This window comes from Leptospiraceae bacterium, assembly GCA_016708435.1.
Lineage (GTDB): Bacteria > Spirochaetota > Leptospiria > Leptospirales > Leptospiraceae > UBA2033.
On sequence record JADJFV010000035.1, the window covers coordinates 115,343 to 230,685 of the forward strand.

At 35.1% G+C, this 115,343-nt stretch carries 122 protein-coding genes, 1 tRNA gene and 2 pseudogenes (2 of these 125 running past the window's edge); 51 read left to right on the top strand and 74 right to left on the bottom strand.

Annotated elements, in window-relative coordinates; all coding sequences use genetic code 11:
- A protein-coding gene (locus IPH52_25780) for a response regulator transcription factor (protein ID MBK7058397.1) crosses the window boundary here: on the top strand, positions 1 to 244 show its final stretch. Its footprint begins 401 nt before the window's first position; 244 of the gene's 645 nt are visible here — the last part of the coding sequence; its start codon lies off the left edge, out of view; it ends in the stop codon at positions 242 to 244.
- 67 nt (positions 245 to 311) lie between these two features.
- Here IPH52_25780 and IPH52_25785 read toward each other — a convergent pair.
- Positions 312 to 2,061 (bottom strand): annotated as a pseudogene (locus IPH52_25785) (GGDEF domain-containing protein).
- A 307-nt stretch (positions 2,062 to 2,368) separates the two neighbouring features.
- Between IPH52_25785 and IPH52_25790 the strand changes: the two are divergent.
- Positions 2,369 to 2,605, top strand: coding sequence for an amphi-Trp domain-containing protein (locus tag IPH52_25790; protein MBK7058398.1), 237 nt, complete (start codon positions 2,369 to 2,371; stop codon positions 2,603 to 2,605).
- A gap of 142 nt (positions 2,606 to 2,747) precedes the next feature.
- On the opposite strand, the gene IPH52_25795 is transcribed toward IPH52_25790, so the two are convergent.
- From IPH52_25795 to IPH52_25810, 4 genes are all read right to left on the bottom strand, one after another.
- A complete protein-coding gene (locus tag IPH52_25795; protein MBK7058399.1) occupies positions 2,748 to 2,984 on the bottom strand; it encodes a type II toxin-antitoxin system prevent-host-death family antitoxin in 237 nt (78 codons plus the stop codon).
- Positions 2,985 to 3,152: 168 nt separating this feature from the next.
- Positions 3,153 to 4,118 (bottom strand): SH3 domain-containing protein, encoded by a 966-nt coding sequence (locus IPH52_25800; protein MBK7058400.1) that lies wholly within the window; start codon positions 4,116 to 4,118, stop codon positions 3,153 to 3,155.
- A 151-nt stretch (positions 4,119 to 4,269) separates the two neighbouring features.
- Positions 4,270 to 4,977 carry a hypothetical protein gene (locus tag IPH52_25805; protein MBK7058401.1) on the bottom strand — a complete coding sequence of 236 codons (708 nt, stop codon included), beginning with the start codon at positions 4,975 to 4,977 and terminating at the stop codon, positions 4,270 to 4,272.
- A gap of 252 nt (positions 4,978 to 5,229) precedes the next feature.
- A complete protein-coding gene (locus IPH52_25810) occupies positions 5,230 to 6,165 on the bottom strand; it encodes an RluA family pseudouridine synthase (GenBank protein MBK7058402.1) in 936 nt (311 codons plus the stop codon).
- 99 nt (positions 6,166 to 6,264) lie between these two features.
- On the opposite strand from IPH52_25810, the gene IPH52_25815 reads away from it, so the two are divergent.
- Positions 6,265 to 6,981, top strand: a complete 717-nt coding sequence (locus IPH52_25815; GenBank protein ID MBK7058403.1) for an OmpA family protein — start codon at positions 6,265 to 6,267, stop codon at positions 6,979 to 6,981.
- Between the two features lie 200 nt (positions 6,982 to 7,181).
- Complete coding sequence (locus IPH52_25820; GenBank protein ID MBK7058404.1) at positions 7,182 to 7,529, top strand: arsenate reductase family protein; 348 nt, start codon at positions 7,182 to 7,184, stop codon at positions 7,527 to 7,529.
- On the opposite strand, the gene IPH52_25825 is transcribed toward IPH52_25820, so the two are convergent.
- From IPH52_25825 to IPH52_25835, 3 genes are read right to left on the bottom strand one after another with little or no spacing between them, the layout of a single operon-like run.
- Positions 7,526 to 8,134: a threonylcarbamoyl-AMP synthase gene (locus IPH52_25825; protein MBK7058405.1), complete on the bottom strand. Its 609-nt coding sequence runs from the start codon at positions 8,132 to 8,134 to the stop codon at positions 7,526 to 7,528. The two genes, IPH52_25820 and IPH52_25825, sit on opposite strands and share 4 nt — an antisense overlap.
- Positions 8,135 to 8,159: 25 nt before the next feature.
- A complete protein-coding gene (locus tag IPH52_25830; GenBank protein MBK7058406.1) occupies positions 8,160 to 8,414 on the bottom strand; it encodes a hypothetical protein in 255 nt (84 codons plus the stop codon).
- A gap of 11 nt (positions 8,415 to 8,425) precedes the next feature.
- Positions 8,426 to 9,439, bottom strand: coding sequence for a hypothetical protein (locus IPH52_25835; GenBank protein MBK7058407.1), 1,014 nt, complete (start codon positions 9,437 to 9,439; stop codon positions 8,426 to 8,428).
- A gap of 47 nt (positions 9,440 to 9,486) precedes the next feature.
- Here IPH52_25835 and maf point away from each other — a divergent pair, with 47 nt between their 5' ends.
- The gene (gene maf, locus IPH52_25840; GenBank protein MBK7058408.1) at positions 9,487 to 10,047 is read left to right on the top strand and encodes a septum formation protein Maf; all 561 of its coding nucleotides are present in this window, start codon (positions 9,487 to 9,489) and stop codon (positions 10,045 to 10,047) included.
- On the opposite strand, the gene IPH52_25845 is transcribed toward maf, so the two are convergent.
- Positions 10,036 to 10,263, bottom strand: coding sequence for a hypothetical protein (locus IPH52_25845; protein MBK7058409.1), 228 nt, complete (start codon positions 10,261 to 10,263; stop codon positions 10,036 to 10,038). The genes maf and IPH52_25845 overlap by 12 nt on opposite strands.
- A gap of 44 nt (positions 10,264 to 10,307) precedes the next feature.
- Between IPH52_25845 and IPH52_25850 the strand changes: the two genes are divergently transcribed.
- The 4 genes from IPH52_25850 (at position 10,308) to IPH52_25865 (ending at position 15,393) form a co-directional block, all read left to right on the top strand.
- On the top strand, positions 10,308 to 11,417 hold the full coding sequence (locus IPH52_25850) for a hypothetical protein (protein MBK7058410.1): 1,110 nt from the start codon (positions 10,308 to 10,310) through the stop codon (positions 11,415 to 11,417).
- Positions 11,418 to 11,508: 91 nt separating this feature from the next.
- On the top strand, positions 11,509 to 11,766 hold the full coding sequence (locus IPH52_25855; GenBank protein MBK7058411.1) for a hypothetical protein: 258 nt from the start codon (positions 11,509 to 11,511) through the stop codon (positions 11,764 to 11,766).
- A gap of 31 nt (positions 11,767 to 11,797) precedes the next feature.
- Positions 11,798 to 12,217 carry a hypothetical protein gene (locus tag IPH52_25860; protein MBK7058412.1) on the top strand — a complete coding sequence of 140 codons (420 nt, stop codon included), beginning with the start codon at positions 11,798 to 11,800 and terminating at the stop codon, positions 12,215 to 12,217.
- Positions 12,214 to 15,393: an efflux RND transporter permease subunit gene (locus IPH52_25865; protein MBK7058413.1), complete on the top strand. Its 3,180-nt coding sequence runs from the start codon at positions 12,214 to 12,216 to the stop codon at positions 15,391 to 15,393. Before IPH52_25860 ends, IPH52_25865 begins: the two co-directional genes overlap by 4 nt.
- Positions 15,394 to 15,543: 150 nt before the next feature.
- Here the strand turns inward: IPH52_25865 and IPH52_25870 are convergent, their stop codons facing one another.
- The 7 genes from IPH52_25870 to IPH52_25900 form a co-directional block, all read right to left on the bottom strand.
- On the bottom strand, positions 15,544 to 15,861 hold the full coding sequence (locus IPH52_25870) for a DUF2834 domain-containing protein (protein ID MBK7058414.1): 318 nt from the start codon (positions 15,859 to 15,861) through the stop codon (positions 15,544 to 15,546).
- Positions 15,862 to 15,880: 19 nt separating this feature from the next.
- Entirely contained in the window at positions 15,881 to 16,507 is a 627-nt protein-coding gene (locus IPH52_25875) for a TetR/AcrR family transcriptional regulator (GenBank protein ID MBK7058415.1), read from the bottom strand.
- Positions 16,508 to 16,842: 335 nt separating this feature from the next.
- Positions 16,843 to 17,343 carry a DUF1564 family protein gene (locus tag IPH52_25880; GenBank protein ID MBK7058416.1) on the bottom strand — a complete coding sequence of 167 codons (501 nt, stop codon included), beginning with the start codon at positions 17,341 to 17,343 and terminating at the stop codon, positions 16,843 to 16,845.
- A 69-nt stretch (positions 17,344 to 17,412) separates the two neighbouring features.
- Positions 17,413 to 18,132, bottom strand: coding sequence for a glycosyltransferase family 2 protein (locus IPH52_25885; protein ID MBK7058417.1), 720 nt, complete (start codon positions 18,130 to 18,132; stop codon positions 17,413 to 17,415).
- Positions 18,133 to 18,211: 79 nt separating this feature from the next.
- Positions 18,212 to 19,894 carry a dihydroxy-acid dehydratase gene (gene ilvD, locus IPH52_25890; protein MBK7058418.1) on the bottom strand — a complete coding sequence of 561 codons (1,683 nt, stop codon included), beginning with the start codon at positions 19,892 to 19,894 and terminating at the stop codon, positions 18,212 to 18,214.
- 505 nt (positions 19,895 to 20,399) lie between these two features.
- Entirely contained in the window at positions 20,400 to 20,960 is a 561-nt protein-coding gene (locus IPH52_25895) for a hypothetical protein (GenBank protein ID MBK7058419.1), read from the bottom strand.
- A gap of 38 nt (positions 20,961 to 20,998) precedes the next feature.
- On the bottom strand, positions 20,999 to 21,730 hold the full coding sequence (locus tag IPH52_25900) for a hypothetical protein (protein MBK7058420.1): 732 nt from the start codon (positions 21,728 to 21,730) through the stop codon (positions 20,999 to 21,001).
- Positions 21,731 to 21,971: 241 nt separating this feature from the next.
- Between IPH52_25900 and IPH52_25905 the strand changes: the two genes are divergently transcribed.
- The 3 genes from IPH52_25905 to IPH52_25915 all read left to right on the top strand — a co-directional run bounded on the left by IPH52_25905 (position 21,972) and on the right by IPH52_25915 (position 22,543).
- The gene (locus IPH52_25905) at positions 21,972 to 22,193 is read left to right on the top strand and encodes a hypothetical protein (protein MBK7058421.1); all 222 of its coding nucleotides are present in this window, start codon (positions 21,972 to 21,974) and stop codon (positions 22,191 to 22,193) included.
- Positions 22,194 to 22,266: 73 nt separating this feature from the next.
- Positions 22,267 to 22,431: a hypothetical protein gene (locus IPH52_25910; protein ID MBK7058422.1), complete on the top strand. Its 165-nt coding sequence runs from the start codon at positions 22,267 to 22,269 to the stop codon at positions 22,429 to 22,431.
- Positions 22,400 to 22,543 carry a type II toxin-antitoxin system RelE/ParE family toxin gene (locus tag IPH52_25915; GenBank protein ID MBK7058423.1) on the top strand — a complete coding sequence of 48 codons (144 nt, stop codon included), beginning with the start codon at positions 22,400 to 22,402 and terminating at the stop codon, positions 22,541 to 22,543. The genes IPH52_25910 and IPH52_25915 overlap by 32 nt, the downstream gene beginning before the upstream one ends.
- 30 nt (positions 22,544 to 22,573) lie before the next feature.
- On the opposite strand, the gene IPH52_25920 is transcribed toward IPH52_25915, so the two are convergent.
- Positions 22,574 to 23,434: an alpha/beta hydrolase gene (locus IPH52_25920; protein ID MBK7058424.1), complete on the bottom strand. Its 861-nt coding sequence runs from the start codon at positions 23,432 to 23,434 to the stop codon at positions 22,574 to 22,576.
- A gap of 47 nt (positions 23,435 to 23,481) precedes the next feature.
- Positions 23,482 to 24,693, bottom strand: coding sequence for an adenylate/guanylate cyclase domain-containing protein (locus IPH52_25925; GenBank protein MBK7058425.1), 1,212 nt, complete (start codon positions 24,691 to 24,693; stop codon positions 23,482 to 23,484).
- A gap of 133 nt (positions 24,694 to 24,826) precedes the next feature.
- Between IPH52_25925 and IPH52_25930 the strand changes: the two genes are divergently transcribed.
- Genes IPH52_25930 through IPH52_25940 form a run of 3 tightly spaced genes read left to right on the top strand, consistent with a single transcriptional unit; the run spans position 24,827 to position 26,247 of the window.
- Entirely contained in the window at positions 24,827 to 25,228 is a 402-nt protein-coding gene (locus IPH52_25930) for a DoxX family protein (protein ID MBK7058426.1), read from the top strand.
- A gap of 57 nt (positions 25,229 to 25,285) precedes the next feature.
- Positions 25,286 to 25,738 (top strand): peptide-methionine (R)-S-oxide reductase MsrB, encoded by a 453-nt coding sequence (msrB, locus tag IPH52_25935; GenBank protein MBK7058427.1) that lies wholly within the window; start codon positions 25,286 to 25,288, stop codon positions 25,736 to 25,738.
- Between the two features lie 8 nt (positions 25,739 to 25,746).
- Positions 25,747 to 26,247: a hypothetical protein gene (locus tag IPH52_25940; protein MBK7058428.1), complete on the top strand. Its 501-nt coding sequence runs from the start codon at positions 25,747 to 25,749 to the stop codon at positions 26,245 to 26,247.
- A 77-nt stretch (positions 26,248 to 26,324) separates the two neighbouring features.
- Here the strand turns inward: IPH52_25940 and IPH52_25945 are convergent, their stop codons facing one another.
- Positions 26,325 to 26,555: a hypothetical protein gene (locus IPH52_25945; GenBank protein ID MBK7058429.1), complete on the bottom strand. Its 231-nt coding sequence runs from the start codon at positions 26,553 to 26,555 to the stop codon at positions 26,325 to 26,327.
- Positions 26,555 to 26,914, bottom strand: coding sequence for a PilZ domain-containing protein (locus IPH52_25950; protein ID MBK7058430.1), 360 nt, complete (start codon positions 26,912 to 26,914; stop codon positions 26,555 to 26,557). Before IPH52_25950 ends, IPH52_25945 begins: the two co-directional genes overlap by 1 nt.
- A 220-nt stretch (positions 26,915 to 27,134) precedes the next feature.
- On the opposite strand from IPH52_25950, the gene IPH52_25955 reads away from it, so the two are divergent.
- Both IPH52_25955 and IPH52_25960 read left to right on the top strand, forming a co-directional pair.
- A complete protein-coding gene (locus IPH52_25955) occupies positions 27,135 to 27,983 on the top strand; it encodes a thiosulfate sulfurtransferase (GenBank protein ID MBK7058431.1) in 849 nt (282 codons plus the stop codon).
- A gap of 24 nt (positions 27,984 to 28,007) precedes the next feature.
- Positions 28,008 to 30,383: an alpha-glucosidase gene (locus tag IPH52_25960; GenBank protein MBK7058432.1), complete on the top strand. Its 2,376-nt coding sequence runs from the start codon at positions 28,008 to 28,010 to the stop codon at positions 30,381 to 30,383.
- A gap of 71 nt (positions 30,384 to 30,454) precedes the next feature.
- Here the strand turns inward: IPH52_25960 and IPH52_25965 are convergent, their stop codons facing one another.
- Positions 30,455 to 32,263, bottom strand: a complete 1,809-nt coding sequence (locus IPH52_25965) for a beta-lactamase family protein (GenBank protein MBK7058433.1) — start codon at positions 32,261 to 32,263, stop codon at positions 30,455 to 30,457.
- Positions 32,264 to 32,415: 152 nt separating this feature from the next.
- Between IPH52_25965 and IPH52_25970 the strand changes: the two genes are divergently transcribed.
- From IPH52_25970 to IPH52_25980, 3 genes are read left to right on the top strand one after another with little or no spacing between them, the layout of a single operon-like run.
- Positions 32,416 to 32,691, top strand: a complete 276-nt coding sequence (locus IPH52_25970; protein ID MBK7058434.1) for a winged helix-turn-helix transcriptional regulator — start codon at positions 32,416 to 32,418, stop codon at positions 32,689 to 32,691.
- Positions 32,688 to 33,131 carry a DUF1648 domain-containing protein gene (locus tag IPH52_25975; protein MBK7058435.1) on the top strand — a complete coding sequence of 148 codons (444 nt, stop codon included), beginning with the start codon at positions 32,688 to 32,690 and terminating at the stop codon, positions 33,129 to 33,131. The genes IPH52_25970 and IPH52_25975 overlap by 4 nt, the downstream gene beginning before the upstream one ends.
- Positions 33,098 to 33,337 carry an SdpI family protein gene (locus IPH52_25980; GenBank protein ID MBK7058436.1) on the top strand — a complete coding sequence of 80 codons (240 nt, stop codon included), beginning with the start codon at positions 33,098 to 33,100 and terminating at the stop codon, positions 33,335 to 33,337. Before IPH52_25975 ends, IPH52_25980 begins: the two co-directional genes overlap by 34 nt.
- A gap of 18 nt (positions 33,338 to 33,355) precedes the next feature.
- On the opposite strand, the gene IPH52_25985 is transcribed toward IPH52_25980, so the two are convergent.
- The 3 genes and pseudogenes from IPH52_25985 to IPH52_25995 all read right to left on the bottom strand — a co-directional run bounded on the left by IPH52_25985 (position 33,356) and on the right by IPH52_25995 (position 35,138).
- Positions 33,356 to 33,826 carry a DUF2867 domain-containing protein gene (locus tag IPH52_25985; GenBank protein ID MBK7058437.1) on the bottom strand — a complete coding sequence of 157 codons (471 nt, stop codon included), beginning with the start codon at positions 33,824 to 33,826 and terminating at the stop codon, positions 33,356 to 33,358.
- 152 nt (positions 33,827 to 33,978) lie between these two features.
- A pseudogene (locus tag IPH52_25990) lies at positions 33,979 to 34,904 on the bottom strand (NAD+ kinase).
- Positions 34,905 to 34,910: 6 nt separating this feature from the next.
- On the bottom strand, positions 34,911 to 35,138 hold the full coding sequence (locus tag IPH52_25995; protein ID MBK7058438.1) for a hypothetical protein: 228 nt from the start codon (positions 35,136 to 35,138) through the stop codon (positions 34,911 to 34,913).
- A 339-nt stretch (positions 35,139 to 35,477) separates the two neighbouring features.
- Here IPH52_25995 and IPH52_26000 point away from each other — a divergent pair, with 339 nt between their 5' ends.
- Positions 35,478 to 38,681 carry a SpoIIE family protein phosphatase gene (locus IPH52_26000; GenBank protein MBK7058439.1) on the top strand — a complete coding sequence of 1,068 codons (3,204 nt, stop codon included), beginning with the start codon at positions 35,478 to 35,480 and terminating at the stop codon, positions 38,679 to 38,681.
- Positions 38,678 to 39,616: a hypothetical protein gene (locus IPH52_26005; GenBank protein ID MBK7058440.1), complete on the top strand. Its 939-nt coding sequence runs from the start codon at positions 38,678 to 38,680 to the stop codon at positions 39,614 to 39,616. The genes IPH52_26000 and IPH52_26005 overlap by 4 nt, the downstream gene beginning before the upstream one ends.
- A gap of 5 nt (positions 39,617 to 39,621) precedes the next feature.
- Here IPH52_26005 and IPH52_26010 read toward each other — a convergent pair whose 3' ends face one another.
- The 3 genes from IPH52_26010 to IPH52_26020 all read right to left on the bottom strand — a co-directional run bounded on the left by IPH52_26010 (position 39,622) and on the right by IPH52_26020 (position 41,206).
- The gene (locus IPH52_26010; GenBank protein ID MBK7058441.1) at positions 39,622 to 39,915 is read right to left on the bottom strand and encodes a DUF2442 domain-containing protein; all 294 of its coding nucleotides are present in this window, start codon (positions 39,913 to 39,915) and stop codon (positions 39,622 to 39,624) included.
- A 314-nt stretch (positions 39,916 to 40,229) separates the two neighbouring features.
- The gene (locus IPH52_26015; GenBank protein MBK7058442.1) at positions 40,230 to 40,415 is read right to left on the bottom strand and encodes a hypothetical protein; all 186 of its coding nucleotides are present in this window, start codon (positions 40,413 to 40,415) and stop codon (positions 40,230 to 40,232) included.
- Positions 40,412 to 41,206: an SH3 domain-containing protein gene (locus IPH52_26020; protein MBK7058443.1), complete on the bottom strand. Its 795-nt coding sequence runs from the start codon at positions 41,204 to 41,206 to the stop codon at positions 40,412 to 40,414. The genes IPH52_26015 and IPH52_26020 overlap by 4 nt, the downstream gene beginning before the upstream one ends.
- A 464-nt stretch (positions 41,207 to 41,670) precedes the next feature.
- On the opposite strand from IPH52_26020, the gene IPH52_26025 reads away from it, so the two are divergent.
- Positions 41,671 to 42,318: an ankyrin repeat domain-containing protein gene (locus tag IPH52_26025; GenBank protein ID MBK7058444.1), complete on the top strand. Its 648-nt coding sequence runs from the start codon at positions 41,671 to 41,673 to the stop codon at positions 42,316 to 42,318.
- On the opposite strand, the gene IPH52_26030 is transcribed toward IPH52_26025, so the two are convergent.
- From IPH52_26030 to IPH52_26065, 8 genes are all read right to left on the bottom strand, one after another.
- A complete protein-coding gene (locus IPH52_26030) occupies positions 42,315 to 43,244 on the bottom strand; it encodes a class I SAM-dependent methyltransferase (GenBank protein MBK7058445.1) in 930 nt (309 codons plus the stop codon). The genes IPH52_26025 and IPH52_26030 overlap by 4 nt on opposite strands.
- Before the next feature lie 97 nt (positions 43,245 to 43,341).
- On the bottom strand, positions 43,342 to 44,412 hold the full coding sequence (locus IPH52_26035; GenBank protein ID MBK7058446.1) for a band 7 protein: 1,071 nt from the start codon (positions 44,410 to 44,412) through the stop codon (positions 43,342 to 43,344).
- 42 nt (positions 44,413 to 44,454) lie between these two features.
- Positions 44,455 to 45,321 (bottom strand): alpha/beta hydrolase, encoded by an 867-nt coding sequence (locus IPH52_26040; GenBank protein ID MBK7058447.1) that lies wholly within the window; start codon positions 45,319 to 45,321, stop codon positions 44,455 to 44,457.
- Between the two features lie 200 nt (positions 45,322 to 45,521).
- Positions 45,522 to 45,914 carry an SBBP repeat-containing protein gene (locus IPH52_26045; protein ID MBK7058448.1) on the bottom strand — a complete coding sequence of 131 codons (393 nt, stop codon included), beginning with the start codon at positions 45,912 to 45,914 and terminating at the stop codon, positions 45,522 to 45,524.
- A 69-nt stretch (positions 45,915 to 45,983) separates the two neighbouring features.
- The gene (locus tag IPH52_26050; GenBank protein MBK7058449.1) at positions 45,984 to 46,898 is read right to left on the bottom strand and encodes an SBBP repeat-containing protein; all 915 of its coding nucleotides are present in this window, start codon (positions 46,896 to 46,898) and stop codon (positions 45,984 to 45,986) included.
- Between the two features lie 115 nt (positions 46,899 to 47,013).
- A complete protein-coding gene (locus tag IPH52_26055; protein ID MBK7058450.1) occupies positions 47,014 to 47,859 on the bottom strand; it encodes a hypothetical protein in 846 nt (281 codons plus the stop codon).
- Positions 47,856 to 48,956 (bottom strand): slipin family protein, encoded by a 1,101-nt coding sequence (locus IPH52_26060; GenBank protein MBK7058451.1) that lies wholly within the window; start codon positions 48,954 to 48,956, stop codon positions 47,856 to 47,858. The genes IPH52_26055 and IPH52_26060 overlap by 4 nt, the downstream gene beginning before the upstream one ends.
- A gap of 447 nt (positions 48,957 to 49,403) precedes the next feature.
- Positions 49,404 to 50,270, bottom strand: a complete 867-nt coding sequence (locus tag IPH52_26065; GenBank protein MBK7058452.1) for an Rpn family recombination-promoting nuclease/putative transposase — start codon at positions 50,268 to 50,270, stop codon at positions 49,404 to 49,406.
- A 527-nt stretch (positions 50,271 to 50,797) separates the two neighbouring features.
- Here IPH52_26065 and IPH52_26070 point away from each other — a divergent pair.
- A complete protein-coding gene (locus tag IPH52_26070; GenBank protein MBK7058453.1) occupies positions 50,798 to 51,373 on the top strand; it encodes an ankyrin repeat domain-containing protein in 576 nt (191 codons plus the stop codon).
- 1 nt (position 51,374) lies between these two features.
- On the opposite strand, the gene IPH52_26075 is transcribed toward IPH52_26070, so the two are convergent.
- Together IPH52_26075 and IPH52_26080 are read right to left on the bottom strand one after the other, a co-directional pair.
- A complete protein-coding gene (locus IPH52_26075) occupies positions 51,375 to 52,016 on the bottom strand; it encodes a hypothetical protein (GenBank protein MBK7058454.1) in 642 nt (213 codons plus the stop codon).
- A 13-nt stretch (positions 52,017 to 52,029) separates the two neighbouring features.
- Positions 52,030 to 52,329, bottom strand: a complete 300-nt coding sequence (locus IPH52_26080; protein MBK7058455.1) for a GTP cyclohydrolase — start codon at positions 52,327 to 52,329, stop codon at positions 52,030 to 52,032.
- Positions 52,330 to 52,427: 98 nt separating this feature from the next.
- Here IPH52_26080 and IPH52_26085 point away from each other — a divergent pair, with 98 nt between their 5' ends.
- The 5 genes from IPH52_26085 to IPH52_26105 are packed head-to-tail and all read left to right on the top strand — an operon-like array spanning position 52,428 to position 57,697.
- Positions 52,428 to 54,011, top strand: coding sequence for a hypothetical protein (locus tag IPH52_26085; GenBank protein MBK7058456.1), 1,584 nt, complete (start codon positions 52,428 to 52,430; stop codon positions 54,009 to 54,011).
- A 56-nt stretch (positions 54,012 to 54,067) separates the two neighbouring features.
- Entirely contained in the window at positions 54,068 to 55,084 is a 1,017-nt protein-coding gene (locus IPH52_26090) for a hypothetical protein (GenBank protein MBK7058457.1), read from the top strand.
- A gap of 15 nt (positions 55,085 to 55,099) precedes the next feature.
- Complete coding sequence (locus tag IPH52_26095; protein ID MBK7058458.1) at positions 55,100 to 55,987, top strand: decaprenyl-phosphate phosphoribosyltransferase; 888 nt, start codon at positions 55,100 to 55,102, stop codon at positions 55,985 to 55,987.
- Positions 55,984 to 56,493, top strand: coding sequence for a redoxin family protein (locus tag IPH52_26100; GenBank protein ID MBK7058459.1), 510 nt, complete (start codon positions 55,984 to 55,986; stop codon positions 56,491 to 56,493). Before IPH52_26095 ends, IPH52_26100 begins: the two co-directional genes overlap by 4 nt.
- Before the next feature lies 1 nt (position 56,494).
- A complete protein-coding gene (locus IPH52_26105) occupies positions 56,495 to 57,697 on the top strand; it encodes a hypothetical protein (protein MBK7058460.1) in 1,203 nt (400 codons plus the stop codon).
- A gap of 76 nt (positions 57,698 to 57,773) precedes the next feature.
- On the opposite strand, the gene IPH52_26110 is transcribed toward IPH52_26105, so the two are convergent.
- Both IPH52_26110 and IPH52_26115 read right to left on the bottom strand, forming a co-directional pair.
- Entirely contained in the window at positions 57,774 to 58,340 is a 567-nt protein-coding gene (locus IPH52_26110) for a hypothetical protein (protein MBK7058461.1), read from the bottom strand.
- On the bottom strand, positions 58,337 to 59,011 hold the full coding sequence (locus tag IPH52_26115) for a hypothetical protein (GenBank protein MBK7058462.1): 675 nt from the start codon (positions 59,009 to 59,011) through the stop codon (positions 58,337 to 58,339). Before IPH52_26115 ends, IPH52_26110 begins: the two co-directional genes overlap by 4 nt.
- A gap of 117 nt (positions 59,012 to 59,128) precedes the next feature.
- On the opposite strand from IPH52_26115, the gene IPH52_26120 reads away from it, so the two are divergent.
- From IPH52_26120 to IPH52_26150, 7 genes are all read left to right on the top strand, one after another.
- Complete coding sequence (locus tag IPH52_26120) at positions 59,129 to 60,925, top strand: mechanosensitive ion channel family protein (GenBank protein MBK7058463.1); 1,797 nt, start codon at positions 59,129 to 59,131, stop codon at positions 60,923 to 60,925.
- A 49-nt stretch (positions 60,926 to 60,974) separates the two neighbouring features.
- Positions 60,975 to 61,814, top strand: a complete 840-nt coding sequence (locus tag IPH52_26125) for a hypothetical protein (GenBank protein MBK7058464.1) — start codon at positions 60,975 to 60,977, stop codon at positions 61,812 to 61,814.
- A gap of 112 nt (positions 61,815 to 61,926) precedes the next feature.
- Positions 61,927 to 63,072: a DUF418 domain-containing protein gene (locus IPH52_26130; protein ID MBK7058465.1), complete on the top strand. Its 1,146-nt coding sequence runs from the start codon at positions 61,927 to 61,929 to the stop codon at positions 63,070 to 63,072.
- A gap of 125 nt (positions 63,073 to 63,197) precedes the next feature.
- Positions 63,198 to 63,449: a hypothetical protein gene (locus tag IPH52_26135; protein ID MBK7058466.1), complete on the top strand. Its 252-nt coding sequence runs from the start codon at positions 63,198 to 63,200 to the stop codon at positions 63,447 to 63,449.
- Positions 63,450 to 63,562: 113 nt separating this feature from the next.
- Entirely contained in the window at positions 63,563 to 63,931 is a 369-nt protein-coding gene (locus IPH52_26140; GenBank protein ID MBK7058467.1) for a type II toxin-antitoxin system RelE/ParE family toxin, read from the top strand.
- A gap of 1 nt (position 63,932) precedes the next feature.
- Entirely contained in the window at positions 63,933 to 64,289 is a 357-nt protein-coding gene (locus tag IPH52_26145) for a type II toxin-antitoxin system MqsA family antitoxin (protein MBK7058468.1), read from the top strand.
- 126 nt (positions 64,290 to 64,415) lie between these two features.
- Positions 64,416 to 65,273, top strand: coding sequence for a hypothetical protein (locus IPH52_26150; protein MBK7058469.1), 858 nt, complete (start codon positions 64,416 to 64,418; stop codon positions 65,271 to 65,273).
- A gap of 133 nt (positions 65,274 to 65,406) precedes the next feature.
- Here IPH52_26150 and IPH52_26155 read toward each other — a convergent pair whose 3' ends face one another.
- Complete coding sequence (locus tag IPH52_26155) at positions 65,407 to 66,888, bottom strand: hypothetical protein (GenBank protein MBK7058470.1); 1,482 nt, start codon at positions 66,886 to 66,888, stop codon at positions 65,407 to 65,409.
- Between the two features lie 240 nt (positions 66,889 to 67,128).
- Here IPH52_26155 and IPH52_26160 point away from each other — a divergent pair, with 240 nt between their 5' ends.
- Both IPH52_26160 and IPH52_26165 read left to right on the top strand, forming a co-directional pair.
- Positions 67,129 to 67,806, top strand: coding sequence for a hypothetical protein (locus tag IPH52_26160; protein MBK7058471.1), 678 nt, complete (start codon positions 67,129 to 67,131; stop codon positions 67,804 to 67,806).
- A gap of 11 nt (positions 67,807 to 67,817) precedes the next feature.
- Positions 67,818 to 68,177 carry an STAS domain-containing protein gene (locus IPH52_26165; GenBank protein MBK7058472.1) on the top strand — a complete coding sequence of 120 codons (360 nt, stop codon included), beginning with the start codon at positions 67,818 to 67,820 and terminating at the stop codon, positions 68,175 to 68,177.
- Between the two features lie 5 nt (positions 68,178 to 68,182).
- Here IPH52_26165 and IPH52_26170 read toward each other — a convergent pair whose 3' ends face one another.
- Positions 68,183 to 68,749 carry a hypothetical protein gene (locus tag IPH52_26170; GenBank protein MBK7058473.1) on the bottom strand — a complete coding sequence of 189 codons (567 nt, stop codon included), beginning with the start codon at positions 68,747 to 68,749 and terminating at the stop codon, positions 68,183 to 68,185.
- Between the two features lie 83 nt (positions 68,750 to 68,832).
- Between IPH52_26170 and IPH52_26175 the strand changes: the two genes are divergently transcribed.
- Together IPH52_26175 and IPH52_26180 are read left to right on the top strand one after the other, a co-directional pair.
- Positions 68,833 to 69,402 (top strand): DinB family protein, encoded by a 570-nt coding sequence (locus IPH52_26175; protein ID MBK7058474.1) that lies wholly within the window; start codon positions 68,833 to 68,835, stop codon positions 69,400 to 69,402.
- Between the two features lie 66 nt (positions 69,403 to 69,468).
- Complete coding sequence (locus tag IPH52_26180; protein MBK7058475.1) at positions 69,469 to 70,797, top strand: DUF445 family protein; 1,329 nt, start codon at positions 69,469 to 69,471, stop codon at positions 70,795 to 70,797.
- Positions 70,798 to 70,903: 106 nt separating this feature from the next.
- Here the strand turns inward: IPH52_26180 and IPH52_26185 are convergent, their stop codons facing one another.
- The 3 genes from IPH52_26185 to IPH52_26195 are packed head-to-tail and all read right to left on the bottom strand — an operon-like array spanning position 70,904 to position 76,930.
- Positions 70,904 to 72,517, bottom strand: a complete 1,614-nt coding sequence (locus IPH52_26185) for a HAMP domain-containing protein (GenBank protein ID MBK7058476.1) — start codon at positions 72,515 to 72,517, stop codon at positions 70,904 to 70,906.
- Between the two features lies 1 nt (position 72,518).
- Complete coding sequence (locus IPH52_26190; GenBank protein MBK7058477.1) at positions 72,519 to 74,099, bottom strand: hypothetical protein; 1,581 nt, start codon at positions 74,097 to 74,099, stop codon at positions 72,519 to 72,521.
- Between the two features lie 2 nt (positions 74,100 to 74,101).
- Entirely contained in the window at positions 74,102 to 76,930 is a 2,829-nt protein-coding gene (locus IPH52_26195; GenBank protein MBK7058478.1) for a TonB-dependent receptor, read from the bottom strand.
- Between the two features lie 355 nt (positions 76,931 to 77,285).
- Between IPH52_26195 and IPH52_26200 the strand changes: the two genes are divergently transcribed.
- Positions 77,286 to 78,536, top strand: a complete 1,251-nt coding sequence (locus tag IPH52_26200) for a PQQ-dependent sugar dehydrogenase (GenBank protein MBK7058479.1) — start codon at positions 77,286 to 77,288, stop codon at positions 78,534 to 78,536.
- A 4-nt stretch (positions 78,537 to 78,540) separates the two neighbouring features.
- A complete protein-coding gene (locus IPH52_26205) occupies positions 78,541 to 79,125 on the top strand; it encodes a DUF4202 domain-containing protein (GenBank protein ID MBK7058480.1) in 585 nt (194 codons plus the stop codon).
- 128 nt (positions 79,126 to 79,253) lie between these two features.
- Here IPH52_26205 and recA read toward each other — a convergent pair whose 3' ends face one another.
- On the bottom strand, positions 79,254 to 80,423 hold the full coding sequence (gene recA / locus IPH52_26210; protein MBK7058481.1) for a recombinase RecA: 1,170 nt from the start codon (positions 80,421 to 80,423) through the stop codon (positions 79,254 to 79,256).
- A gap of 287 nt (positions 80,424 to 80,710) precedes the next feature.
- Between recA and IPH52_26215 the strand changes: the two genes are divergently transcribed.
- Positions 80,711 to 80,938, top strand: a complete 228-nt coding sequence (locus IPH52_26215; GenBank protein MBK7058482.1) for a hypothetical protein — start codon at positions 80,711 to 80,713, stop codon at positions 80,936 to 80,938.
- Positions 80,939 to 81,162: 224 nt separating this feature from the next.
- On the opposite strand, the gene IPH52_26220 is transcribed toward IPH52_26215, so the two are convergent.
- Entirely contained in the window at positions 81,163 to 81,498 is a 336-nt protein-coding gene (locus IPH52_26220) for a hypothetical protein (GenBank protein ID MBK7058483.1), read from the bottom strand.
- A 104-nt stretch (positions 81,499 to 81,602) separates the two neighbouring features.
- Here IPH52_26220 and thpR point away from each other — a divergent pair, with 104 nt between their 5' ends.
- A complete protein-coding gene (thpR, locus tag IPH52_26225) occupies positions 81,603 to 82,154 on the top strand; it encodes an RNA 2',3'-cyclic phosphodiesterase (protein MBK7058484.1) in 552 nt (183 codons plus the stop codon).
- Here the strand turns inward: thpR and IPH52_26230 are convergent.
- The 10 genes from IPH52_26230 to IPH52_26275 all read right to left on the bottom strand — a co-directional run bounded on the left by IPH52_26230 (position 82,151) and on the right by IPH52_26275 (position 89,518).
- Positions 82,151 to 83,638: an ankyrin repeat domain-containing protein gene (locus tag IPH52_26230; protein ID MBK7058485.1), complete on the bottom strand. Its 1,488-nt coding sequence runs from the start codon at positions 83,636 to 83,638 to the stop codon at positions 82,151 to 82,153. The two genes, thpR and IPH52_26230, sit on opposite strands and share 4 nt — an antisense overlap.
- Entirely contained in the window at positions 83,635 to 84,048 is a 414-nt protein-coding gene (locus tag IPH52_26235) for a hypothetical protein (protein ID MBK7058486.1), read from the bottom strand. Before IPH52_26235 ends, IPH52_26230 begins: the two co-directional genes overlap by 4 nt.
- Before the next feature lie 95 nt (positions 84,049 to 84,143).
- On the bottom strand, positions 84,144 to 84,527 hold the full coding sequence (locus IPH52_26240; GenBank protein ID MBK7058487.1) for a transposase: 384 nt from the start codon (positions 84,525 to 84,527) through the stop codon (positions 84,144 to 84,146).
- Between the two features lie 33 nt (positions 84,528 to 84,560).
- Complete coding sequence (locus IPH52_26245; GenBank protein ID MBK7058488.1) at positions 84,561 to 84,740, bottom strand: hypothetical protein; 180 nt, start codon at positions 84,738 to 84,740, stop codon at positions 84,561 to 84,563.
- 66 nt (positions 84,741 to 84,806) lie between these two features.
- Positions 84,807 to 85,934 (bottom strand): hypothetical protein, encoded by a 1,128-nt coding sequence (locus IPH52_26250; protein ID MBK7058489.1) that lies wholly within the window; start codon positions 85,932 to 85,934, stop codon positions 84,807 to 84,809.
- Between the two features lie 83 nt (positions 85,935 to 86,017).
- Positions 86,018 to 86,437 carry a hypothetical protein gene (locus IPH52_26255; protein MBK7058490.1) on the bottom strand — a complete coding sequence of 140 codons (420 nt, stop codon included), beginning with the start codon at positions 86,435 to 86,437 and terminating at the stop codon, positions 86,018 to 86,020.
- Between the two features lie 107 nt (positions 86,438 to 86,544).
- Positions 86,545 to 86,853: a hypothetical protein gene (locus tag IPH52_26260; GenBank protein ID MBK7058491.1), complete on the bottom strand. Its 309-nt coding sequence runs from the start codon at positions 86,851 to 86,853 to the stop codon at positions 86,545 to 86,547.
- Positions 86,854 to 86,888: 35 nt separating this feature from the next.
- The gene (locus tag IPH52_26265) at positions 86,889 to 88,322 is read right to left on the bottom strand and encodes an ATP-binding protein (GenBank protein ID MBK7058492.1); all 1,434 of its coding nucleotides are present in this window, start codon (positions 88,320 to 88,322) and stop codon (positions 86,889 to 86,891) included.
- A gap of 174 nt (positions 88,323 to 88,496) precedes the next feature.
- Positions 88,497 to 88,793, bottom strand: a complete 297-nt coding sequence (locus tag IPH52_26270) for a hypothetical protein (GenBank protein MBK7058493.1) — start codon at positions 88,791 to 88,793, stop codon at positions 88,497 to 88,499.
- A 32-nt stretch (positions 88,794 to 88,825) separates the two neighbouring features.
- Complete coding sequence (locus IPH52_26275) at positions 88,826 to 89,518, bottom strand: hypothetical protein (protein MBK7058494.1); 693 nt, start codon at positions 89,516 to 89,518, stop codon at positions 88,826 to 88,828.
- A gap of 127 nt (positions 89,519 to 89,645) precedes the next feature.
- Here IPH52_26275 and IPH52_26280 point away from each other — a divergent pair, with 127 nt between their 5' ends.
- On the top strand, positions 89,646 to 90,587 hold the full coding sequence (locus tag IPH52_26280) for a hypothetical protein (GenBank protein MBK7058495.1): 942 nt from the start codon (positions 89,646 to 89,648) through the stop codon (positions 90,585 to 90,587).
- A 37-nt stretch (positions 90,588 to 90,624) separates the two neighbouring features.
- Here the strand turns inward: IPH52_26280 and IPH52_26285 are convergent, their stop codons facing one another.
- The 4 genes from IPH52_26285 to IPH52_26300 all read right to left on the bottom strand — a co-directional run bounded on the left by IPH52_26285 (position 90,625) and on the right by IPH52_26300 (position 94,530).
- On the bottom strand, positions 90,625 to 90,855 hold the full coding sequence (locus IPH52_26285; GenBank protein ID MBK7058496.1) for a hypothetical protein: 231 nt from the start codon (positions 90,853 to 90,855) through the stop codon (positions 90,625 to 90,627).
- A 554-nt stretch (positions 90,856 to 91,409) separates the two neighbouring features.
- Entirely contained in the window at positions 91,410 to 92,693 is a 1,284-nt protein-coding gene (gene bioA / locus IPH52_26290) for an adenosylmethionine--8-amino-7-oxononanoate transaminase (protein MBK7058497.1), read from the bottom strand.
- Positions 92,690 to 93,358 (bottom strand): dethiobiotin synthase, encoded by a 669-nt coding sequence (bioD, locus tag IPH52_26295; GenBank protein MBK7058498.1) that lies wholly within the window; start codon positions 93,356 to 93,358, stop codon positions 92,690 to 92,692. Before bioD ends, bioA begins: the two co-directional genes overlap by 4 nt.
- A 2-nt stretch (positions 93,359 to 93,360) precedes the next feature.
- Positions 93,361 to 94,530, bottom strand: coding sequence for an acyltransferase family protein (locus IPH52_26300; GenBank protein MBK7058499.1), 1,170 nt, complete (start codon positions 94,528 to 94,530; stop codon positions 93,361 to 93,363).
- A 44-nt stretch (positions 94,531 to 94,574) separates the two neighbouring features.
- On the opposite strand from IPH52_26300, the gene IPH52_26305 reads away from it, so the two are divergent.
- Both IPH52_26305 and IPH52_26310 read left to right on the top strand, forming a co-directional pair.
- On the top strand, positions 94,575 to 96,419 hold the full coding sequence (locus IPH52_26305; GenBank protein MBK7058500.1) for an OmpA family protein: 1,845 nt from the start codon (positions 94,575 to 94,577) through the stop codon (positions 96,417 to 96,419).
- Between the two features lie 137 nt (positions 96,420 to 96,556).
- Entirely contained in the window at positions 96,557 to 97,636 is a 1,080-nt protein-coding gene (locus IPH52_26310; GenBank protein ID MBK7058501.1) for an ATP-binding protein, read from the top strand.
- Between the two features lie 4 nt (positions 97,637 to 97,640).
- Here IPH52_26310 and IPH52_26315 read toward each other — a convergent pair whose 3' ends face one another.
- On the bottom strand, positions 97,641 to 99,002 hold the full coding sequence (locus IPH52_26315; protein ID MBK7058502.1) for an ATP-binding protein: 1,362 nt from the start codon (positions 99,000 to 99,002) through the stop codon (positions 97,641 to 97,643).
- A gap of 183 nt (positions 99,003 to 99,185) precedes the next feature.
- Between IPH52_26315 and IPH52_26320 the strand changes: the two genes are divergently transcribed.
- Together IPH52_26320 and IPH52_26325 are read left to right on the top strand one after the other, a co-directional pair.
- A complete protein-coding gene (locus IPH52_26320; protein ID MBK7058503.1) occupies positions 99,186 to 100,148 on the top strand; it encodes a hypothetical protein in 963 nt (320 codons plus the stop codon).
- Positions 100,145 to 101,437, top strand: a complete 1,293-nt coding sequence (locus tag IPH52_26325) for a hypothetical protein (GenBank protein MBK7058504.1) — start codon at positions 100,145 to 100,147, stop codon at positions 101,435 to 101,437. Before IPH52_26320 ends, IPH52_26325 begins: the two co-directional genes overlap by 4 nt.
- On the opposite strand, the gene recR is transcribed toward IPH52_26325, so the two are convergent.
- From recR to IPH52_26345, 4 genes are all read right to left on the bottom strand, one after another.
- Positions 101,434 to 102,027, bottom strand: coding sequence for a recombination protein RecR (gene recR / locus IPH52_26330; GenBank protein MBK7058505.1), 594 nt, complete (start codon positions 102,025 to 102,027; stop codon positions 101,434 to 101,436). The genes IPH52_26325 and recR overlap by 4 nt on opposite strands.
- A complete protein-coding gene (locus IPH52_26335; protein MBK7058506.1) occupies positions 102,020 to 102,370 on the bottom strand; it encodes a YbaB/EbfC family nucleoid-associated protein in 351 nt (116 codons plus the stop codon). The genes recR and IPH52_26335 overlap by 8 nt, the downstream gene beginning before the upstream one ends.
- A gap of 20 nt (positions 102,371 to 102,390) precedes the next feature.
- Positions 102,391 to 103,755 carry a DNA polymerase III subunit gamma/tau gene (dnaX, locus tag IPH52_26340; protein MBK7058507.1) on the bottom strand — a complete coding sequence of 455 codons (1,365 nt, stop codon included), beginning with the start codon at positions 103,753 to 103,755 and terminating at the stop codon, positions 102,391 to 102,393.
- 14 nt (positions 103,756 to 103,769) lie between these two features.
- Positions 103,770 to 103,852, bottom strand: a tRNA-Ser gene (locus tag IPH52_26345).
- Between the two features lie 116 nt (positions 103,853 to 103,968).
- On the opposite strand from IPH52_26345, the gene IPH52_26350 reads away from it, so the two are divergent.
- Both IPH52_26350 and IPH52_26355 read left to right on the top strand, forming a co-directional pair.
- Positions 103,969 to 105,603 carry a TonB-dependent receptor plug domain-containing protein gene (locus tag IPH52_26350; GenBank protein MBK7058508.1) on the top strand — a complete coding sequence of 545 codons (1,635 nt, stop codon included), beginning with the start codon at positions 103,969 to 103,971 and terminating at the stop codon, positions 105,601 to 105,603.
- Entirely contained in the window at positions 105,600 to 106,559 is a 960-nt protein-coding gene (locus IPH52_26355) for a TonB-dependent receptor (GenBank protein ID MBK7058509.1), read from the top strand. The genes IPH52_26350 and IPH52_26355 overlap by 4 nt, the downstream gene beginning before the upstream one ends.
- Before the next feature lie 305 nt (positions 106,560 to 106,864).
- Here the strand turns inward: IPH52_26355 and IPH52_26360 are convergent, their stop codons facing one another.
- The 9 genes from IPH52_26360 to IPH52_26400 all read right to left on the bottom strand — a co-directional run.
- Positions 106,865 to 107,305 (bottom strand): nucleoside deaminase, encoded by a 441-nt coding sequence (locus IPH52_26360; GenBank protein ID MBK7058510.1) that lies wholly within the window; start codon positions 107,303 to 107,305, stop codon positions 106,865 to 106,867.
- Positions 107,302 to 109,437, bottom strand: coding sequence for an adenylate/guanylate cyclase domain-containing protein (locus tag IPH52_26365; GenBank protein ID MBK7058511.1), 2,136 nt, complete (start codon positions 109,435 to 109,437; stop codon positions 107,302 to 107,304). The genes IPH52_26360 and IPH52_26365 overlap by 4 nt, the downstream gene beginning before the upstream one ends.
- A gap of 71 nt (positions 109,438 to 109,508) precedes the next feature.
- A complete protein-coding gene (locus tag IPH52_26370; protein MBK7058512.1) occupies positions 109,509 to 110,696 on the bottom strand; it encodes a tetratricopeptide repeat protein in 1,188 nt (395 codons plus the stop codon).
- On the bottom strand, positions 110,693 to 112,282 hold the full coding sequence (locus tag IPH52_26375) for a fibronectin type III domain-containing protein (protein MBK7058513.1): 1,590 nt from the start codon (positions 112,280 to 112,282) through the stop codon (positions 110,693 to 110,695). Before IPH52_26375 ends, IPH52_26370 begins: the two co-directional genes overlap by 4 nt.
- Before the next feature lie 592 nt (positions 112,283 to 112,874).
- Positions 112,875 to 113,453 carry a hypothetical protein gene (locus IPH52_26380; GenBank protein ID MBK7058514.1) on the bottom strand — a complete coding sequence of 193 codons (579 nt, stop codon included), beginning with the start codon at positions 113,451 to 113,453 and terminating at the stop codon, positions 112,875 to 112,877.
- 15 nt (positions 113,454 to 113,468) lie between these two features.
- The gene (locus tag IPH52_26385; protein MBK7058515.1) at positions 113,469 to 113,606 is read right to left on the bottom strand and encodes a hypothetical protein; all 138 of its coding nucleotides are present in this window, start codon (positions 113,604 to 113,606) and stop codon (positions 113,469 to 113,471) included.
- A 338-nt stretch (positions 113,607 to 113,944) separates the two neighbouring features.
- The gene (locus IPH52_26390) at positions 113,945 to 114,685 is read right to left on the bottom strand and encodes a hypothetical protein (protein MBK7058516.1); all 741 of its coding nucleotides are present in this window, start codon (positions 114,683 to 114,685) and stop codon (positions 113,945 to 113,947) included.
- 2 nt (positions 114,686 to 114,687) lie between these two features.
- On the bottom strand, positions 114,688 to 115,239 hold the full coding sequence (locus IPH52_26395) for a hypothetical protein (protein MBK7058517.1): 552 nt from the start codon (positions 115,237 to 115,239) through the stop codon (positions 114,688 to 114,690).
- A protein-coding gene (locus IPH52_26400) for an AAA family ATPase (GenBank protein ID MBK7058518.1) crosses the window boundary here: on the bottom strand, positions 115,236 to 115,343 show its 3' portion. It continues 855 nt past the right edge of the window; 108 of the gene's 963 nt are visible here — the last part of the coding sequence; its start codon lies beyond the right edge, outside the window — the gene reads right to left on this strand; the stop codon is at positions 115,236 to 115,238. The genes IPH52_26395 and IPH52_26400 overlap by 4 nt, the downstream gene beginning before the upstream one ends.

The window sequence follows — 115,343 nt, forward strand, 5'->3', positions numbered from 1 at the left end:
ATTACAAGTTATCAATTATTTTAGGAAAATGGAAATGTCTGCGTTAAATCCCGAACATCTTACGGAACGAGAAAGGATAGTTCTCAAAGAATTTTCGGAAGGACATGCTCCCAAGCAAATTGCAGAGAATTTAACTATTAGCATCGCCACGGTTCGTTCTCATATTCAAAATATTTATCGTAAACTAGAAGTAAGCAATCAAATCCAACTTATCCAAAGAGTAAAAGAAAAAGGTTTGGTTTAAAATTTGATGAAGTCGAGCATATTCGAGATATATGATAATTTACCTTTCAAATCAAATACAAAAAAAATCAGCTTGTGTATAAGCTTTCACTCACATACAGGCTATTACCCTCAATTTTCTTTGACTGCTTTTTTGCTTTTGCTGCCAAATCTGCAATGTCTACGTAAGACTTGCATTTAGCTGTAGAGTTAGGATCAACTACACCTATGGATAAACTTATTAGAGGATAAAATTTTTTCTCACCGTATCTACTTTCTGCGTGAATACCGCCTGCTTTTAGATCATCCTCTTTATAATGTTTGGAAATAATATTTTTAAACTTTCCCAAAATCACTTCACATCGATAATACCAATTTTCACAGGTAAAAATTACAATAAAATCATCTCCACCTATATGGCCAACTTGACCATTCTCTATCGGAACACATTCAATGAGAATATTTCCTAATGCTTTTATTATTTCATCTCCAGCGGAATATCCATATATATCGTTAAACGGTTTGAAGTTATCTAAATCAAAATAGGCAACACTGAACGGTATTCTTTTTTCTAGAGATCGATTAATGCACTCGTTTATTGGGACACTACCCGGTAAAAGAGTAAGAGGGTTAGCATGTCTGGCATATTTAATTTGCAAGTGCGTAATTTCTTCCAATACATCCATAATAGTTCCGATTCCCGCATACTTATTATTATGCGTGATGATAAATGCAGTATCATTTCTCATTGTGGAAGTTAATTGTTTACTGACTGCCTGAATTGAAATATTTGCATCAATGCTTAATGGAGTTTTATCTATAAAATGCCTAATGGGTTTTTTCCCATGCAATTCTAATCCATAACGAGTGGAAAATAATTTAGAAATAAATAATTCACGAAATATAATTCCCGTTCCTGTATGATTGTCAACTAAGGGTAAGATAGTAAGTGAACTGTTCTGCTGAAACAATAGCATAACTTCTGAAATGGGCATTTCGGAAGAGACTGGTTGAATAAAATTACAAATACTAGATATTGGTTTTGTAGAATTAAATGGATCATAGTCATTATTTGGATTTTCTGAAACAAACAATTGGCTATCAATATGTTTTAAAGGAAAAAGTGCAGGTCTTCCAAAGTAATTTCCTTGTGCGTGCGTTATTCCAAGTTTTTCGATTGTCCTAAATTCTTCTTCTGTTTCAACACCTGTTGCGATTACATTGCAATGAAGGGAGCTTGCAATATTTTGAATGGACGATATAAATTTAAATTTAATTGGATCTTCAGCAATGCCTTCCACAAAATGATTATTTATTTTTATATATTCAGGCAGTATCTCTGACCAGAATTTTAATCCAGAGTAGCTTGTGTCTAAATCATTCAATGCTATTTCAAATCCCATATCTCTGTATTTTTAATGCAGTTTTAAGCATTAAATCACTATTATCCGTTGGTTGATATTCTTTTAATTCAATTACAATGCTACTCGGTGCAATTCCAAATTCTTCAAGAAAATTAAGTAGCATGCTCTGTTCAAAATCTGCCTCTATAAATGTTGATACATTGACACTAATAAAAAGTTTTTCTCTTATACCTAAACTAGCATAACGATGTATAATTGATTCTTGTGTAATTAATTCAAGTTTTTTAAGTAGATTAAAATGATTTGCAATGCTGAATAATTTTGCATTGCTGTGTAACGGACTGTCCGAAGGTCCGCGAATGATTGCTTCATAACCAATTATATTTTTATATGTCAAAGATACAATCGGTTGAATATATAGGTTCACTTTCTTATTAGTGAGAATATGGATTAATTCTTGTTTTATATTTTGCATTTTTTTCTTACGACTATTAAACGAACGAATGGTGCTCTATTAATTAGATCCATAATATTTTTTTTGAAATGAATCAACAAGACTGGAATAAAAGGCATCAAAAATACTTTCGCTTGAATATCTTTCAAAAAATTATCATTTCAGTTACAAAATTGCATTTTAACAAAGGGATAAATATTTTATCATGTAATTGAAACGTAATGTTATAATTGAAAAAATGAATCAATTTAATTTGACTAATCTTTATGCAATAAATACTTTGGCGGTAACTTCGTATTAGGCGAAGAATTATATTTAGAGGCGTGTCATGTCAAAAGAAAAAAAAGAGTTAGAGTGCAAAATGGTTGGTTCAGTAAGTGAAGTGAATACTCAATTAAAACTTCTTTTAGATGCATTTTCAGAAGGCAATATCGTGATTGCTGACGGCGAGGATGTAGTTCGATTGTCGCCTGCTGGTTCTGTATCTCTCGAAATAGATACAAATGTAAAGAGCGAAAAAGAAAAATATATATTGAGATATCTTGGAAAAAACCTAAGCCTGTAGAATCTATTCCACCTTCTTTTACTATTTCATCAAAAGCATTGGAAACAGAATAACTACTCTGTAGTAGCGGATAAGTAGATGTAAATAATATGAGTCATGGTGATATAGGAATTAATGGGGGTTATCTGCGTCTTATACTTTTTTAAATAGGTTTTGAGCCATTCCATTTCTCATGGATTGGGCTTATAATATCGCCAATGAAAAGGACGGTATCTTTTGCGCACCCGAAAGAAGACATTTTAGAATTATTTTTTATTGGAACCAACTTAGCCATGGGAATTCCACGTTTAGTAATTGTTAATTCAGGATAAAGATTTCCAACATCCTCAAGGATTTTTAAACATTGTGCTTTAAATTTTCCAGCTGCAATTTCCATTATTCCCTCCACTAAATTGACTATAGTCATTTCACTATGGTTATTTGAAGTAGTCAAGTGATAATCAACAATTTCAATATCAAGCGCATTGCAATCTATAACTCGTTGGTGCTTTAAAATTTGTAAAACCGCAGCAATATCGTAATTTGCCCATAGATTCAATTATTATTTTTATTTCGATAGAATCCATTTTTTATCTACAAAATTTATTTTTGCAGAATCTGGTAAAAAATTCCTTTCATCTGAAAAATCATTAAAATATAAAATGTTAACAGAATTATTGTTCATCCAAACCGGGGAAAGAATTCCTTCTTTAATACTAAATTCTTCCTCTAATTCATTATTATTTTGATGATTAACAAAATAAATTTTTAAGCCATTCCCGCAATAATAAGCTGGCGTTCCGTCGGGACAATAATCAGCATCAATTAGTTTCGTATAATCGTCTGATATTACAGGATAATTCCAAAACTCATAGTCTTTTCCTGATTTAGAATTGATTAGCATTATTCTACTACCTTCGTAGTATTGTATGACAAGGGAATAATAATTAATTTCAGGGATATGTTCTAAAAATCGGTAGAATCTACTTACTTCTGTGTTTCCATCTTTCAAAATTAACTTTTCTCCATTCTCTAGTGAAAGAATCAATTCATTTACATTTCGCTGAACGAGTTTACTGAATTCAATTTTCTTTAATTGAATTGGTTCAATTTTATTATAACATTCAAATGAATTAGAAATTCCTTCACAAATAGCTTTCCATTTTTGGTTTGGCGCATAACTATGAAAATTTCCCGGAGATTCTTTCACGATGTAGCCAGAAAAAACCCAACCACGTCCAAATTTAGATTCTATTAACACCCAGTGGTCTTTAATGCTATTTACAATATCTTCTCTGGAATCTGTTTCTATATGCTTTAGCTTAGTGCGAAAAGGTAATAAATAAATGGATTTACTTTTTATATCTGGCTTTTCTCGTAGATGAATTCCTGATTTCGATGAAGTCCAAAAATAAATTTCTTCTTCTTTTTTTATATCTTCTTTTTGAACATTTATTTCCTTTGGGAGTTCAATATTTTTTTCTTTGCAAAATCCAAAAAGGAGAATTAGTAATAAGAGTTTAGAGAACATCATAATTAGAATATTTTTTTCTGTTTAACAACTTTCATTTGATTTTTTCCACTGTAACAACAAATCACCGTTATCCACTACAGCTCCAACGGAGCGCAATACCTCTCCGGCATGGGTGCAAGCCCATGCCGACTATTTCTATTTGTTTCAAATCCTAAAGCGGAGGTTTATCGGCTTCCGGGTTTTGCCGCAGATATTCTTCAACTGTCTGTTGTTTTTTGGCGAGTCTAGACAAGTGGTCGTTAATGATGTTGGCAAAGTTAAGTTTTCCGTTTACGATTTCGAATCTTTCTGATTCCATTGTGCCTAGATCAATTTCATCTTTGATTTCATTTGCTTTTTTAGCAAGGTCTTCTGCTTTTTTCCAATAGGGAATTGCTTCTTTGTAAAACCCTTCCGCTACTTTGAAAGATTTTTTTAGATCATAGGCGTAGTCTAGATTTTGAAAGTATACATGTCGTTTGTCATAGAGAGAGGCTATTCGCATATAGGCGCGCATGATTTGTAAGTTCATGTGCATACTCACGAGTAGCCTGTATTTATGATATTCCTTTTCGTTCTTCACTTTGCATAGAGCATTGTTTGGTTGACGAAACCGGCTTTCTAAACCAATTTTTAAAAAGTAAATATCTTTTCTTAAATCATCTTCACCGTAGTGGAGTTTGAGACCATAGAGTTCGTAGTAATCTTCTAAAAATCTTGGATTCCATTTGTGTAGTTTGTAAGGAACCCATTCGGAGAATTTTGTTTTTACTCCGTTCATTTCGTAATCGTAGTTGTAGTTTAGATCTACTTCAGCGGCTAAGCTAGAGTAGGCTAGAAGGAGTAAGGCTATATAAATTTTTTTAGGAATTAATTTCATGGATGTATTTTCCGAGAATCGAGAATTAGCGAAACACTATTTAGATTGTCGGAAAAGAAAACTTCATTCCATAGATGGTTTTCTTCTATCTATGGCAGGCTTTTTACTTTGTATAAGATGACCTTTGCTCATCTCCGGTCTAGCTACGCTTATTTCTTCGGTAATTGTCCGGACTAAATTGCCCTTACTACCCGACCTAGACCGAAGCTACAAGCGTAGCTGAACCGGTGATGAGTTATAGGATACTTATATTCACCTAAACTCCGCTTCTGCTTCGAAGCGAGTGAATCGTTCTGGAAAAGGAAGAGTAAATTCGATTGTCTTACGCTTGAATGGATGTTTGAACTTGATGGACTGCGAAAAAAGTAAAAGTCCATACTGGGAGAATTCATTTCCTGTTCTCGAATACAGCATATCGCCCACAACCGGACAGCCCATATTTTGAAAGTGAACACGAATTTGGTGAGTGCGTCCTGTTTCGATTTTGATTTCGGCTAGGGAAAAGTTTCGGCTCTTGCGAGAAGAAATGGATTTCATAATCTTGTAGGTCGTAATTGCTTTACGTCCATCTTTACGCACGCACATTTTGAGTCGCTCTGTAGGATGACGTCCAAGGGGTAATTCTATTCTACCTTCCGGAAGTTGCGGAGTTTGCACAAGCCACGCATAATAGGTCTTTTCCACTTCTCGTTTTTGAAACATGCTAGAAAGCTTTATATGAGCTTTGTCTGTCTTTGCAATAATCATTAAACCCGAAGTGGGCTTATCTAATCTATGCACGATTCCGGGACGAATTTCCCCACCTATTTGGGAAAGGTTTTTGAAATAGTAGAGAAGTCCATTTACGAGACTAGGAGAATCGTCACCGGGTCCGCCATGCGAGGCTATGCCTGCTGGTTTATTGATGATTACAAATTCCTCTTCTTCATAGATTATCTCGATTGGCATTTCGACCGGTTCTAGATTAAGCTTTGGCTTTGGGGGAATTGTGATTTCAAATACTTCCCCTGATTTTACCCTAAAATTGGGTTTTAGCTTGTATTTTGGGTTCGAGACACAAAGAATATGTCCGTTTTTAATCCATTTTTGGATAGATGTTCGAGAAATATCGTCTCCTGTGGATTGCGCGAGGAATTGGTCTAGGCGGAAGTCGTTTTGGTCTTCCTGAACGTTAATTGTTATTATCATGAAATTTCGTTTAAGGTATTAAAAATGGTTTTAAAATAAAATATATATTTCTACTGTGGTAATATTCAAAATTCATTATTAGAAAGGAAGCATTTATTTATGAATAGACAATTTATTAAAACTGCCCTCGTGATCGGGATTGTATCTACTTCGTTAGCATTTTGTAGTTCTAACGACAAGAAAGCCGCTCCAGATCCAAAAGATACTAAACCTGTGGAAGATACAAAGCCTACTGATAGTTCTGCCGCAGAGCCAAAAGATGTTAAGCCTGTTGATGATGCAAAGGATGCAAAAGATTCCACCGTTGCTAAACGTGACCTAGCGAATCCTGGTGAAGAGTTATTTGCTCAATTGAATGAGTCTTTAAAATCTGCTCGTTATCCTGACGGTAAAGCTATTGAAGGATTTGCTTACAAAAAATGGGAAATTCCTAACAAGAAAGATTTTATTAAGTGGATAAAAGATTCTGGAGCCGTATTGAAGAAAGGTCTGGATGATCTTCCTGCAATTTATACCTTAGAAATTGCTGGGCACACAGATACTGTTGGTCCTGAAACTCCGGAAGGGGCAAAAAAAGGAAATATGTTCTACTCTGAGCAAAGAGCAAAAGAAGTTAAACAAGCTCTTGTTAAGTTAGGATTCCCTGAAAAGAGAATCGCAACCAAAGCAATGGGTTCTTCTAATCCAATTCCTGGCATTCCAGGAGAAAGTGCTCAAAACAGACGTGTTACATTCCAATTCCTTGTAACAGAAGCTCCTGCAACTGATTCTACTGACAGCGCTCCAAAGACAGACGTTAAAGACGAATCCAAATAATTTAAAGTAATTGCATTTCGACTTACGCTCCCTTCGACTTCGCTCAGGGAGCGGTGATATTTGACTCTGATCAAGAATTATCCCTGTCATTTCGAACTGCCTTACCGTGAGAAATCTATCTGCCTTAATGCAATAGTTCTAAGAGAGATAGACCTCTCACGAAGAAGCATGTTCGAGGTGACTGTAAGGTTTTTTTACCCATGAAAGTTTATGAATACAAAGGTTGCTCTACTTGTAAAAACGCTCTTAAGTTTCTAGATGCAAAAAAAATTCCCTACACCAAAATTCCAATTCGAGAAAACCCACCAACACTTACTGAGCTGAAGAAAGCTTTGAAGTTTCTGAATGGTGATACTAAAAAACTATTTAATACTTCCGGTCAAGACTACAAAGCTCTCAATCTAAAAGATAAATTACCTGCGATGAATGAAGAAGACAAATTGAAGCTATTGAATTCAAATGGAAACTTAGTCAAAAGACCGTTTGTTATTTCTCCGGACTTCGTTTTAGTTGGTTTTAAAGAAGAAGACTGGAAGAACGTATTTTAGATTCGGTCGAAGCCTTTTCCTTCTCTGAGCACTTCCATTTCATCAGTAGTAAAATCGAGAATGGTAGACATTTCTACTTTTGCAATTCCCCCATCGATGATCGCTTCTACTTGATTTCCGAATAAATCTTCTAGATCATTAATATCAGTGAGATAAGCATCTCCTGAAAAAACGGAAGTGCAAGTCAATGTGCCATCATGCACTTTCAGTAATTCTTGTATAAAAATGCTTTCCGGGATTCGAATACCGATTGTTTTTACTTTTGTATTTGCAACTGTCCAGCGTGGTATATTTCGATTAGCCTTTAGAATAAATGTAAACGGTCCGGGTGTAATTCGTTTCATCAATTTGAATGCATCGTTTGGTAGAAATTCTACATACTCTGAAACAGTTGATATATCGGGGCAGAGAATCGAAAGAGGTTTGTGCTTATCTGAATGTTTTAGCTCGTGTAACTTTTCAATTCCTTTCTTTGATTTGGAGTCCGCGATGATTGCGTATACCGTATCCGTTGGAAAAATATAAACGGCACCATTTTTAAGATTTTCTGAAATGGCTTTTAGTGCACGAATTTCTGGATTTTTAGGATGAAGGTTAAGTATCATAGCGTTCGACGTATCGGAAAACAGTCTAATTTGATTTTTTAGATTCGGGTTCTAAGTTTAAGGGGTTACACACTGTATTGCGCCCTTTATAGCTCTCTAGCATTTTATTGTAATCTATGACTCCATCGTCATTGAATAAATCTCTACGGATATAATGCTCTCCATTTTCGTAATAATTGCCAATACTATCACAATCATTGATGTCAATATTGGCATGGCTTTTTTCTCTTTCCACAATTGGCTTGGAAAAATACCAAGCCAAGTATGAGGTAAATGGCAAATGCTTTCATTTTATTTTTTTGCTGGCTCTGTTGTCGGTGTTGGAGTAGTCTTTGCATCTTTTGATTCTTTTGCGTCTTTAGAATCCTTTGCATCTTTCTTAGGCTCAGGATTTGGTTTATCCAATTCCTTATTTGTATTTAATTCGCCATATTTATTTGTGAGCCCCTTTTTAATTTGTTCTCTTTCTTTCTCTCTTTCTTTTTCTCTTGCAACAAATACAAGTCCGAGTGAATCATCGTATTCTTTTAAATATTCTTTTGGAATATAGTCATCATCTAATAAAAGATTCTTGCTAACTCGTTCTGGTAGTTTAAGATTTTTATTTTTATGTTTATTGATAGTGTAATAGATTTTGAACAGACTTTGAAGTGCATTTTTTTGTTCATATAATGCATCTATATGATTGGATTTCGCAGTCAAGACTTGTGAAGATGTAGAAAATTCATTCGCTATCACAAGTTGCTTTTCTAATACCGGATAAATATTATCATCCGTATCAGAGTTTACTTTTAAATCCACTAGTTGAAAGGAAGCTTCCGCGTAGAGCTTATTGTAAGTATCCGCATACTTCTTTGAAAAAGCTTGTGCCTCTGTATTTAAATCAATATAGTTCTGTTCAAAAATTCTTCTAGAAGAGATATAATTCTTTTCTTGGAATTTGATACTTGCGTCTACATAGTTTTTCATGATAACGCCGAATTTAGGCTCTGCATCAAAATTCAAAAAAGAGCTTTTCATTTTTTTTAAGTGCTTTAAATTATTTCTTTTATAATCCGCTGAAACAATTTGTGGATCTACAGTCACTGTGCCTGTTTCCATCTTGAGAGGTTTTCCTTCCTCTTTTTTTTCAGTAGGAGTCTTTGCTGCTTCCGGTGCACTCGGTGCATTCTTTACTTCTTTAACGCTTACTTGACCAAAAAGAGAAAGCGTAAAGCAAAATAGAAAAGGAATCAAACTGAGTTTACTACATGTCGTGGGGGAATTGGATTTAATAAATGTAAAGAAAGAAGTATGCGTTTTCATAGTATACTTATTATCGACATTTTTACACTTTACGTAAGAGTGGGTGTATGTTAATTTTAAAGTCTGCCTCTCCTAGAAGACAGCAAATCCTAAAAGACCTAAAACTAAAATTTCTAGCTGAGCCTTCTCATATAAACGAAGATGCAAGAATAAAAGAGTCTCCCCTTTCCTATCTACAAAGAGTAACAATTGCTAAATTGGAGCTAGAAAAAGCAAAATCAGGGAAAGTTTATATTTCCTCCGATACAATTGTTGTCTTGGAAAATCAAATTCTTGGAAAGCCAGTAAATTTTACCGAGGGTATGGAAATTCTCGCGCGACTGTCGGGAAAAGCTCATACTGTTTATTCAGGAATTGGAATTGCTAAGAAAGGCGAGGTTTTTTATGACTACGATGAAACAACAGTTGAGTTTAAGCCTTGGGGAAAAGAAGAAATTGCTGTTTATTTGAATGAATGCAAACCCTACGACAAAGCAGGATCATATGGAATTCAGGATGAAAAAAGCCCAGTTCTACGCTTTACTGGATCGTATTCGAATGTGCTGGGCTTTCCGTTAAGAAAGTTCTACCAACACTATTCAATTTGGAAGGAATTCTTAAGCCAATAAATCTAAAATTGCCCCACGATCAACAGGGACTTTGCCCTTGTCTGACATAGCCTGACGACCATTTTTAAAATCTTTAAAGGCAGATTGGTTAAAATAGTTGTCGTTAGAGTAAACCTTGTTTACTTGTTCTATTGGAGCGTAAGTATAGATTGGTCGAATGTAAGCGAGTGGCTCAGAAACGAGTGATATTTTTTGTGCACCTTCACCAAAGTTCATAATGTTTTACCTCTTTTACTTATCGGATTTAGTGTACCAGAAATATGGCAGAAAAACAAGCAAAAAAAAAGGAAATCACAGAATTTAAGAATTTTCCAGAGTTTCTAGCTCAATACCAAGCTAAAAAGTCATTGCCACAGGTATTTATCTATGTTTCTACGGATTCTTTTGAATTTGATTTAGTCACAGAAACCTATCGAAATGAGCTTACTACAAGCGGTGAGCCTTTAGAAGTCGTAGTTTATGTGGCAGAGAGTGGTGACTTTGAAAAGCTTTTCTCTGAGATGTTTAATTTCAGCATGTTTTCAAGCCAGAAGCTTCTTATCATTCGCTCCGGCGCTGATTTCTTTAAATCAATCCTGACTGCTGGAAAAAAGGAAATGTATGACTCCTTCAGACGAAATATTCCTAATCTCGCCGAAAAAGTCTATGTTCTATTGCACTATGATTCTAAGGATATTCCTGCAAAGCTAGCGAATCTTTTCGACAATCGATTTGCCCTATTAAAAAATCGTAACTTTTACGCGGACGAGAGACGTCCTGCCCTAGAAGGAATTCTAAAAACCGAAAAGGTTCACTTAGAAGACGCTGCACGAGACGAGTTCATTCATCGAATTCAACCGAACACAGGCGCCTACATCAAAGCAATTCGTAAATTGAAGCTAATGCTTAATAAAAAGGAATTTACCCTTCCTGATATAGAAGAGGTGCTCTTCAATCGGGCAGAATTTAACCCATTTCAGTTGGTTGATTTGCTCTTTAGCAATAATAAGCATGAATTCTTTCGGGAGTTTTCCAAGTTTAAGCCTGGACCGGAAAGCACATTCGTCTATCTTTCTTTACTCACAGCCCTTCTAAACCGAGCAGATGAAGTAAGAAAGGCAAAGATTCTACTTAAACGGTTTAGAGATGAGAATGATGCTGAGTTTTTTAAATACTTAGGCATGGCTTCTTATTCGGATGGTAGAAAGAAGTTCACAAAAGGACGACTTCGTAGAGAAACTAGGCTATTTACAAAGCAAGCCCTTGACTTTCTCTATGCATTGGTCTTGGATCTCAATATAAAGGCAAAATCTAGCTCGATTAAGGATGAGGGTAATTTTTACATCATGAGAGAGTTCGATAAATTATTTGCAATACTATCATCGAGTTGACATTTTATTCCCTCCTTCCATTATGTCTCTTACCTTATTAGAAATTCTTTTTGTTTTAGAAAAAGAATGCTTTTAAGCCGAAAATAGATGTATGGAGAAGAAATTGATACAAGAGTTAGAACCTTTGTCCGTGAGTAGCTTTACCCCTTTTTCAACGCCAGCTTTTTCCAGTTCCGATCTTTTTGCTATGCACAAAGTTATTCTAAATTGTGCAGATAGTTTCACCGAATACCTAAATAAATCAAAAGAACCAATTCGTTTTACTGATAATGTGGTTCCTTTAAAAAAGGAATTTATAAAATTTACTACATTGCCAGACAACTTTCAAAGTCTATTCGGGGAAATTTAAACGGCAAATCTTCATTCACCGGTGCTTGGTAATGAAAAAGAAAATTTTGTATGTAGACTTAGATGGTGTCCTTGCGGATTATGAATCTGCAAAAGCAATCACAACAGAAAAAGAGAGAAAGCAAAAAGGTTTTTTTGAAAACCTCCCACCCATTGAAGGCGCAATTGAAGCTTTCAAAAAATTATCAAAGAAATACGAAACCTATTTTTTATCCACAGCTCCTTGGACAAATATTCATGCACCTTCTGAAAAAAGAATCTGGGTTGAAAAGCATCTAGGAAGATATGCATTTAAAAAATTAATTCTAACGCATAACAAGGGTTTGCTTAAGGGCGATTTTTTAATTGACGATCGAACCAGGAATGGAGTCAAAGAGTTTGAAGGTGAGCATATTCACTTTGGATCAGAAAAATTTAAAACTTGGAATGATGTCCTGGATTACTTATTGTGATTGAAAAACTAATCGAATTCTCGATAAAAAAAAAGTATATAGTTATTGCCTTAACACTCATTGTCTCCTTAATCGGACTTTTCAGTGCATCTAAACTCTCCGTCGATGCTGTGCCCGATGTGACTAATGTGCAAGTATCCGCTGTGACTACTTCACCCGGACTTTCTCCAATGGAAGTAGAGCAGTTTATTACAAACCCTATCGAGTTACAGTTAATGGGAATTCCGGGAGCAACGGAGATAAGATCAATTTCGCGCACTGGCATTAGCAGTGTAACAGTGATCTTTGATGACAATGTAAATATTTGGTTTGCTAGGCAATTAGTAACTGAGAGACTCAAAGTAGCTGACAAAGAAATTCCACCCGAATACGGACAACCGGAATTATCCCCTGTCGCTACTGCATTAGGGGATATCTATGAGTTTGTGCTAACGTCGGATAGACATAGCCCAATGGAGCTTAGAACTTATATTGATTGGGAGTTATCAAAAAAACTTAAATCTACACCGGGAGTAATAGAAGTAAATTCTATCGGTGGGGAAGCAAAAGAATACCAAGTAATCATTGATCCAAGAAACCTTGTAACGCATAATCTTACATTGTCGGAAATTTACGAAGATATAAAATCAGCCAATACAAATACAGGTGGCGGTTATATCATAAAAGGAAAAGAGCAGGTTGTAATACGAGGCGAGGGACAGTTTGAAGGAATAGATGAAATCACTCGAGTAGCTGTTAGAACAGCAGCCGACGGAACACCTTTGTTACTCGGTCAAATTGCTGAAGTGAAAATTGGACCGGCTTTGCGATTCGGAATAGCCAGTAAGAATCAAAAAGAAGTAGTCGGGGCTACTGTCATTATGCTACTAGGACAAAATTCTAGAAATGTAGTAAGTGATGTAAAACTTAAGATTAAAGAAATCGAAGCAAATCTTCCAGAGGGAATGAAGATTGAGCCTTTCTATGATAGATCAGAATTTATCAACCGTGCTTTATCAACCATATTTATTAATCTAACAGAAGGCGCACTGCTTGTATTAGTCACACTTATTGTAACTCTAGGAACAGTAAAGGGTGGAGCGTTAGTTGCAATGGCAATTCCTATTTCTATGCTTTGTGCGGTTATATTTATGAAGCAATTAGATGTTGTTGGAAATCTAATGAGCTTAGGAGCGCTCGATTTTGGATTGTTAGTAGATGGCTCTATCGTCATGCTTGAATCCGTAATGGCAGGCTTTGTTGCAAAGAAATACTTATTCCAAAAACCAATGAACAAATTCGAAATAGCAAAGATCACAGAAAGCATTATCCTCGAAAATTGCAATCGTGTTGGACGGGCGGCGGCGTTTTCAGTAGCGATTATCATGCTTGTCTATTTGCCTCTTATGGTTTTGGAAGGAGTCGAAGGAAGGATGTTTCGACCGATGGCGATTACTGTTGCTTTGGCGCTAGGAGCGGCACTTTTATTTTCTTTGACTGTATTTCCTGCAAGCTTAGCGATTGCATTTCAGAAACCTATTTTTCATAAGAGTCACTATTGGGATTGGTTGGAAGAAAAATATCGTATCTTATTGATTTGGGGCTTTCATCATAAAAAAAGAATTTCTTCTACTGCAATCGTGCTGGTAGGCTTATCGCTATTACTCGCAACTACTCTTGGTTCTGAATTTATTCCCCGAATAGATGAAGGGGAATTAGAAATGGACGTTAAGCGCCTTCCCTCTACATCGATTGACTATTCGAGAGACTTGAATATGGAAATAGAAAAAATTCTTACAGAATTTCCAGAAATTAAATCTGTTGTATCTAGAGTTGGTAGGGGAGAGTCAGCAGCAGAGCCAGCCGGAACAGATGAAACTAGTATTATGATAAAACTAAAAGACAGAAGCGAGTGGAAGACTGCTAAGACAAGAGAAGACTTAATGACTGCAATTAAAGAAAAAGTCTTACAGAATATTCCTTCTAGTTATATCAGTATGTCACAGCCCATAGAGAATAGGATTAACTCCCTATTAGCCGGTTCAAAGGCAGATATTGTCGTTAAAATTTATGGAGATGATTTAGACACATTGAAGCGGTTAGGGGAAGAAGTGGCTTCTATCATGAAGGAAATTCCAGGGACAGGAGACATTCGTGTGCAAAGAGTTCTCGGCCTTCCCGTGCTTCGAGTCAATGCAAACTATGACTTAATGGCTCGCTATGGTGTGTCTGCTTCAGAAATTTTACGAACAGTAGAAATGCTACGTGTGGGAACTAACGCAGGAAAAATATTTGAAGGACTCAAACGCTTTGATTTGGTTCTTAGGCTTAATTTAGATATTATAAAAGATGTGAAGCAAATAGACAATATCCCCGTGATGACGGCTACAGGTAAAACAATTCCACTCGGTCAAGTCGCAGACATCGAATTGATTGAATCAGCTGCCTCTATCCAAAGGGAAGGCTTAAAGCGTCGGCTATTTGTAGAAGTAAATATACGAGGACGCGATCTTGTAGGATATATAGAAGAAGCACAAGAAAAAACAAAGGTGGTTACTGGTAATATGCCGCTTGGTTATGAACTAAAATGGGGCGGGCAGTTTGAAAATTTCACAAGAGCGAAGAATAGGCTAATGCTCGTTGTTCCCATAGCACTTGCAATTATCTTTGGAATGCTGATTCTCGCTTTCGGAAATGTATACTATGCAATTGGTGTTTTTATGGTTGTGCCATTAGCCGCATCGGGTGGAATTATTAGTTTAGTGCTTAGAGGTCTTCCTTTTAGCATACCTGCCGGAGTTGGGTTTATCGCTGTGAGCGGTATAGCAGTATTAAACGGTGTTGTATACGCATCCACACTCAAAGACAAATTAAAAGAAGGAATAGAATTATCTCATGCAGTTCGTGTTGCTGCTATTGAGTCACTTCGTCCTGTTATGACGACAGAGTTAATTGCGGCTATTGGTTTTATACCGATGGCAATTTCGAATATGGCAGGTGCAGAAGTCCAACGCCCATTAGCCACAGTAGTAATCGGTGGAGTCATCATCGCTACCATTCTTTCCCGTCTACTTCTACCAATTACTATGGAGTATCTACTTACAAAAGCAGAATACATGGAAGAAAAAAAACAGGCAGAGATTGAAGTAACAAAAACAAATCTCATTGCTCTTTTAGACCAAGGAGAAAGTGAGTAATGTGTCTTTCTCGCAATAAGTAAGAGTCCGTTAGCCGATCCATCCTATCAATTAAAGTTTGTAGCCTAGTTCGGGAGTCAGTTTAATTTTACTTCTCACAAATTTTCCAGATCCTTTGCCGGCTACTTCATTTTTCATCGTTTTTAAATATCATTCAATCTTATTGGATTTACGAAATAGCAAATATAACAGTGGACCAAATGAACCTGCTGCCAATGTAATGATGATCCATGGCCACGGGTTGCGATTCGTTGCCTTTGCATCACGCCACATCCATACCATGAAAATAGTAAGTGCTATGACTAAATCTACCCATACTTGTATTCCTCCAAAGTTTTTGAATTGATGCTCGAAAATTCCTCGAACACCATTTTGCCAAACAGCCAATGCTGTTAGAATAGAGAACAAAAGCGTTACTACAAGTAAGACTATTTTGATCAGTCCATTCCTATTTGTTTCGATGTTCATTCTATTATTCTCAGTTGATTTAGTTTCCATTGTTTTTCTCCTTTTTGATTGTTTTTATTTTAAGTGTTGGTTGCTCTTTCATGAAGCCATTAATAAGTTCTGTGAATGCTTTATTCGTTTCATAAATTCTGTCAGTGTCTTTTGTTGCGAGCCAATCGAGCATTAGCCCCCGATAGAAAGAAAGTATCATCGTTGCATAAATTTTGGATTTCTTTCCATACTTTAGAGAAATCATGCTTTCGATTTCTATAATCCAATTGTGAAGAACTTCATTGAAAAATAATTTATATTTTTCCGTATCTCTTAATGCTCTAACGTATAACTCAAGAAATAATAGCAATGGCTTTTTGTTCTTATCGAAATATATCGATTCAATGAAAATCTCGGAAACTTCTACGAAGGTTTTATTCGGGTTCTCATGGAAGATTTTTTTTAAAGTGCTTTTATGCTTTGTGCTTAAATGAATGAAGACTGAATGTATTAGATTATCAAACGATTCGAAGTAATAGATAAGCATCCGCGCGCTAGTTTTTATTTCTTTTGCGATGTCTCTCAGGCTAAGATTGTTTAACCCCTTTTTGGACAGGACTGAAATGATTTCTTCTAAAATTTCTTCACTAGCTTGGTTTTCAGGTTTCCTACTCATATAATAAATGTAACAAGTGTTACATTTATTGTCAATAGATTTAAAAAAAAATCTTTACTTTTGCCTTTAGGTTCATAGGCTTGGATTGCCAATCCAGAGAGTGAAGTTCGGGTGTTGCGCACTATCTCTATTGATTAAGTGCTTGCGCATACTATTTATTAAACGCTAGTGCGCCGGGCTCTCAACTATTGTCAATTTTTTGAAGAGACAAAAAATTGACACCGTTTCGATCCCTAACACTTAGTGATTTGAAAAACAAGTTTGTATAACTTGGACAGGCTTTTTAGTTTTTTTCTTGATTGTTTCTTAGTTGTAAGGAATTTTTAGTTGAATTGCTATACTTTTACATGGTAGCCTCGTGCAAAGTTCTGTCTAAAACGCTGCAAAGTCCAAAAACTCGTTAGTTCTAAGCTAGGTAGTGTAGGAACTATTTTTTCCAATGTTGCTTTAACTAATAAGCGCCACATACCCAGTAGGTCAAGTTTCAGTAGATAGACAAAAATCCAACAGCGAGATTTTCCAAAAGCTAAAGCAAGTTCTCCAAGTTCAATCCAGTCTGTGTTTCTTGGACGAAAGTTTACTCTTTCTAAATTTTGCCCTTCTTCCTGGTATTCTGTTTTTACTTTTTTGGGTTTTGGTAACAAACCTGTATGAGTCACAGTTCGATAACGACGCAGTAGTTTTCGAAGGTAAACGGTAAAATGTTCTTTACGCTTTTTATTTTTCAAATAAAATTCTTTAAGTAAACATTCTGGAATTAAAAGAGTGGAAACAGTATTTTCGCGTTCATCCAATTTATCCATAACAAAGGTATTAGAATTTCTAAAAATTATCATACCTACACTAGGTCAGGAAAACAATTTTTTGAGCGGGATTTTTATAAAAAAATTTAAAAAAAGGAAAAATTATAAATTTAAATTCCTCTCAGCATTTCTCCAAGCTTCGAGATAATATTTATAACGTTTTCTTTTTTTATCTAAGTCTTCCCCGAAACTTCTGTCATCGGTAATATAGATTTTATCAACTGCAATTTCTGCGAGGCTAAGATTGTTTTTCCTCGCGTATGCCCAGAACTCCATTGGAAATGCATATCCATTCTCGGTAAATGTATAATTCTTTAAACTAGATGTGGCATATCGCTTGAAGCCGCAAAATGCATCAGTAATATACCAACTATATTTTTTATTGATAGCTGTGGTTATACGGCGATTAATCTCTACTCGATCTTCCGGTGGGACTATGCCGATTGATTTTGATTTAGGAGCATAACGACTTCCACTCACCACATCTATCTTTCGGTTGTAATTAGCGAAACGCTCTAGATCTTTAGGTTGATGCTGTTCATCACAATCCATTGTAATGAGATACGGATAATTCTTATTAATCCCAAATTCAAATCCATAGATCAAACTAGAACCATAGCCCGCATTTTTTTTGTGATGCACATAAACGTAAGGATGTTCTTTTTGAATTGTATCTAAGACAAAATTTGTCCCATCGGCGGAGCCATCATCCACAAAAAGAATATCTGCATAGTCGAGACAAGCGGCTATTGTGCGTATTGCGACATCGTAGACAGTTGTCTTTTCATTGTAAACAGGGATGATGACTAGAAATTCTTTCATGGTTAATCGGTTTGGTACGTTTGTTGTAGGTGACGCATATATGCGTCACCTACAACAAACGTACCACCCACAACGATTTTTACAGCAAATTCGTAATAGCCCCGTTCGATGCAGATTGAACAAGATGCGCATACTTTGCTAAAACCCCTGATTTGTAGCGGGGCTCTGGTTTTTTCCAGGCTTTTAAACGCTTTGCAATTTCTTCGTCTGAAAGTTTTATTTCTAGTAAGTTTTTGTTGGCGTCTATCGTTACGGTATCACCTTCTTGGACAATCGCAATCGGTCCGCCATCAAATGCTTCTGGAGTGATATGACCTACTACTAGACCATGCGTTCCGCCACTGAAGCGGCCATCTGTCATTAGCCCCACATCTTCTCCAAGACCTTTACCTATAATGGCAGCGGTAACAGCAAGCATTTCACGCATTCCAGGACCGCCCTTTGGACCTTCGTAGCGGATAATGATTACATCTCCCTTTTTGATTTTGTCTGCCATGATTGCTTGAAAGCAAGCATCTTCCGAGTCAAACACCTTGGCAGACCCTGTAATATCAAATTTATGCAAACCAGAAATTTTTGCAACGGCACCATCGGGAGCAAGGTTTCCTTTTAGAATAACAAGCGGACCGGAGGCAAACAGTGGTTTGTCTTTAGAGCGCACTATGATTTGGTCTTTTGCGAGGTTTGGCATATCTTTTAGATTCTCAGCTATTGTCTTTCCGGTTACAGTTAAACAATCTCCATGGAGCATTCCATCGGCTAACATCTGTTTCATCACACCGTGAACGCCGCCTACTTTATCCAAGTCAAACATCGCATATTTTCCACCTGGCTTTAAATCAGCCAAGTGTGGGGTAACTTTGCTTATCCGGTCAAAATCTTCTAAGCTAAGTCCAACGCCCATTTCTTTTGCAATTGCGATTAAGTGGAGAACTGCGTTAGTAGATCCACCTAGAACTAAAACTATACGGATAGCATTTTCGAATGCTTTTTTCGTGAGGATCATTTTGGGAGTAATATTCTTTTTAATTAATTCCTGAATTGCAATTCCCGCTTCGTAGCAATCGTTCGCCTTACGCGCACTAATCGCAGGCATGGATGCAGAACCCGGTAGACTCATCCCGAGTGCCTCTATAGCGGATGACATGGTGTTAGCCGTATACATCCCACCACAACTTCCAGCACCTGGAATCGCAGTTTGTTCAACGCGTAAAAATTCTTCTCGTGTAATTGTTCCAGCGTTAAATTTTCCAACTGCTTCAAATACAGAAACGATATCCACATCATGACCGTCGCAAGTCCCAGGCATAATCGAACCACCATAAACGAAAATAGACGGAATATCAAGTCTTGCGAGAGCCATTAAACAACCTGGCATATTTTTATCGCACCCGCCGATTGCGACCACTCCATCAAAACGCATTGCATTAGTCACCACTTCAATCGAATCCGCGATTACTTCTCGTGAGGGTAATGAATAATGCATCCCTTCATGACCCATAGAAATTCCATCGGACACAGTGATTGTATTAAAAATTTGTGGCATCCCACCGGCTCGGCGGATACCTTCTTTTACCTTCTCAGCTAGTTTGTTGACGTGCGAATTACAAGGTGTAATCTCTGACCAAGTAGATGCGACACCAATCATTGGCTTCTCGAAATCTTCGTCTATAAATCCTACTGCTCGGAGCATAGCACGGTTAGGCGCTCTCATGTCTCCACTGGTTGTCATACTGCTTCTGCGTTTTAAATTTTCTGCCATTGTTTTTCCTCTAGGTATTAAGTGTTATATTTTTAATTATTGCAATACTTTTATTTAATTTTAGGAAAGGCTTTATTGTAAAGGCTTTTATGTTTTGAAGTATTTTTTTCTAAATACGCATATAAAGTCATTTTAGGAATGAAGACATTTATATAAATTAGATTCATTCCTTCTGACAAATAGAGTTTACTTCTTATTATGCGCTAATTTTTGCTAAAAATAAATTTTGAATCATCTTTAGACTGTCATTCCCGAAATCCCAATTTATTCGCTTCATTCACACTTAATGCCAAGTGATGTTCAATGCTGTAAAATTTAAAAAAAAGAAGTTAACGCAATAGATGGTAGGATAGGCATCCTTGTCTGTCCAAGAACAGGTAAGGATGCTTAGTCTTCATTAAATTGACAGCATCGAACAATTTCGGGAATTTCTATTTGTTTAATACGTCCATACAATCTTTCGCGAAGGATTCTAATTGTTTTTCTAAAAATGGATTCGCTTTTTTTACAAAGGATTCAGAATAAAGATTTTCAAAAGCTGAAAACTTTGCTGGATATTTTTACTAAGTAGAGTCTTATTAGTCTTAGCCTCTACTAACTCAAATTCAAATTCTGTATCGAGTTGATGATGGGAAAAAGGTAATCCAAAGGGTAATAAATAGATACCGAATACACTTAATCCGTACAAAGTATATGTTCTTTTAATATCTGTTTTTAAAATCTTTCCACGCAATATAAAATCGGCATCTTTACTATCAGACTCAGTGGCTACATATACTTCTTTGAATTTTTGATAAGACTGGATTTCTTTTTTCAAAGCATAAGTTAGGACTTTATTGGTTTGATAAAAAGCAAACGGCTCAAATATTCTTTTATGTGAATTATCTGTTTCCCAAAGAACGAATGGGAACAAAATATAACCCATGTCAGTTTCATAATCTTTCTGCCTCAAATCTTGCATTAATTCAATCGCAAATGATTTTGAAATTTTTTCACTTTCAATTTTTTTTGGTTTAGGTATAAAAAAAAATCTGTTTTGAATATTACAGTTTATAAAGAAAAACATAAGGAAAATAAGAATAAGCCGCTTTAAAAGAGTTAGATTCATTTTTTATTTTCCTCAAAGTATTGAATTATTTCTTTACTCATTTCTTGAACTACTTTTTGGTTAAGCAGGACAAACCTATTCACAACCTTTTCATTACTTGTCACAGTGATTTCCCAATCAGATTCTTCTTTAGTGAAAGTTTTTCGCAAAACTACTTGGTTTGTTTTAATCTCTTTCAGTTCTAATTCAAATTCTGTCTTTATTGTAAAAAAGTCCGTTATTAAAGCAAGCCACAGATACGGTAAAGGCCATTCCTTTAGAAATACAAAAGCACCTGTGCCGTAAATTGTTTGCTTGCTATAAATTTGATTCTTTTTCAATTTACAGCTAATCAAAAAATCCGCATCTTTAGGATTGGTTCTATCAGTATAAAAAATTTTATCAAATACATTATAGTCAACTAATTCCGACTCCATCGCTTTTGCTAAATCAATCTCAGGTAAAAAAATTAGTCTATAATAAAACGTATTCTCAGATTTATTAAAAAAATTTGAAGCATACGGCATAAAAGGAATGTATAGCATTGGCATATAAGAAATATTTTCATTTTTCCTTTCATCTACAAATGTTTGAATTGCAATTTTCTTTTTACTTTTAAATATTATTGGTTCTTTATTCGATCTAACAAAATTAAATTTGTAAGAATATATTTCCGGATAATCAGCAGTAGAACAAGACAGGATAAACACGAATAGCCCAAGAATGCATTTCGTAGAAATAAATCTCATAAGAGATAACATTGTTATACCGCTATTTTTGAGTCAATCTTTTTTACAATTTTGCAAGCTAACATAAACTTAGCCCGCGGCAGCGAACCCACCGTTAGGTGTAAACCAATCCTCAGCGCGGGGAACGCTGACATATCATTTCTTTTGCGAAGAAATGATAATAGCGATAGCGTAAGGTGAGAAAATAAGAGTTTACGAAACCCGTTGCTTTGTGTTAAAGTGTAGAAACAGGAGAATTACAATGCCTGTTACGATTGAAAATATTAAAATATATGAAGTCTCAGAAATTGCAAAAAAATTAAAAGCAAAAACAAAAGACATTGAAAATTTAGTTATCAAGAAAAAACTAAACGGACAAAAAATCGGAAACAAATATTATGTTTCCGAAAATAGCCAAAATATTTTTTTAACAGTAACTCAAATATTCTTTCTGGTTGGGAAAATTTTCATAACGAAGCACTGAAAGCAAGAAAAGAACATGAATCAGGGAAAGACAAAGGAAAAACTATGAAAGAAGTTTTTGGAAATGATTGACAATGTATACTATTCTCATTAAAAAAAGAGCAGAAAAATTTATTTCCAAAGCTGAGAAGAATTTAAAAATATTACTCAAAAGCCATTTAGATAATTTATCAGAAAATCCATTTATTGGGGAAGAATTGAAGAAAGATAAAAAAAGGAATTTTATCTTTCCATTTTAAATACAATAAAACGGATTATAGAATTGCCTACTTAATTGAACGAAATGAAATTCATATTTTACCTATTGGCACGAGAGAAAACTTTTACAAAGAATTAACTCAAATACTTTAATCAATCGCTCTAACTATTTGCAATCTTGCTTCACAACCTATTTATAATCTCCGCTACTTCTTTCGGCTTCTCTAAGTGAATGGCATGTCTTGTGTGTTCGAGTAATATGAGTTTGCTACCACGGATATAGGACTTTAAAGTTCTCATGGCTTCGGGAGTTGTGATTAAGTCTTGTTTGCCGGAGATGATCCAAGTAGGGATTTTGATTTTACGGGCTTCGGAACCAAAGAAGATTTCATTTTCGCGCTCGATTGTGTTTTCGGCTAAGAACTTGTATTCTCTACTGTTCCATGCATGGACTAATGTCTTACGAATGAGTTTAGATGGCATGGGAGTTTCTTTGTAATATAAATGCTGTAAGAGTCGCCCGACTTCTTCGTGATCAGCAGGAAATAACACAGCGCGCATTTTATCTCTTTCAGGATGAGGAATTCCTCCAGAAGAAAGTAATACCAGTTTTTGAATTCGTTTTATCTTACTGTCTTTTATCGCGATATGTTGCGAAATCAGCCCTCCCATGGAATGACCGCATAATATGATGTTATCCAGTGAAAGTATTTGAAATAATTTGTAGATCATATCCGAAAAAATATCTACTTGATAAAGATACTGAATTTGTGGAAGCTTGCTTTTTCCAAATCCAGGTATGTCGATTATATTGAGTTTATATTTTTTATCTAGAAAAGGAATTATTTTTCTAAATCCGAAGGCTGAATCTAAAAGTCCATGAATGAGAACAAGCGGCTGACCGTCATTTGGCGATACAAAGTAACTAATGTTATGCCCACCTATGTCCGCATAACATTGTTTTAACCCTAAGTCTTTTGTTAATACTTTGTAACGGGTGTAAGAAAAATATTTGTATATAAGATTGTATAAAATTTGATTCATATTTATTTTTAATTTTTCGTATAGTTTGGTGAGGCTGAAGCCTCAGTCTAAGATGCAACGCCTTTTATTAAATACATATCAATTTCGCCTTTGTTTTTTGCGGATACTTTGCCGCGATACTCGCATAGAAACAAGTCTTTTACAAGTTCGTAGGTTGACGAGGAAATATTTATTTCTCCAACGATGCCAGATGATTCCATTCTGCTTGCAGTGTTGACTGTATCCCCCCAAATATCGTAGGCGATTTTTTCGTGACCAATTACTCCTGCCACTACACTTCCTGTATGAATTCCAATTCTTAATTCAAAGAATGGTTTTCCTTCTAATTCTTTTTTAGCACGAAGAAATTGCATATATTCTTTAAATTCTAAAGCGCATAATACTGTATCAACCGCATTTGTTTTGTTTGCTACTGGAATTCCTCCTGCCGCCATGTATGCATCTCCTATTGTCTTAATTTTTTCTACATTGTGTTTTTTTACAATGGAATCAAACACAGAAAAAATATGATCTAACTCGGATACTAGTTCTTCAGGATTCATCTTCTCTGCAATTTTTGTAAATCCTGCCATGTCAGTAAATAACACAGACACAGTTTCATATTTGACAGGGACAACTATATTATTTCGTTTTAACTCAATTGCAATCTTCTCAGGGAGGATACTTAAGAGTAGCTTGTCAGATTTTTTTCTTTCTAAGTCTAGATTTCTGGATAAAATAAAAATTAAAAAGCCAGTGAATAATTGCACAAATGCATAGTTAAACGATGCGTCTAAGTATCTATCTTGATTAGTTTGAAACATAGTAATATACTGCGGGTAATAATATTCTACCCCAAAAAGAGAAAGAGTCAAAATGGCATAGAATCCATAAACGAAGATAATATTATTATTTCGCAAAAGGATCGTTGCGATTACGAGCGCCGGAATGAGATAATAGTGAGAACCCCCATGCGAGCCACCATTCGTAACCCAATTTACAGAAAGAAAACTTACAATCGTTAAGTTAAGAGGCCAGTATAAAACATAATAAATGTTTTTTACGCGAGCTAGATAATATAGAATTAGAAATAGAATGCCAGTTCCAAAATTTAAAACAAATAAAATTAAGAAATTAGGCAAATAAAAAGTTCCAAAAGAGCCGATTATGTTTAGAATTCCATTTGCAAGGGTAATGGAATTGAAAAGTCTATGTTCTAGAGAATTTATTTTGAAGTCTCCAATCAGTAGAACTAAGAGAGAAATTAATTTTTCTTTCATAACGAATTCATTTTCTCTATAAATACTTAACTACAAGTATTTTTCATAGGGTTTCACAAAAAAGAGCGGAAAACTTTTTTATAACTGGTAATCCTTTCAGGGTAATTGTAAATTAGATAACTAAAGGTAGGTTATGAAAGATAAAATTACAATTATTCTTCGCATTTTGACAGCGCTTATATTTCTTCAGACTTTGTATTTCAAATTTTCGGCAAGCCCTGAATCAGTTTATATTTTTTCTAAATTAGGCTTGGAACCGTATGGTAGAATTGCTTCTGGAATAGCGGAATTAGTCACTGCTGTCTTACTCTTATTACCCGCTACTTTTATACTTGGCGCTTTCATTTCTATTCTGATTATTTCGGGTGCAATTCTGAGTCATTTGACTTTACTTGGGATTGTAGTAATGGACGATGGTGGGTTGCTGTTTATTTTAGCGATTTCCATTTTTATTTTTTCTATTTTAATTTTATTCTTAAAGAAAGAAGGCGTAGTCCAAGTATTAAACCAGTTGGGTTTAAAAAAAGGAGTTTAATAGTCTATGTTAAATCAAAAAATACTTTCATTCTTAAGTTTCATAATGTTTTTTTTAATGCTGATTGCCAATTGTGCGAAAACAATAGAAAGTGAACCAACGAAAAAACATAAATTTGAAATTACAAAGACTGATCATGAATGGAGAAAAATTCTTCCATCAGAGGCATACACAGTGTTACGCGAAAAAGGAACAGAGCGTCCGTTTTCTAGTGATATGCATTCTAACAAAGAAAAGGGTCAATATATTTGTGCTGCTTGCGGCAATCAGCTATTTACCTCTAAAGCAAAGTTTGACTCGGGCACAGGCTGGCCTAGTTTTTATGAGCCTATCGACAAACAAAAAGTAGGCGAAGAAACCGACAGAAGTTGGGGAATGACTCGCACGGAAGTATTTTGCAATCGTTGCGGTGGTCATTTAGGACATGTATTCAATGATGGACCACCACCTACCGGACTCAGGTATTGCATGAATGCCGTGTCACTGAAATTTATCAAGAGTGAAAAGTAATAGATTCAATGCAAATAGAAATTCAAAATTATTCCAATTTGATTCATCAATTAATTAATCATCTGAACCAAGTTCCAGAAAAGGGCTATTCGCAGAAGTTATCCATCTTAGGCGGTTCCACCATTGGTGAGCATGTGCGGCATATATATAATTTCCCCGAATGCTTATTATTGGGAATTAAAACTGGAATTGTGAATTATGATAAGAGAAAGCGAGATATACAAATAGAAACGAATAGAGAGTATGCTGTAAAATTATTATTGGGGCAACTGAATGGATTTGCGGATTATGATAATAAACCTCTTATTTTAGAAACTGGCAACGACGCAACACTATCCTCTATGGACACTAACGTCAAGAGAGAACTTCATTATATCACAGAGCATACCATTCATCATATTGCAATTATTAGAATTGGATTTAGTGTAAATTTCCCAGAAATGGACTTAGATAAAACTTTTGGATTTGCTTATTCTACGATACATTTTAAAGGACAGGTTTTTGAATAAAAAATAGTGCTTTCATAACATCTTTTGCATCGCTTAGGTATAATGAATAATGGCCTCTATTAGAAATTTTCATGGATTTATTTCTTGAGTTTACTCTCTATTTTGCGCCGAAAGAATTCCCAGTCGTAGGAGATTTGCAACTGTTTCAATTCATTTTCTGCACCATATATTAGAAATTCTAAAACTTCTTGTTTGTTCATGCCTGTGGTTTGAGATACATCTGAGATGACACTATCCATTCTTCTCGAATCGCGATCATTTAAAATGAGATGGCTAGATATTTGGGATTCAAAAAGAGTAAGTTCCACTAGGCTTTTACCTTTCCTTGTGTAGTAATGCTTTCTGGTAAACCAATTTCATTTTGGAATTCGATACCCAAATAAAGCATATCCTGATCTCTGAATTCTTTATGTAAATACCATACCATTTTTCCATTGACGCTCGTTACTTTTTGAAACTCTCCCTGTTCGTTTTTTTCTAAAAATTCAAACGAATAAGGTTTTTCTCTTTGTAAAAAAATCTCTTTGCTAAGAATGATGCAGGCTCCACTTACAGATATATCGTTTAAGATGCAATCTGCATGTCTTCCTGGATAAACTTCTATTTTTACGGAATAATGGTCTTTATTCTCTATATAAAACCGATTGTTTCTACGAATTTGTGCCATGCTACCTCTCGAACTGTAAGTCTAACACTATCTCCACAAATTTGCAAGACTTTGTGTGAATTATTGGAAAAAAGGAAAGCAGTTTTTGCAATAAAAGGGAAAAAAATCGCTATCTTTTACTTATGTCGCATGTTACTTTTTATAAAAAAAAATAACACAAAAAGTAACCCTTTTTTTAAATGGCTTGAGAGCCTTAATATTTTTAGGAAAGGAATTAGCATTGTCAAACTGGAATTTTTTAAAACAGACTATCGAGAAGGATGATTTTATCATCGATTGCAGAAATCAATCTGCCTATGAAGAGAGCACTATCAAGGGTGCTTATTATTTCCCTTTCATTAAAAAGGCATTTGGTTCAGATACCGAATCGCAAAAAAAAATGTATACTCCTTTAAAAGCGATTCTTGGTTTAATCAATGATTCCAATAAATCGAGGGTCATTGTTTTTGATGAGGGCATGGGAATGTTCTCCGCTAGAATGGTTTACCTTCTGCGAGCAATTGGATTTAAAGAAGCTTATATATTAGCATTGAAATGGCCTTTTGATGGAGAGACAGAGAAGGGCAAATTGCTAGTAGACGTTGAACCGACTGAAAAAGCAAAGCCGTTAGCGGGCGTAGTAGATAAGGCGTTCATGGAAAAGAATCTAACTCGCTTGCAAATCTTTGACACTAGAACAAAAGAAGAATACGATGGAAAGCTTCCGCGCCTTACTAGCCCTGAACCAGGAACGTTATCCGGCAGACTGCCCGGAGCCTTTCTTTGGGACTGGCAGACATTTTATGATCAAGAAGGGTTTGTCATTACCCGTGAACTTTTTATTAAACGGCTACAGGGCTTTCCTTTTATGCCGGAGAGAACAACTGTCTTGTATGATTACAATGGCGCAAGATCGTGCTTATGCGCTCTCATGCTTAAAGAAGTTGGATACCAAGATGTTTTAACTTATCAGGGTTCTTGGTTTGAATGGAGAAAATCAAATCTACCAAAGCAAGCTGTTTCTCTTTACGGAACAAGTGCTGCTACGACAGCTGCTCCAAGAGTTGGCGGAATTGACAGGAAGAAATAATAATTACAAAACTAGGAGTTTATTATGATTAAAAAAATAATATTAGGTATTCTCATATCCATTTACCTAAATTGTTCGGGAACTCAGAACATAGGTGTTCGTGTTCTTGAAAATGTATCAACCAAAGGGGAATTAGGATCTGAAGTTCAATACAAAATAGATAATAAAACATTGCATATATTCAATGGAAAATTATCATTCGTAGAATTTCCTTTAGATAGATCTTTTTTGACCATAGCAAAAGGTTCTCCGAGCGTTAAATACAATTTAGCCGCATTTAAGTTTAAAGATGAGTATACGATGAGATGTGCAAATCAATCGATTGATAAAATCGAAAAGATTCAAGATGGAATTAAAATTTCTGGAATACTACACGGACAAGATTGCTTTATTAAATACTTTATTGACTTAACTGCCGAAAACAAACAAAGCCTAAATTTTTCAGTTCATCTTGCTGATAAAACATTCAATCGTATTAATTTAGTTTATAGATCTGTAAAAGAAGAACAGTTTTTTGGATTTGGAGAACAATACACTCATTTTAATATGAAAGGAAAAAAGCCTTTTATATTTACAGAAGAGCAAGGAATAGGAAGAGGAGATCAACCGATTACCTTTGGTGCTAACCTCACGCAAGGAGCCGGTGGAAATGAATATACAAGTTATGCTCCAATGCCTCATTACATAACAACGAATAACCGCTCGGTTTATTTTGAAAATAGCGCATACTCCAAATTTAACTTTGAACATGATGAATATGTAAAAGTATTATTCTGGGACAATAATTTAAAAGGCACTATTTGGGTATCGGATAAACCACTTGAACTAATTGAGATGTATACCGCAAAGACAGGACGTTATCAAGGTCTTCCTGATTGGGCTTATGGAACATGGTTAGGTTTACAAGGCGGAACTGATAAAGTTAAAAAAGTTATTAAAGAAGCTAAGCTTGCGGGTAATCCCGTTACTGCGCTTTGGATTCAGGATTGGGTTGGTAGACGTGTAACAGGATTTGGAGACCAATTAAAATGGAGATGGTATGCACAAGAAAATTCCGAATTTAAAGACTCCGATGGAAATCCAGAACCAGCGTATCCTGAATTCAAAAATTTCACAGCCGAGATGAATAAGGATGGAGTAAAAGTTTTAGGTTATATTAATTCGTTTCTTGCGGAGACGAACGCTCCTACAAGTCCTAAGCAACCAATTAAAGAGCCGAACAGTTGCGGTTACAAGCGATTTATCCCATTCAATGACTGTAAGCCAGAGAGAGAGCCTGATTCATTTGCGAACCCAATGCTAGAAGAAGCAAAAGCAAAAGGATACCTTGTTAAAAATCAATCCGGCGAAGACTATATGATTGAGACGGTGGGCTTTCCTGCTTACTTAATTGACTTAACAAATCCAGAAGCTGTAAAATGGACAAAAGATATTATCAAAAAAAATATGATAGAACAAGGTCTTTCCGGTTGGATGGCCGACTTTGGTGAGTGGCTTCCATTCGACGCAAAACTTCACAGCGGAGTTTCTGCAGAGCTATATCATAATATCTATCCAGTAGATTGGGCAAGAATCAATCGGGAAGCAATTCAGGAAGCAGGTAAAGAAGGTGAAATCATTTTCTTCACACGCGCGGGTTATACTGGGTCTAATCGTTATTCGACTGCATTTTGGTTAGGCGATCAAATGGTTAGCTTTGGAGTTAACGACGGATTAGCCTCTACAATCGTTGGACTAAATTCAAGCGGGATAAGTGGAATCGCTATTAACCACAGCGACATCGGCGGTTATACTGGTCTGAAAAATCCACCTTTTTATTTTCCAAATTACGATAGAACAGAAGAGTTAAATAGACGTTGGTCAGAAATGAATGCGTTTACTCCGATTTACCGCACACATGAAGGAAATGTTCCTGGACGTTTTAATCAAGTATATTCAAGCACATACAACAAAAAAACGGACAAAGACGGTAGACCAATTTTATATCCAGAAAATAATTCAGATATAAACAGTGTAAATGCATTTGCTCGTTTTGGAAAAATTCATTATGCGCTAAAGGATTATTTTTCTCATCTCGTAGGAGAAGCAAAAGAAAAAGGATATCCTGTCATTCGTCACCCTTACTTAAATTATCCATCTGACCCTAACACTTACAATTTAAAATACCAGTTCATGGTTGGTGAGGATATTCTCGTTTTGCCGGTATACACAAAAGGCGATACAGAGGTTACTGGGTATTTTCCAAAAGGAAAATGGAAACATGCATTCACTGGAAAAACTATAATCGGTGGACATACATTTAAAGTCCCCGCACCGTTAGGTGAACCAGCAGTCTATGTAAAAGAAGGTGGTGCCTGGTCTGATAGAATTTTTAATAGTATTCAGACGGCTCTCAAGTAAAAAAATAAAAAAGTGCTCTGTGTTTTTTTCTCACAGAGCACGCAGAGAGAGTGATCAATACTCTCTATAGATTACTCCACTTTCTCCATTTCATATCCCGAATAGGTTAATATCTCTTTGCCGCTAACCTGTTTTACAGAAATTGTGTCACCTTTTCCTCTTCCGAGTCCGGCGACAATTGCTTCTTTATCGCTCAATATTTGAAGAGCTAGTTTCTGTATTACGTCAACATTAGCCGCTGGAATTCCATTATTTTCAAAGATGAGAAATCCTTTTTCTATTTTTAATTCTGGATTTTTTATCATACCAGCATTGTCTTTGTCATCGTTTAGAATTTTATATTTACCGAGACGATTTTTCCATGATACTGAGATTGAATCTGCTGGCGTAATTTTACTTCCCCATAATACGATATTTCCTCCTACTTTAAGATAAAGCAATTTGTCTTTCTCGATGGTTTTAAATTTAAACTGTAATGGCGGGTTAATCGTAAATAGCCCGAAAATTTTTAGTTTTGCATTTTGCCACAATCCTTCTTTGTCCGGTAATATAAACTTTATGCCAGTATCTAATTTTGCCGAAACATTATTGTCATCGACTTCTACTTTCATAAGAGCACCATTTTGATAAACTCCGGCGTAAGACGACATATCTGTATTTGCCTCTTCGGGCTTTTTATTTTCTGTTGGTTTTTTGTAACCTGTTTTTGTTTCCAAGGAAATTTGAAGAGCCTTGCTTGCAATATCATACACTACAGGAGCAGAAGTATTTGTATTTGATAGCACTATTACTCCTAGCTTTTCTTTTGGAAGAATTCCAAGCATGGCATGATACAAAAAAGTATCTCCTCCATGCGATATGCTAAAAATATCATTTCCTAAATCAAATGTGTTTATAAAGAAACTTAGACCAATTTTAAAATCATCATCTAGTGCGTTACTCTGATTTTGTATCGTATAAATTTCTTTTAAGGTAGACTCTTTCAGATAGCTAACACCATTTATCCGCCCATCATTTATAAATAATTGAATCACTTTGGACAGATCATTGACGGATGAATTTAAAAATCCTGCGGGTAAGTCTCGTAAGCCAGCTTCCGCGACTTCTGATTTAAAGATTAATCCGCCGTATCCTTTGGCGAAAACGTTTTTCTTATCTAAATTTATTTCATAGAAAGAATGCTCCATGCCCAGTTGTTTAAATAATTTTTTATCTAATACATTTGCATAAGAATCACCGGATACTTTTTCAATGATTCGTCCTAGAATCGAATGTCCTAAATTCGAATAAGAAAAAATAAATTCAGGTGGGTAACTTACGTATTCCCCGGATATGTCATGAACTAATTTTTCTAAGGAATCAGTCTTTGAATAAGAAAAAAATCCTTTCATTCTATCAGATGGCAAACCGGAATGATGTGTTAGAATAGAACGAATTGTGATTGGTTTTGATTTTGGAAATCTAGAATTTAGTTTTAACTCAGGTAGGTATTGGCTAATATCCTTATCTAAATTTAGTTTTCCTTCTTCCACTAATTTCATTGTAATAACTAAATTAATAATCTTAGACACGGATGCGGTTCTGAAGATTGTATCCGAATTGACTTCGATTTTATTTACCTTGTCAGAAAAACCAAATCCTTTTGCGAATAATATCTCTTTGTCGGTAACTACACTTACTCCTAGTCCAACAACAGATGCTTCATTCATTTTTACGGGAATGTAATTGTTTAGGTATTCATTCAAATAAGAATAATCATTTTTGGGGATTGTATCCGGTTTTTGCGGTAGAGAATTGCAATTGAATAAAAATATATTCAGTATCAATACTACCGAATATATAAAATTTTGGAGCTTAGGTTTTAATTTTCTATCATTCATAACATTACCTCTATTTAGATAATTAGACAGTTATCTAAATATCTAAATGGCGTCAATCTAAAAATAAATTACTTATAGTAGAAAAACTTTCTTTCAAAAAATAAAAAATCGTATACAAAAATAAATTCTTTAAGCCTTGTTATTTTAAACAGATGGATATTGTATTTAAAGCTCTAAACGATAAAACTAGAAGAGAAATCCTAGAATTATTAAAGGAAAAAGATTTGACTGCTGGAGAAATTTCGGATCAGTTTAATATTTCAAAGCCTACTATTTCTCATCACTTAGATTTATTAAGGCAGGCAAATTTAGTAGTGAGCATTAAACAGGGACAGTATATTTATTATTCAATCAACAGCACAGAACTTGATGAATTGCTGAAATGGATTTTAAAGGTAAAAGACAAAGTCAAAGGAAAGAAAAAATGAAGTCAATACTCAAGCGAGAAATTTCTTTTTGGATCCTTCTTCTATCGCAGTTTCTATTTTTGATTTATGCTGGAGATAAAATTCCTTCTGAATTTCCTGTGCATTGGGACTTCAACGGAAATCCAGATTCCTATTCAAATAAATATACTCTTCCAATTTTAAACACAGTTATTTATCTTGCTCTTTTATTAATCCCGAAAGTGGATCCGAGAAAAGAAAACTATAAATTATTTTCAGATTCTTATTTTAAAATTCGATTTCTACTAACGCTTGCATTTGTCTTAATTTTCTATGGAATCTGTCTTCGATACTTTGGATTTCAATTTTCCGAAGCCAAATTAATCTTTATCTTTGTTTTATCTATCTTTACAATCATCGGAAATTATATGCGTAGCTTTCGTCCCAATTGGTTTGTTGGAATCCGCACCCCTGGACTTTAGAAAATGAAACAGTTTGGAAAAAGACTCATGAACTTGGCGGAAAACTTTTCTTCTACAATGGGCTAATAGGAATTATCCTATGCTTATTTTTAGATGGAAAAATTTTGTCTTTTATTGTTTTTACTTTAATCCTAACTGCGAGTCTAATACCGGTTATCTACTCCTACATTTACTATCGAAAGATAAATCCTAAATCAACCAAATAGACTCTATTCATATCCCTGCTATTCGATTTGTCGTAGAATTCCTTTTAGCATGGTAGGGACGATGAGCTGATGAAAAGGTTTTACAGGTAGAAAATATAGACTTCCGAAAATATTCTTGAACTTTACTGAAGTCGTAATGTTTATGAAATGTTTTTCTTCTTTAGATTCTACTAGAAGAGACACTCTAAAATCTAAATGCTTATCGTCTTCGCCTAAAATTATTTCCTTTTCCGTAAGTGCAAAGACTTTGAATAATCCGATTTGCTTACCTACTTGGAAATCAAAGTCTTTTATAGAAGTTCGATCTAGGTTAGAGCTTGGAGTCTTTAATCCAAAAAGGGATACGATTTTATTTCGGAGAGAAAATAATTTGTCTATCCAAACAGGAGAAGAAGAAAAAAAGGCTCTGCCTAAATCAATGGACGTAATTCTTCGTTGGGAAATGCATTCTCCTTTGTAACTATCAAAATAGTCATAGTTTGGGTGCATTTCAGATAATTTAGAATTTTGCAATATGGTTTGCCTTTGAACTTTCATAATACTCTACTTACAATAAATTTTACTAGATACCCGATAATCATGATACTCCGCAATGGTTTATTTATAGAAACTACGATAGGATATATTTCTTTAAAGATTTACTATTTGACTACTAGCCTTGTCATCTTCTCTGCAAGACCAATGCTTGCAGTAGTGCCAGAATTAAATTCTAAAAAGTCAGACTCCATTCCATCGGAAAAAATCACACCTGCTTCGGGCATATGACTTTCGAGGATAATTTTATTTTGCTCGGAAATTTCGCCCGCAACTAAGTCTGCTCCACTCCATTTACTACGAAATGGTTCGCGGACAATGAAGATTAGCCTTCTCTCGTCCCATTCGAGCTTCATACCGCCTAATTCTGATTTGTCGCCTTGGAAGCCAGCGATTCCCCTTACCATATTAAATAAGGAACTCAACCATCCGGTAGAGCCGGCGGGTGTTGATATGACTACGCCACTTGAACTATGACGTTCTTGTCTGCCCTGAAATTTTATTGTATAACGGGCACTGATATGAGACTTTGCTCCGATAAAAAAATCGTTGAAGGCAAACAAGTGTTGTCCGTCATTTAACTCTACTTTGCCCATGGTGATATTTCGAATGCGGGGACTTCCTTTTAATAAAGTATTCACTGCTTGGGCAAGAGTAGGAATTTGAAAGGGAAGTAAAATCCCATCAAACCTTTCCGGGTCTGGATTGACAGCAATGATTGGCTGACCATTCAAATACTTCGCCGTATTTACAACAAGTCCATCTTGACCTAGAGTCATTACAACATCTTTGGGACCGAATACGAAGTTTGGAAGAAAATTTCTATCAATAACTTGGAGTTTAATATCAGAGGAATTGCATGTGCTACTTGGTCGCGTGCATACTGATAATTAGAATCTTCCTTTTCGTAATCATCGAAAGACTGACCTCTCGATTGAACAAAGAATTTTGCCTGAGCCTTTGTGCTGAAGCGCTGCACGCTCTCTTGCAAACGAGTGGCTCGGATAACGAGTATTATCTTTTCTATTTCCATTAAAGTTTAGGCTGTAACCTTTGTGTTTTGGAAAATTAGAATATAATCATCAACGCCTTCCTGAAAAGTTTTTTTTAATTCGCTCAAAGATTTTCCTTCGAAGGTAACTAGATCATCAATTTCTTCTATCTTGCCATAGAATACTTCATCCCCAGAATTATAATGCATTGATCCAATAAAATCTTTATAAGTTAAATGGTCTTTCATGATTAAACCTTCCAATTTCTTTCTCATTCAATTTGCATGAGTAACAAAGGGCTTGCAACTACTTTTTAGTCAATGTTAAGATTTGACAATTCACCCATTTGCTCTAACCCATAAATATAATAAAGGATTTTACCACCGATTGCACGGATGAAAGATATCGGATTTTATAAATATGGCTGTGTTCTGTCCCCCGTCGCTCTAACGACCAACGACTTAGCATGTTCATCTCTGGTGAAAAAATCCTTAAGTTGACTGCATTACGAAAGAACTGTCGTCCGGTGCAAATATTCCGATTACGAAAAAAATAAAAAAAGATTGTTTTCTAATTATGAAATTCTTTAGCTTACATATACGTGAGGGCAATTGATGGAGTTTTTTGAACCATATACTAAATATATACTCTTTAACTTTTTTTCCTTTGGAACGTTACTCGTTACGATATTCACTTTTGCGTTCGCGTATTTTTTTCTGACTCTTCCAAATAAATCTGATAGCACATTTCATCTAGGTATAGGTTTCTTTTTTCTCGCTATTTTTAACACGGGATATTTCTTTGCTGCATTTTGCTATCATCCTATAGCTGCCTATCATCGTTGGCTGACAGGCGGGTTTATTTTGCCTGCCTTATTACATTTAGGGCAATTCTTCTTTAAATATCCAAGAGATACGAACCCAAAACTTTCTTCGCGCGTTCTTAAAGGGATGTGGGCAGTTGCAGTCATCGTTGATATTTTTTTCATTGCGGGCACATGGAATGCAGATAGGAAATTTCACTTCACAGGTCATTATTGGGATTTTGATGCAGAGCCGATCAGTCGAATGCTGGCAGCGTTAATCGCAATCTATACTATCATTTCCTTTTTGCTCATTGGGGGCTGGAAAATTTATATCACTAAAACAAAAGAACGCTGGGTGTTGTTGAAAATTCTATTCGCAATGCTAGTTGCTGCCATTACCCCTAACATTACAAATATTATGAGTCGTGATGGAGTAATGGAAAGATCTACTTATTTAATAGCGCTTACTCTTTTTTTGGTGATTGGATTTTTTATCATTTCGATTGTCTATGTTAATTCCACAAAAGATAGAACTACTTTTATGGTGAAGATTGTAGGGCTAACTCTTGTTACACTTCTTATTATTTTGCAAGCATCTAGCTTTTATTCTATGAAGGATAAAGATAGAGATTATGACAGCCTTCGCTTTGAAAACATGTCCCGTATTTTAGAGGGAGGAGATAAATCAAAAGACACAAAGTATTTTATACAACTTTCCTTGGATGAACTTGAAATTCAGAAGAAGGATTATCCAAGTTCGACTAATCTTGATTTGCCTCTTATAGAGGTAGACTTTCGAAATACGGTCATTTATGAAGATATCAAGAATTTGCCGGAGTCAAATTTTCGTTCTGCCTTAAATGAATACTTATTTAATACGCATCCTTATTTTGAAGGATTTAAAAATAGCATAGGCGAATACCTTGTTACTAATAAAGACTTAACGGATAGTGAATTAAAAGATGTTATTTTTCCATTTTTAAATAAGCTCAATAATTATAGCTTTGTTCATTCCAATAAAATTAGTCAGTTAGATTCTAAACAATTCTGTCCTGCTATCACAAAATATTTAAGTTCAAGTAGTCTAAAGAATTTTAGAATTGCAATCGAAAAGAATTTGTCGAATTGTCAGTGGAATGGAAGACCAATTGACTCAGTCAATCTGCGTCGTGAAATCAACAAATACTTTCGCTATTTTCAAGCTGCAAATACACGTTACTTTCGAAAAAGTATAGACGAGTTTGGAAACCAAAAGCATTACATTGCATATATACATTATGAAGTGTATACGCAAGTTGTAAGCGAAGTAGGTTACTCTTACTTAGCATACAGACAGTATATGCATACTACATCTTCCAACCAGCAATTCATTTTAATTATTGTAGTCTGTATAGTCATCGGCATATACCCATTATTCTTTCGAGGTAGTTTGGTAACACCGCTTTGGGATTTAGTTCATGCTTTAGAAAAAGTAAATCACGGAGATTTAGAGGTAGAAGTTCCCATAAAAGTAAATGACGAGATTGGTTTTCTTTCAGACTCCTTTAACTCGATGGTGATTTCAATCAAGTATGCACGGTCAGAGCTTGTGCACTATGCTGATAACTTGGAAGAAAAAGTAAACGAGCGCACGAAAGAAGTGCAAGAAAAAATGGATGAAGTGCAAAAATTAAAAGTGCAACAAGATGGAGATTATTTTTTAACATCACTTCTCACAAAGCCACTTTTCATGAATGCAAATAAATCCGAATTCACAAAGACAGAATTTTTAATAAAACAAAAGAAACATTTTGAGTTTAAGGGCAAACAAGTAGAAATTGGTGGAGATATTTGTGTTACCGGCAACTTGCGATTTGGCAACAAAGCAAAAGTTACACGTTTTACAATGGCGATGAATGCAGATGCAATGGGAAAATCAATGCAGGGTGCGGGTGGATCTATTGTAATGGGTGTTGCTATGAACTCAATCATGTCGCGTTCTGCTGCAAAAGATTGGGTTGTAGATAAGCCGCCTGAAGTGTGGCTAACGGACGTATACTACGAGATTCATAGGGTCTTTAAAACTTTTAACGGCTCGATGGTAATTTCTTGCACCGTGATGCTAATCAATGATGAGACAGGTGAAGTTTATTATTTTAACGCAGAACACCCGTATGCCGTGCTTTATCGAAATGGAAGAGCTGAGTTTATTGAAGACAGATTAAACCTTCGTAAGCTTGGTCTTGATTCGGAAATTCCGTTTCAGGTTTTTAAATTCGAACTAGAGCCGGGAGATGTGATTATACTTGCGTCAGACGGTAGAGATGATATTGATTTAACGCCTGAAGAGCCGGTTCGCACAATCAATGAAGATGAAACTTTATTTTTAAAGCATGTAGTTGCAGGTCGCGGTGATATAGAAGAAATCTACCATGGGGTTCAACGCTCTGGTGAATTCATTGATGATTTTTCTATTTTAAGAATTGGTTATAAAGAAGTCCCGGTTCATTATGCAAGTCCACAAGATGAGCCTGGAATTATTTTACCAAAAGACATTGACCATGACGACTTGGAAAGTGTCTATAGTGAATGTAAGAAATTGCTGCGAGATAATAAAGACGAAGTGGCAAGACAATTACTTCAAATTACCTACAATCGGTCAGAGGCTAATCAGAATAACCCTAAGATTAATAAACTCTATGGACTTCTTTCTTTTAAAGCAAGAGATTATATTTCAACGATTGAAGTGATTCGTAAATATCTAAAAGATGATCCAACCTATGAAGAATTTTGGTATTATCTCGCTATGGCTGAAAAGAAATTAGGTCATTATAATATGGCGACAGAGGCAGGTGAGCGGCTAAAAGAAATTAACCCTAGTCATGCCCTTAATATACTAAACCTTGCTGATGTAAATCGACTGATGGGCAAAAAAGAAGCATCCATTGAACTTACAAAATTAGTTTTAGAATTAGAGCCTAACAATACGGGTGCGAATCGTCTCATGCAAATTCTTAAGAATGGAACTATATGATTCCTGAATTTCCTGAGAATCTGATTTATCTAGAAAAAAGTTCCCGTCATGCAAATTTGTATGATGTAAGCCTTTATGGAATTGATAAGCTAGATGAGTATGATTCACTCGAAGCGCATATTGTCCTTTATCCGTATAGCAGGCGCATAACGTCCGAGAATGTTAGCTTTTATCCATTTGAAGAATATGTAAAAGATGTTCAATCCAATCATGTATCAGCTTACGCAAAAATCCAACTCAAGTTTCAAAAATTCTTTGGAGTTCTACTAGGCTCAGTGATTGCGGCAATATTTTACAAATACAAACCGGATGATTTATTTTCTGTTGAGTCTGTCGTTGCGGTATTTGCCGCTTATGCGATAGGAAAAGAAATCTGGGCGGATATCGAAAGATTTCTAATTAATATTTCTAAACGATCCAGGTTACGTTATACGGAAGACTATTATAAATACGAGCTAGAAAAATTCACAACGATGACTCATTATTCTACTCTCGCTAAGAAGCAGCGCTACGGCAAAGCGACATTACTCCCTGAGAAGATTAATTTCTTAGAGCTTAGTAATTCCCAAACTCTCAGAATGCATTTCAATCTGTCCGACATAAAGCCACCGAATGCTACAAGTGCACATATTTTTTCGATTCACATAGAAGGCGACATGCAATCTGATTTTGAAAAATACGGGCATCTATTTGGTGTTAAGATTAGTCTAAATAAGAAAGGTTTTTTCTTCACAAAAAAATTAGAACTATTTCAATCTCTCCACAACCACGAAAAAGGCTGTCTCGATGACGAAGAAGTCTGGTCAAAGAATGCAATCTACTTTCGAAGAGTTCTCACTGTTGGCAAAATCAAATACTTCCTCGAGCGCGGCGTAATTGCCAGTAAGTCGCTAGTTCAATATATAGAGCCAAAGTTTAGGAAGAGGAAGGGCTAATACTATTAAGCCGCAGTAGGTTTATCAAGCGGGTCATCTACTTCAATACTTTCTTCATATAAAACAACCGGATCGAGGTCAATGCATTCATACGGATTATAATCTCCTGTTACATCCCAAGCTAAGGTTTTATTTAATACAGTGCACCTATTCAAGTAGAAATCTTTGTCTTGCAACTTTCGGAAAACACCTTTATCTAAAAGAGGTGAAACGTCATAGAGTTTGATTTTTCCGTCACTAAAATACAGATACACTTTATAATTTTCAGTTGGATAAACTTGTAGGATAGTTATAATCATTTTTTCGTTCTCAATTTAAAGGATCAATCTTTTCAATCGTGCCATGATTTTTCGCTGATTCCCAATTAGACATTAATTTAACTTTATTTTATACTTCAAAAGAAAATGGCAAGTCATTTCTGAAATCAATTTTGAGGTAGATTAGTTTAATTTAAAATAGGAAATAAGGGCGGTTGTCACCCCCATTATGTTTCGACCCAAAGGAGAAACATTAAGTTTCGTTTTCAGTCGGGTGTCTCAAAGACTTGAGATTTCAAAAAAATGTTTAGCAGTTTAAATTTCTTATGCCGAATTGAAATTGAACGAAATTAAGGCTACTTCTCTTTAACCTCTGTAATCTTTCCCGTCGGGACATGAAGAAGGTAATTTCGTTTATCCACTGAGAATTCGATATTGCCGGTGTAGGGTTGTTTCAGTTTTAGGATTTGTTCGGAGTCCAATATTTCTTTTATAGAAAAACTTTGCTTTATTTGAAGGGGAATTTGTTTGATTAATTTCATATCGTTCGCTTTAAGTTCATCAAATAGTTTATAAGGATAAAAAATATATTTACTTTATTTTCACCTCTTTGCAGTTTTAAACATTTGTAAAATATACAAACTTCTTCCCAAGCAATGCAGTGATTACAATCACTAATTGGATGAACATAAACTTGATCAGAACTCTGATATAAATTCTTTTTTTCCAATGTATTTATATCAATAGTGTGGTATGAAAATAAACCGCCACCACCATCTCCGATAGTATAATAACTTATAAGAGTATCATTATCATACCAATAAGTTATATTTTTTTTCTCAATTCTATTTATAAGCTTAAAATTTTTCTTATTTCGTATTTCCATATAACATAGATACTCGATTTCGGCGTATAGATCATTGCAATCTACTTGGTGCGTTGTGCTTACGATATTCCCTGTCTTTGGATGCTTAATTGTAAAAAAATAAAACTTATCTCTACTAGGACTAAAGACTGGCTCAGAGAGGTAAACATCGAATACCCAACCAGAATCATTTCCGACTTCGACTTTAAACCATTTACCTTTTTGTTCTTCGATTGTGTCATTTCTTTCATTTTCAGGAAGTTGTTTGTGGCTAACCATTGTTCCGCGCGGAAGGAGTCGGATAGATTTTGCTTTGCGAGAAGGCGCATCGCGAAGATTGAGTCCACTATCGGGAGTTACAATCCATTTTTTAATAAGAGCCTTGTCTTCTGGATTTTCATTTGGTTTAGAATCTTGGATTGATTTGCAACTCAGTAAGACTAAGATTAGAAACAAAAAGAATTTCATTGTTCTAATATTTTGAGTAAGTGAGTTTTTTCAACGAAAAAGAGATAAGAAATTGTAGCTATTTGGTATAGACAGGTTGCCATTGATTCAATGAAATCATGATTAGTATGGATAGCCTCCGAAATATGTCTCGGTATAAAACACCCTGAATCCTAGCATTGTATTTCTAAATACATGTTTTGCAATGATCAAAATCACCGTTAATAAATTATTTTTTTGATATTCGAATTATTTGTTGTAGCAAATCGTTGTTAAATGAAAATTAGGCAATATATAGAAAATTATAATTTAAGAATACGATAGTTGAAATCGCATAACAATAATTATACTTTTATCATTGTATTTAGCAATCAGAGATCGAGCGAAAAAAAATAAATTAAAATAAGGGAAAATGAAATATTTTTATTCATGAAAAGGTATACATATACAGAGAGATAAAAAATAAAAGCAAGAGGAATTTAAGTATGAATACAACCACAATGGAAAAAGAAAAAACGGTTGTTCCTGTAGAATCAGAGATTCTTTCAAAACCAGCCACAGCTAATTTTGAAGGACAGACTCCGCTTCATGTAGCAACAAATCAAGGTGATATCGAACTGGCAAGAACGTTAATCGCCAAAGGTTCCGATGTAAATGCTGTCACAAATTTCTGGCATACGCCTTTGCATTATGCGGTAAACCGTGGAGGTTACGAAATTGCAAAACTACTTTTAGATAGTGGTGCTAAGGTAAATGCTCTAAGTAATTTCGATTACACTCCGCTTCATTATGCCGCTAACCATGGAAAGGTAAGAGTCGCTGAACTTTTAATTGACAAAGGGGCTGCACTAAATATTCAAAATACTTTCGGTCATACTCCTCTTCATTGCACGGCTAATCATCCGAAGATTCAATCTGATTGCGATAATTGTAAGAATGGTCGCTATATATTCTGTGGGGGAGTCCATGGTCGGACTGAAATCGCAAGATTGCTCGTCGATAAAGGTGCAAAGTTAAATTTAGAAGATGGAGATGGAAATACAGCTCTCGAAATTGCCAAAAAGTTTGGCTATGCCGAAATGGTGCATATAATTGAAGCAGGATTATTAATGCATACTAGAAGAATGGGTTAAGAGTGTTTAATTAAATAGCATTTGTGAATTTTGTCATTTCGAAAGTCTTCGGGGATCGTATCTCTGGTAATGTCTTGCACATTATCTGTGTTAATCGCATCCCCGTTAAGCTTAAATTTTTGAAAGTTATTTGAGAATAATATTATTCCGTCTTGGTTTAAATGATCTAAGCAGTGGTTGATTAGAAATGGATGATCTTTTTGAACGTCAAATGGAATCGGCATTTTCTTAGAGCGAGAAAACGTCGGAGGATCAATCACTATTAAATCAAATCTCCAGCTTTGTTTCATATTTTCTAAAAAGAATTGCACGTTTTCTCTGATCGCAATATGGTTAAATTTCTCTAGTCCGTTTAATTGGAAGTTGTCGCGTGACCAATCACAATAGGTATTTGACATATCTACCGATGTCGTATAACGCACACCTGCCTTCGCTGCAACAACACTAAAAGAAGAAGTATAGGAGAATAGGTTTAACATTCTCTCTTTACCTTTTGCGAATTCATTTTTTACAAGAGTGCGAGTCTTTCTGTGATCTAAAAATATTCCTGTGTCTAAATAGTCTTTTAGGTTTACAATTAGCTTTGCGTCATTTTCCCGGATTACAAATCTTTCTTTTTCGGAAGCTACTTTTTCGTATTGTGCTCCTTCTTTTTGTCTGCGACGGGATTTATAGTATTGGTTTTTTGATGAAATGCCTAGAACTTTTTCTACTGCTAATCCAATTTGTTCTATCAGCAAATCTTCATTCGCCGTAGAATCGTCTTCATAGATTTGGATATGGGCTTTCTTTAGATAGATATCAATCGCAGCCGGAAATTCCTGTAATTCCCTATCATAGACTCGATAGGCATCTATTTTATTTTTTAAAATCCAGGAATCTAATTTTCCCTGGTTGCTAGTTAAAATTTCTATTAATTCATTCATGGATTATTACTACTTTTTTTGGTAAGAGTGAATAGAAAAGTTTTTTAACTAACACGGTCACCTCTCACGATAAAGCAGTTCGAGGTGACTGTAAAAGTCAGCCTTGCTCTCTTTCTAAAAGGCTATTTAGTAAATCAGGACTGATGTTTAGGTTTCCAATCTTCTGTGCATTCTTCGCAAGGTCACGCATAGCGCGACTGACGATTTGTTGTGAATTCATCTGATTAGCCGCTAAGACTTCTAATAGCTCAGGGCTAAGTCCTGCAAGAGCGTTAAGCTCTAAGCGTAAAGCTTCTCCTTTTGCTTTGGAAGCCTGAATTGTATTTTCGGATTGGTGGCTAACAAGTTTTTTGCGCTCTTCTTCTCTTAGAATTTCTGCTTTTAATCTTTGGGATTCAATTTCATCTTCTTTTTCTTGCATTGCCATTTGTGAATTCATTCTAGCTTCTTCTAAGAGACTTTGTTTTTCTTGAACGGCAATTTCTATATTCATTTGCTCTTCGCGGATTTTGCGATTTTTTTCTTCGATTGCGATTTGTGTTTGTAATTCGTTTTCTTTGATTTTACGCTCTTGCTCTACTGCAAAATTTCTTCTTACGTAAATGGCTTCGTCTGCTTCTTTGAGGAGTGTTTCTCTCGCACTTGCTTCGAGGGCTCTAGACATTTCGGGAGTAGGACTTACCTTTAGAATGGCAAAGTCTACTACTTCGATTCCGAGTGCGGATAAGGATTCGTTATCTTTCAGTCTGGATTTAACATGAGTGACTAGCTCACTTCCTGACTTGAGGGCAGTGCGAAGATCCATACCGGAAAGCTTTTCGCGAATCGTTACTTGGATAACGTTTGTTAGCCGGACTGGAAGTTTTTCAAATCCATCTCCTGTGTAACGACCATTAGCATCTACGGCAAAATCAAGTAAGCCGGCAAGTTTTGTGGGTTGTAAGACTCGATAGGTGAACTGACCCTGAATGTTTATTTCCTGATAGTCAATTGTAGTCTCTTTGAAAATAAACGGCGAATCACAACTAGCCGCAGGAACAATGACTACGTTAGCAGAAGGAGCATAGTAAAAAAAACTAAGACCTGTTCCTTCTGCACGAATTTTACCTTTGCGATAAAGAATTGCATAATCGGTAGGACGAACTTTTATAAATCGAATTCCAAACATGGATTCATTGTGATTACAAAAAAAACTCTGTCAAGTGAAAAACTATTTCTTCTCAGGAATCACAGAATCTAAAAAGTTTTTAATATCGTTTAAAACAATTTCTCGATTTTCAGGAAGTTCATTCATCAGCTCATGATAAAGACCAGTATAAATTTTTAAAGTCTTTTTATTGGAAGTTATATGGCTATCTAATTCGATACTTCCTCTTGCTTCAGCAATTCCATCAGCATCTCCGTGAATCATGAGAACAGGAATTTGGAGGAGCTTTGCTTTTTCAAAAATAGCATACGATAGGTGAAATAGATGATTTGCCATTTGAAAAGAAACTTTACCATGGTTGAGCGGATCTTTCTTGTAATCCTCAACTACCGCTTTATCATGACTTAGTAAATTTACATCGATATTTGCATCTACAACAAATTTAGGAATAAATTGAGCAAAGATTTTAGCTAGCTCACGTTTAAATAATTTCTCCAAATCAAATTTAACTTTTAATGCGGGGGAACTTACGATTAGCCCATGCATCTTATCCTGGTTGTGGACTTCCAAGGCAAATTGTAAGGAAATGACTCCACCTAATGAGTGACCTAATAAAAAGAATTTTTCTTGTTTTTCCTCTGCTAGAGCTATGTGAACTAAATCAGACAAGTCTTCAACATAATATTGAAATTGATCTACGTGCCCTCGAATTCCTTCCGATCTTCCATGACCTCTTGCATCCAATGCGTATATGGAAAAATCAGAATCTTTTAATTTTTCTAAAATATTTTTATAACGATCACTATGCTCTCCAAATCCATGTTGTATAATAAGGAGTCGATTTGCATTCGGCTTTTTCCAAGATTGATAAAATATTTTTGTATTGTCTACTGAGGAATTAAAGCTGCTTTGTTTGTTCGTGTATGTCATAATATCCTTCTTTTGGTATTATTAACAATTTTTTTAATTTTGAGTAAATCGTATACTTAAATTTGATTGAATCTGAACAAATATTTGTTTGGTAGTCTTGTCATTCCCTGATATCTTTTAGAAGGGATCTAATTGGAAATCTCAACTCCTTCGATATGGCAAATAACATTATACTACTTTACACTGAATGGAAGGAATTGCTACTTTATCAAAAAACAATTCCCATTAGTTGTAAGAGGCATTACAAACATATCAAATTTTCCTTTTGAAGTATTTCCGGCAAATGCGCCCTCTGTTTGTCCGGAGATATAAATATTTTTGTTCAAACCAGTTGCAACACTGAAACCATAATCATTGTTAGCCGTTCCATATAATTTTACTAAGAGTTTTTGACCCGATGTATCGTATTTTGCTAGAAGTATATCATATCCACCTGCATTTGTATTCCCATCTAAAGTAGAACTATTACTTGATCCTGTAAGTATAAGATTATTTTCAGGATCAATAACAATATAACGGAATATATCATCATTAGTTCCCCCGATTTGACGAGACCAAATTTGATTTCCTGACGAGTCATATTTTAAAATCACTGCATCGCTACCGCCTAATTGTGTGTTGCCGCTTAGACCGCCAGTTACATAACCCGATATATAAATGTTTTAGCTTTTATCAATGACTATGCCGGAGGAGCTATCATCACCAGCAGTCCCAATTAAACGGGTCCAGAGTAGATTTCCTGAAGAATCGTACTTTGTCAAAAATATATCCGAGCCCCCAGCATTTACATTTCCATTTAGATTCCCGTTCGTGATACCAACTACATAGATATTTCCACTATCGTCTGTTGCTACTGAATATGCAAAATCATCGCTTGAAGTTCCAAGCAATGTAGTCCACTGTCTTGTTCCAAGGGAATTAATCTTCATAAGAAATGCGTCTTGTCCTCCTAAGTTTGTATTCCCGTCTAAATTACCATTACTAGCACCTACAACGTATGAATTACTCGAACTATCAGTCGTTAGTCCGAAGATGATATCCATACCAGAAGTTCCTGATTGGTATAACCATTTTTTATTTCCATCGGCATCATAAGAAGCAAGAAACAAATCTAAACTACCCGCATAAACATTACCGTCGATAGAGCCCTGAACCGCTCCTCCCACATAAAGAGTATTTTTTGTGTCAATTGCTAAACTAAAACCATAATCGTTTAAAGCACTACCAAATTGTTTAATCCAAGAAAGGTTACCGGCTAAATCATGTTTGGCGATAAAAAAATCAGAGGCACCAATGCGTGATTCACTATTGATTGCGCCGGACGCATAGCCAGTTGAATACAATGCATCCGTTGAATTAAACACAGTATCAGCGATTCCATCATCTGCTTTAGATCCTCTTTGAGCTATGGCACAATATTGAGTAGGATTCAAATAATTATAAAGAAATATGTAAGCAGTTAGTTTAGGTCTGACAGAATCAGAAATAGTAAATAGATCGCCCTTTTGCTTTTGCCCACAAACTATAAAAAATAAAGGAAAAATTATTATCAGGTTAATCATTATAATGCGTTTCATATATACTATTTCCATTCTATCCATTTTTAATGTTTACTTTAAGAATAAAAGCCTAAAAAAAACTCTTCTTATTTTAGTGAAATGCGAACAGAACGGCGATGACAATTCTTCAAATTCATTTTATCTTACAACTAGCCATCGCCGGCAAATGAGATGTAACCGTTTCGAATTCTTTTTGTCCACCCGTTACACTTGGAAATTTATCTAGACCTAAAACTTTTCCAGAACAATTTAATTGGGTAATCTTATCGGTGAAGATAAGATCATTTTTCTCACCCGTGAATGTAGTTGGCTCCGTGATTAGATTTTTTAGAATTTGAAAGTATAGTAGGGATTTTAGGAAATTCTCTGTGTGGTATTTTTTATCTGTATAAAAATCTCCACCGAAGAAAGTTTTTCTCTCGGAATACTTTTGATACGCAAAGTTTACAACTTTTTCAAAGTCTATAAGCTCGCTTTTGTTTCCGGCACTCGCATGAAAGGGCAATACGGAAACCTTTGCTCCATTGGTTAACTCTAAAAAGAAAAAAGTAGGTGGGGATGCAAAGTCATTTCTGGCTTCTGGATATTCTAGTGGAATCATGTCTACAACCTTGTCTTTATTGACGCAGGTTGTATTTTTTGTATGGTTTAGAATTTGATTTCTTTCGTCGAGTCTGGGAAAACTATCTGCACAGGAATAGTTTAGATTTTCTTTTGCATAAAAACTTTCTAACTCAGTGGATATATTGTCGTTATCCGTTCTAAGTCCTACTAACGAAATCGAATCACATTTTTTTGTTAATTCGATTAAGTAGTTATTCTTTCCAGTCCAATCTGTTAGTTTCTTGGGAGTTAATTTTTCTAGATTCCAAAAGCAAACGGAAAATAAAATAGGTTTCGATTTGCCTTCGAAGTTTTCATCTACAGTAACGCATTGAGTTAAAATTAGAATAATCAGGATTATCCAGTGCTTTCTCATTTCTTAAGATTTACAATAGCGGATAATTGCTCTAAGATTCCACCGCTAGAAGAAAGAGAAATCGAATTTACCTTTTCTGAAATTTTTTCAATGTATTCTAATTCTTTTAGGCGATAGAGAGTTGGGTTTTCTTCCATGAGTTTTGCTGTGTTTAATAAACTGCGAGTAGAAGCTGTTTCTTCTCTACGGGTAATGATATTTGCCTGTGCTTTTTTTTCTGCAATCAATACAAGGTTAAGAATATCTTTTATTTCTCCGGGGAGGATAATATCTTTTACCCCCGCGAAGGTAAACTCAATTCCGAAAGTGGATGATTTTTCTTTTAGTTTAGATAATACAAAGTCACCAATTTCTTGTTTCTTTTGTAAAAGCTCATCTAGCTTGAGAGAGCCAATGTATTCACGAAGACTGAGTTGGAGTAAAATATAGATTTGCTCCTGATAGTTTTTGATTTCCATAAATTTCATTGGGTCAATGATTTTATACTGCGAAGTGAAATTTAATCGGAGAGTAATTTTATCTTCTGTCATCAACTCTTGTCCATTGACATCAAGCTGTTGTTGTCTCAAATCAATTTTTACAACGTTAGTCGTCACAACTCCCGCCCAGAAATAGTATTTGCCAGGCTTTAAAGTTGCCTGATATACTCCATTAAAATACAAAAGTCCCGCTTCGTGATTCTCAACTTGAAAGGCATAATAATAACCCTGTAGTTTTAAGTTTGTGAAAATGGATTGTTGGAACTCTTCACTCGGAATTGGATTTCGCGTGTCGATTAATCTAAACTCATGTATCTTTAAAACATTCCAATACGCATAACGTCCTGGCTTTAGCACTTCACTTAGTAGATTATCTTCATAGTGAAGACAGATTTCAAAGTCTTTTACTTCTACAATTGTGAGTTCGGCTAATAACGATTCGTCTTTAATGAATAGATTTAAATTCTTACTTGTAAGAAATGGTTTATTCAAATCCATTCTGATGAGTTCGTGTCCTAGAAATGCGGATAATAGATGTTTTCCTGGCTTAAGAGTTTTGATATAATTTCCATCTTTAAATAAAAGTCCTCTTTCGTCGTTATGTATGAGTGTTAGCATTATGCTCTCCTTATAAAATTCAAATAGAGAGAAAGAAAAATCCTCCCGAAAAGAATACGGAATAGAGATTAAGATAAAACCCTAAGCACCGGTTCCAAAGGAATGGGTGAAGTCAGATTCAATCGGTATCTGCTCTACTGCAAAGTTTTTTCCTCGGCGCTGGCAAATGCAAAGTAGCCGCAAAGGTCAGCATGAGAATTTTTCTTTCTCTCGGAGTTTTGGTTTGTTGACAGATCCATAGTCTGGTGCCTTAACCACTTGGCTATATCCCCTGAGAGATAGTAGGATTCGAACCTACGTTGGATTCATACTTTGCAACCGCCAAAATACTGATTCTCGATGTAAGAGTAAAAGTAATGCTAGATCTTTTTGAAATCTAAACGTCACAGCAATTGCTAATTACAAACCCAAAGTTAATTTCTTTGAGCTAGTGAGATTTGGCAAGAATTACTTCTTTGTGAAATTTTTCTTTTGTAAGTTTTTAATTTGGTGAATGGAAAGACCGGTGACTTCGGAAATAAAATCAGGCTTAAGATTTTTAGAAAGCATGGTCTGAGCAATCTCAATATTTCTTTGTTCAATTGCTTCTTCTTTTGATTTTTCGAGTTGGTATTCCGTGCGGGCTGCATAGTCTCTTTCTGTTTTGAGCCATGCTTCGTAGTATTCACGAGATTTCTTATCATGGGAAACAAACTTCAATTCGTCTAAAGCTTTTTTAATTTTAGGATTTTTCTTTTTTAAAGTCTTCATTTGTTCCCCCTTTAATTTTGTTGCTTCTTTTAGCAGATAAACCCAGTCATCCAAAGGACTTTGCGATGAATGGAAAGTCTTTATATATTTAGGTAATTCTATGATGTAGATGTTTAAATTATCTGTCAACAGAATTTCAGGCTTGTTTTTATCAGAAATCTGAAAATACCATAGGAATTTTTCTTCTTTCGGGAATATTTCAAAGTTCACAAAATTGAAAGAATAAATTCTAGGAAGCTCTGAGTATTTTTGACCCTTCGAAATTGACTTTGAATATAGTTTCGCCCAATAGTATAGAATTCTCTGGGAGAAGAATTTTTGATAAGAGGCTTGCATTTCGATCAGGAATTTATTACCAGTCGCATCAACTGCTTTAATATCCAACACAATTACTTTTTCTGTATTCCTATCTTTTGGAATTTCTGGATTCAAAACTTTAAGGCTAACAATGCGTTTCTCCTTTTGGAATTCTGGAAAGGAATTCAGAAGATTCATCAATACATCTTCATGCTTGGAAAAAACTGCCTTAAATACGAAATCATTTGTAAGAGGAAGGAGCTTCATTCTGCGCAGAATTATAGCATTGCGGCTAATGGAAATACTATTTTGAAAAAAGTTTGGTTTATTACATAGTTTGACAAGTTTTTGTCGCTAGAGCGTAATCTGATTCAATATACTTCCGATAGCCTGTCGTTTACTCCTCTTCGGTCTACCTGCGCTTATTTCTACGGTGATTTTGCGGTGTAAGTTGGGGTGGGTAACCGATGTTAGACCGAAGCTATAAGCGTAGCTAGACCGGGGGAGAGTAAAAGGAAGCTGAAAGGAATCCCTTTCTAGATACTCGAAGAAATGAAATTCATTGGCTCGAATTTTTATGCTTTTTATTGATTTTGTTCATTTCCTCGACTATGATAAATATCATAGTCGAGAAAATTTCAAATTAATAAAAAAATCTTTGACTTTTTTGAAAACCATTACTCTAACTACTAACACAGATTTATAGAGGAGACGAATTTTTCAATTCAGGTAACCTATAAATCAAAAAGCATACATATAAATATCGATTAAAAACAAGAGGATGGAAAATTACTATGAACAGAGAGTTAATAAATATTAAAGGAACACATGAAAAAGTAGAATTTGAAAGTATTTTAAATGTGCACGGAAAGAACGAAGAAGGACAGACTCCTCTTCATATGGCGGCAACTCGCGGTCATATTGAGTTAGTTGCTTCGCTAATTGAAAGAGGAGCTGATCTAAATCCTAAGAGTAATTTTGGTTATACCCCGCTTCATTATGCTGCCAACCAAAGTGGTGTTGATATTGCAAAGCTTCTAATCGATAATGGTGCCGATGTGAATGCAAAAAGCGATTTCGAATATACTCCCCTTCATTATGCAGCACATCATGGCAAGACAGAGATTGTTAAACTTCTTATTGAGAAGGGAGCTACTATCAGCAGGCAGAATATGTTTGGTTTCACTCCTCTTCATTATGCTGCAACACATGGACGAGTCGAAGCCGCTAAAGTTCTGGTTGAAAAAGGTGCTGCTTTGCATCTCGAAGATGAAGATGGGCATACTGCATTGGAACTTGCCAAAAAATCTGGTTATGCCCAAATCGCTGAAATGATTGAACGCACCATGAAGAGATCTAAGCTTATTTGAATTACTGATTAAAAAGCGGTTTGAGAATTTGTGTTCTGATCTCTTCCGCTTTTTGAGTTTCCCCAAACATTTTCCCCTCGTGATCGACTAGAAAGAAAGTATCCTTTGCTCGTTGTGTAATATTGTCTGTGTCGATGATTCCAGATAAAATATTAATTTTATTTTCTAAAAGGACCTTTGTTACATGGTATAGAAGACCTCGACCCGAGTCAGCTTCGATATAAAAACAAGTTTGCTTTCTGTCTAATTCATCTTGAAAAATAAGCTCAGCACGCTCGCGAAAGAAATTTTTAATGATAGGTGCTTTGAATTCATGATTTAGAAAAAGCTCTTCTAGGCCTTTTCGTTTTGAAAAGATTGCGTCCATCATCAAACCAATCTCTACAGCTTTTTTGGTTCCCATATTGGATTCTGCTTTGAGTCGAAGCGTGTCGATAGCGTATTCGGTTCCATTTTCTTCTACGGTTAGAATTTCTCCTGAAATAATATCCCAGCCTAGAAGAAATATGACGGAAGCCATTCGGTGGAATGTCCCAATCTCTGTAACATCTGTCTTGAGTGTCACTAGAATTTCATCGTCTAGTGTTTTGTAATGGAAATCAATCATCGCATGTAAGTATTTTCTTAATACAATTATAATCAATTAGAAATTCTTACTATTCTGGGAGGAACCAGGTTTCGAATTCTTTTTGGAATTTGACGGGAATGTATTCGGTGAAATGATAATTAGCAAAATCATTCTTTGCAAAAGGATCTTCCTTACAAAAATCTTTCATCGCTTCTAAGCTTTCTGCTCTTGCAATTAAGATTCCTCCATCTCTTGGATTTTGTGGACCTGAGCTTAAAAGAATTTTTCTTTGATAACCTGAATCTAAGAATTCTCTATGCTGAGTGAGGACCGTATCAATTTTCTCTATTGGGACTTTGTATTCTAAACGGATGATGAAATGTTTCATATATTTCTTAGATTTTAAAGGGTAACTTGCTCTACAAGTGAAAAATTATTTTGTTTACTTTTATTCGTGTAATAGTTTGATTTACTCTGGATGGCAATATGTTTAAACGAAACCTTATTTTTTATTTATTAATTTCCACTTTCTTTTTTTCCTGCATTCCTCCTTTTCAGAAGAAGGAAAAAAAAGACAATCTTGGTCTTTACCTTCTGGCTGCTCGATTATTAAATACTAACTCTTGTGTCGGCGGATTTTGGGCGCTGAGCCTTACCTCGAATGCTTATTCTTGTCAGCCCGCTAAACTTGTGGCATCAGGCACCAATATTGAAATTTATGAACAGACAGGTCTTTCGGCTGAGACAAATTATTCTGGCTTTAAGTATTCCAATGTTGTAACTGCTTTCGATACGATTATATATCCCAAGATGACGAATGCCTTTGGTGCTCCTACTGATATTGATGGGAATAAAAAAATTACTGTTTTTGTTTTAGACATCGGGAGTGGAGTAGGCGGCTATGTTGATCCAGTTCAGTTTATTCAAGACTACCCCGATGATATTACGTTTAGGTCAAATCAGAAAGAACTCATCTATCTAGACGGCAACGCCTTATTAGCCCTTCGAAAGAAAGAATTGTCTGCTAACTTGCCGGATACTTTTTTATCTAGCCTCGCTCATGAATACCAACACTTAATCAGGATGCAGCATGAGCTTGGGTTTAAGACTCTTATCCGCACACTAGATGATGTTACGAATAAAACTTTGACCTTTGATGATACTTGGATCAATGAAGGAACGAGTGAAGTGGCAAGTGATATTGCAGGTTATGGTCCACAATCTTCTAGAATGGCATGTTTTAGAGGGGATCCTGCAACTAGTTGCGTAGAGGGCGCTGCTGGTTTTTCGCTTATTACATGGGAATCGTCTATTCGCAATTACGCGTCCGCTTATACTTTTATGTCCTACTTATACAATGTATCTGGAAGCACGGATACTGAAAAGACTGCGTTTATTAAAAATACAGTTGTGGGTAATAGCTCTAAGCTTCGAGCCAATACATTGACTAATATGATGACTCTTTTTCAATCTGCGGCTAAGTATAATTCGACGCTTCTAGGTGCTGATGCAACCGGCATATATAGAAGATTATATGCTACCTTTCTTTCGCAGGCATTTAATCCAAATCGATATCCGGGAACATCTACTTTATTTATTGGCACATCTACTATTGGCACAATGAGTGCATTACAGACTGCGTATCCATTGCCTTCTGTGTTAAATCCAATTTATACCTACGCGTCCAATTTTGGAATTGTAAAGGGCTCTACATTTTTAATATACCCATCTGCCTTCTATCGAGTATCTGAAAATTCTTCCATTGCACCGGATAATGTAGACACTGTTAAAATTTGGAATGGAAGCCCAGGTGCCTTTGGTCCTGAATTTATTATCTTTAACGGAAGAATAGATACAACTCCAGTCTTGTCAAATGGAAGTATTCTTTCTGAGAAGAACTCTTCTGAAGTGAACACAAGAATGGCTACAACAGAAAATTTGAAATGGACTCCGCTCATTTCTAAGACAGGTGAGTTATTTTGTCCGCATTCTTTTGTTTCAAGAGAACGGTTTGCCGCTAAACAATTCAATATGCAAAGGCGATTCAATACCAATCAGATATTGAAATAAAAAACTTGTTTATAATTCTGTAATACTCATTCTGGTATTAATAAAAGGATACGTGTATGCCCGTTGCTGACTATTTTAAAGTGAGTTTTAAAAAACCAGAGTTAAGTGAATCGATCGCTCAGATTATAGAAAAAAAAGCGAAGTTAAAAAGCCAATTAGAATCATGCTACTCTAGACTCGAGTCTATTGAAATTTGTAACAGCAATGCAAAATCAAGTGATGCTCTTATTCTAGCAAATTATCTCATTGCGGATATTGCGAATTTGGCGCTATCTTACTTTAATAAACCCGCAATTTTAAATACCGATAATTGGCTAGATAAAATAAAAACCATTTCCGATGAAGAGATTTCTTCTAGTTTTAATGCGCATAATTTGATTCTTACTTCTGCATACAAGACAGAAGAAGAAAAAAGTGAAAAAGTAGAAACCTCTCTTGCTGATTTACTCTATTCGATTGAAAAATTTATATTTAAAAAGAACAAAGCTCAGTTTGCAAATCCTGTGGATGATTTTAAAAAGAAATCTGCCATTCAAGCCATTATAAGCATAATTGTAGTTATCCTCTTGCTCAACGTTGGCATTAAGCAATTCAATAAATTAAAACCAATTAAGAGTGACACTGCAAAAATTTATTTCATGAACGCGCAAGCTCCTGCACCGGTTGCGGCTAATACGGTTACTGCTGAAGTAAAACCTTCCGAAGAATGGAAAGATGTTAGTTTCGTTTTTCCTCAGCCGACAGATATCAAAGACATTAAAGTTGAGCCAGTGCATCAAAATTTTGCAAGGATGCAATTAAAAGAAATAAAATACTTAGATGAAAGTAAAAGTGTATTGAGAGAAAGAAATTTCCAACTCAGCAAAATTGGAATGATCGAAAACACAGAGACAAATGAAATTTGCTGCACGGAAGACTTGAAGCCAGGAAAACTTATTCCCGGTGCATACTTCGAAGTAGAATCAACAAGTGCAAATCCAGCCTTCTATGTAAAAATGGAAAATACGAAAGCAGTAAAAGAAATCATTTTAACATTCCGCTATATTAAGAATACTAAGAAGTTTGCGGATTAGGAATATTTGCCTCAAATGCTAGTTCAATACATATTATTAATGCGTGTTCACCAGTGGATTAAGAACACCATTATATTTGCAGGGATCATCTTCGGTCACAAGTTATCAGACACAGATGCCTTATTAAAAAGCTTCTTTGCGTTTATCATATTTTCTGTAATTGCTAGTTGCCAGTATGTAGTGAATGATTATCTCGATAGAAAGGAAGATGCACTTCATCCTGAAAAGAAACATCGCCCTCTTGCCTCCGGCAAAATTGAAGCAGGTCTTGCTCTTCTGATAACTGTTTTTATTCTTCCGATTTCCTTGATACTTTCTTATACACTCCATCCTTACTTCTTTGCACTCTGTAGTTTTTATTTCGGATTCAATCTAGTATATAGCAAATATTTAAAACATATTGTTATCTTAGATGTGATGAGTATCAGCATTGGTTTTGTTGTGCGTGCCATTTCGGGAGCGGTTGTGATTGGTGTAAGCTTTTCGTCTTGGCTTTTACTTTGCACTTTTATGCTTGCTCTCTTCTGGGGATTTAGCAAGAGAAGAGGAGAACTGATTCTATTAGAAAAATCAGCAACTTCTCACCGCAAAATTTTAGAAGAATACTCTCCTCAGTTTTTAGATTTAATGATGTCGATTGCATCTACAATGACATTGATTAGTTACGTCATGTATACCATTAGCCCCGACACGATTCAAAAGATGGGAACAGACAAGCTTGTATATACAATTCCTATTGTTGTCTACGCAATTTTTAGAAGTCTATACATCATCTACATCAAGAATATGGGGCATAATCCTAGTAAGGCGATACTCACCGACATAAGCGTGTTAGCCTCCGGACTCGTATGGGTTCTCATGGTGACAGTGATTCTATACTTTAAAATACCTTCTATCCAATGAAAGTATTTCGCAAAATCTTAGAGTATTCCTTTTATATTTTAGTCGTCCTTTGCTTTACTTTTTTGCTTTCACTCTTCAATGGGAATGGCAGGAAATTAATCTTTCAACCTGCTGATTATCCTTTACTGACAGAGTCAAAGATTTCACCTGAGTTTAATCAAAAAAACAAAGTCATTTATTTTTGGGCAACCTGGTGCAGTGTATGTCAAACAAATCTTAATCTATTTAAGAGCAGCTACTCTATGTTAAATGGTAAATACAATACAGAGTTTATCTCGGTAGAAGAAGGCGGCGGGAATGCTTTGTATGTAAAGAAATATATAGAGAAAAATGAAATCAATTTTCCTACTGTGTTTGGAAATCAAGCACTCTTAGAGGCTAATAAGATTTATGCGTTCCCCACAACAGTCTTTGTTAATGAAAAAAATGAAATTAAATTTATTGATACAGGAATTATGAATCCACTCAGTATTTGGATTCGAATCCTGTTTTTATATTGGAGTTAAAATGATTGATTTAAAAACGTTACAAAAATTAAAATTGGAATTATTCAATAGTCTAATAGCAGAAGCTAACCAATCTCTTACTAAATTACCAAAAGAGCATCGCAAAAAGTCTGAGTCAATTCTAAAGCAATACATTGATACAAAGTCGATTGCAGGTCTTGAGTTGTGGGTAAATGGAGTATCCGAACATCTATATTTTTCAGAAGCAATGAAAGATTTAAAAGAAATCGGAAATGATTCAACTTTACTAACAGAATTTCAATCAGCTTTCACTGAAACCTTGAAAGCTGATTTTGGAGTAGAGGATTTTCGCTTTATTGAATGGGAAAGGGCTAAACCAACGTATCCGACACTGCAAGGTCTATTAAAGACTTACTGCGACCAAGCGCTTACTCCTTGTTATACCCTAAATGACAATGTATTTCTCGGAACAGAATCTGATTTGACTACTTTCGAGAAAGCAGATGGTCCTTCTAAGAAAGGAGTGAAAGTAAAAATAGTTCGTAAGAAAACTCCAAAGGAAAAGCTGATTCAAATCCAAGAAGCGCAAGAATTCTTAGAAGCATTCTGGCCTGATGGATTTGCGTTATACAAGCTATTAACCGATAAATTGCATATTGTTCAATCGAATGGACTTGTAAGTTACAGTCATTTTCATGAGCAGGGAATTTCGTATATTAACTTTATAGACAGAGATATACTTGAGTCTATTGATGATTTGATTCATGAAAATGCTCATCATCATCTCAATTTAATCCTAAAGAAATACAATCTGATTAAAAAAGAATTTAAAGATGATATTTTTTATTCTCCCTGGAGAAAAACGCTAAGACCTCTTTATGGAATCTTTCATGCTACGTTTACATTTTCCTATGCTGCTTTACTTTTTTACCATATTGCAAAATCAGAGAATTGGACTTATACAGACTTAGATGAAACCTATAAGCAGAGAGCCTACTTTCGATTTGCCGAAGAAACTCTTTATGTTCAGTATTCTCTCTTTGATTTACACTGGGCTATCGACAAAGGACTATTTACCGCAAAAGGAATTAGCTTGATTGAAAGCCTGGAAAAATACAACCAAGAATGTCTTTCTTTCTTACCAGATGTAAAAAAGAAAATCAAATCTAAAGACTTAAGGCATGAATTAGACCAAGTGCAAAAGGTATTACGGGAATGCAGAGCTAAATACAAATTAGCTTAAAGAGAAAATTTAACAGAACGGGGTTAAAAAATTTGAATTCACACTTGTAATCAAAGCTATCGGTGTGCATCGGTGTTTATCTTTTTTTCAGATCTTCCAGTATATTCAGGTTCATCTTTTCGATTAAGTCGCTTTCGAAGTTAAAACGATTGTGATTATCTTCAGAGGAGAATTGAATCATTCCTTTGGCAAAGAAGTATAACCCAAACCAATAGTTAAGTCTTTGTGCTCGGTTTGATTGAAATACAATGTCACCATTCTTTTTTAGGAGTCGAAATTTTTCACTTAGTTCAATGGTTTGAAAATAAGGAACTAGGGTTAGAGTAAATACTGTAAAGAAAGGCAAATAGCGATTATTCTCTTTACGGGTTTGGATTTCTATTTCAAGAATCAAATCTGCTTTTTCTATATCAGTTTGGATATTTGGAAATTGACCACTGTCTTTCAATTGAGCAAGAAGAGCATTGTAGCTAGATTCGGATTTGCCCTTAAATCCATTTCTATAGGACTCTTGGTTAAGAATGAAATAAACCGAAGACGTTACCGGCTGATTCATATTTGCCGCTTCTGGAAACAGGGGAAGAGGATTTCCTTTTTGTATGACCGCGCATTTTAAAATGAGTAACAGTAGAAGGAATCTCATTTTGCCTCCCAGTTCTTTAAGATGTTTTGTATTGCGAGATTTAGCATTTCACTTCGTTTCAAGTTTGCCTCTGTAGCCTTATCATAGTAAAGCAAATTACTATTAAACTCTGTTTGCAGTTGAATTGGAATTCTCGCTTTCTCCTGATTTTTATTATTGTATGCAATTAAATTTCCTGAATAGTCCATTTTACTAATTGTATCCGGTCCTCCTAAAAGACTGTAGACTAAAAACCCATAGGAACTTCTTACCAAGTATTGACTGATTGCAAGACCGGTAAGACCAACTGGGAATAGTAAGTGATGAAATTTTTCTTTTTCTTCTAATTTGGAAAATTGAAACTCTAAAATGATAGCATTCTCAGGAAGCTTTGTGTCTTTCGAGTAGAGTATATTTACTTTTTCAAATTGATTTAATTCTCTTACAAACTTATAGAGAGTATAAGTAGTAAATGTATTTACATCCTCTTTGGGATTATCGTGATTAAACTCCGGCAGGCTAACAAGCTTTATCCAAGCATGGAGATTCTTCTTTTCTTTTACAGAAAGAGGGTCTTGGGCTGCGAAATGAATTTTGCTTTCTTGATAGGAAAAGCATCCTATGAATCCAGTTGGAATTGCTAATAGAATAAAAAAGTATTTCAAGATAAAAATAGGCAGATTCTTTTGCATAAAACAATCTTATAGGGCAAATAAAAAATACAAGTAGATAAATGTAGGATTGTGGTAACTTGTCCTAAAGAGAAAATTATTCTAGACTTTCTTTAGGATTGATTAATCTTGTTGTCTATGAAATCTATTAGTGCATTAATACTGACTTTTTTATTTTCCCTGTCCCTTTTTTCGCAGTCGAGAACGCCTGAAAATATTCTAGAGCCAAATAAATTTGAGACACCTAGAGAAACATATATAATATTTATGAAAGCGATGGAAGATTATCGGAAGGGAATGCAATCCAAGAATAATCAAATGATTGCAGAGCTTGACACAGCAGTGCGATGTTTAAATTTAGATGGCGTTCCCTTTGCACTGAGAACTGAGAAAGGTAGGGAATCTGCCATTTTACTGAAAGAAGTAATTGACAGAATTGCTGTTCTTGATCCTTCTAGTATTCCCGAAGTGGGGGATAAGCCTGATATACCACTTACGAAATGGACGTTTGAAAGAACGGAAATCTCAATGACAAAAGTAGAAAGTGGAGAGAGAGCGAATGAATTTTTATTTTCCCGTGAGACAGTTGCACGAGTGTATGAATTCTATGCAAAGACAAAGCATCTTTCCTATTTACCTAATAGCGGTGGAGGGGCAGGATACAAAGATCCCTGGTCAGAAAGTCTTCCCGGTTGGATGAAGTTTAAGATTTCTTCTATTTATGTCTGGCAGATAGTCGGTATTATCCTCTCTATTTTATTTGGTTATGTCATCAAATGGTTTACTAAATTTTTAACTCATTTCATTACTCGATTAGTAAACCGTGTGCCACAGGGAAAGATTAATTGGAAAGAAAAATTCCTATCTTTTTGTGATAAGCCTCTTTCTTATATTGTCACCATTGGATTTTGGTTTTTTTGTTTAGACGTTTTAGATATCGAAGGAGGAGCCTTTAGAGTCAGTAGCATACTCTTACAGATATTACTCAGCATAAACATTATTCGCCTCTTCTATGATTTGACAAAAGCATCTACCGAATACTTAGAAGTAGTCGCTAAGGAAAATAAGAATGATTTCTTAATTGATGCCCAGATTATCCCTTTGATTTCAAGAACTGCACGGATACTTGTCGTTTTACTCGGAAGCCTATTTGCATTACAAAATCTAGGTGTAAATGTAATGTCAGTGCTTGCAGGACTGGGAGTAGGAGGTCTTGCACTTGCACTTGCCGCAAAAGATACAGCGGCAAATCTATTTGGTTCTATCATGATTTTTCTAGATAGACCCTTTAAACTAGGCGATACAGTCATTGTAGGAGGAATAGAAGGAGATGTAGAAGAAATTGGATTTCGCTGCACACGAATTAGAACTTTCTATGATTCAGTAGTGTCTATTCCGAACTCGGAGGTAGCAAATTCAAAAATAGACAATATGGGGCTAAGAAGATATAGGCGCACAAATGTAACGATTGGACTTACCTATGATACTCCTCCGCAAAAGATAGAAGCATTCCTTGAAGGGATAAAGAATATCCTTCGTAAGAATGAACTAGTCGTTCAAGATAGAATTCATGTAATATTCAAAGGCTTTGGGAGTTCTAGTCTGGATATACTATTAAATTATTTTGCAACCGTTACAGAATGGGGGCAAGACATGATTTTGCGCCAGAATATTTATTTAGAAATTATCACTCTTGCCAAAGAATTAAAAATAGACTTTGCATTCCCTACGCAAACACTTCATATCGAATCGACACCGGGGCAAACAGCTATTAAGCGAGAACATTCACAATCTACAGAAGAATTAAAACAAACAGCAAAGAATTTTGCCAGAGAAGGAAAGTCTTCTCGTCCTACAGGTTTTGGTATATTCATTCATCCAAGCCGTGAGCATAAAAACACAGATGTTGGCGTTGAATTCAAGGAGCAGAGTTAACCATAGAAAAGAAGTATTCAAAAATAAAAATCCGAAAGGAATTGAATCAATGAAAAAAGCAATTTTAGTTTTGATTGGATTGACTATGCTCGTCCAATGCGGCTCTTTATGGAATGATGTTCCAATACTTGGAGATGTATTAGGTAATCAAGACGAGTTAGAGAAAAAAGATTTACAAAAAAGAAATCTTACACTCGCAGCGTTAGTCGCGAGCCAACGAACATCCAGTCCCTCTAGTGGAACCATTTCTGTCGGCTCAGATGGAGTCTCACGTGAATTTCGATCCTGCCCTACAACAGAGCCGATAAGTCCTAAGAGCGAGACTACTGCGACTAACGGCTCTATCACTATACGCGGGGGTTCCTCACAAGTAACCTCAAATAACCAGGATGCTTTTTTACAAAAGAAAGAGGGGAATAACGTTGTTTGGTGCTACTTGTATGATTCCTCTACAGACGACTCGGGGGTAAGCACGATTTACTTCAATGAGAAAAATCTTATCGTAGCATTCACTGTCACCGGTGGTAATACAAGTCTCAAAGCATCAACAGATGCATTTCAGAAAAGCTATGGTTCAAATGGGGGACCTAAAATAACCTTCCTAGCAATTCTAGATTCCGATACAGGAGCGATTCAAAGAGGGACTTTTTTAGGAACAAGAATGGACAGCAATTCACAAGGGAGAGTAAGTGGATTAGGCATTAGCTCCATCTCCGTTTCTGCTTCTGGCTCAATCGACTTAAAAGGAAGCGCTTGCTACGATGAAGGCACTGCAACTAATAGTATTGCAACAGATAAAAGTTGCTCGGTCGGCTGCACTGGAAATCCTCCTTGGTCAGGCTCTCTCAGTGCAACACTCTCTACCTTATCTTCTGGAAAATGTCTGTGATCGGATTACGACGCTTATCCGCACATGATGGAGTCATGGGAAGCCTTGGATAGTTTAGGGATGCCAATTTTAAAATTATATTTTTACGAAATGAACACTAAGGAAGGAATCAATGCTTGAAAAAAATAGACTTGCTTATTTAGATTTACTAAGAGGTTTTGCTATACTGGGAATTCTAATTTCTAATTTACCAATCATAGCAGAGCCGCCTTTCAGTATGGTTACTCATCACGATGATTTATCTCGTTGGGTAAAGCTTTTTAGTCTTTTCTTTGTGGCTGGCAAATTCTTTTTGATCTTTTCATTTGTATTTGGATATGGATTTACCATTTTACTTGCAAGCTCGGAGCGAAATGGTCTCGATGCAAAGAGAATTTTCTTTCGTAGACTCTTTGGTCTTTTATTTCTTGGAATCCTTCATGCCACATTATTTTTTAATGGAGATATACTTGTAACCTATTCATTGTTAGGCGTGGTTTTATATTCTTCCAGAAATATGAAAGATACCAAATTATTTAAAATTGTAGGATTGTTTTGGCTTATTTCTTTTCTCTGTTATGGACTTCTTGGAATTGTTTCTCATTACTCTTCCATGGAAGATCCAAACCTTACGACGAGAATGATACAAGATTCCTTAACAGGGTATTCAGGAAATTTCTTTTTAGCAGTAAAACAAAGAGTAAAGGAATTATCCTACACATTTCCATTTATCCTTTTATTTAATTGGCCTTCTGCTTTCTTTATGTTTTTGATTGGATTATATTTAGGGAAAAAAGAATCATTGGCTAATCCTGATTTGCTCTTTGAACGATTTCGCGGCAAATGGTTTTGGATCATTATTGTGGGGATCATTGGCAACGGATTTTTCTGTTTGGGGCAAATGAAAGAAACCTCTTATTTAGTTAGTTTCTTTTCTACAGCAATGCTCGCTGTCGGTGGAGTTTGCTTTGCTTTAGTCTACTGTTATGTATTATTTCAATTTTCTAACAGCGATAACTTCCTGCTTTCCAATCTGAGAGAAGCAATGAAGAGCGCGGGCACAATGTCTCTTACAAATTATCTTTCTCATTCTATCTTACTTTCTTTTATCTTCAACGGATGGGGACTCGGACTGTATGGAAAATTAAAACCCGAGATTGCATTACTCTTAGTCATTCCTATATACGGATTCAATTTAGTTTTCAGTTCTATTTGGAAGAAATATTTTTCTTTAGGACCCTTTGAAATTGTTCTAAGAAAATTTACGTATTGGAAATAATTTTACATATTAAAAAAAATTCTGAATACTTATTGCCCAATGAAATTTGAGTAGCATGGCTAAAAATCCTTTTTTCCTTTACAATTTATAACAATTAGATTAAACTAAGTAAAGGAGAAAAACAAATGCATACGATTACAAAAAAAGACAACCAAGTTTTCATTCAAATTCAGAATCCGAAAGAGAAGACAATCGAATCAATACAGGAATGTAAAGAGGGAAGATGCAGTTGTAAGACAGAAGAATACAAAAAAATGGAAAAGATTGAAATGGAAGAAAAGAAAGAAAATCTTTCCATCACACTTACTGCCAAAGAAGGAGAGGAAATTAACACTTCCGAAATAGAAAAATGCATTCAATATGCAACGGGAGAATAGTGGAAATTCCTAAAAAAACTTTGCTTACGAGAATTCATTGAATTATTTCATTTGTCCTTGACAAAGCAGAAATTTACTTGACATTAAGCACTACAATGTAGTATATCAAAAAAGTGAAGAAATATAAATCAAGATGGTTTCAAAAGTGGGCAAATAAGAACCATCTTTCTGATAAAGCTCTGATTGATTCCATTCAGGATTTGAAAGAGAATAAAGGGACTGTTAAGCTGGGCTTTAATTTATTTAAAGTTAGAGTTTCTTCTCGCAATCAAGGAAAGAGAGGGGCTTTTAGAACTATTGTTGTTTATGTATCGGATGTCCGTTCGATTTATGTTTTTGGTTTTTCTAAAAATGAATTGGATAATATTTCAAATAAGGAATTAGAAGATTTTAAAGAATTAGCTAGAACATACACGAACATGAATGAAAAGGAAATTAAAATCCTTTTAGAGCAAGATTCTATTTTTGAATTGGAGGAATAGTATGTCAAAAAAAATGAAAGAAGCAATTGTGGAGAATTTGCAAGATATTGTCAATGCAGGTATAAAAACTACATTTACTAAAAAAAGATTGGATGAACTCGGAGTAAAAATCCAAGCAACAAATATAAATCCCACTAAAATAAAAAAAGCTAGAAAGAATCTAAATCTAAGTCAATCCATATTTGCACAGTTACTGAATGTCAGCATTGCCTCAGTCAGACATTGGGAACAAGGATTGAGAGAGCCAACAGGTTCTACAAAAGTTTTATTGGAATTGTTATTAAAACAACCGCATATACTTGATTATAGAATTACAAAATCAAAACAAAATGGGCTCGATACAAAGTTTGAGTATTGAATGATGTCTTTAAGCATTCATCGAATTGTTTCATTTGTCCTTGACAAAACAATTATTGAATCGTAAATGATGTTTACAATAAAGTAGATGGCATTGCATAATTCGATTCTGTCTTAGTAATTGATCATGAAAAAAATATTCTATACCTTTCTTTTTTTTGTTCTTATAGTTGCAGGCATTTATTGCGCTGCCTATTTTTATATTAGTAGTAAAGCTTCTGCATTACCGATCAACTCACCCATCCTATGTAAGAATCATCCAAATTCAAAATTGCCTAGAATGGTTGCAATTGGTGATAGCATTACTCATGGCCGAGTTAGTTTTAATTATGTAAATAGTTTGGAAGAAAAATTTGGAACTCATTATGAATTTGTAAATGCGGGAATTAATTCCAACCTTGCTTTTAATGTATTAAATCGCATTCAAGATATAATTGATTGTAATCCAGAAAAGATTTCTATATTGATTGGAACAAACGATGTAAACTCTACCTTAGATGAAGCAAGAAGGAATCGCTATAAAAAGGATATGCAATTACCCCAAGATCCAGATAAAGCTTGGTATGAAAAAAATCTAAGATTAATTATCGCTACCTTAAAAGAAAAAACCAAAGCAGAAATTGCAATTTTATCTTTACCCGTGATCGGAGAAATTTTAACCTCAGAAGAAAATCGAAAGGCAAAAGAATATTCTGATTCAATCAAAACAATCGCTTCTGAATTAGGAATCACTTATCTTCCACTGAATGAGAAAATGCATTCATATCTTTTAGAAAAAAAGAATCTTGTGAATATTTGCAGTGGAGATTTTAACCTTTACAATGGAGCATTTATAAATTATTTTTTATTAAGTGAATCGTGGGATCAAGTTTCACAGGAGAATGGTTTTTATTTAGTAACAGATTGCCTGCATCTAAATGCTGTTGGTGCTAGAATGATTTCCGATCTAATTGGTGAGTTTTTAGAAAAAGGAAATAGATTGTAACCATCCTCCTTGGCTTTAGAGCTGACTGAATAGTAAACAGGGCATTAGTTGCTCTTTATAGCTATGAAAAAAAAATCCCTCTCTATCCAATGGATAAAGAGGGATTGTTCAATGACACCTTTGAGGATAATTGTTATTTAACGAAGCTTAGGTCTTTTACTTTGAAGACTTTCACATCGTCTTTGGTTCCTTTCTTTTCAGCTGCGGTTACTATTACTTCGTCGCCGATTATTTGGATGATAGATCTTTGGCTTATAGTCGCTTCACTTCTGAGTTCGAATTCTAATTCTGTATTAAACTGTGCAACGTAGGCATCATTTTTCAAAAGCTCGATAACATAGATTTTACCGTCTGCATAGACCATAGGTGAATCAGGGGACAGTTTAATTCCTTCTGAAGAGCGTTTGAGGTCATAGTCTGCTCCAGTAGAAGTCATGAAAATACGAAGGTCTTTTTTAGTTGGTGCACTTGCATCGTATCCAATTGCTAATATTCCAGAGCCAGGAATAAATAGAAATTCTCTTGCATTGATTCCGGGATGATTGGTTCCTGCAATGAAAGTTGTGAATTTATCTTTAGGAACTTCAGGTCCTGCGGGTAATGCAGAGTTGACTGTAGTAGAGCCAATGGTGGTTGTAGTTGTAGTAGTCGTAGTCGCGGTTGTTGCAGTTGATGTGGTTTCTTTTTTGTTTTTTGAGTCTAGATACGCAATGTATTCTTTTTCAGAAGTGATGTTTACTTTTCTCATCTCTTCTCTTCGTTTGTTGAGTGCAAGTTTATCGGAAATGCTTTTTACTTCGGCAGGATTTGCAGTCATCATACGATTGTTTAATTCATCGTTTTCTGAAATCATTTTTTTATTTAAAAAAGTATCAATTTTCTTTTTTTGCTCATCTCCGTCTTTTTGTAAAACTAAATCAGATTTGGTTTGGTCGACTAGCTCAAGAGAGGCAATGTCTATTGCATATTTCTTAAGAATATTTTTTTCTATTGGAAGTAGAATTTGGGATTGACCGTTTATATTTTCAGCAGTGGCTACAGCCGGTAAGCCGATTTTTTCTTTCCTAACGCCTAATACTGCGTTTGTGCTATAATTTTTGATTAGGTAGTCTTGGTTGTTTCTATTCTTTGTGTTGTATAGAACTATGAATTGAGCAAGAGTATCTGCATCTTCAGTGGTATATTCGAAATTATCCGCAATGTAAGAACTTAAGATAGTAGTAACAGAGGCTAATTCTAATTTTGCGTCTCCTGTAACTTCTAATACATCGGCTCCCAATTTTCCTTCCTCGTTTGAAACATATCGCTTAATGATTATTCCAGAAATGCTATGTGCTTTTAAACTATCTGATTTGATCGCCGAAGATAGTTTCTTTCCGAGTGCCAAGTCTTGCTTCTTTTGTTCTTCTGCGGAAACTTTTGTTTCTAGGGCTTTTTTTTCTACTGTAGTTGTCGTTTTGCTACTTGTGGTAGTTGTTGTTTTAGTAGTCTTTGTGGTTTTAGTGATTTTTGTGCTTTTCTTTTTTGATTTTTGGGCAAAGACACTTCCTGTTGATAAAATCAGGATGAGTGAGAAAGAAATGCCTTTTATGATTTGCTTGAATAATTGTGCCATCGAATTGTATTCTCCAATAATTTTTAACTAATGCTTCAAATTATACGTTCCTTTTTAGGAAGAGATAGATATAATTTGAGCCTATTAATCACTTTTTCTAGTGGAAATGATTTATTCAAGCATATTATATAAGCTTTTTGTTTGTGTCACTGACATTAACGACTATAAATCTTATTTAAAAATTCATTGACTATTGCATTATGCATAACATAATAGACAATCGCGTCTGTGAGAAACCCTATGAAGAATTCGCTTGAACTTGCTATAGAAAAAGGAAGAAGAATAGTTATCGTAGTCTATTCATTTCAACCGAAAACTGAAAAGCTAATTCAATCCATTTTGGAAACAATCTTAAAACAATATGATAAAGAATACCTTCAGGACTCTATCTATAGTGTTTTATTTGAAGCGATTATGAATTGTGTTAAAGCAAATGCGAAGCGCGTTTTCTTTGAAGAGAATAATTTGAATATTAAAAACATCGAAGATTACAAGCAAGGAATTCGCATCTTCAAGGAAGAAATTGGAAATAAAAAGCTTAGGGAGCTTTGCGAGAAAGGCAGAGAAAAGAAAATCTATATCAAGATTGTTTATACTCACCAAAAGAACGGATTGAAAATAGAAATTTTGAACAATGCTGAAATCTTAAAAGAAGAAGAGCGTCGAATTCGTGCGAAGCTTTCTAAGGGGCAACGCTACGAGAACTTATTTGATTTTTATAATGACAATTCAGATACTACAGAGGGAGAGGGTCTAGGATTAGTCCTAAGCCTTTTAATGTTAAAGGGAGAGGGAGTTGATCCTTCTAATTTTCGCATTGGTAGTAAAAATGGAATCACTAAAACCAGAATTGAAATTCCTTTCGCTGAAGACTATATAAGTGAGCGTTCTCTATATGCATTGGATTCCAATAGATAAAGGCTATACAAATGGATAATGAAAAAATTCGTGTGAATGTTCAGAAAGAGGGGCAAGTCAGTATCATCTTCATTAATGGTGAATTGACTTTGTTAGATGCACCTGATTTAAAGCAAGTTTTGGATACAATTCTAGAGACTGGAATTCATCGATTTCTTTTTGATTTTGAACAATTAGATTTCATAGATTCTTCTGGAATTAGTATACTATTGAGATTTCATGCTCAATTGACTAAATTAGATGGCAAGATTGGATTTGTGAATTTCCATAAAAATGTTGCGAATACTATGCATAAGGCGCTCCCCTTGTATATACGAGAGAAAGCCTATTTTGAAAATGCGCAAGAAGCATTGAAGTATCTTAATTCGTAATTGTTTTAAAGGCTAGATGAGAGTTTGCGATACTTACCATATTCATTTCGGAAAAACTTCCAAAAATAAAAAAAAGTAATCGGCACAAGAAAAGTATAAATAATAATCCACAGATTCCAATAAAAATTATACTCTTGGTATAGACTTGAATGTAGAATGCTTACGTTGTGGATAATAATAAGTAAACTCCAACTAATAAACACCCTTGGAAATAAAAAACCAGTAAAACTCAAAATTGCTTTTTTATTATGTGGAACAAAAAAATAAATCTTATGAAAAGAAAATTTATCATTATATAAAAAATGAGAGATGAATTCTTTGAAAGAGTAATTGCTTTCAGTTGGATAAGAATCTGCTGGAAAACGAGTTGAAAAATAAAGAATCAAGATGGTCAAAGAAACAACGAGACTATTTACAATGAGTAACGTTGTCCAACCTAAATTTGCTATGTATACAAGTGGATTCCCCTCATGACTCAAGTCCGGCGTAATAGTAAATGTAACTAAAGCGTCGATTGCCCTCACAAATACTAAAGAAAAAGAAAGAATCCAAAATTCAAAACTTACTTTCAAAATAAAACCCTTTATCCCATTTATTAGAGTTGTCGAAAGAGACAACTAATCTATTCTAAAAAAGAAAGAGGAAAGAAAATTTTATGAAATTAACTGATCCCTATACAAAAGAAGAACTGAAAAACTTTGTCCTAACTTTAAAAAGAAATCTAGAAACTAGATTTAACTCTCTTGAAGAAAAAATATTCTTTCAAAAGTCGACGACTGGTTGGTCGCCTGCGGAAAATATGCAGCATATCAACCGAGTCACTAGGCTGTTAACATTGACTTTCGCTACTCCGAAGTTCTTAGCTTCGATTGTATTTGGGGAATCAGCAACTCCTGCTCGTCGATTTCAAGTTGTTGGAGATATTTATCTAGAAGCACTGAGCAAAGGACAGAATTCAGGACCATTTGCTCCGAATAAAGAAAAAGTAGATGGGGATACGGGCAAACGCAAAGGTGAATTAATTTTGGAATGGAATAAAGCATGGGACAAATACGCATTAGCCATTGATCAATGGAGTGAAGAACAATTAAATAAAGTTTTAATGCCACATCCATTTCTGGGGAAAATTCCAGCTCGCGAAATGTATATGATTGGAATGCTTCATCCAATTCACCATTGCAATATTGTATCAAAACGTTTAAATCAAGAATGGACATATTTTTAATGGAATTGGTTTGCTCGTTATTTGCCTCTGACGGCAGAAGTGTAAGAATTTAGAAAGGAGAACTAAATGGATGTAGCTAGTCTAGACTTATGGTTTCGACGTGGGATAAGTGTTATTACGCTCGCGTTTGGAATTGTGCAACTTTATCTCACTGAAAAAAATATTTGGGTCGATGCAGGATTTATTATTTGTATGGCTGGAATTGTTGGATATTATACAAATTATCTTGCAATCAAAATGCTATTTCAACCCAAGCAAGGAAAAGTATTAGGTTGGGAGGGACTTGTTCCTAAAAACAAAGCAAATATTGCACAAAGTCTAGGCAAAAGCATTCAGACAAATCTTCTTGCTCCCGAAATTCTTTTAGAATATGTTTATGAGAGAAAGCTAATCGAAACAGGCACTCAGAAATTAGGAGAATGGCTAGATGAACTTTTGAAAGACGAAGATGTTCGTCATAGAGTAACAGCTAAGATTATTACTCTTCTCCAAGAAAAAGGACCCGATCTTCTCTCGCAGGTATTTAATTTTACAGAAGAAACACTAAAAGAGCTTGCTAAGAATCCAGAAGAAATCAAAAAACTCTGGGACCAAACTCGTGTTAAGATAAATGAATACATTCAATCGAGGGAAAACAGAGAGTATCTAGTAGAACTGATTCGTAAATTGGTTTTGGAAGAATTACCACGATTATCCGTTGTTCTAAATCATGCAATCGATGAATACTTAAAACAAAAAGATACAATAGGCAATATTGGAATTGGTCTTAAAAAGATTATTTCTTTTGATAGCGCTGCCCTGCAAGATATGCTACAAAAATTTATAGAAGATGAAGATACTACAGAACAATTCATGGGGGTTATGGATATTCTTGTCATTGATCTACAAAAGAAAATGGAGTCGCCGGAGACACAGGAATTTATTTTATCTCAAGTAAAAGACTGGGTGGATGTGGCAAGTGAATACTCAAGGCAGACTTTTTTGCCTGCAGCAATTGAGAGATTAAAGAAGTTCTTAGATAATCCTGCGAACTGGGCAAAGGTTGGAAATTATTCGTTTCGAATTTTAGATTATGCTAAGCATAAAATGATTGAGTTCATGCAATCCCCCGAAGGCAGTGAGTATCTAAAAACAAATATCGCTAAGATCATTCACCAAATCAACGTGACCAACTTAGTCCAAGAGCAAGTGATGAAATTAGATACGGACGAATTGGAGAAAATGATTTTAGATAATACCGGCGGAAATTTAGTTATGATTCAATTTCTTGGCGGAGTATTGGGATTAATCGCTGGATTTATCCAAGTGCATATCTACTTTGCAGTTCCGGTCTTCGGACTTGTTGTATTAACATGGATTTCCTATTACCGAAACCAAAAACTTTACGAGAAATAATTTACGCCACAGAGGCACTGAGTCACAGAGGAAGAAATATGTATTGTGAATTTTATGTATACTCTCTTTAAATAACTCTGTGTCTTTGTGTCTCTGTGGCAAACACTTATTTACTGCTGAGTCTTTCTACTCCGTCCCAGGATTCTCCAATTCCAAATTCAATTGCATGGTTGCATCTTTCGATATATTTTTGTGCTGCAACATCAATTGGATTTTTTACCAATACAGTCTTAAAGCATTCCAATGCCTGTCTAAATTCTTTTGTTTGATAGGTAAAAATTCCCATTTCAAAGTCTGCCTTTGTATTTATGTATTGCTCTAAAACATTTTCCGCTATTCCGTCTAAGATTTCAAAAATAGAGATTACTTCCTTTTTGCCTTTGACTTGCACATTGTCCAATAGTCTATATTGGTATCTGTCTGGATCTGATAGTCCAAAAAAAGTTCTCTCGCTAATAATGGTAGAAGCTCCATACATTTTAGTTAATCCCTCGATTCGAGAGGCAAGGTTTACGGCATCTGCAATCACAGTTCCGTCCATCCTTTGGTTTTCGCCTATCGTTCCAAGCATTAAGTTTCCAGTATGAATTCCTACTCCGATTTTAATTGGTTTATATCCATGCTGTTCGCGCCTAACGTTATAAACTTGAATTACTTTATGCATTTCTACACATGCTTTAATGGAATCTTCTGGCTCATATGGAAAGAGTGCCATAATAGCATCGCCAATGTATTTATCAATGAAGCCATTGTGCTTGCGGATAACAGGACCTACTCTCTCAAGGTAGGAATTTAAAAAGTCAAAATTTTCTTTAGGTGTCATAGTCTCTGACAAATTAGTAAATGATCTGATATCTGAAAATAAAACCGTCATCTCTGTTTGCACTTGGTCTCCGAGATGAATGTCCAGGATAGAATCCTTCTTTAAAAATTTCAGAAATTCTTGAGGCACAAATCGATTATACGCTACCATATAATCATTTTTTAATTTATCAGAGCCTTGAATTTTTGCAGTCATTTCATTAAACGCAATTGCCAGTGTTCCAATTTCATCTCGCACTGGAATTGCAATTCTATGTTCATAATTTCCAAGACCAATGATTTCTGCACCGCGGGTAAGTGCATTGATTGGTCGGGTAATGGCAAATGATGTTAGTATGGAAACAAAAATCACAACTATGAAAATACCAATAGAGAGATAGATGATGAAATTGCGGATACTTTGAATTGGCGCATAAAGAATTTTCTGATCAAATTCGATTACAGCAAATCCGATTCGAATCGGATGCTCTTCATCTAAGTAAACAGGAAAACTAAAACGAAGAATCTCAGCGCCCGATCGTTCTAGAGTATCGGTTAACGGTTCGTTGATAGATTCATAGAATTTTAATTCTTCTTTAGAAATCAATTGTCCAATTTTTATATTCTGCATATCAACTACAAACTTTCCGTAGACGTTTATGATATATACGTTCATGAGCCCTGTGATTTGCGAGTCTTTCAATTTTGAAATAACGGACTCTGTTGCCTCATAGGTATTATCTAGAAAAAGTTCTTCTCTTGCAATATTGGAAATATTTTGAGCAAGGTTGCGGCAAACATCCGTTGTCTTCTCTAGAATGATTTTTTGACTTTGCTTTAGAGTAAAATAGGCGAGGGGTAAAATACTTAAGATTGCAACGCCTCCAATGACTAGAATAAGTTTATAGCGAAGTTTCATATCATTTCCTATTTAGTAGAGAACATTTTTCATCCGTATTGTTTGCACAGTTAGAAAGTCGATCCATTGCATTTTTTTTTACGAGGGAAAGTCTTTGGTATTCCTGTGATTTTTTATCTTCCGGTGTGATGAGTAGAATATTCGTAAAGAGTTCAATGGATTTAATGTATTCTCTTTTATTGTATAGAGTGACTCCATTTTTAAAATAGTCACCAATTTTTCCGTATTCTCTTTGTCGGATGACGGATAATTCATTTTGAGCTTCTTTGTTTGTCGGATAAAGAGAAATAGCCTCTTGGTAAAGACGGATTGCTTGAAATGGATCGCCAGTTGCATCTTTTCTTTTTGCACTTTCCCGAATTCCTTCTGATTCTTCTTTTAGAGAAGTCTCAATTGCATCCTTCGCTTGTAAGTATTCGGGGTTAATGTCGAGTATCTTCTTGTAATGAACTCTTGCTTCTTTGTATTTTTTAGATTGATGGAGAGTTTCTCCTTTTGCCCAGAGCGAGTCGATTTCTGTTTTAGTTGTCACATTTATAGTTTCGGAAAGATAATGCTTAGCAATTTTATTCTTGGGATCTTTTTTTAAAATAGAGGTAAATATGTTCTTAGCCGACTTATACATTTTTTTATAATACAATTCTACTCCGAAAGATAGTATTCTATCTGTTTTCACTTTTACTTTTAATACTTCTGGTATTATAATTCCAGACTCTTCTGCATATTTTTCATTCAAATAAAGAAAAGGTTGCTCTGGTTGAAGCACAGGTCCTAATTCACACTCTGCTTTTTTCTCAACGATTAGATTTGCCATTTGCCCCGCCAGAACTCCTACATTAGATGAATCTGGGACTAATGCGAATGTTGCACCTAATTCTACTAGTGCAGGGTAAAGAGTCATGAGGATAATTCCATTTTTCCGACAGAAAGAAGAAATGTATTCAAACATTTCTTGATCGTAAATTCTATCAGAAGAAAGATACAATGCATCGAAACTTCCCAATTTATCGCTTAATGCTTTTTTTAATTCATCCTTACCGGCAACTTTAATTCTTTTAAAAAGAATTCCCTTCCAAATATCTTGATATTCTCCAGAAGCAGTAAGTATTTCTCCCTGTTCTGAATTATAAAATGTTAGAACTCTTCTCGCTGTTGGTTTAAGTTCTCTCAGTGTTGCAAAATAATCTGTAAAAGAAACATCCTTCTCAAATCCACAAAATTTTCCTTGTTCTGGATTCATTGATTTTGGTTCATCTACCATTAGAAATAGAGTAGGGGTTTCTTTCACGTATTCCCTGGTTGTGCGGGTGGCTTCGTTTCCAATTGTGATAATAAGAGATGGCGATTCACTTTGGATTTTCGCAAAGAAGTCTTTTATGTCTGGATATTCTTCTTTGATATTGTTCATATAATAAATTCCGCTTTCATATTTTGAAGAGTATTGAACTCCAGCTAGAGCTTGCAGATAAAAGGGATTATTCGATGAAACAATAATCGGAACGGATAATATTGGATTATCCTCCGTATATAGAGATAGAGCAAATAGAAATGCTAATAGAATTGCAAAGAATCTTTTTATCATGGCTAGAAATTATACCCAACTGAAATCCAAATATTTCGTTTCTCTAAGGGGTGCATAGTGGGAGGACCACCGAGACTACCAGAACCTCCCAATACTCCGGGATCAAAGTAAAGATTATTGGCAAGATTAACAACCAATAGATTGATATACATTCCATCTTTGATAAAATCATCCCATCGAAAATTGAGTTTACCCATAGTATATCCAGAAACTGTCTTTACAGGATTTGAAACAACTGTTCTGCGAATGTCTACATAATTGACTCCCACATACAAACTCATCTTCTTCCAGATAGTATAAGTGCCACCTAAAAAGAATTTATTTGGTGCGATATGCGGAATAGGACCACTCGATGGAATATTTTTGATCCCCGCTAAATTTAAAAGATCAGAAGTTAGATCATCTCCCGGTCTACCATAAGCAGAAGGAGAAGAAGTAACAGAGCGCAATAGATCAAAGTATCTTCCTTCGCTATAAGTGTAGTTAGCATTGAGCAAAAACTTTTCGGTCAAATTTATATTAGCCTCTATTTCTGTTCCAAAAATTTCTGCTTTTCCCACGTTTTGATTTTGTTGCCATGTATTCGATGGATTTGATCCAGGAATTACTTCTAAGGTTTGCGCTGTGGAAATCAAATTGGTTACTTTGTAGTAATAGCTTTGAGCGGATAAATAGAGTTTGTTCCATCTATAGGCAATGCCAATTTCGATAGAACGCAAATACTCAGGGCGAAGACCTCGATTTTCTTTTCTTGTTGCCGTTCGATTTAAGAATTCAAATGTGCTAGGCTCGCGGAACCCAGTTCCTAGTAAAAGTTTGAAAGTTAAGTTTTGTGTTGGTTTATAGATGGCACTTACTCTAGGTGTTTGTGATCTACCGAAGATAGAACTATAATCTTGGCGATACCCAGCGGAAAATATCCAATAGTCGGAAGGTCGAAAGGTATGTTGATAAAATGCGCCAAAGTTATTGATGCTAACACGATTAGATAAATTACTTATATCTTGTGATAATGTCGCTTGGCTACTAGTATTGACGGAAGTAAATTCTGGAACATCCGAATGTCTTGCTATGATTCCCGCAACAGAGGAATTTTTTTGACTTGGATTGTATTGTAATTTTTCTTCGAGTTGATAGCTGTGATCGGGTCGAGTTGTAAAGCTAGTTGTGTAATTATTGCTCGTAATATTTGAATCTTTAAAATTATAATAGCTATTAGTTGATTTAGTTCGAGTGTTATCTTGAAAGCTCGAACTCATAATTTCCGTATTTCGAACTACAAGCTCTGAGTCAAGAGTGAGTGTTTCTGAAATCTGCTTGGTATGTCCAACAACCATACTATTATTTCTAAAATTGTATTGTCCACCTCTTCTTCCACGAGTTCCAGCATTTCCAAGTAAAACTCCTGCTCGCCTTGCGTTGTTTCTGTCATCAAAGACGTTAGTTTCTAAGCCTCTTTCATTTACATCGTATCGATTCGTTCCATTGGTAAAAGTTCCAAATCCATTTAGGTATTGCCAGTTGACAGTTTGAAATCGAAAGTTTCCAATAGTAAACTTTGCCGTCAAATTGTAAGTATCCACATTCGCAGAATTAAATCCGGGTGACCAAGTGTAGCCTACACCTCTTGTTGAATTGCAAACACCCCCGCAGGCTTTATTTTCAACGTAGTTATTTACATTGTTTGGATTAGCATAATTAGCCGCTGAAGGATTTACTGTTTGCCTTTCGATTCTTTGGATTCCACCAAAGTTAGGTCCTTCTGTTTGAAAGTAATATCCACCGAGGCTATAGCTCATGTCCATTGTTTGACTTTTGCCTCTAGTAGAAAAATTCAATCCTGCTCCGGGGCTTCTAAAATTACTGTCATATCCACCATAGATTGCTTCTACATGAGATCCGCCTGAGTTAGCACCATCGCGTGTGATGATGTTGATGATACCATTGAATGCGTTCGCTCCGTATAAGCTAGAAGCAGGACCGGAAACAATTTCGATTCTGTCTACATTGCTCAAAGGAAAATGCAGTGTGCCCGCAAGTGGACCGACACCAGAAATATTGTTATCCGAAACTCCATCGACATAGACAAGGGATCTTGTGTTTTCTCCGATTAGCCCCCGTTGGTGAACAAGCTCAGGATAAACTCCATATGTGTGTTGAAAATCAAAACCGGGAACATCTTTTAGCGCGTCGATTAATGTCCTGTAGCCTCTCTCTTCCATTTGCTTGCGAGTTATTACATAGACTGCCGCCGGTGCATCTTTGATTTTCGATTTTGTTCTTGTAGCGGTTACTACGATTTGCTCCTCTAAAAGTAAAAACACATTTTTAGATGCATCCCCACTCAAGGCTTTTTGCTTTTGAAATTCTGGAGACTTACCCACTCGCTCTTTTGTGAGATGTTCAATTATATTTTCTCCCTGTGTTTTTCTGGCTGGATTTAATTTTAATGTGATATCTAGTTTACGAGAAAATTCTTGGGCTCGCTCTGAGTCCGGAATATTGAATTCATTTTTATCAAGCTCAGCTTCGATTTCATTTAGGAGTTCGTATTTAGTAGAAACGGAAATTGCATCAATAATTTCACCGGTTTGTGGGTTATAAACTTGCGCATAGATATTGGGCGGGAAATTTTTCTCTCTCACATAAAGTAGGTTGATGTATAAATGTAAGTCTGTTTCTTTAGAAAAAGAACTTACCTCCCGATCGGTGAACTCAACTTTATAACGAGAAGAAAGACTTTTGATTATAGACTGTTTTAGAATGTCCTCAAATTTATTATCCTTTTCTGATTCTATTTGTCTGGGTTCACGAATAATAATTCTTTCCATTGCACTAACTCCTATTGTAAAAGTTAGAAATAGAAAAAATATGTGAACAATTTTTATCATAGAAAATCTCTAGAAAAACTAATGTTAAATCTCAAATTTCTGTAAACAAGTTTTTTATTTACTCTGTTCTTTTATTGATATCAATGGTTTCTTTTAAGTTGTCATTATTCTTGACTCAATTGCCAAAGGTTATTTTTGTGATTTTAACAGAATAGAGTTATTGTCGATTTATTCTTATTGAGTTTCTGATTCAATTCTTATGTGGAGTCGTAAATTCAGAGAGCAATCAGTCTAAGATTAGTTAGCCGCAAGATCTGCGTCAATACCAACTTTATGTTGTAAAGGAATTTCATTTATGAGAAAAATATATTTATACTTGGCTTTATCATCCGCATTTTTGTTACTTGGTTGCGATGGATTAAAAAAATTTCTGATTCAAAAATTGGGTTCAACGGATAAATATGAAATTGAAGGAGATGCAGCGCATCTTGTTCCCGTTACATCGGGACTTGACGAAAAGCGGGAAAAAATCCAAATCAACCTTCGAGAGGTTTCTTCTGGTTATGTGCAACCAACTGATATGCAATTTCCTCCGGGTGAATCGGAAGAATTTTTTGTTTTGGAAAAGCAGGGAAAAATTCTATGGGGCAAAGTTGGAAAAAGAGAAATAAAAGAAATCTTAAAAATACAAGTAAAGACAGAAGCCGAAGAAGGACTTTTAGGATTAGCCTTTCATCCAGATTTTAGAAAGAATGGAAAAATATATCTAAACTATGTTTCGCAGCAAGGCAAAAAGGATATTAGCCGCATTGCTGAATGGACTGCGACTTTACCCAATGATCTAAAGAATACAAAATTAGAATCAGAAAGAATTCTAATGGAACTAGAACAGCCGTATGAAAATCATAATGCGGGACAAATTCTTTTTGGACCGGATAGAATGCTTTATATTGGTTGGGGAGATGGTGGTTGGTTGAGAGATCCTTCCCGTAATGGACAGAATCCGAAAACCTTTTTAGGCAGCATGCTTCGTATTGATGTAGATGCAACTCCGGATACAGGCAAAGCTTATAAAGTTCCAGAGGACAATCCTTTTTATGCGGATAAATGCTGTAAGCCAGAGATATTTGCCTATGGATTAAGAAATCCGTGGAGATTTAGTTTTGATTCAAAAGGTAGGATGATAGTTGCAGATGTCGGGGAAGATACATGGGAAGAAATTGATATTGTTGAGAAGGGTAAGAATTATGGATGGAATATAAAAGAAGGGTTTCACTGCTTTGAGCCAAAAGAAAACTGTAAAACAGAAAACTTAACCGATCCAATCTATGAATATGGGAGAGAAGATGGACAATCGATTACAGGCGGTTATGTTTATACCCGAAAAGAAATCTCTGCACTGACAGGTAAATACATATTTGCCGATTTTATGTCAGGACGAATCTGGGCTTTAACTGTGCCGGATAACGCATCGGAAAAAGTCAATTCTGTTTATACACTGGGAAAATGGCCTGTATTGATTTCTTCTTTTGGAAGAGATGCAGATGGAAATGTATATGCAGTTGATTTAGGAAAAGGAAAAATATTTAGGATAGAAGGGAAGTAATCGAATGAATAAAAATCTATTCACACAAGCAATGGAGGCTTTTGATACAGCCAATTCTAAAGATCCGAATTTTATCGAAGTAAATGGATTTGAAAAACCATATGAATTAATCTATTCAAACTGGCTCTATGAGTGGATAATGAAGCTTAACCCTAATGCAATAGAAGAATTGCAATTAGCCGCTAAGTGTCAACATATTAAGAGATGGGAGATTCCACGCTCTAAGTATCCAGAAGGACTAAAGGGCTATACAAAGTGGAAAAAAGAATTAGCCGAGTATCATGCAGATGAAGCTGGTAAAATACTTAAACAAGTTGGATACGATGAAGTAGTCGTTGATCGGGTAAGATCAATTAACCTTAAGAAAAATTTGAAAGCAGATTCAGATGTGCAAACCATGGAAGATGCACTTTGTCTTGTTACCCTACAATACCAAATCGAAGGGTTTAGTTTAAAGCACGACGATGAAAAGATGATTGGAATTATTCAAAAGACCTGGGCGAAGATGAGTGATAGAGCAAAAGAAGAAGCTTTAAAACTGAGCTATTCGGAAAGAGTTCTATCGTTGATAAAAAAGGCAATAGCTTAATGCATTCGTTATTTGCCAGATAGACCTCTCACGAAAAGATGTTCGAGGTTTTCGTGGTGATAGTAAAAAAAAACCGAGGTGTTTTACCACCTCGGATCAATAGTTTCTAAAAAGAAAGCCTGCTAATTTTAAACAGCAGCTTCAGCGGATTCTAATTCTTCCTCTAAAGCCATGTTCCTGCGTGAACCTTTTTCTGCCTTTTCAGGAGAAATACCTTTTCCATTTTCAGTAGTTGGCTTGATTGCAACAACGCCACTACCATTTGGAGGTAAATCATTTAGATCGCGAATCTGTGCTTCGAGTTTGCCTGATAGATCAGGATGCTCTTGCAAATAGGCGCGAACTGTTTCCTTACCTTGACCAATTTTTTCGCCATTATAGGAATACCATGAGCCACCCTTCACAATGATTTCGTGTTTGACCGCGAGATCAATGATAGAGCTCTCTCTATTAATACCAGAATTAAACATTACGTCAAACTCTGCTTGTTTGAAAGGAGGAGCGCATTTGTTTTTGACAACTTTTACACGCACTCTATTCCCAATTGGGTCTTCCTTATCTTTTAAAGTTTCAATTTTTCGAATATCCAAACGCACACTTGCATAGAACTTGAGTGCATTTCCTCCTGTAGTCGTTTCAGGAGATCCAAACATAACACCAATCTTCATACGAATCTGGTTAATAAAAACCACCGTAGTCTTTGACTTGGAAATCGTTCCAGTCAGTTTTCTAAGGGCTTGTGACATCAGACGGGCTTGTAATCCCATATGAGAGTCACCCATATCGCCTTCAATTTCCGCTTTAGGAACGAGAGCGGCGACAGAGTCAATTACGATGATATCAATCGCATTGCTACGAACCAGAGATTCGCAAATTTCTAATGCTTCTTCCCCGTTATCCGGTTGCGAAACAAGTAAGTCATCAATATTAACACCAAGCTTTTTGGCGTAAGAAGGATCTAGAGCGTGCTCGGCATCTATAAAGGCGGCGATTCCACCTTTTTTTTGAGCCTGAGCAATTGTAGAAAGCATAAGTGTCGTCTTTCCTGAAGACTCAGGACCGTAAATCTCTACAATTCTACCAACCGGCAAACCACCGATTCCTAAGGCAATATCCAAATCCAACGAGCCTGTTGAGATAACGGGAATAGCAACGGCGGAATTTGCTCCCAAACGCATGATAGAGCCTTTTCCGAACTGTTTCTCAATTTGACCCATAGCGGCGTCAATCGCACGCTTTCTCTCTTCATTTTTCTCGGAGAGAATTTCCTCTGCCTTATCCTCTTTTCCTTTTTTCATGGATAACTCCTATTTAGTTTCTAATATAATTAGGTAAAAAATTGTTCTGATGTGCGCAAATTCTGAGATTTTTTGGTAAAATTTCAGAAAAAAACAATCTCTACCTGAATCTATTCTGAGTATGCAACGAGGCACGGACAAAATAGAGGATAAATGATAACTTTTTCGCTTTTCCAATCTTCTAAGCTATACTAATGTATGTATAGATTTTTTTTCACCGAAATTGCATTTTTTTTCAAAAAAAACTGTTTTTACAGGCGATTTTTTGCTAAAGGTTGGCACGATTTATGACTAGAACGGAATTTATTCCTTATTATAAAACGAAAGACGTTCCACTTCTTTCCATTTTGAAATTTCATTTAGATGAAATGGAGATTCCTTACTTCGTTACGGGAGAAGATTTTCTATTTTTAGAAAATCTAGCAATGCCAATGCACGAAGCCTGCGCGATTTTGTATTTATTGCCAGAAGATGTAGATAAATTTCAGAAATTATTAGAAGAAGGATTCGAGTAAAAAGATTTGCCACAGAGGCACTGAGTCACAGAGAGCGGATTGGATTGGAATTGATTTTATTTCTATTCTTCGCGTGAAAGAGAGTGGATGATAAAAATCGAAATGAATTCTTTCATCAATATTTCCTCAGTCTACAAACTTCAATTGCGAAAGGAAGTAAATTTTTCTGATGTAAGGCTCTGCCCTAAGAAACCTCTGTGTCTTTGTGACTCTAAGTATGGCAATTAAAGCACGCATCGGACTAAAACTTTTTTGTCTTTTGCTAAACTGAATTTTACTCCGTTGAGCAATGTAAAATAAAAAGCGCGGTCAGAGGAAACTTCATCTGATGTCCAGTAAGTGTTTCCGTCTTTCTTCCAGGATTCTAATTCTTGTTTCTCAAAGCTTATTTTTAATTCATCGAGTGTAGGAAGTCTCTTTCCTTCCTTTGCACATTTTGATTTTGCTTCTTCCCAATTTAATTTACCGAGACTTGCAGACCATTTTGCTTCTTTTGCATGGGTGCATTGTTGGAAAGATAAAAAGAAAAATAGGAGGATGTATTTTGCAAATGAGTTCATGGTTTAAGATTTTCTCTTTCCAAAAGAATTGTCAATGAAAAATACCATTAGATATGTATGACTAAAAAACTTTACTTTAAAACAAGTTTCTAAAATCTAAATCTATGAGTCTATTCATTGCCATCAGTCTACCCGAATCTATAAGAGAGAAAATCTTTACAACAATGCAAGACAAAGAGATTCCAGAAGAATTATGGGAGAAAAAAGAAGACTTACACATAACAATGCTTTTCCTCCAAAAAGGAAATCCAGAATTAGAATATATTCAATCAATAAAAGACAGATTAAAGAAACTCTCCTTCTCTCCATTTAAAATTGAAATTGAACGAGTAGAATATTGGACATTAAAAGAAAACCGTCAGATTTTACACTTAAGCGTAAAGCCTTCAAAAGAACTAATTGCACTTCAATCTGAAATTGTTTCCCTTATTCCCGAAGTTCCAAAGTCTACTCATGAGTTTAAGCCGCATATATCTCTGATACGCTCTTCCAGGATTACTCAATCCAAACTAGAAGAAATAAAAAATAAATTTTCTAGTTTTTCAACTGACGCATTTACAGTAAGTCAAGTTCATCTGTATATTGGTGATAGAGGAAAGGCAGATGAGGATAATAAAAGAAACCGGTATAGGGTTGTTGGGTCTTTTCCAAATTAATCGGAAAGGACATCCGCAATTTCCACGTGTCCTTTTTGTTTTGCAAGTTCAAGTGGTGTTCTACCCATATTTGTTTTTGCTAATTTGTCAGCATTTTGAGAAAGTAAAATCTCCACTGCTTGCGTTTTCCCAAAAAAGGCGGCTACATGCAAAGGTGTTTGTCCAAAATCATCCCTTATATTGCTATCCATTCCCTTCTTCAAAAGAAACTGTAATGAGTTTAGGCACATATTTTCTGCTGCATAGTGGAGACAACTGTATCCGAATTTCCCTCTTTCATGTAAGTCGGTTCCAGAGTCTAAAAGCAATTCGATTACTTCTACTATATCAGTCATCACTGCAAAATGAAGTGGGCTTGTGTGCTCATAATCTTTAACCTTAACACGGGAACCATTTTTTAATAAGGCTTTAACAGGTTCGAGCTTTGCTGCAAACTGTTCTTTTTCCAGATATTTAAAATTTATATGAACTGGAAATAATTTGCTAATTGCTAAATGTAGCGGAGTTCTATTATTATCCTCTCGACCATTTGTATTGAAACCCTTTTTTAAAAGGAAATGTAATATTTCTTTTTGTTCATATTTTACAGCAGAGATAACAAAGGAATCACTCTTTGGACTTTTTAGAAATTTTGCCCTATCAGTTCTAAACATATACATAAACATTCCAAGATCATCAGCAAGGATTGTTTTCTCCATCGCATCCCAGAGACCGATTCCTGTCTTTATTAAAAGCATAGCAATTCTAATATACTTTGCCTGCTTTTTTTTTTCCTTTTTTTGTTTGTGTTCATGTATCTTATTAATAGCGCCGGATAACGTGGATTTAAAAACTTTTTTATAATCAGGGTTAGTTTTGATTTCATTTTCAATTAATAGTTTAATTACTGATATATCCAATTTCTCATAATGATATATCCTACCAAATGAAAACCGTTTCTTTTTACTCAAAAAATTATAATAGCGATCTTTATAAGAGGGGATGTCATATTCCAAAAGGAATTGCACTTGCGCGATGGAAATTTCCATAGATGAAAGATAAACTTTGTTTTTATCTGCTTTATTTTCTAAAAGAAATTTTATAATATCTTTGCGCTCTTCTGTGTATTCTTGAACTTTTCTAAACCCAGACCCAACAATAGCAGCAGACAAAGGCGTTGTATTATATTTATTTTTACAATTTACTCTCGCACCTTTTTGAACTAGTAGTTTTACAATTTCTAAATTTCCGATTTCGCAAGCAAGTATAAGGGGATTACTATCGTTACTCTCAAGATTCGGATCAGCACCTCTGAGAATTAAAATTTTTGCGATATCAAAATTTTTAGAATTAAGAGCAGAAAGTAATGGAGAAAATTTTTTATTATTAATCTTTGCTCCATTATCAAGTAGAGCATTCACGATATCCAAATTTCCAATTCTGACTGCTTGCTCTAAAATCCGTTCGGTATACTTCTTGTCTTTATTTATTTTTTTATTTCTCATTCGTCCTCTCTGTCAGAATCTTCGATGGCTTTTAACAAAAGCTCTATTTCATAGTCTCTTAATTTTATACTTTTATTTTTACCGGTTTTAAGTTCTTCTACGGCTTCTTCATAAGACTCTTCCTTGGTTTTTCTTTGTTTGCCGCTGTATTCATTTTGTGATAAAAAGTCTTGCTCTGTTTCTCCAAGCGTTGCCTTACATTCTTCTATCTCTTTATCATACTTTGCAATATCGGATTCTAATCTTTTTTCACCTCGAATAAGATTCTTAAAAAACTTTGCTCCATGTTCTGATTCATACCCCTGAGTAATATTCATCCTTGCAATATCTTTTTGCATAATGTCAATGTCTTCTATCGCTTCCGCTCTTCGTTTGTATAATGTTTCTAGTTTATTTTGGGCTTCGTTCATTTTTATTTCTCGATTGTTGTTATAGGGGATATTTTATATTAACCGCAATTCTTTTCTGAAATCATGCGTGATTGGAGAGGCACAGCCGTGCGTCTCTACGTGTAGAATTCATCATCTTCCCAATTTCTTGGATTGTTTGCAATATAATTTCTGACGTTGTATAATTCTATTTCGTCTCTAACAATCCGGTCGTGGAATCGGGGTTGCCATTGGAAATTGTTATTCAAGACGCGATGAATCGCGTCTCTACGAGATATTTCGAATGTAACGCGACCCTTATACCAACGAATTATTTTTGATAAAGACAATGGATTTAATACAGGATTGTTTATCCCTGTAATTCCGCCTTGCTGTAGAGACGCGATTGATCGCGTCTTATTTGAACGCGCAATTTCTGATTCCATCTCGAATGATTTTTCCTGTCCTGATAAATATAACAATCCATGAACATGATTTGTCATTACAATGAATTCATCCAATTCTGCATGAGGAAAATGTTTTGGAACTTCAGACTAGATATTTTTTGCAATCAATCCCATTTCCGATAACACCATTTCCCCATTCTCAATCTCCCCAAAAAAATGCTCTCTATCCTTCGCGCATATGGTTATGAAATAATATCCATTATCCGCATAATCCCAACCTTCTCTTCGTGTTGATTCGATTCTGTATTTATTTTGGAATAATGTCATTTTGCCTCTGTTTTTAACTTAACCCCAACTCTTCTGCGATGTTGCGGGTGAGTTTGGAGAGATGATTTACTTTGCCCATTTTTTGATTTTATCTAGTATTCTTTTATTCTCTTCCATACGTTCCTGTAAAGATTTATCTGAAGGTATCTCATTGGTTTTCTCTCCCTCCTCATTGTCCTGCTTTGCTTGCGGAACATAAGTTTCAATTTCTTTTGCCATTTTTTGAAGAGCTTCTTTAAATTCGGGAGTTATTTTTTCTTTTTCGTTATTAACGATTAAATCATAAAAACTTTCAATTTCTCCTCCCTTCTCCTCGGTCATTTTTGAATAAGATATGTATAATTCTCTTGCTCTATCAACCTGCCCATTCAATATATAGTCTGAAATACTTTCATTTAATTCTAGAATGTCATTTAGATATTTCATTTGTTTATTTATTTCTTTCATGCCTTCGGAAAGATTTTTTATTACTTCCTCAAATTTCTTAACAGAATTTCTTTTATTACGTATAGCATAACGTGTTTGCTCTTCAACACTAAGTGCTTCTAGCTCTACTTCTGTCAAAATGATTTCTTGCGAAGTGGACAGATTTGAATTGTCTTGCTTATTCTCTACAAAATTTCCAAAATTTTCTAGAATATATTTTCCTTCTTTTTTGGGTAAAGAATCTATTAGAGCATTGATTTCCTTTTGAGTTGGAACTTCTTTAAAATTGCCTTCTTGTATTTCACGATTCAATGCCTCCAAAGCTTCACTATAAAGCTCATCAATAGATTTTGATTTTGACTTTTCGATTTCATCTGTTTGTATTGTTTCGCCTGCGATCTCATAATAAATTTTATTTGTATTTTCATACATATCTTCTAAACTTTTAATTTCTAATTCCATTGCGATCTTGTCAGTTTTCAGCGAATTTATTCCTTCTTCCAGAACGACTAAGAGTTTTTCAAATAAATCATTCTTTTTTCTGGCTCTAAGTCTAAGGATACTTGTTTGAATAAGTTTTATGTTCTCTTGGTAATTAGCTCTTAGTTTGTTTAACCTGCTTAGAGAATTCACTTCTTTTTCTAGAAACGACTTTGTCAAACTAATAAAATACTGCCTCTGCTCTTCTTCAGGCATTGCTAGAATTTCTTCCTCTGTTAATATCCTGAATTTTGGATCATCTAAATCCGAGGTTTCATCGGTTTCCATGTATTAGCCTCATTTTTTTGTGGTTATTCTATATTAACCCCAACTCTTCAGCGGTGTCGCGGGTGAGTTTGGAGAGGGGACGTTTAATCTCTCGGTAAGTCAGGGAAATTTGCTCGAACCATTCCAGCGAATTCGGAAGAACTTTTTGCTAAATCAGAAATTTCAGTTTTATAATGCTTAATATTCTTATTTATTATATTTATAATAACTTGCTCTTTAGCTAATTTTAAAGCTATTTCATTTTCTAGTCTAAGTTCCTTTAACTTAATTATTTTATTAAACAATATTTCTCGAGAATTATTTAAGGACGGACGTTCTAGTCCACATGTATTAATAGTAACTTTACCCTTTTCTGACTCTATTCCTGTCGGCATTACTTGTGGAATTATTTTTTCACGGATAAAAGTAATATGCTCTTCGGGATTATCTTTTGAGGGATGTAGCAATAAGGCATTTTCTTTATGCAAGTTTTTTGCATTGTGGTGTGAACTTACTCTAAACATATTATTTTTAATTGTAAATAAATTTTTTTTATATCTTCTATTACAATATGCGCAACTCAATAAAAGATTATCCCATTTATATGTTAACCAATAATAACCCGGAAATATTAATTTTCTTTTCTATTATTTTTATACCCTGCCTTTGGTCTAAAATGCTCAACATCACCATCTTGTTCATTCGTTGTTATTTTTCGTTCACAGTAACAACATTTATCATGTTGATTTTTTATTAAATAATTTTTAATCTTACTATAATGGTCTGTATCAAAATCAAATTTTTTGGGCTTCATTCCACTTGGTTGATTTTTATAGTCATCTGGTGTTTTTAAGTATTCATCGCAATGTTTTTTTCTTAATTTTCTGGATTTCTCAAACCAATCTTTATCTGGTCTTATTTTCTTTTTGATTTTTATCATGACATATCCTTTAAGTATAAAATTAAATAAAATCACTAATTATTTTCGTATATACTTCCAGTTTCTTTCATTAACATAAATAATTCTTTTTCTTCATCAGGAGTTAATTCCTTTTTTAAAAGGAGCTTTAACTTTCGATCTATTAATTTAATTTGATTATCAGAATAGGTTTTTGCTTCTGTATCAAATAACTCACTACTAAGAATTTGATCGATTCGACGATTTTTAAAAATATTAATTCTTTTTTCTGGATTATCTGGATCTTCAGGAAATAGATTATTAAGATTAATGCTACCATCTTCTTCTTTTTCAAATTTATATAACGCAACATTTTCTAGGGTTGATGCGCCTAGCATAATTTCAGGACTATGAGTAGTAATAAAAAACTGAATATTTGGAAACCATTCATTTAATTTACTTGGAAATTTTATTTCCCATTTTGGATGCATATGAACTTCTATTTCGTCAATGAAAACTATTCCGGTGAAGTCTGGGAATTTTGTTGCTTCTGGTTGAATTTGAATAAAACGGTAGGTAAGATTTATAAGAAAACAAATCATGCTTCTAAATCCAGCAGATAATTCATCATATCCGAATTGTTCATCATTAATTATAAAATTAACAATATCAGTATTTAGAGAGATTATTACTTTTTTTTCTAAAAAAACGGATAACATTCTATCTAGAATTTCAAGGTTCATTTTTGAAATTTGTTCCTTCGCATTTCTTTTGTTATAAAAGTCTAAAAGTAATTTCTTGGGATGAATTAAAGTGTATTTATTTGAAAATAAAGTTTCACAAAAAAAAGATTGCTCTACTGTAGGAATGTAATCTCTTAAGGAACCAAATGCGATGATTCTGTTAAAATCATAATTAATTACTTCTTTACTATCTAGAATATTACTTAAACTATATGTATTTTCTTTTGCTTCATTTTTCAAAGAAAGAATTTCTTTATCATCTATCTGTTCGATAAATCCTTTGTTTAAAGAAAGAAATATCGATTGTAATAATAGGGTTTTTCCGTCTCCATTCTCTCCCAATATATATATTTGCCGTTTATCTTTTAGTGAATGCAAAGTAATATTTTGAAGGCTATGAAAGTTTTTAATATAAAATTCATCTAAATAATAGTTTTCAACTGCATTTAGGAAAATATCGAAAAATTTCTTTCTTACTTCTAAGTTATTTACTTTTATTAGTGTATTAAACCAATTGCCTATACCTTCTCCATACTCTTTTTTTGAAGGTGCTTTCCCTGAATACAAATCTCCTTTTCTTTTCCAATCAACTCCAACTTTTTTATTAGAGTCAGCAGGAGAAGTGATAAAACCAATTGCCTTAATCTTTAAATCATATTCTCCTCCTAAAGACTTTAAAATTATTATATCATCTTTTTTTATTTCTGGTATATATTCTTCACCACCGCCTGAACCAATCCAATAATTTTTCTCTAAAAAATCATCCAATTGACTTTCTGTTTTTCCAAAATGGTATCCTGCTGCCCAATATTGTGGTTCCATACTTAACTTCCTTTATATATAATTACGTTAATCTCTACATTTCAATCCAAACGTAAAGTAGTTCCATAGCTTTACATGGTATTAGCTAATGACAAAAAAGGAAAGTAGAAATTATTTGAGTCAGCATAACAAACTCCCCGAATCCAAAACCCTAACTAATTTATTTACATTTGCTTTTTCCTCTACATTAAATAGCGTATTCCATATTTCAGGAAAGGCAAGAATTTCTAATTCTAATATTTTGGTAAAAGAATCTGTATTATACCGCTTTGCTACATCTTTTAAGAAATCACGAAATCGTTCTACGACTCTCGGCTCTATTGACACAAAGATTGGATTGTTCAAATCGTCTATGCCCACGAAAAAGAGAGACACGCCTGTAATAAAAGGCATCTCATAGTATTCATTTTCATTCATGCCTACCTCCGTGCGCATAGTCCAGACAGCGGCTACTTAATACTATCCACTTTTTCCTGATTGATATTTTTTAGGCTTGGGACATATCCGTTCTCTTTGAGACTTAGCATTGAAATAATTTCTGGGACTACATATTCGTAGCCTCTTGGGTTTACTTCCATACCTGATCTGTAGCTGGATAATATCAATTTACCGTTATATACTTTGAACGTAATCTCTTGTGATTCACGGGCACCCGGTGGATTTAGAAAGACAGCGACTGTTTTTTCCTTTTTATTTCGTTTTAGATCCAAATTCTTTTTTGTAATGCTATCACCGGTTTCCGCATTTTTAGAAATATATAACATATACAAGTCTTTTAAAACTAACTTGAAATAATTCTCTTCTCCCGTTGGATTATAGATTGGTAATTCCAAAACATCTTTTGAATCAGGAAATTCTTTCTTTAGTAACGCAAGTAATTTTCGGTTCAATACTTCTTCGAGCGCAGCCCAACTTTGCTTTCTCTCATAATCCTGTGATGTTTTAACATTTTCAATTAAATTTCGAATAGGGAGTTTTTTAAGGTTCTCTAATTTTTTATCGATTGTATCTTTTTCTTCTTGCGTCAACTCAGTCTTAGCCTCTTCTTTAGGCGCTTCTATATACGGTGCTGGCGCTGATTCTTCCGGTGTGCTTGCGCAGGTTATTAAACTGAATAGGCTAATTATCATTAAATACTTCATTCTATTTTCCTTTTTTTGTTTCTAAAATTATTCTCTCATCTTACAATAGAATCATTTCGCGATCCGGAAACTTTCTTTCCGATTCTAATTTTTTTAATAACATGACTGATTGTCCGATAAAATAAGGATGAGTAGAAAAAAGAATCTGACATCCAGTGAACAAATCATTTTAGCGATTGAGTTTTTGAGTCTAGCTGATGAATATATATTTCGAAAGAAAGATTTAAATTCCCTTTCTTTGGCAGAATTACTCGATGAACTTCAAGACGCCGAGAAGGAAGGCAAAGAATCGGATTGGGGTCTTGATAGAAGGTTTCGACTGTATACAGGAAAGTTAAAGAAAATCGGTGTTAGTCTAAACTTGAAATCGAAAAAAATAGAATTTGAAAATAAAAATATTCCATTTAAAATTATTTCTACTTATGTAAAATTCTTTTGTGAGGATTACAACGAACAACACCTTCGTATATTTTTTAAATCAAAAAAAGAAGATTTCTATGAAGTATTGCGGTTATTTGTATTTATTCGATATGCTATAAAGTATTCACTTGTAATTGAATTAGAATTCGCTAAGTCTATGAATTGGCAGAAATCGATTCGGCGGATAATTCCTAGATACCTTATCTCTAAGAATCAATTTTTAGATGTTGTGGTAACAGATTTAAAAGATAAACGAGGTAAGTGGTTCTCACTTGTAAATATTATTTCATTAAAAAATGATTTACTCTCTGCCTATAAAAAAAGGAAAAAGAGTAATATTCCTTTTGATCGAGTTAGCTTTGAAGCTTCCCCGGAAAGTCAGTTTTATTGGGTGACTGTCGTATATACCGTTCAATTCAATAGTTATTCCTTTGTTCATTTTTCTACTACGAATGAAATCGAATACAAAGTAATTAACAACGATAATCCACTTGCTATCATTGTAGAAATTTCGTGTAATGATGTTTTCTTGATTCAAAGGATTCTGTTTAACTACGGAATTTATGTAAAACTTTTAAGTCCGGCATCTGCGGTTCTTGATTTTAAAAATAAAATTTCTGCTTTAGGGAAACATTATGAATACTTATGAAGACGCGATGAATCGCGTCTCTACGGTTTCGTATTTTTCACAACCCACTCTCCCTACTAATATACCGGATACTATCTATTAACTCCTGCGTGATGGAAATTCTTCTTGATTCTAAGGAGTCGAAGAGGAAGGAAACAAAAGTTGTATTAGGTTTTTCTCCGAAGGATTTTACATGGTCTAAGTATAATTTTTTGCACTTCGCCACGTCTCTGTTAGCCACATCGGTTTCGATGCTGGTATCATTTCTTTTTTCTATTAAAGCTTGCACGAATTTCTCCTTTCTTATGCACGAGAAACATTTCTAGAGGATGAATTTCTGAACTGTTTTCTGTTTATGAAATGATTCTATACCAAGGGCAGGACAAGATGCGGAAAATGTTTTTCCGATTTGGTAATTTCTTTTAGGAGGGGGAAATTTTTTTACTTTCTTTTACTTACCGTTTTATTACCGATACATCAAGGATAGTATCAAACATAGTTTCAAGAATAGTATCAAAGATACTACTTTTAATTCTATGACTATCTTTGATACTATGGATGTCAGTTTCTTTGATTCTATACTTGAGATATAGACAACTTAACGGCTTCTTAATTTCTACTAGAGCTTTGGACTTGTTTGATTAGAGACAGGCGGACAATGTCATTCAGTTAAGTGCCATTTACCCCAGTCACCTCGAACTGCTTAATCGTGAGAGGTCTAACCGGCATACGTCGTATAAGATTAACCAATACAATGTTTGAGAAATAGATTTCTCACATTCGTTCGAAATGACCGTATAATTTCCTTAACTTAATGACTTTGCCCGATATCGTTCAAAGTCATTAAACATTCAAAATTATCCCTTCTATTACTTCAAATATTTTACCCAGGGAGCTTTGGCTGATTGTATACGGGGGAGCGACATACACTGTGTTACCCAGTGGGCGAATCATGACGCCTCTTTCGAGAGAGTAGGCTTTTATCTTTTTAGAAATAGGATTCAGGTAATCAGACTTACCCTCTAGTTCAAAAGCACAGACCGCTCCGAGAGTTCGGTCGTTTATCATGCGCTCTCCGTGTTTTTGTTTTAGGAGGGACATTCTTTCTTTTAGCTCTGCTTCCAAGCGGATAACATCGTTTAGGCGGTCTTCTCTTTCATACAATTCTAAAGAAGCAAGACCTGCCGCACAAGCGGAAGGATTTCCTGTCATCGTGTGACCGTGGTAGAATGCTTTGTTTGCGTCCTCTGAATAAAATCCTTCGTAGATTCTTTCTGATACAAGTGTAGCGGCTAATGGCATTACCCCACCTGTGAGACCCTTTGCGAGAGTGATGAAGTCAGGCTTGATACTCGCATGCTCATAGGCAAAATTCTTAGCTGTTCTCCCAAACCCTGTAAAGATTTCATCTAGAATGAGAAGCATATTGTATTTATCACAAAGGCTTCTTAGTTTACTTAAAATTTCTTTTTTGTAAAACTTCATTCCTTCTGCCCCCTGGATTAAGGGCTCGATGATGATCGCTGCCGTAGTATCAGAATTAGCCGCTAGATATTCTTCTAGAGGAGCGAGACATTCCTCTTTGCAAGAAGAAGGATTTTTTCCAATTGGACAGTTATTGCAATCGGGAGAAGGAAATTCAGGGGAATGAAAAAGTAGATTTTTAAAGCTTGCGTTAAATGTTGATTTGCCCGCTACTGACATTGCCCCGATTGTATCTCCGTGGTAGCAATGACTAAAGTGTAAAATTTTTTCCTTTTTAGTTTCGCCTCTGTTTTGAAAGTATTGGGTTGCCATTTTAATCGCTATATCTATGGCACAGGAGCCGTTATCCGAATAGAATACAGCTTTAAAAACATTCTGATTCAATTGAATTAATTTCTCTGCAAGTAGTTCAGCGTTTACATTTGTGTAACCCGCAAGTAAGACATGATCTAAGTTAGATATACTTTCTTTTACTTTTTCGATTATGTAAGGATGATTGTGACCGTGAATGCTAATCCACCAGGAAGAAACTGCGTCGATGTAAGAATTTCCTTTTTCATCGTATAGAAATTCTCCTTTTGCCCGGACAACCTTGAGAGGATCGGGTTGTCCTTTTAAAATTGTATAAGGATGCCAGATCACTTAAATAGATTTTTGATTGATTCGTTTGTGTCGAAGTAAGTGTCTATGTATTGTAAAAATGGTTTTCCATCTACAATGCTAGCTGGAATTCCTAATTCGCCAAGGCATTTCACTCCGGAAAATTCTTGGATTGTAAAAATATTATTTCGCGACAAATCATTCTTTTCCCCTAGCATGTAAAAACCATGAATCGGAATGTCTCGATTTTGCATTGCCTCTATGGAGAGTAACGTTTGGTTAATCGTTCCAAGTTCTGGAGAGGAAACTAGGATCACCGGGATTCTAGATTTTTTTAAAATGTCTACCATCATCGTGCTAGAATTAAGTGGAACTAAAAGTCCACCTGCGCCTTCGATGATCGTTGGCTCTGCCATTTGCGTCATGAACTTTTCTGCAAGACGGATTGTGTCTACACTTTTGAATTCGAGTTCTCCCGCATAATGAGGGGAGGCTGGTTTTAGAAAATGGTAATCTGTCTCCATGAAGAATTTATCCTGGAGTCCGGTTAATTTTTTTACTTTTAAAAGATCGGAATCATTTAACGCGCCGGTTTGAACAGGTTTCCAATACCTTAACCCAAAATGCCTAGCATACTTTGCCATCAGCATAGATGAAAAGAGTGTTTTCCCGATATTTGTTCCAGTCCCAGTAATAAATATTGCCATATCTACTTAGTTCCAAAGACTCTCTTTAAAATAAATGATTTTTTTATTACGTAATAGTAGAAAAAAAAACTCAGAAAGTAGACAAGTAGGGTATGAATAGAGAATTTCAGAAAAATGGGAATATTAACTTTCAGTAAAAAGTTTGCTAGGATAAGTGAAATCGGATGATGGAGTAAATAAATGCTCATTCCAGAATTTCGTAAATGGTCGAGTGTTGGACTCGTGTGATCTAAATATTTTTGGAAAAAGGGAAGCAATAAGAAAATAATACTCCAAGCCAGAAGAATATCAATGAGCCAATGAAAAACTCGAATGAAAATTCTCTTGGAATCAAAAGTAAAATTCATCCAGTAGGGATCTATCTCACTCAGGTAAAGAAAAATTGCGAATAACAATATTATTCCTATGGAGTGAAAAATATTTTTTATTCGCAAAGAATTTACATTTTGGAGTAAACTATTTTTGTAGGCAATTACCCCAATCATAAAGTAGGCAAGATAATAGGTGAAGGAAACAGGTTGTATCCGCAAATAAGAATCGTCTTTGTTAAAAAACCAATTTACGATTAAAACAGGGGCAAAACAATATAAGACTGCTTTTGAATATAAAATTAGATTGGAAGAAAAATTCACAGTTAATTTAAAATGAATTTTCTTAAAATGCTTTCGTGCTCCGAAATAAGAACTAGAAGAAATTCTTTCGAATAGATAAAATTTATGATCCATCAGTAAAACAAAACTATATAAAAACAAATAAACCAAAAACCAGATATGAGAAAGATCAAATTCTTCTGTCGAAAAAAATCTTGGATAATATTCCCAAAAAGAAATTGGACTGTGTTTTTGATTGTATACCAAAAAGTATTGGACGGGGGAGAATAAAAAAAGTCCGACTAACAGCGGAGCAAACATTCTTTCAAACCTAGAGAAAGTAAAGTTTCTTCCTCCATGTTTGTTTAATACCATATAAGAAAAAAAACCTGACAGGAAAAAGAAAAGTGGCATTCGAAATACATGAATCAAGTGAACTAGGATTGTAAAAAAATAGTGTAGCTCGTCACTCTTTATCGCGTAGCCAATGCTAGGAGCATAGACAATGGATGTGTGGAAAAGAACTCCAAGTAGAAGTGCGAATGTCTTTAAATTGTCTAGATAAAATAATCGTTTGTGCATCACTCATTAAGTAGATTCTATTTTTTCCGATGTTATTAGAGCTTATGAAAAATAGATTTCCCCTTTATGTATTGCTAGCTTTTTTTCACATTTCCTTAATTGCCAAAGAAGTTGTAGTTATTGGAAATATAATCGGTGCTGGCTCCTATATCGAAACCGATGATAATACCTATCCTTTTAAACATACTGAAATGCAAAAGGAACTTTCCGAGCTTACCGGCAAAAAAGTTCGTATACTTTGTTTCTTCGAAGAAGATTCCTGTGTTCCCCTTAGATATGAAATAGCTCCTTTTGCTAGCGAAAAAAATTTAGCGAAGTGGACGATTAAGAAAATTCCTAAATATGTCTACCGTGGGCTAACTGCATTTAACCCCTCTGTTACTCCTGATGGAAACGTTTTATTCTGGACAGTTCTTGTTCATGAACCAAGCGGAAGCAGCACACAAAAAATTTGGTTCAGTGAAATGGATTCGCATGGATTTTGGAAGAAGGGAGTTCAAATGGATCCCCCTTTAAATAATAAAGCTCCTGCTGCAATCATATCTGCCTTACCCGGTGGAAATGAATTATTTGTATTTGGAAGTCATGCAGACCAAGAGACATTTGATGAAATTCGAAGGCAACTCGATGCCGAAAAAGCAGAAATTGTTAAGACTTCTAAAAATGCCCGAGAGGTAGAAGGACGTTATGCGGCAGTGCGCGAGAGATATAGACGGGAGATGGAAAAGATTCAAAACAAAGTTCCGCTTTATAAAAGCTTCAAGCAGGGCAATGGTTGGAGTAATCCACAGCGAATTCAATTTCCTGATTTTTACAATTTATATAGAAGTGAGGATAATGCCAATTTACAAATCTTTGGTGGCTCGACTCTTTCTTCTAGTGGTAAAACGCTAATATACTCCGCAAAGCATAAAGATTCTCTTGGACGATTGGATTTATATGTGTCTAATATTACCGATGGAGTCTTTCCGCTCGGAACAAATCTTGGTAAAGTGATTAATACTGAATACGAAGAGATGGCTCCTTTTCTAGCCTCAGACGATAGAACGCTTTATTTTTCTAGCAACGGTCACAGCGGATTATCGATATACTACACACAGAGAGTGGGAGATAGTTGGACAGAATGGGGAGCGCCGCAGGAAACTTCTAAGAATCTAAAAGGAGTAAACTTCTTTTCTATTCCTGCTGCGGGTAATTGGGCTTATGCGAGTAAAGAAGGTCATTTACTTATGACCTATCTTCCGAGTGAAGCAAAACCAAACCCGGTAATCATTGTAAAAGGTAAAATTGTGACTGACAAAGGTTTGCCGCTGGGAGCAGAAGTTTTCTATGAATCTTTAACAACAAAAGAGAACAAAGGCTCTACAATTTCTGATCCGAATACAGGTAAGTTTTCGATTGTATTGCCTTATGGCGACAACTACGGGTTTCACGCAAAGAAAGAAGGCTATCTTCCTATTCACAAGAATAAAGATTTGCGAGAGAGTGAAAAATTATACCAGGAAGTCGAAGTGGACATGGTTCTTCCTAAAATCGAGAAAGGCGGGGAGATAACAATCAATAACCTCTTCTTTGAATCCAATCGCAGTGAAATCAAGAAAGAATCCGAGCCAGAACTTGATCGACTTGGTGAAATCATGAAAGCGAACAAAAATCTAGAAGTCGCAATTGAAGGTCATACGGATAATGTTGGAAAGAGTGCGGATAATATTGCCTTGTCTCTATCTAGAGCAAATGCTGTCGCGGAGTATATAGTTAAGAAATTTGGCATTGAGCCTCACCGACTTAAAGTGGAAGGGCGGGGAGAAGAAGCCCCTCTTACAGAAAATAACACAGCAGACGCAAGGGCAAAAAATAGACGGGTAGTGTTTCGAATTTTGAAGAATTAGAGAAATAAGGGATTCTTATTAATTTATGAGTAAATTCGACTTGACTCTAAAATAAAGATGTTTATTTTAGACTTGACTCGAAAAAAAACATGAAAATTGATATTATTCCCTTCATTCTGCAAGATTTGGAACATAAGATGGTTTTTGTAGCCGGACCTAGGCAAGTGGGCAAGACTACCTTTGCCCTACAAATGCTCGGTGCTGAATCGAATGAGCATCTAGCTTATTTGAACTGGGACTTTCCACCCGTAAAAGAACCACTTATAAGAGGCGAGTTACCGGCAGGGCAAAAGTTAATCGTTTTAGATGAAATTCACAAATACCATGACTGGCGAAATTTAGTAAAAGGAATCTTTGATAAATACAGATCCTCTCGTCAATTTCTAGTGACTGGCTCTGCTAGGTTAGATTATTATCGTAGAGGGGGAGATTCGTTACAAGGTCGATATCATCTATATCGGTTACATCCTATTAACCTCCGTGATGTATATACAAATCCAAATAAGAGTGATGTAGAGAATTTACTAAAATTCGGGGGATTCCCTGAACCTTTTTTTAAGGGAGAGGAAATCTTTTGGAGACGATGGCAATTGGAGCGGCAAAAGCTTGTTCTCCAAGAGGACATGATAAGCTTAGAAAAAGTGCGCGAAGTTTCAAAAATAGAACTCTTACATTTTCTTTTGGCTGAAAGAGTGGGTTCGCCGTTATCCGTGAACTCATTGCGAGAAGATTTATCCGTTGCCCATGAAACAGTCGAGCATTGGTTGCAAATTCTGGAAAACCTTTATCTTACTTTTAGAATTTCTTCTTTTAGTTCATCTAAAATTCGTGCTGTTAAAAAAGAAAAAAAATTATACTTTTGGGATTGGTCTTTGTGTAAAGATAGCGGCGCTCGTTTCGAAAACTTAGTAGGCTCTCAACTTTTAAAGTATTGCAATTTTCGCGAAGACACTCTCGGTTATAAAATGGATCTTTGTTATATCAGAGATACAGATAAGAGAGAAATTGATTTTGTAGTTGTCGAAGACGGTAAACCAAAGTTTGCCGTTGAATGTAAATTAGGGGAAAAACAAGTTAGTCCACATATCAAGTATTTTTCTCTTCGAATGGATATTCCTAAATTCTATCAAGTGCATATGGGTGATTCTGACTTTGAAAACATTGATTATAGAGTTCGAGTTCTTCCCTTTTGGAAGTTTACAGAAGAGTTAGTGTAATTGATTATATTGTTTTGATATGTCGTATAACGTCTTCTACCATGTAGACTGGAAGGGATAAAAGTTGAAACTCTCCCTTTGTGTTTGGTAGAGAGAAATCAGCCTTTTGGAGAATAGGTAAATTTGCATTAAACCGAACGCCAAAGGAAATTTCTTTTTCTTTCATAAAAGATTGAAGGGATTTTAATGTGCCTGTTTTTCCTGCTTTTACTTCGATTGGAATAATTTTCGGACCAACTGAAATAAGATAATCCAACTCTGCGGAAGATTGACTTTTTTCTCGCACCCAGTAAAATAATTCCGGCTCTTCAAAGGTTTCACCTGCGTATAATAAGTGTTGTCCTACAAATTGTTCACAAATATTTCCGATGTTAAAAAGTGCATCATTTTCTAAAGAAATAAAATCAGCGTAAGAATAACCGTAAGCGCTATTTAATAAGCCAACATCAAGCATCAGACATTTCTGAACCTTCTCATTTATTTGTGCGCGAAGTGGAATTCCATTTCCGGCTGTATGGAACACGGGAGTATAAATTCGCGCCATCGATAAAAGATGCAGAGCTTTTTTTATATCTTGAATCTTTTCATCCGGTGCTAGATTCATATACATAATTTTTTTTCCTACGCTTGCGGGTAACGTTTGAAATATCTTTTGTAGAATACTTTTTTTTCCAGGACTAGTGTATTTAGAAAAGTCATCTCTATAGGTGAGAAGAATAGATTTTTTTACTCGATCTACTTCCAAAAATGAATTTGTATCTTTATAGGTTTGGATTGCTTCTGGCATACCTCCAATGACCAAATAAATTCTAAATATTTTTAGTAGTTCTTCATGAATGGCTAATGGTAATTTATCCCTGATGGAGTAGGCACTCAAGTATTGACTTAGATTTTCTTTTCCGAGTCCTTCTAGGAATTCTTTGAACGTCATTGGTCCTAGATACAAATATTCAATTCGTCCGACTGGCATAGAGAAATTATGCTCTTCAAAAACAAAATCAAAAAGAGAGCCAGCAAGAATCACATGAAGTTCAGGAAGTTTTTCGTAAAAATACCTTAACGACGCGAAAATTTCTGTCGCCTTTTGGATTTCATCTAGAAATAAAATTGTCTTCCCTGGAATTATCTTTCGGTTCGTTTTAAGTTCTAAAAGAGAAACGATTTCGCTTGGATTTTTAGACTGAAAGCATTCCAAAATCCCTTCTTCGGTCTCTAGGTTTAACTCTAAAAGATCAAGTCCCTCTTTTTCTGCAAAAATTCTGACCAAGTAGGATTTACCTACCTGCCTTGCCCCACGCAGGATTAAAGGTTTACGATTTGGTCTGGTTTTCCAGTTATTTAGAGATTCTAGAGCAATTCTTCTCATTGAAAATTCTCAATATTGAAATATTTAAGGGTAATATTATTATATATATGTAAAAAAGCAAGGGTAATTTTTGGGAAAATTGTAAAAACCGATATATTTAACTATTGTTTGGATTTTCCGTTCAACTATGTAATTCCAAAAAGAAAATCCGCACAATAAAAACTTATTTGAACCAGTACGGGTATGAGAATTCGATTCTTGTGTCTGTATTTTTTTTGGAGTAGTGTTTCGATTGCGGATGAAATTTCCCGTAACTTACTAATCGATCACTATTCTTTCTTGAATCCATCGATGGGATTAGGATTCGAAAAAGAAAACAGAAACAATCAGAAAGCCTTTGCCTGGTATCATGCCACTAAAGAAATTAAACCTAAATTTGATTTCCATATACAGCTAATGGCTCTTAGCTACAAAAGAATTCTTCGAGAAAATTTGCCCTATACAGAAATTCCTTATAAGCTACAAAAAGAATCAGGCGAGTTACTTACATTGAATCCAGGGATTCGATTTTATTTCTTTTCTTTCTACGGAAATTTTAAATCAACGAATCCAACTTATAAAGGTCTATCTCTAGGTTTTCATCTTCATCCAGAAAAAAGTCTTTTTGTCTATTACAAAGAAAATCCAAAAGAGAATACGAAAGAGTATGCGCTATCTGTTCTATCCGGTAAGTCACCTGGAATTGGTCTCAGTATTGCAAAAGAAATTTCTCCCGAAAAGACAGAGTGGAGTGGGAGTATATCGTTTAGCTTTCAAGTAGAATCCTTTACAGGGGCAATTTCTCATTTGCCGGAGACTGAGTCAAGAGAAGAGACAAATTCTTTTTTTGTTTATAAAATATTCCAAGAGAATAAAGAAAGCTTATTTCAAGAAGAAATCAATCCTTATATAGATGAAACTGATTTAGAAAGGGAGAAAAAGAAAGAAGAGTGGGAAGCTAAAAAGTTTAAAAAGAAAGAACGAATTATCTTTGAAATAAAAATAGAAGAGCTTCTCAAATTTAGAATTCCTTTAGTTGTTGCCATTCGAATTTCCCGTGCGAGTAAATCAAAAGAAGAATACGAGGAACTTTTAAAAACTCTTTCACCTGACTTAGTTCGAAAATGCAATAAAATCCAATACGATAAAGTAAAGGCTAATCGTTGAAAGCCCCTATTTGTATTCTAGGATTTTTAATCCTCTTTGGTTTTAAAAATCTATTGGCAGAAGAGACAAAGCCTAAATTTACTTTGTATGGAACAGCGGAATACTTTGAAAGTAGATTTGTAAGAGAAAATCAGAAATCAAAAACAAGTGCCCTTTTTAATACTCAATACAAAAACTGGCAAGCAGGAATTGAGAAGAGGGGCGAAACGCCGTTAGGCTCAATTGAATTTAAAAATGAACTCTTTTATTTCTCAGCTGGGCATAGATACAAACCAATCCCAGGATTTTATATTTTACGAAATGAGAAATACTATTCCGCCTTTCAAAATCCTAGACTAGGTGTGATTCCACAACCTCTTAAAAAATCAATTTGGTTGGGGTTACTACCCATTAGATGGTCAGCAGGAATTTTTATGGGAGAAGGAATTTCTGAGCATAAACCTTCCCTTTATATTAAATCTCCAGAAGATATTTTTGCCTATACCTATAGTCCTGAAACAAAGATTCATTTCTTAGCTTTAAATCTTAGAAACTATAAAATACATCCAAAGTCAGAAGGGGAATTTACCATTAGCTCTCAGGCTATGGGAAAGAGAGAGAACTATTACGGTTATATGAATCTTTCCGCTTTCTTTCCAAAAAGGGGAATGGAAGTAGAGCTTTCTCATTATAGAGAGGATAACGGTGGTTTGTTTGTATCTAATCTGGATAATTTAACGGGAACAAATAACGAGAAAGCTTTTAATTTAAAAATATCTAGATATCACTACGATAGAATCGAAGCATTTAAAAATATTTCAGATAAAAAGGAAGAGCGGGTAATTGGCGTTAATTCTTCTATTCTAAGCGGTAGAATTGGGGCTTTATGTATTTCTGGTAGGGGGTATCAAAAATTACCCGCTGTTATTGATGAAAAAAATCCAAAGTTAAACACTCTAGCGTTAGGAATTTCTTATGAGTATCGGCTAAAGTCAACAGAGTTTATGTTGCGATTCGAAAGAAGGAAGAACTTGGATGAACTCGCAGAATTAAAATGGACTGTTCGTCCTATCTCTGATTGGAAACTAGAAATCTCTTCTATTCTCCAAAAAGATTCCAATCAATTTAGATCTCTTTACGAACAATGGAGTGATGGGGAGAATATCAATACTATCCTCACTGATAGAGCAGCTGCATTCAAATTAAAACTAGTCAGTGATTTTCTCGTCTTTAACGTTAGTGGATCGCGCAGAATCAATGGAGCCGGTGAAATCTATTTCGCAAACATTCAATTCAAACAGGAATTCTAAATCGTCAGTCTTGACTTAATCGCTTTGCCGAGTGTATATTGATCGGCATATTCAAGTGTGCTACCAACTGTAACGCCGTGAGCAATACGTGAGAGTTTAATGCCTGTTGCCCGCAAGAGATTAAATAAATAAGAAGCAGTTGCATCGCCTTCGAGAGTTGGATTGGTTGCGAGTAGGACTTCTTCTACTGGCTCTTCCTTGAGACGCTCTAGTAATTCTTTGATGCGTAGGTTTTCAGGACCTATGCCGTCTAACGGTGAAATGACTCCGTTTAACACATGGTATTTGCCTTTATACTCACCTGTGTTTTCGATAAAGAAAATATCTTCCGGAAGTTCTACAACGCAAAGAATATTTTTAAGTCTAGATTCACCAGTGCAGATTTCGCAGACTTCGAATTCAGTAATGCCTGCGCATTTTTTACAAAACTTTAGATTGGATTTTACTGATTCAATGCTTTCTATAAAATTAGAGAATGCAGTCCCATCCATTCTTAGAATATGAAAGCCGAGACGATAGGCGCTCTTCTTCCCTATGCCGGGAAGAGAGCTCAGTGTAGAGACTAACTTTTTAAAGAGAAGATCAGTCACCCGATCCACCGAAGAGTTTACTCAATTCATTTGGATCAAATCCGCCGGTCACGTTTTTCATCTCGTGAGTCATGGCGTCTTTTGATTTTTTGAGAGCTTCGTTTGTAGCAGATATGACTAAGTCTTCTAGCATTTTCATATCATCGCCTTCAAAAAGGTTTTTGTTAATTTTAATATTTGTAATTACACCGTCTCCACTAGCGGTTACGTCTACCATGCCCGCACCTGCAGAAGCAGTAACGCGGATAACAGAGATTCTCTTCTGAATCGCTGCCATTTGGTTTTTCATGTCTTTCATCTTACCGAGTGTCTCGGCCATTTTGTCTATTTTTTTTCCAAACATAATTGTCTCCTATTTCGTTTTTAAATTTCTGGAACTTTCGAAGAGTCTACTTCTGTTCCAAGGAATTTATCTTTTAGTATAGATTCCATATCAATATCTTCTGGTGCCTCTTCTACTTCCGGTTTATTGGAAGTATCCGCTTTAGCTACGTTAGTAACTGACTGCCCTACAGGTCTTGAAGGTGCAGATGCAACAAATTTCTCTCCTTCTTTTTGAAGAGCTTGTTGTAAGTCGTGTATTTTTTCCAGAACTCCTGCAACAGAAGGTTTATTCATATCAAGGATTAATTTCCTAATAGAAATTTCTATAAAAATTTTCATCTCAAAAGAGTTTCTGAGCTTTAAATACATGAGTTTTTCATAGATAGTATAAATCTTTTCTGAAAGCAAGGTTAATATTTCTGGACTAAAGGATTCGAGTTCTTTTGTAATTTTTTGAATATCTTCGATTGGATAATTAAGTGAATCTCTATCTGCCAAATTTTCTTTGATAAGTATAAGGGCATGTGTGAATTCAACGAAATCCCACATAAATTTATGAAGGTCAGCTCCCTCATTGTAAACTTTTTCAATCGTTTGAAAGGATTTGTGAAATGTCTTTTCGCCGAGGATACTTTTGAATAGCTCAATTTGAACGTCAACTCCCTGGTAGCCGATCATTTTGCCGATGAGTTTACCAGTGATATGCCCGTCAGTGAAAGTAACCGCTTGCTCTAAGAAAGAAAGTGTATCTCGAACTGAGCCATCGCCTTTTTTAGCTACCCAGAATAAACCGTCTGAGTCATAATCTATTTTTTCGATTTTACAGAGATGCTCTACATAAGATTGTAAATTAGGTAGTGGAACTTTTTTGAAAACAAAGTCCTGGCATCTAGAAAGAATTGTCTCTGGAATTTTGTGATACTCTGTTGTGGCTAATATGAATACTACGTGATGCGGTGGCTCTTCTAATGTCTTTAACAATGCGTTAAACGACTGATCGGTGAGCATATGAACCTCATCGATGATGTATATTTTGTATTTTCCACCCATTGGGGAAAATTTAACATTCTCCCTTAGGTCACGAATATTATCAATACCACGATTACTCGCAGCGTCAATTTCTAGAACATCGTTAGAGTTGCCTTTTATAATTTCGAGACAGGATTTGCATTTATTGCAGGGCTCATTGTCTTCTGGTGATTCACAGTTGAGTCGTTTTGCTAATAGTCTTGCGATAGTAGTTTTTCCAACGCCTCTTGGTCCGAAGAAGATATAGGCATGACCAACTCGGTTATTTTTGAGTGCATTCATAAGAGCGCCAATGGCTAAATCTTGATGAATTACCTCTTTAAATAGCTGAGGACGGTATTTGCGGGCGAATACTAGATGGCTTTCTTCTGACATGGCAGTAAAAAAATCGGAGAAGCCGGGATTCGAACCCGGGGTGCTTACGCACACACGCTTTCCAAGCGGGCACAATAGACCACTCTGACACTTCTCCTAGTTGGAAATTCCAATAAATTAGAATACGTTTAGAAATCTATCCAAAATAAATTCATTTTAAACTAAAAATTCATATTTTTACGAACAAATTTAATTTAATATAATCTAATGGTAATGAGAATCAAAATCAATAACATAAACCCAATTCAAATCATTTCAAATCTTCGAAAATCAAGTTTTCCAATCAAATTTGCTTTTTTCTTTCTGGTTTTTGTCGCGATTGTCTATTCCGATTCAATTCAATTGAAATCCGGTGAGCGCATTGACAATGTAAAGACAAATGCAATGGAAGAAAGTTTAGAAATTCAATTTTCAAATGGAACTAAAATTACAATTCCAAAATCAGAAATTCTAAATCATGAAGTTTTACCTATTCAAAGTGAAAAGGATTTAAAAAAGGAAAACATAGATAAAAAACCTGTTGAGTCAGATGTAAAACAATCGAGCGAACAACCAAAGGATTCAGAAAAAAAACCAGATACTTCTGGTATTGTAGTAAAAGGAGAAAAGGATAAAGATATCGGAAGACTTTCTGATATCCACGGGACAAATATTTTCTCCGGAAAGAAAAATGAAGTTATCCTCCCCGATAAGGCTAATGCCAATTTGGCGGTAAATATGAATCGACAACTCTATGCAAAAGTTCCAGGAATCATGGTGCAAGAAAATGATGGAACTGGAATTCAAACTAGCATAGCAGTTCGTGGTTTAAATCCAAATCGTTCCTGGGAATTTAATACCAGGCAAAATGGATATGATATTTCTGCTGATCCTATGGGTTATCCTGAAGCCTATTATACGCCGCCGACTGAAGCAGTGGAAAGAATTGAAATTGTAAGAGGGGCGGGCTCTCTCCAATACGGTCCCCAGTTTGGTGGGCTTATCAATTATATTTTAAAAAAACCAAAACAGAATTCTAAAATTTCTTTAGAAACTAGAAATACAGTCGGTAGTTATGGACTCTTTAATTCTTATAATGGAATTAGTGGGACTAGTGGCAAAGTTTCTTATTATTCTTTTTTCCATCAAAGAAGTGCAGACGGTTGGAGGCAAAATGCTATTTACCGCACTCAAACAGGACATGTGCATTTAAGTTATAATTTCACAGAAAATTTGAAGCTAGGAGTAGAGTTCACTAGAAATGATTTCAAGAGCCAGCAGCCAGGAGGTCTTTTAGATGGACAAGCAGAATACGATCCAGTCTTAACTAAGCCAGGTATGGTCGTAAGTCCGAGGCAGTCAAATAGAGGTAGAAATTGGCTGGGAGTTGTATGGAATATTCCAGCGATTACTCTCGATTATGCGATAAATGAAAATTCTAAATTTTCCTGGAAGACGTTTGGTCTTTATGGAGAAAGACCAAGTGTTGGAAATACATCGTCAATAGATAGACCCGATTCGATCAACTCCAGAACTCTTACTTATTCTCCCAGACAGTTTGATGAAGATATTTATAAGACAGTTGGAACAGAAGCAAGGTTTATCACTTCTTATAATCTATTAGGAATTAAAAATACAACGTCCATTGGTGTTCGCTATTTTCATGGAAATACATCCCGTTCTAGAAATATTAATGGAAGCGTTGGGGCTAATTTTGATAAGACGGAAACGAATCGTATTGATGATTTTGTTGTAAGAAATGGGGATTTGAAATTTAATAATACCAATCATGCCATTTATCTTGAGCACTTGTTTCAAATCACAAATGCTTTTCTGTTACTCCCGGTGTTCGATATGAAACTATTGTGAGTGAAGCATCTGGTTATTCCAATATCAATACAAGTCCAGGGGCTAATCTAAATTACAGACCTGCAAATCCAAAGTCTTTACAAAATAGAGTCGTATTAGGTGGAGTTGGACTTCAATATAAATTATTTGAGAAAACTAATTTGTATGCAAATTATAGTCAGGCATTTAGACCGGTATTGTTCTCAGATTTATATGCGATAGGCACTACAGTCAATGATATTGATCCAAACCTAAAGAACCAATTCGGGTATAACGCGGATGGTGGTTATCGGGGAAAAATAAAGAATTACCTCAACTTTGATGTTGGCGTTTTCCAACTTCGTTATAACAATCGCGTTGATACAATTAATGGCTCGAATAGGTCTGACTATGATTCTATTGCGCTGCGAAGCCTGGGTGGAAATCCAAATAATTTGCGCACGAATGTGGGAGATTCATTGCATCGAGGTGTTGAAGCCTTTGTTGAATTTGATCCTATTCTTTATTTCTTTGAGAAATCTGTTTTTGGAAATATAAGTATGTTTGTTTCTTATGCACAAATAAAAGCAACTTATATTCGTTGGAATGCACCGACTAATACTGGTTTGCCAGATTGGGATAGAATTGGAAATCGAGTGGAAAACGCTCCTGATAAAATAATTAGATATGGGGCAACGTATTTTTATAAAAGCCTTTTTTCTCTTACCTATCAAGTTAGTAAAGTTTCTTCCATTTATACTGATGCAACTAATACAGAGTATCCGACATTAAATGCGCAGGCGGGAAAAATTGCAGGGTATTCTGTTTCGGATGCTTCTTTTACCTATAATATTTTAGAAAATTTTGGGATAAGAGGAGGGGTTAATAATTTAGAAAATAAAGTTTACTTCACTAGAAGAGCGGGGGGATTACCGGGACCAGGTTTGATTCCTGCTGAAGGCAGAACTTTATTTTTGGGAATGGTCGCTACATTTTAACATAAAGCTTGTCGGTAAGAATTTTTGCTTACTGTCACCTCGAACAGCCTCACCGACCACCCTTCGCTCGGTCGCGAACCAGCGCCTTCGCAAGGTCTATCTTGCTTAATGCTATTGTTTTTTGCCAGATAGATTTCTCCATCCACACATTTGCTTAGTCGCAAATCCATCCGCCAAGCGATGTTCGAAATGACAGCATAAGTCTTATATTGAGCTTGTGTAAATTAAACTTGGCAATAGCATTCATCTGTAATCTGTGGTGAATGATTTTTCTTAAGTGAATGTAGTAAGTTTAGGGTGATTTATTATTCATTGCCTCTTTTATCTTTAAAAAATTTTTTTACTATAGCTTTTATTTCTTCTGAATGATGCAAAGTCAATTTAGGAAAATGGTTTTTTGAATAAATAGATTCAATGCTAAGAGATGTTATGCCCTCTGTTTTTGTGGCTTCTAGGAAGTAAATGACTTCAGCTAAGCGTGCGTGAATGATTGCACCCGCACACATGAGGCAAGGCTCGATGCTTGTGAGCATTACACAGCCATTTAAGAATTTGTTATCCATTATCCGCTGAGCTGATTCAATGCAAAGAATTTCACTGTGCATATGAGTGGTTGCATTTTCTTCTACCTTGTTGAACTTTTCCGCTAAGAGATTTCCTTCTCTGTAAATTTGTGTGAAGGAGGGAATTTCTTCTGGATTTTCATTAGCGAGTTCAGTGAATCTTTCTAAGAATAACTTAATCATTTATCATCAAAGGAAGATACCCCTTCCCAATCAAGAGGAACACCGTGCGCTTCATAATAAGAGCATCGCTTTAAATAGAGCTCTGCTGCTTTATCATGAGGATTTATACTTACAATTTCTGTGAAGCAACTAATTGCTTCGTGGAAGTCTTGCGTCAAATAGAGACTAACCCCCATTTCAAATTGGGTCTTGGTTGCTTTGAATAAATCAAATACTGCTACTGAGTGTCCATCTAGTATTTCTACTACTGTAAGATTTTTTTCTTTGCCTTTTACTTTGACTCGATCGAGTATTCGGTATAAATATTTATCCGCATCTTCGAGAGAGAAAAGAGTTTCGATACTCATTAGAATGGATGCACCGTAAATCTTTGTCAGTCCTTCAATCCTAGAAGCAAGATTGACTGCATCAGAAATAACCGTTCCCTCCATTCTATCTTCTGTCCCGATTGTTCCAAGCATAATCATTCCAGTATGAATACCTATACCAATTTCAATGGGAGGAAAATTTTTTTGTAAGCGACTCTGGTTGTAGATTCTAATTTCTTTTTGCATCTCAATTGCTGATTCAATTGCATCATCAGGACTTAAGGGGTAAAGAGCCATTAGCCCATCACCGATGTATTTGTCGATGAAGCCTTTATGAGATAATACACAGGGATTCATTCGTTTTAAATAGGCATTTAAAAAGTCGAAGTTTTCAGCCGGAGTCATCGTTTCGGATAATTGAGTGAAGGAACGAATATCCGAAAAAAGAATAGTCATCTCTCTTTGAATTTGGTTTCCAAGTTGAACTTCTAAGATACTTTCTTTTTTGAGATATAAAATTAATTCATAGGGAACGAATCTCGCGTAGGCAAAGTTTGTCTTTTTTAAATCCAGAGAAAGCTCTTCAATTCTTTTGAACGCAGAGGAGAATTTTAATAGTAGTGTATAAGACTGAGTAAGCGCCATTATCACAATTCCATAAGGAATTAAAAACATATTTGTATGAATGACTTCGTTAATTGCGAGAAGATCATGTGCATTCGTGAGGATAATAGCAATTGTGCTTACTAAGATAGAAATTGCGTATTCTCTTTTGTTTATAACTGCTTTTATTATATTATAAGGAATTAGAATGAGTGCAATAATTAATGCGGGTTGTAGAATTGGAAATGCATAGGTAAAATAGAGCGGCTTTAAGAGTAGGCTAAAACTTGCCAGGATACCAATTCCATAGTAGGTTAAGAAAAAAAGTCTATGAATTTCCTTTGGAAAAAGGTAATGCAAAAATTGAATCGCAAGTGCTGGAGATAAGAAGAATACTAAATATTCAAGCCGAACATACACTTCAAATTGATTGAAAAAGGGGTAATTCGTTATTAGCTTTTCACCCGTCGTAACGATTCTAAGGAATAATAATAAAAAGAAAAGAGAGAATAGAATAGACGACTTATCATTTTTTCTAAGCTGATAAAATCCAAGATGATACACAAAGATAAATAGAAGTAGCCCTGCTAAGAATGAATCTGTCTCTCTAGCCGTTTTTTCTATTGTGCTGATTTGTCGATAGGTTCCTAGAAAAACACTATGCCATGTTCCCCCTTTTCGATGATGGTAGTTGGAAATCTGCATAACAACTTCCATGTCTTGCATTTTTAGATCTGGCACATATCCAATGGCAGGAACAGTATGTGGAATAGAGTCTAATTCGGATATACCTACTTTTCCTGAACCTAATGTAGGAATGCCGTTTACGAAAATTTGAAAGGCAGTTGCTTGTTGTTGGGAACGAATTGCTAATGCAGGACTGTTCTCCGGAAGTAGAATTCTAAGTCGAAAGCTTGCATACCCCTCCGCATCTAATCTATTGCCATCAACGATTGTATCGTTCCAGGTATGAGGAATTGTAAAATAATTCTTGTTGAGGAAAATCCCCGTTATCTCTTCTAAGGAATAAAGCTTCTCCCAATAGAACTCCCATTCTCCATCCAATTTTACGGGACCATTCTTTTCGAAATCCCAGTTTCTTAAATCTAGAATTCCTTTTTGTGCTCGAAGTCTATGCTCTGTGAAATCAAAATGTAAGAAGTTACAGGAGTTGAAGACTAAAAGAAAAAGTCCGATGATGTAGAGAATCCTGAAACGCATTCTTAATACACATCATACAAAGAAAGATTTTTCAATATTAATTTATAAAACGAATTAATTTTTTGAAAAATCTATTCTGTAGAGTCATCCTCAAGATCCGATTCATTTGGGTTAATGGTCTCAGGCGTTGTGTCTGCTGGTTGTTTTTCTTCTTTTGCTGGATAATTGGCTTCTTCTTTTAAAAGTTGAATGCATTCTTTCGAGTATTTTCTCGCTCTCTCCGTGATTGTGCTTGGTTCATACTTATCGACTATCGCATTGAATACTGCTGCTGCCCGATCGTATTTCTTGGTAGAAAAAAGTGCCATACCTTTAGTGAAAAGTGCATAATGATCGAGAAGACCCGGTTCGTTTACTAGCACTTCTTCGGCAAAGCGAATTGCTTCCGCATAACGTCCTAACTTTAAGTTTGACTCGCCCATATAGTAAAGAATTTTCTCTCTTTGCTTACCGGCAGGTGTAACCTTTAGGAGTCTGGCAAATGCCTTAAGTGCTTTGTCGAACTGATTCTTATTGTATAATGTTTTGGCTCTATCGTATCCAGAAGATTTATCCTCAGTGATTACTGCTGGCTTAGGCTCTTCCTTATCTATCGAAGCAATTTCTTCTGAATAATTTTCGAATATGTCATAAGAAGCAAAGTCTTTTCCTAATTTTCGTAAGGCTCTCGTCCAACCAATTCTAGCTTGCACATTATTCGGGTATTCCTGAACAGCTAGAAAATAATTTTTACTAGCATTTTCGTATTTTGCTTTTCTCATATAAAAGTCAGCGATAGAAAGAAGTGCTCTTGATCTTAGTTTGTTGTCGCGACTTGTTTGGAGAACGGAGTTTAGATGAATCTTTCCTTCTTCTTCCTGATTGAGAACGAGTAATAGGTTTCCCAGCGCATAACTAAGATTTTCCCTTTCGTCTTTGGAAAGATTTGGAACCTGATTTAATTCCTTGTAGATGTCTAATGCTCTTAGTCTGTCTTTATTTTTTTGCAGTGCGCCTGCATGACCGAAAGTTACTCTAAACTTATAAGCATCAGGAACTGATTTGGAAGAAAGCTCAGTGAAAAGGAGTAATGCTTTTTGTGAACTCTTCTTGCTGGATTGACTCAAAAGCTCTTCCGCTATCTTTAATCTTTCTTCAAACGGATAAGCATTGTTTTCCACCGATTTTTCTTCTGCTTTATTCACCATTATATACACGGCAGTTAAAACTCCACCGGAAACGAATAAAAACCCAACTAAGACATATATTAATCTACTCATTTACTTCCCCGATTTTCCAAACATCTTTTTACGTAAAAATCCACTCGCTCTTTATTATAGTTCATTTGCACATCTTCACTCAGAAGTATTTTTAACGCAGAACTATACTCTTTTTGGTTATAATAACAGAGGGCTGCGAAAAATAACGATTTACCTCTGATGGCATTGCTAGATACTCTATCTGCTAAGGACTCAAACTTCACACGAGCCTCTGTGAATTTATCCTTTTTATAATACTGGGACATGATTGTATCAAAGTCCGGATTTGTTTCTTCTTCTACTACTGGTTTAGAAGGAGAAGGTTTTTCTTCCGGTTTAATAACTTCAGGCTTGGTTTCTTCTGCCTTTGTCTCTTCGATTTTTTTCTTTTTCTTTTTTTTCTTCTTTTTGCTAGGATCGATTTTAATGAAAGATTGTCCTTCTTGGAGAATTAGGTTTTCTTCTCCCTCGCCTGTCTTTGAAGTCACTGCATAAAACATAGGAGTTTTCTTGTTTAAGTTTGGATGCAGAAAAGAAACGTCAGGATGAACTACAGTGCCAATCTTTTTTGCTTTTTCTATTAGGGTTGTATTTGTCTCGGAGGCGATGCGAGTATTCGATTCATAAATGGAATACTTGGTTGAATTCACAACTGCTCCTTCTGGTGCAGTCCATGCGAGTAGAATTCCATCTTTTCTTACATCACCTGTAAGATTTGTAACTTGCAAAGGTTTTGTAATGACTACAACTGTGTCTTTTTTTTCTTCAACGACTGCGATTTTTTCGTCTTTAGCAGGCTCTTCTTTTTTCTCTGTTTTAACAAAGTAAAATTTGCGAAAGGATTTATCTTCTATTAAAGGTGTTGCTTCCTTATCTTGAATTGTAACGGTTACTCCATAGTAGACGGTTTGAGAGGAATCGAGTCCTGTATCTAGAAAAGTAGTTTCAGGATGAATCACTTCTCCTATCTTTGTGGCTTTTTCCATTAGCCCCACATTCGACATCGGATCAGGAGATCGGTAAATGGTATACTTAATGGAATCCTCTGCTCCAATCGGGGGAGTCCAGGAAAGTCGAACTGAATTTTCTACGGTTCTAATTTTTAAATTACTGATTGAATCCGCTTCGTGTTTTACTTCTGCGATTTGAGGGAGGACTTTTTTAGGAGTATCAATTGGAGCCGGAACGACAGCAGGGGTAATTGTATAGTTGACTCCCGGAAAAAGCTTGACTCGTTTTTTCTTAATTTGGGATACCAATACAATCGCGTAATAGTATTCACCAGGTCGGAGATTTGTGTCTTTAAAATTATTGAAAAAGTTTATCTTGTCACTCTTATACTTTCCAAGAGAATCGGATACGCCTAATTTTTCCATTGTATCAATTACTTGATTCGATCTTGCGATGATTACATCCCCTTCATCGGCGGGAGGTGTCCATTTCAATTCAATGGAAATCGAATCTGCACTGAGAGTTGCTGTTAGATCGGAGACTACATCCTTATCTACTTTTTTCTTTTCTGTGACTTCTTTTTCTGTTTCTGTGATTTTTGCCTCTTGGGGAAAAATGGAAACAGTAAGCGCAAAAAAGGAAATCCAGAATAGCATAATGCACAGACTAGTGTGAAAAGGGTTTTTCTTAGGATTGGGCTGGTTGGTTTTAATTGAATGTTTCATAAATTACCATTAAAGAACAAAAGAAAAACAAAAATAGAACACTTGGAAATAAATTTCAACCAATTTAATTATAAATATCAATGCAATTTACAATCAATCCTCTATTTACTCTTTAAAAACTTAGGTTTAATCCTCCTTTTATTATCGACATTTCAGAAATGAGATTATATACAAGATAGAATAATTTACCCACGAATTCGCCCAATGTCATTAAGATAAGAGTTTTTCACCACGAAGAGCACGAAGTTCACGAAGGGGTTTATGATGGAATCCTTTTTTTCTTCGTGTTCTTCGTGCCCTTCGTGGTGAATTCTTTTTTCTTTTATCTTAACTTAATGACATTGCACGAATTCGCCTGGCGTCTTTGCAGTGAGACATAAGGAAGAGTGGAAAGCTCCAGACTCTCACTTGAATTTTCGATTTTTCTAAATAGAATGTCAGAAGGAATTTCTTTGTTGATAGGCTTTCTAGTGACTAATAATTCCAAATCTTCTTCGAACGATAAAAATTATCTCTAAATGATTCAGCTTGCCAAAGGATGATATTTTTTTTCTGTATCTAAAACAGATTTCGACACCTCTGGATTTAAAGATAACGCTCCCCCATTTTTGTGAAATCGTAATACTGCAGGAGAAATTATAAAGTCTTCATAACCTTCTAGCTTGGGAGTCTTAAAAGTCTTACGAAACCACTTGAATAAATCGTTAGCCATATTTAGAAACTTATCATCTTTTGGTGTAAAGGTTTTTTCAAAATAGATTTCTTTGCTATAAAAAAATCTGCCCCTATTCAACTTGTCTAAATAGTTTTCATAAAACGGAATTAGTAATTCCACAACAGGTGAATTCGTTTCGTCAATAGTATAATAATTTTGATTTGCAATGAACTTACGGATAATTTTTTCTTCGTCACTTTTTAAAGCGATATAGTATTTATGAATCACAAACTCTGAACTAGAAATCGGATTCACGGAAGATACAATTCGTAACTGTTCTATCGGACTAGGTGAGGCTAATAACATTAATTCTTTTTCTTGAACATAACGCTCTACTAAGTCCCAATCGTTTGGCAAAAGATAAAAATTAATTTGATTAGTTCTCACGATATTTTTCCTGCTCTACGCTTTCGTTGTTATTGTAAGAATGAAATTCTGGTTTAATTCCCATATTTTTATAAATTTCTCTAACATTTTCCCAGGATGAATAGGAGTTTGCGCTTTTGATTTTTTCTTAGTTGGTTTCTTTTTTAATGGCATCGGGAATGACCTTGAAATACTAAAATGTCCATTTGGACATTTTTTACAAGGAATAAATATTTTTCTTTATAAGAGGAATTTTTTTTAAATTCATTAACCATTCAGCATTAATAATTCACCATTATTAAAAGCGGCTAATTGGGTGTAACGATACTAGTCTTCCTTAGCACGGGAAGAATTTTTGCTTGCCAATATATTATCATGGTTCAGTATCTAAAATAAAATATCTGATTCTGTGCGTCACATATCTCTTTGCTATTTGACTGTTACATGTTTAAATTTTGAAAATTCCATAAATTAGATAAATGGCCTTTAATCTACGGACTCTGCCTAATGTATTAAGATAGTTCTATAAGCCAGTCTTTAAACGCTGGCCATCTATTTTCTTCAATGATATTATTTAGTGATTCAATATCTAGTTCGTAGTGAGGTGATTCTATTTCAATTATTGTTTCATCTTCCTTACAAAATAATTTTTCATTTTCCCTTGCGAGCGAAAGAATTATCAATCCCATACCATATCTCTGTGATAATCTTTTAAATTCACGCTTTGCATCCAAATCAATTTCAGTGACCACTAAATATCTATAATTTGCCCAAGAAGAATTTGCTAGACACTGAAAAAAATATTTTCTTACTTGGCTACGATTAACATTCTTTTTTACTTCAAAGCAATAAATATCTTTCCCTTTTCCTATGATTCTAATGAGATTTTTTAATTTAATAGGAAATTCTTTTATTCCTATTAAATCTGGGTATAACCATTCATTAACCCCTTTTATCCCATTACCTCCGGCTTGCGGAAAATGCTTTGCCTGAATGGATAGTTTTTTACCAAGCCAGCATATAAACGGTTCATATAAATCAGTCTCTTTATTAAAAAGCTGTGATAGATATTCAAATTTTTCATCACTCTTTTTTATTTTTCCCTTTTTTAATAAATTATTTAAACTAATATTTACAATGTCCTCGGAAATTTTATTTTTTAAATTATTGTTAACTCCTTTAAATATATCATTTTTAGATATAGGATACAGATTATTTTTTAGAAAAGTATAAATTAATTCTTCTTGTTTCATTGTTATTTTACTTTAACATCAAAGATAGAAATAATTTTTTTACTGTCCTGATAAATAGTAACCCATTCAGTATTATTCTTTTTTGCCTGTGAAAGCATAAAAATATTGTCTTTACTTCCTTTAATTCCTTTGGTTAGATTTGCAAATAAACTCATTTCTTTTTTCTCCAATGAAGATAGTCCATTTATAATGTTTAGACTTTCTTGCAACGATGAAGTTTTTATTTTAGACAATACCTTCGCATACTTCATCGCTTTCTCTTTAAATCTTTTTTCTGCTTCTTGTAATTGTTCTAGAATTTGTTTTAACTCAAGAATTGTAGTTTTCTTGGATACTTTTGTGATACCTTTTGATTCTATTAAAAATAATCCGAGAAGATCAGAAGGGATATTGGATTTTAAATCACTTATTTTTAATTTTGCTTTATTTAAAATGATTTGGTTGTAATATTTTTCTAGGATACTACCAAGAGAAATTATTTCTTGTGTGCTGAGAACTTCTATATTCTCCTTAGATATAAGTTCCAATAATTCTTTAATTCTATATAAATTCATTTTTTCCATCCTTTTAAGATATACTTTCCAATCTCATTTAATCTTCTGCCATTTTCCATATTTGCACTTCCATCATCTATTGGTCTAGAATTTTTGTATGCTGT

Coding starts and splice junctions, on each gene's coding strand:
- IPH52_25790 (MBK7058398.1), top strand. CDS start 2,369: ATGTCAAAAGAAAAAAAAGAGTTAGAGTGCAAAATGGTTGGTTCAGTA.
- IPH52_25800 (MBK7058400.1), bottom strand. CDS start 4,118: ATGATGTTCTCTAAACTCTTATTACTAATTCTCCTTTTTGGATTTTGC.
- IPH52_25805 (MBK7058401.1), bottom strand. CDS start 4,977: ATGAAATTAATTCCTAAAAAAATTTATATAGCCTTACTCCTTCTAGCC.
- IPH52_25810 (MBK7058402.1), bottom strand. CDS start 6,165: ATGATAATAACAATTAACGTTCAGGAAGACCAAAACGACTTCCGCCTA.
- IPH52_25815 (MBK7058403.1), top strand. CDS start 6,265: ATGAATAGACAATTTATTAAAACTGCCCTCGTGATCGGGATTGTATCT.
- IPH52_25820 (MBK7058404.1), top strand. CDS start 7,182: ATGAAAGTTTATGAATACAAAGGTTGCTCTACTTGTAAAAACGCTCTT.
- IPH52_25825 (MBK7058405.1), bottom strand. CDS start 8,134: ATGATACTTAACCTTCATCCTAAAAATCCAGAAATTCGTGCACTAAAA.
- IPH52_25835 (MBK7058407.1), bottom strand. CDS start 9,439: ATGAAAACGCATACTTCTTTCTTTACATTTATTAAATCCAATTCCCCC.
- maf (MBK7058408.1), top strand. CDS start 9,487: ATGTTAATTTTAAAGTCTGCCTCTCCTAGAAGACAGCAAATCCTAAAA.
- IPH52_25845 (MBK7058409.1), bottom strand. CDS start 10,263: ATGAACTTTGGTGAAGGTGCACAAAAAATATCACTCGTTTCTGAGCCA.
- IPH52_25850 (MBK7058410.1), top strand. CDS start 10,308: ATGGCAGAAAAACAAGCAAAAAAAAAGGAAATCACAGAATTTAAGAAT.
- IPH52_25855 (MBK7058411.1), top strand. CDS start 11,509: ATGGAGAAGAAATTGATACAAGAGTTAGAACCTTTGTCCGTGAGTAGC.
- IPH52_25860 (MBK7058412.1), top strand. CDS start 11,798: ATGAAAAAGAAAATTTTGTATGTAGACTTAGATGGTGTCCTTGCGGAT.
- IPH52_25870 (MBK7058414.1), bottom strand. CDS start 15,861: ATGAACATCGAAACAAATAGGAATGGACTGATCAAAATAGTCTTACTT.
- IPH52_25875 (MBK7058415.1), bottom strand. CDS start 16,507: ATGAGTAGGAAACCTGAAAACCAAGCTAGTGAAGAAATTTTAGAAGAA.
- IPH52_25880 (MBK7058416.1), bottom strand. CDS start 17,343: ATGATAATTTTTAGAAATTCTAATACCTTTGTTATGGATAAATTGGAT.
- IPH52_25885 (MBK7058417.1), bottom strand. CDS start 18,132: ATGAAAGAATTTCTAGTCATCATCCCTGTTTACAATGAAAAGACAACT.
- ilvD (MBK7058418.1), bottom strand. CDS start 19,894: ATGGCAGAAAATTTAAAACGCAGAAGCAGTATGACAACCAGTGGAGAC.
- IPH52_25895 (MBK7058419.1), bottom strand. CDS start 20,960: ATGTTTTTCTTTATAAACTGTAATATTCAAAACAGATTTTTTTTTATA.
- IPH52_25900 (MBK7058420.1), bottom strand. CDS start 21,730: ATGAGATTTATTTCTACGAAATGCATTCTTGGGCTATTCGTGTTTATC.
- IPH52_25905 (MBK7058421.1), top strand. CDS start 21,972: ATGCCTGTTACGATTGAAAATATTAAAATATATGAAGTCTCAGAAATT.
- IPH52_25910 (MBK7058422.1), top strand. CDS start 22,267: ATGTATACTATTCTCATTAAAAAAAGAGCAGAAAAATTTATTTCCAAA.
- IPH52_25920 (MBK7058424.1), bottom strand. CDS start 23,434: ATGAATCAAATTTTATACAATCTTATATACAAATATTTTTCTTACACC.
- IPH52_25925 (MBK7058425.1), bottom strand. CDS start 24,693: ATGAAAGAAAAATTAATTTCTCTCTTAGTTCTACTGATTGGAGACTTC.
- IPH52_25930 (MBK7058426.1), top strand. CDS start 24,827: ATGAAAGATAAAATTACAATTATTCTTCGCATTTTGACAGCGCTTATA.
- msrB (MBK7058427.1), top strand. CDS start 25,286: ATGCTGATTGCCAATTGTGCGAAAACAATAGAAAGTGAACCAACGAAA.
- IPH52_25940 (MBK7058428.1), top strand. CDS start 25,747: ATGCAAATAGAAATTCAAAATTATTCCAATTTGATTCATCAATTAATT.
- IPH52_25950 (MBK7058430.1), bottom strand. CDS start 26,914: ATGGCACAAATTCGTAGAAACAATCGGTTTTATATAGAGAATAAAGAC.
- IPH52_25960 (MBK7058432.1), top strand. CDS start 28,008: ATGATTAAAAAAATAATATTAGGTATTCTCATATCCATTTACCTAAAT.
- IPH52_25965 (MBK7058433.1), bottom strand. CDS start 32,263: ATGAATGATAGAAAATTAAAACCTAAGCTCCAAAATTTTATATATTCG.
- IPH52_25970 (MBK7058434.1), top strand. CDS start 32,416: ATGGATATTGTATTTAAAGCTCTAAACGATAAAACTAGAAGAGAAATC.
- IPH52_25975 (MBK7058435.1), top strand. CDS start 32,688: ATGAAGTCAATACTCAAGCGAGAAATTTCTTTTTGGATCCTTCTTCTA.
- IPH52_25985 (MBK7058437.1), bottom strand. CDS start 33,826: ATGCACCCAAACTATGACTATTTTGATAGTTACAAAGGAGAATGCATT.
- IPH52_25995 (MBK7058438.1), bottom strand. CDS start 35,138: ATGAGAAAGAAATTGGAAGGTTTAATCATGAAAGACCATTTAACTTAT.
- IPH52_26000 (MBK7058439.1), top strand. CDS start 35,478: ATGGAGTTTTTTGAACCATATACTAAATATATACTCTTTAACTTTTTT.
- IPH52_26005 (MBK7058440.1), top strand. CDS start 38,678: ATGATTCCTGAATTTCCTGAGAATCTGATTTATCTAGAAAAAAGTTCC.
- IPH52_26010 (MBK7058441.1), bottom strand. CDS start 39,915: ATGATTATAACTATCCTACAAGTTTATCCAACTGAAAATTATAAAGTG.
- IPH52_26015 (MBK7058442.1), bottom strand. CDS start 40,415: ATGAAATTAATCAAACAAATTCCCCTTCAAATAAAGCAAAGTTTTTCT.
- IPH52_26020 (MBK7058443.1), bottom strand. CDS start 41,206: ATGAAATTCTTTTTGTTTCTAATCTTAGTCTTACTGAGTTGCAAATCA.
- IPH52_26025 (MBK7058444.1), top strand. CDS start 41,671: ATGAATACAACCACAATGGAAAAAGAAAAAACGGTTGTTCCTGTAGAA.
- IPH52_26030 (MBK7058445.1), bottom strand. CDS start 43,244: ATGAATGAATTAATAGAAATTTTAACTAGCAACCAGGGAAAATTAGAT.
- IPH52_26035 (MBK7058446.1), bottom strand. CDS start 44,412: ATGTTTGGAATTCGATTTATAAAAGTTCGTCCTACCGATTATGCAATT.
- IPH52_26040 (MBK7058447.1), bottom strand. CDS start 45,321: ATGACATACACGAACAAACAAAGCAGCTTTAATTCCTCAGTAGACAAT.
- IPH52_26050 (MBK7058449.1), bottom strand. CDS start 46,898: ATGAAACGCATTATAATGATTAACCTGATAATAATTTTTCCTTTATTT.
- IPH52_26055 (MBK7058450.1), bottom strand. CDS start 47,859: ATGAGAAAGCACTGGATAATCCTGATTATTCTAATTTTAACTCAATGC.
- IPH52_26060 (MBK7058451.1), bottom strand. CDS start 48,956: ATGCTAACACTCATACATAACGACGAAAGAGGACTTTTATTTAAAGAT.
- IPH52_26065 (MBK7058452.1), bottom strand. CDS start 50,270: ATGAAGCTCCTTCCTCTTACAAATGATTTCGTATTTAAGGCAGTTTTT.
- IPH52_26070 (MBK7058453.1), top strand. CDS start 50,798: ATGAACAGAGAGTTAATAAATATTAAAGGAACACATGAAAAAGTAGAA.
- IPH52_26080 (MBK7058455.1), bottom strand. CDS start 52,329: ATGAAACATTTCATCATCCGTTTAGAATACAAAGTCCCAATAGAGAAA.
- IPH52_26085 (MBK7058456.1), top strand. CDS start 52,428: ATGTTTAAACGAAACCTTATTTTTTATTTATTAATTTCCACTTTCTTT.
- IPH52_26090 (MBK7058457.1), top strand. CDS start 54,068: ATGCCCGTTGCTGACTATTTTAAAGTGAGTTTTAAAAAACCAGAGTTA.
- IPH52_26095 (MBK7058458.1), top strand. CDS start 55,100: ATGCTAGTTCAATACATATTATTAATGCGTGTTCACCAGTGGATTAAG.
- IPH52_26100 (MBK7058459.1), top strand. CDS start 55,984: ATGAAAGTATTTCGCAAAATCTTAGAGTATTCCTTTTATATTTTAGTC.
- IPH52_26105 (MBK7058460.1), top strand. CDS start 56,495: ATGATTGATTTAAAAACGTTACAAAAATTAAAATTGGAATTATTCAAT.
- IPH52_26110 (MBK7058461.1), bottom strand. CDS start 58,340: ATGAGATTCCTTCTACTGTTACTCATTTTAAAATGCGCGGTCATACAA.
- IPH52_26115 (MBK7058462.1), bottom strand. CDS start 59,011: ATGCAAAAGAATCTGCCTATTTTTATCTTGAAATACTTTTTTATTCTA.
- IPH52_26120 (MBK7058463.1), top strand. CDS start 59,129: ATGAAATCTATTAGTGCATTAATACTGACTTTTTTATTTTCCCTGTCC.
- IPH52_26125 (MBK7058464.1), top strand. CDS start 60,975: ATGAAAAAAGCAATTTTAGTTTTGATTGGATTGACTATGCTCGTCCAA.
- IPH52_26130 (MBK7058465.1), top strand. CDS start 61,927: ATGCTTGAAAAAAATAGACTTGCTTATTTAGATTTACTAAGAGGTTTT.
- IPH52_26135 (MBK7058466.1), top strand. CDS start 63,198: ATGCATACGATTACAAAAAAAGACAACCAAGTTTTCATTCAAATTCAG.
- IPH52_26145 (MBK7058468.1), top strand. CDS start 63,933: ATGTCAAAAAAAATGAAAGAAGCAATTGTGGAGAATTTGCAAGATATT.
- IPH52_26150 (MBK7058469.1), top strand. CDS start 64,416: ATGAAAAAAATATTCTATACCTTTCTTTTTTTTGTTCTTATAGTTGCA.
- IPH52_26155 (MBK7058470.1), bottom strand. CDS start 66,888: ATGGCACAATTATTCAAGCAAATCATAAAAGGCATTTCTTTCTCACTC.
- IPH52_26160 (MBK7058471.1), top strand. CDS start 67,129: ATGAAGAATTCGCTTGAACTTGCTATAGAAAAAGGAAGAAGAATAGTT.
- IPH52_26165 (MBK7058472.1), top strand. CDS start 67,818: ATGGATAATGAAAAAATTCGTGTGAATGTTCAGAAAGAGGGGCAAGTC.
- IPH52_26175 (MBK7058474.1), top strand. CDS start 68,833: ATGAAATTAACTGATCCCTATACAAAAGAAGAACTGAAAAACTTTGTC.
- IPH52_26180 (MBK7058475.1), top strand. CDS start 69,469: ATGGATGTAGCTAGTCTAGACTTATGGTTTCGACGTGGGATAAGTGTT.
- IPH52_26185 (MBK7058476.1), bottom strand. CDS start 72,517: ATGAAACTTCGCTATAAACTTATTCTAGTCATTGGAGGCGTTGCAATC.
- IPH52_26190 (MBK7058477.1), bottom strand. CDS start 74,099: ATGATAAAAAGATTCTTTGCAATTCTATTAGCATTTCTATTTGCTCTA.
- IPH52_26195 (MBK7058478.1), bottom strand. CDS start 76,930: ATGGAAAGAATTATTATTCGTGAACCCAGACAAATAGAATCAGAAAAG.
- IPH52_26200 (MBK7058479.1), top strand. CDS start 77,286: ATGAGAAAAATATATTTATACTTGGCTTTATCATCCGCATTTTTGTTA.
- IPH52_26205 (MBK7058480.1), top strand. CDS start 78,541: ATGAATAAAAATCTATTCACACAAGCAATGGAGGCTTTTGATACAGCC.
- recA (MBK7058481.1), bottom strand. CDS start 80,423: ATGAAAAAAGGAAAAGAGGATAAGGCAGAGGAAATTCTCTCCGAGAAA.
- IPH52_26215 (MBK7058482.1), top strand. CDS start 80,711: ATGACTAGAACGGAATTTATTCCTTATTATAAAACGAAAGACGTTCCA.
- IPH52_26220 (MBK7058483.1), bottom strand. CDS start 81,498: ATGAACTCATTTGCAAAATACATCCTCCTATTTTTCTTTTTATCTTTC.
- thpR (MBK7058484.1), top strand. CDS start 81,603: ATGAGTCTATTCATTGCCATCAGTCTACCCGAATCTATAAGAGAGAAA.
- IPH52_26230 (MBK7058485.1), bottom strand. CDS start 83,638: ATGAGAAATAAAAAAATAAATAAAGACAAGAAGTATACCGAACGGATT.
- IPH52_26235 (MBK7058486.1), bottom strand. CDS start 84,048: ATGAACGAAGCCCAAAATAAACTAGAAACATTATACAAACGAAGAGCG.
- IPH52_26245 (MBK7058488.1), bottom strand. CDS start 84,740: ATGACATTATTCCAAAATAAATACAGAATCGAATCAACACGAAGAGAA.
- IPH52_26250 (MBK7058489.1), bottom strand. CDS start 85,934: ATGGAAACCGATGAAACCTCGGATTTAGATGATCCAAAATTCAGGATA.
- IPH52_26255 (MBK7058490.1), bottom strand. CDS start 86,437: ATGTTTAGAGTAAGTTCACACCACAATGCAAAAAACTTGCATAAAGAA.
- IPH52_26260 (MBK7058491.1), bottom strand. CDS start 86,853: ATGATAAAAATCAAAAAGAAAATAAGACCAGATAAAGATTGGTTTGAG.
- IPH52_26270 (MBK7058493.1), bottom strand. CDS start 88,793: ATGAATGAAAATGAATACTATGAGATGCCTTTTATTACAGGCGTGTCT.
- IPH52_26275 (MBK7058494.1), bottom strand. CDS start 89,518: ATGAAGTATTTAATGATAATTAGCCTATTCAGTTTAATAACCTGCGCA.
- IPH52_26280 (MBK7058495.1), top strand. CDS start 89,646: ATGAGTAGAAAAAAGAATCTGACATCCAGTGAACAAATCATTTTAGCG.
- bioD (MBK7058498.1), bottom strand. CDS start 93,358: ATGGCAATATTTATTACTGGGACTGGAACAAATATCGGGAAAACACTC.
- IPH52_26300 (MBK7058499.1), bottom strand. CDS start 94,530: ATGCACAAACGATTATTTTATCTAGACAATTTAAAGACATTCGCACTT.
- IPH52_26305 (MBK7058500.1), top strand. CDS start 94,575: ATGAAAAATAGATTTCCCCTTTATGTATTGCTAGCTTTTTTTCACATT.
- IPH52_26310 (MBK7058501.1), top strand. CDS start 96,557: ATGGTTTTTGTAGCCGGACCTAGGCAAGTGGGCAAGACTACCTTTGCC.
- IPH52_26315 (MBK7058502.1), bottom strand. CDS start 99,002: ATGAGAAGAATTGCTCTAGAATCTCTAAATAACTGGAAAACCAGACCA.
- IPH52_26320 (MBK7058503.1), top strand. CDS start 99,186: ATGAGAATTCGATTCTTGTGTCTGTATTTTTTTTGGAGTAGTGTTTCG.
- IPH52_26335 (MBK7058506.1), bottom strand. CDS start 102,370: ATGTTTGGAAAAAAAATAGACAAAATGGCCGAGACACTCGGTAAGATG.
- dnaX (MBK7058507.1), bottom strand. CDS start 103,755: ATGTCAGAAGAAAGCCATCTAGTATTCGCCCGCAAATACCGTCCTCAG.
- IPH52_26350 (MBK7058508.1), top strand. CDS start 103,969: ATGAGAATCAAAATCAATAACATAAACCCAATTCAAATCATTTCAAAT.
- IPH52_26360 (MBK7058510.1), bottom strand. CDS start 107,305: ATGATTAAGTTATTCTTAGAAAGATTCACTGAACTCGCTAATGAAAAT.
- IPH52_26365 (MBK7058511.1), bottom strand. CDS start 109,437: ATGCGTTTCAGGATTCTCTACATCATCGGACTTTTTCTTTTAGTCTTC.
- IPH52_26370 (MBK7058512.1), bottom strand. CDS start 110,696: ATGAGTAGATTAATATATGTCTTAGTTGGGTTTTTATTCGTTTCCGGT.
- IPH52_26375 (MBK7058513.1), bottom strand. CDS start 112,282: ATGCTATTCTGGATTTCCTTTTTTGCGCTTACTGTTTCCATTTTTCCC.
- IPH52_26385 (MBK7058515.1), bottom strand. CDS start 113,606: ATGCCATTAAAAAAGAAACCAACTAAGAAAAAATCAAAAGCGCAAACT.
- IPH52_26390 (MBK7058516.1), bottom strand. CDS start 114,685: ATGAAACAAGAAGAATTAATTTATACTTTTCTAAAAAATAATCTGTAT.
- IPH52_26395 (MBK7058517.1), bottom strand. CDS start 115,239: ATGAATTTATATAGAATTAAAGAATTATTGGAACTTATATCTAAGGAG.